The organism is Paenibacillus sp. PastF-3 (assembly GCF_029893135.1).
Classification (GTDB): domain Bacteria; phylum Bacillota; class Bacilli; order Paenibacillales; family Paenibacillaceae; genus Paenibacillus_AQ; species Paenibacillus_AQ nitricinens.
In genome coordinates this window covers 230,687-346,029 of sequence record NZ_JARXWM010000002.1, presented here as the reverse complement: position 1 = coordinate 346,029, position 115,343 = coordinate 230,687, and the positions used below count along the sequence as shown (strand labels likewise).

Sequence of the window (115,343 nt, the reverse complement as noted above, 5' to 3'; positions counted from 1 at the left end):
TAGCGATATAGAGTAATATCCACTTGTGATTTAATTACAGGGATCTGAGACAAGACTCTCTCTTTACCGGGAGAGTTTTTTTGTTTTTTTTGCTTGTTTGAATACTGGTTTATAGGGGTGAAGAGCATGAATACGGTAGAGCGAAATCAAGTTCTTATTGTGGAAGATGACGATAATATTAGACGGTTTATAGCTATAAATTTAACGAATAATGGGTTTATGGTTAGTGAAGCTGCTTGTGGAGAAGAAGCATTGCAGAGCTTTGAGGCGAACCGGTCAGACGTTATTGTTCTGGACATCATGCTGCCGGATTTGAATGGGTTTGAGATTTGCCGGAAGGTAAGAGAGCAGGACCCTGGGGTCATCATCATTTTTTTAACAGCACGAGGACAAGATCTGGATAAAATCAATGGCCTTGAAATGGGTGCCGACGATTACATTGTGAAACCTTTTAATCCATTAGAACTGGTGGCACGGATTAAAGCGATATTGCGCCGTACAGAAACAGCTCTAAAACCGCAAAGAACTATCCTTCAAGCCGGACCGATTCGCCTGGATATGAACTCGAACAAGATGTTTAAACACGATGACATTATTGAATTAACCCCGAAGGAATTCCAGTTGCTGAAGACCTTTCTAGAGCATCCGGATACAGCACTATCTAGGAATGAATTAATGAACCTGGTCTGGGGTGAGGATTATATTGGCGATCCAAAGACAGTAGATGTTCACGTGCGTAAGCTAAGAGAGAAGATTGAAGAGGACGCCTCTAACCCGCATTGGATTGAGACTGTATGGGGGCTCGGATACCGCTTTAGAAAGGATGGTTGAAGAATGGGTATTCAGAAAAGATTAGTAGGAAGCTATTTTGTAGTGATCTGTCTTACGGTGCTCATTCTTGAGATTATCCTTAATTTATCTGTACGTTATTATTATTTTCATAATATAGAGCAAACCCTGATGAATCAGGCGGAACTGTCGGCTTCTTTTTATCAGCAATATTTTAGCGACGAGGATTTAGAGGCACAATCGGATCGGTTGTTAAAGGGCTTTGCCAGTCATTCCGATGCACAGGTACAGATTATTAATGCTGAAGGTCGGCTTTTGCAGGATTCGAACGGAATCCAAGGCGATTTTGCGATGACAGATAACATGGATGTACAAGCAGCCATAAAAGGGCAGCCTAACAGTTGGAAGGGTGAGGACCCCGTAACCGAGGAAGCTATTTTTACGGTGTCTTATCCTTTACAAGCCAAAGATAACATCATTGGGGAAGTTAGGTTTATTACCTCTTTAACGGAAACGATACATACAGTTAATCAAATTGCGGTTTTGCTGATCGGGGTAGGTATGCTCGTGATTGGTATCGTCACCTTGCTTGGATTATTACTATCTTGGACCATAACCAGATCCATTAAAGATCTGAAACAGGCGGCAGACCAAATGTCCGAAGGAGATTTCAGCATAAGAGTACAAAAGCGCTATCAAGACGAGCTTGGATCCTTGGCGGATACATTAAATATGATGGCCAGTCGAATCTCGAACAGTGAACAGCTTAAGAATGATTTTATCGCATCCGTATCCCATGAACTGCGTACGCCATTGACCTCGATCAAAGGCTGGGTAATCACCTTGAAGGCGGGTGGGGAGAGTAATCAGGCTCTATTTCATGATGGGCTAGATATCATTGAATCTGAAAGTGACAGGTTAACTCATATGGTAGATGAACTGCTCGATTTCTCCAAATTGGATAACGGAAGAATCGCAATTCACCTTACAACTGTGGATCTAACAGGGCTGTTGCAGCATATTGGCAGACAACTCACCCCTAGAGCAACCCGACAAGGCATCTTGCTCGAAGTGAAAATAGAAGAGAATTTGCCTGTCATTCAAGCTGACGAGAATCGTGTGAAGCAAGTCATGATTAATCTCATTGATAATTCGCTCAAATTCACTAGTTCCTCAGGTCGAATTCTTATTACTGCCCATACGGTTTCAGGGAAAGTTGTAATTACAGTTGAGGATACTGGGTCAGGCATCGCAGAAGCGGATTTAGAGAATGTGCGGCGAAAATTCTACAAAGTGGACCAACAGGCGTCAGGCAGCGGTTTGGGTCTGTCTATCTCGGAACAGATCATTACATTGCATCATGGGGAACTGCGAATAAGCAGTACTTTAGGCAAGGGGACGATTGTCCAATTTGACTTGCCGATATAAATAGAGCTCAAATTTAACTATTTCATAACCACTTTCATCTCTTTCACAGATAAAATACTATATATGCGGACAAGCGAGGAGTCGATGATCCAAATGCCGAGCAAATTCATAAAAATAGGTGCTATGTTAACAACGTTAATTTTGCTCGGAGGATGCGGAGTGCCGGCAACACCAGGAGAGCTGATTAAGCCTCCATCATCAGAAGCAAGCCTGCAGCGAGACAAAACGAGTCAGGAATTTATCAAATGGCTTCCCGACAAAGCTCAATTGATAACTCCGTTGGAAGGACAAGAGGATCATGCTATCTCCTTTGGGGATATGGATGGAGACGGTATTGATGAAGCTGTAGTTGTATATGAGTACAGCAAAAACAAAGGTTCTTCTATAAAAGCGATGCTGCTTAGGCAGGAAAATGAAGCGTGGCAAAAGATTTCGGAGGTTGAGGGGTTTGGGTATGGCCTGGATTATGCCGGATTCTATGATGTCGATGATGATGGCCATAACGAACTCGCACTGGGCTGGTCATTGGGCGAGGCAGGGAACGGACTGGATATTTACACGCTGAGTGAAGATAAATTAAAGCTGTTATCGAAGAAGGCGTATCAGGACAAATTTGATCTGAGATAATCATTCCACTTTATAATCCGCTGCACTTCAGCTTCATCTTGAAGCAAGATGTATTTGTGCACAGGCGGATTATTTATGATGCTCATTTTACAACAAGAAAAATACAGAAATTAAATAGAGGTTGTTTCATGTTTATCTCCACCAAAATTGCAAAGCTGGACAGATCCGTACTTTTTCTCGTAACAGGCCTAGTTGGTATTGGTACTGTTGCTATTTATGGAGCGACTACGGATACACGGTTAGACGGACTTTACATCAGTTCATTGTTTTTATTTGCTTTATTTTGCATACCCATGTTATTCATCGCATTGGTAGATTATAAGATTCTATTAGGCTGGTTAGCGTATCTCTTTTATAGCGTGGGTATTGGTCTACTTGTGCTAGTTAAGCTGGTTGGGGAAAACCTCAATGGTGCCGTGCGTTGGTTAAGTATTGGGAGCTTTCAGCTCCAGCCCTCCGAGCTGGCTAAAATATGTACGGTATTGCTCATTGCTCATCTATTGGGTAAACGAGAAGGACAGCAGCTTCGATTTTTTCAAGATTTAGTGCCGGTTTGTTTCGTTTTTTTAATTCCTTTCATTTTGATCATGGATCAACCCGATTTGGGTACAGCGCTCGTTTTTGCTGGCATATTGCTTAGTATGCTTTGGATTGGTAACATCCGTGCTCTATATATGATTTTGATCCTCGGTGTGGTGATTATTTCGATCGGCACGATACTATGGCTCTACTATGCCAATTTCGACTTGTTATCCAAGATTGTCGAGCCCCATCAATTGTCACGAATTCAGGCTTTTTTAGACCCGCAGAGTGATCCGGATAAATCTTGGCATGTCAAAAACGCAATGATTGCCATTGGCTCCGGTGGATTATCGGGTAGTGAAGGTATTTTTTTGCGAAAAGGATATATTCCTTACGCGTATTCCGATTCGATCTATGTGGTCATCGGTGCAAAATACGGTTTTATAGGTTCATCTGTGTTGCTGATGCTTTATTTATTGCTCGTCTATCGAATGATCTTTATCGCACTAGAAAGCAGGGATCGTGGAGGAGCATATGTTGTCACCGGATTTATCGCCATGATTATCTTTCAAGTTTCTGTTAACCTTGGAATGCATCTTGGATTGCTGCCCCTAACGGGGATATCCTTGCCGTTTATTAGTTATGGAGGTAGCTCGTTACTTACTAATATGATTGCGATTGGCATAGTGCTAAGTGTGAAAGTCCATAAGGATGAAAGCACGGTTTGAAAAAGCTACTGGAACTGAGTGGAGGGAATTATGACTAACAAACGCAAATGGACAACAACTCGTAAAATTCTGACGAGCATTGGACTTGTCTTAGGCGCAACGATTATCGGAATTGGAGTATATGCAGGGTATTTATACAAAAAAACGGATAACGCGATAGAGCGCATGGCTGCTCCAATCAACGTCCAGCCAACCGCTGCCCTAGAGGAAAAAAAGGAGACGGTATCGGTTGAACCTATGATTTTTCTGCTTGCCGGGGTAGATAGTCGGGACGGTGGTGGTGGGGTAATGAATACCGATGTGTTAATGCTTGTCAGCTTCAATCCTGACACGAAGTCGACGAGTTTCTTATCTATACCGAGGGATTTGTTACTAAAACCTAAATCGTTGCCCTCTCGAAAAGCTAATTATTATTATGCATACCATTACATAAAAGATAAAACTGAAGCTATCCCTAATACAAAAGAGTTTTTCAGCAATTTACTAGGTCTGCCAATTGATCACATGGTCGTAGTGAATTTTGATGTGCTGAAGGAGACGGTGGACTTGCTTGGCGGGCTAACCATTGATGTCGATATGGATATGAAATATATCGATTCGGCAGATGGAACGAACATCGACTTAAAGAAGGGCTTGCAGAAGCTGGATGGCAAACATGTGCTTGATTTTGTGCGATACCGCAAATCGAATCAAGGAACGGCTGAATCCTCCGATTTTCAGCGCAATGATCGACAGCAGCAAGTAATTAAGCAGATTCTGGATAAGCTAGGGAATTTCCAAGGCGTGTCCCAATGGGGGAATGTATTGGACATCATCGGTGAAAATGTGAAGACAGATATTCCACAAGCAGATCTCCAGCAATGGTTGTTGAACTTCCCTAAACTCAAACCAGATCATATCAATTCCTTACATGTGGAATCTCTTTGGAAGAGTCCATACGTGTATGTGAATAAAGAGGATCTTAAACAAGCACTTACTACTCTGAGTACGGAAGCGGGCGTTAGCTCCGAAAGTTCATTGCACTTGGAGAATATTGGGACGGTAGATTGAAAGGTTATCACTTAAACTGCTCTTAGGAGCAGTTTTTTTGTGTTCTACTAATAATCCCGATAACCAGTAAAGTAATCCGCCATCGGGTAGAGGCCTGACTTCCAGGCATAGTACGATGAACACAGCGATTATGAATCGTATATTGTTTTGGTTTACTTGAGAGGAGAAGGGGATTTCATGAAATACAGACTGAGTATTATGTTTCTTATCGTACTTACAGGGATGATATCGATAGCCGCATTTAATCCGATTATTGGCCCGCTTGCCCGAAATTTGGGACTTAGTGATTTTCAATCAGGATGTTTGGTATCGGTAGCGGGACTTTGCTGGCTGATCGGAGGATATTTCTGGGAAAAACAAACATTCATGAGCCGAAAATGGCTGCTCGCTTCGATTATGTTCGTCTATATGGCAACACTAGTCATTTTTGCATTGCTGGCTGATTATGCAGTACATGCTGAGAGCAAAACCAGCCTATTTTGGAGTTTCTTTATCCTTCGTGCAATCGCCGGCTTTTTCTTTGGAGGTATTCCGGCATTAGCACAGGCTTATGTTATGGGCTGGAGTACAAAAGAGACCCGTACTCAGGGAATGGCATTATTCGGTGCAGCCAATGGACTTGGCTTCGTAGTAGGACCTGCAATGAGCGGAGGAATGGCTTCGCTGGGACTCACCTCGCCAATGTACGCCGCAGCGATATTATTATTCACCTTAGCTATTTTGTTTCTAGTGTTTATTCCTAAAGAAAAGAATATCGAGATTGAACGGCAGGCGATTTCACTTTCACCCAACGACAGACGGATACGCCTCTATTTATGGATTGGACTTTTGCTATCGTTTGCGCTGAATATCGTGCAGGTTACTATCGGATTTTTTGTGCAAGACAGCCTTGGATATAGCACCCAGCAAGCCACTCAGTTAATTGGAACGGGTCTGGCTATCTCTGGAGTAATGGTGGTGCTCTCGCAAATTGTGATCAGCAAATATCTCAAATGGCATCCTAAAAAGGTGCTGCTCGTAGGGCTATTATTTGTGGCTTTGGGTCTGCTAGGTTTGTTATTGTTTATCAGATTTGCTTATGTGGACTTTACATTCTTGGGAATCGGCATCGGCTTTACATTGCTTGGCTACAGTGCCGGTGCTTCAATGGCGGTTCAAGACCATGAGCAAAGAAGCGTTGCTTCCTTTATTGCGGCCCTACAAGGTGGCGGATCATTCATAGGTCCAGTTATAGGCACAGCTTTATACACCGCTAATATGGCACTTCCTTATTCTTTCTGCGTGCTGTTGATTGGCATTGTAGGTATCGCGAATTTGAAAAATAGATCAGCAGATCGTGTGGAGAGTTGTTAAATAGAATGGCTGCTCCTAGAGTAGATTCGAAGCTGTCGAGGGAGACTCGACAGCTTTTTATTCTGCAGCTTTCTGCTGGCAGCGGCTTATGTAGAAAATAAGGAGAAAGAGTTTTTTACCTCGTAACTGCCTTCCAATTAATAGTATAATAAGAACTCGTAGGAGTTATTTGAATAAAGTTGTAGAGATGTTATCTAGAATAACTTTATGCGAATACATACTCATATTTGAGGAATAAGGAGATGAGAGCATGACTGTAAAGACTACAGCGGAACAAATCCGCATTATCGAATATGATCCTTCTTACGCTAAGGCGGTCGCAGAAATGTGGAACCGTAGCAACGAAAGCTGGGGAGGAGGCACCAATCAGAGAACAGAGGATACCGTGCGCCGCGAGATGGAAATCTCGTCCAATCTGAATGTGTTTCTCGCCGTTGATGGTGAGGAAGTGGTCGGCTTCTGCAGTTTTGCTCATTACCGTCAAGACGAAGGAGCTTTGTATGTTCCGCTGTTGAATGTGCGACCTGATTATCACGGATACAAGGTAGGTCGTAACCTGATTTTGAACGCTGTTCGCCGAACAGTTGAAGCGGGCTGGCCGCGACTTGATCTGTTTACTTGGGCAGGTAATACGAAGGCCGTACCGATGTATAAGAAATGTGGATTCTTTTGGGAAAAAAATGAGGATTACGTCCATCTGATGAACTTCATTCCGACGGTTCTGCAAACGGAAGCACTCGCTCCTTATTTTGAGCAGCTGGATTGGTATGCAGATAGCACCCGTGAACTGCCCATTCAGCCGGATGGTCGCCGGGAGCGTGGTTTTGATTTCTTCGATTACACTTGGCAAAAGGGAGAACTTTCCTTACGTACAGAATTCGAGAAGACCGGTCGCGGCTTGACGGCTCTTGATACACCTGACTATGAAATCTCCACGGAGATTGACGATCACGATCTTGTATTCGGTTCCACCTACAAGATTCGCTATCACATCAAGAATCGTTCGGCGTCTGATCTGGCTATTGAGATCAAAGGCCAAAATGACAAAAATATTCGTTTTGCCTTGTCTGCTGCACCAACACTGGCGCCAGGAGAAACAGTTATTGTAGAAGGTGAGTTCGAGCTTGATCCGATTCGTGAAGAGCAAAACGACAAGAAGACTCACCCCGTGGTTATGAGCAAATGGATCATCGGTGGCAAGCGCGTTGAGTTCCGTATAGGTGTTACTCCTAAATTCCCGCTGAAAATGCTGATGGAGTTGCCAACACGTGAGCTGTATCCGGGTCTTCCCGCTGAGATATATTTGAATGTTGAGAATAATTTTGCAGCGGAAGCGGAATTTTCTTTTGATTTGCCAGAGGAAGAATTTTTGACGTGGGCGGATCGGGCAGTGAGCTTCTCGGTTCCAGCTAAAGGTAAGGCTTCCATCCGGGTGCCCTTTACCCTAAATTCATATGGCCTTTATTCACGGGATATTGAGGTAACGGCCGTTCCGGCTGGAGAGAAGGCAGTGTCCTTCATCAGCCAATTATCTGTGCTAATGAAAGGAACACATGGCCGCTTTGGTGGGGAAAACGGGGATCAGTGGGTGGCTGTAAACGGCGCCTACTCCGTACATCTTAATAATAACGATAATGGGATGTGGATTGAATATCCCGGCTCGAGCCATAATTTCTGGCTGACCCATCCGAAGTTAGGTAAACCATTCGCCGAAGAATTCTCGAAGAAACAGGCTAAAGAAGTGAAGATCTATTCCGAAGGAGAGGGCCAAGTTTTAGAGACCCTTTATGAATCGGATGAATTCCCGGGTCTGGAGATAAAAAGAGTGGCTAAGCTCTTTGCAAACGGAATCGCTGAGTTTTATAGCGAGGTATGCAATACTAGTAACCAAACGTTGGAAGAGGATATGTATCTGCTAACCAATTTCGGATTTTTTGGCAAACGGCTCATCCTGCCTTATCAGGGTCATTACGTAGACATGGGCGATTCTTATTCGGGTGATCCGGGTAATTGGGACAGCGCTCAAATTACGGAAAATTGGTTGTTTAGCAAGGAAGAAAATGTCACATGCGGCGTTTGCTGGGATCCTTCGCTGAAGCTGCTTCGTCCGGAGTATCCACTTGGTCTGGAGCATAAACTTGGTCAAATCTCTGCTGGAGATGTCGTACGAACAAAGACACTGGTGTTCGCTTTAAACACCTTCCTGAAGTGGTCGGATTTCCGCACCTTTGCACGGAAGCAGGTGGATCCGATCACACCAGTGTTGGATGATCATCTTGAACTAACACTCGGTGGTGGAAATCCGTTTGCGGCGGATGCGCTTCATGCGGAGTTAATCGAACGAAAGATGACTTCGCTTAATGGAAGCCTCGAACTGTATGTCCAAACGGATAGAGGAGAGGAGCAGAAAGTCGCTGAGATGGAGCTGCAAAGAGAGCAGAATCTGCACTCCGCGGGCTTTGAGATCTCACCTGAGGAAGTGGAATCTTCTTTAGAACACAGCCAATCAGGACAGAAGGTTCGAGTCGTCTATCGTGGAGAGGATCGTATTCAAGAGCGAGCAGGCCTCTGGTTCCCACAAACGGAAACAGCAGCCGTTATCTATGGCACAGAAGAGGGACCGGCGGGGCCTATTTACACTGTGAGCAACGGAGTTCTTTCTATTGCAGCTGCTCCTGATTTCGCCAGTGTTGTGCATTCCCTGAAGCACCATGGAGAAGAATGGCTGGATAGCTCCTATCCGGAAGCAGCACCACGTTCCTGGTGGAATCCTTGGCACGGTGGACTCGGTGTGGGGATTTCAGGTATAGGTGGATTTAGTCGGTTGGAGGAGCCAAGAAGCGCAGCTTGGACCGAGAAAATGGATATTCAGGGCAATGTATGGAAAGGATTACGTATCACTACTTCGATCGAGAAGCAGGAAAAGAACCGAGGAATTGTTGTTAATCAGCATTACCTTATGCTCCCAGGTGTCCCTGTGCTCTGTGTGTTGCATTCGGTGACCAATAACAGCGGAATGACCCTGCCGAATTATTCGTTGTCGGAGGAAAATTATATCAAACCTTCACCAGTTTATGCCGAAGGATGGATGGAATTCTCCAAGGAGGGCAAGTTCTTATTAGGCACGGTTGAAACCTATCTTGAGGCCAAGGGACTCTTGCGAATTGGTGCAACTTCGCGTAAGGATATGCTGCATATGGTGAGCAGTCATCCGAATCAGAGTGCCTCGGCGTATGTGAACAATAAAGTATTTAATCACGGGGTGCATCATCATCTTCTGCTTCTAAATGGAGAAACCGTTTGGACACAGCCGTCCTTCCTGATCATGGGAGAACTCGCTCTGAATTCAGAGGATGTCCGCAGTCTTTTGAAGCTGACCTTTGCTAGACCTATTGACGAAAAGGAGATCTTAAATGCCGATCATTGATATTCACATTCATCTGTCGGACATCGACAGCTTTCATCAAACAGCACAGGATCTCTCCAAAGTCGATTACACTGCTGCTGGTCTCAAAGCGGAGTTTGATAAGAACGACGTTGTTCTCGGTATTGGAATGGGGGTCACGGAGCAGACGAAGGGAGCTTTCCCTGACTCTACTTCCCCTAATCCGATGAGCCTTGACTTGGAGGATACTGTGCCGCCTTTCTTAATGGAATGCGTGGGGATCAATCCGAACATGCTCGGAGGAAAGGATGCACTAGAGGAGCTGGATCGAATTGAGGCACGGCTGCAAGCTCCCGAGGTAGCTGGTATTAAGCTCTACGCCGGGTACTATCATCATTACGTTTATGACAAAATCTATTCGCCGATCTATGAGCTGGCAGCAAAGTATGGTACGCCTGTGGTCATTCATACTGGTGATACGTACTCGATGAACGGATTGCTAAAGTATGCACATCCACTTACCGTGGACGAATTAGCGTTTCAACGACGTGATGTGAATTTTATGATCTGCCATCTTGGCGATCCGTGGGTGATGGATGCCGCCGAAGTGGTGGCCAAAAATCCAAACGTCTATGCCGATTTGTCCGGTCTTGTGGTCGGTGATCGGCCTCATTTTGAACGGTTCATGAATGAACCTCTGTTCATGGATCATTTTCGCCGGGCGCTGGTGTATTCCGACCACTATGAGAAAATGTTGTTCGGCACGGATTGGCCACTCGCTCCTATTGACCTGTATGCGGAATTTGTCCGCCGACTTGTCCCTGAGCAGCACCACGAAAAAGTATTTTACGAGAATGCCTTCGCCTTATTTCCACGCATCCAGCAGCGGATTGCGGCGCTCTAAGTATTACGAACAAGAGGCTGACCCAAAAGCCATGAAATGGCTGCTTGGGTCAGCCTTTTTTTACGTAGGATATACTTAGGCTTTTTGAGTGGAAGCTCCGCGAGCGGACCGTTGTTCCAATCGCTGTGCTCTCCAGATTTTTTCATTCCTCTTAGTGGCGAAAATCTGGAGACCAAGGGGACCGCTGTCGCTTTTCCACAATCAGTCCGTTCTCTCCGCTGTTTAAGCGGAAAATTTTTTACAATTTCAATTGAAATATAACCGGAACTTCCGGCGATTTCTGCTTCGCGACAAAGAAAAAGTGACGCTAGAGGTCGGTTGGCTTTCGCCTTGCCTACAATCAACTTAAGCAGGCCGCCATCGACCGGAAATATAACAGAGCACGTCTCCAATAACCCGGTGACGTGCTCTGTTGTTGTATTATTTTTTATAGCTTTGAAGTCAGGAAGGGCTGTCTTTTGAATAAAGAGACCTACTTATGGGACAGCCTTTTGTTTTTTTGTAAAAGGATATTAACTCATCTAGCAACTCTTTAGTACATATAAGCGTCTATGATGTATACATTAACGCTGAAACAATGGGCTTGCTTTTTTATTATACAATTGTATAATGGTTTTATTACACAATTGTATAACGAGGTGAAATAGTGATGAATAACAAAATCAAACGGCTCCCCGATGCTGAATTGGAAATTATGCTGGTGATTTGGAGGGCGGAAGATTGGGTTAACTCCTCCTACATTTTGAATCAGCTGGGGGATAAGCGTAAGTGGGCACTTGCAACTTTATTGACTGTGTTGTCACGTCTAGTTGAAAAGGGCTTTTTGTTTTGTGAAAAAGAGGGACGTAGCAATCGTTATCTTGCCGCAATTTCGGAAACGAAATATAAAGAGAGCGAAGGGAAGTCCACGCTTGAGAAGCTGTTCGGCAACTCTGTGCAAGATATGGTGATGTCTTTATACAACGGAAAGGCAATCGATAAAGGTGATCTTGCAGAGCTGAGGGAAATGCTGGATAGAGTAGAAAAGGAGGAAACCTGATGATAACAAGTCTTTTTTTAGATTTTCTGGTTATTTCATTAACTACAAGTCTAGTTATTATCGGTTTGATCTTGTTAAGGCCTATGTTAAGGAGACATTATTCAGCGAAATGGAGTTATTGGATATGGTTGATTTTAACCCTGCGATTATTGCTGCCGTTCAACTTTTCCTTTACTAATCCTCCTGTAGCCATTCAAATACCAGAAGGTAAGGGGATGGCCGCAGTCTTTCAGGGTACACCTTCTCAGAATTTACAGGCTGATCCATCTGTAATCACTCAAACAGCTCAGGCAGGGAATGTAAGCCATATCCCATCAATTCTGGACATTTTAGCATTCATCTGGCTTGCTGGAGCTGTGTTATTTTTAGCGTATCATTTGCTGAGCTATTTCTTTTTCAGAAAACAGGCACTGCGTTGGAGCAATCCTTTTCTTGGGGAGAATATAGTCACCAAGCTCAAACAAGTTTCTAAAGAAATGAACGTAACAGCCTCCATTCCAGTTTTGATAAGCAGTAAAGTTCCCAATCCGATGTTAATGGGCTTTTACAAGCCAGCTTTGTTTTTGCCTCATGAACAATATAGTGATGAAGAACTGGAGTTTATCTTAAAACATGAGTTGGTTCATTACAAAAGGCTTGACATCGTTTATAAGCTGTTGTTGCAGATAGTGCAGGCACTACATTGGTTTAACCCGTTTGTTTGGTTAATGACGCGCGAAGCTGCCCACGAGATTGAGATTTACTGTGATGATACGGTTGTACGTGAGCGAGGCGCGGCCTATCGGAAGAAATACTGTGAAGCGATTTTATCGGTCATGCAAAGCAGTGCCACTCGGCATGTAGCTTTGTCAACGAATTTTGCAGGAGGAAAACACTCGATGAAGCAGCGATTCGGTAGTGTTTTAAATATGAAAGAAAAACGAAATGGAGTAGGGGCTTTTTTTACAGTCATAATGTTGGTTGGAGTGACAGCAATATTAGCTGCATGTACGAATCTAAATGGTCAATCTACAGATAAGACGCTCAAACCAGGTACGATTTATTCCTATAGCTCCAGCGGTGAACAAGTTGTTGTGCATAATGCTGGAAATGAATATTCCGTTGACGAGAACGGTAATGTCTCTGTCTCCTATCGGGAGGGGGCGATCCAAGCGCCAACGCCTTTAAAACTTGATACAACTGGAACAGAAATGGGGATGGGGAGAGGAGAGACTGGCTTTTTTATTTCCGAGGATAAAACCGCTATTGTCTATGGATTTGCAGATGGAAAAGAATCTCCACTTCAGGTATTAATCAGTGATAACATGGGAGAAACGTGGAATACCTACAACATTGAAGGTGCAAAAGGTTATGACACGAAGTTCATCGGATTTACAGACAAACAAAACGGCTGGATTGTCTCCGGAGGTTCTGCGGGTGTGGGACGTTCGTTGAATTATGTATATCTGACCTCTGATGGTGGGAAGACATGGACGGAGATTGGTAATCCTAACGATTTGTACGCGGAAAGTTTAACAGGAGCTGGCTTCTCTAGCAAGGATATCGGCTTCTTGGGGTTCAGATACTATGAAGATAATGGGCCAGTTATTTATTGGACCAAGGATAAGGGGCAGTCATGGGAAAAGCTCGCGGTGACTCTTCCGGATGTCTTCAATGATTATCAAAAAACGCCGCTTTCACCTATTTTCAATGGAAAAGAAGGGTTGTTTCCTATTCTGCTTACTAAAGAGGGAAATACAATCGGTACCATCTACCTGTCGAGTAAGGGCTACGGCTTAGAGTGGACATATGATTCAGCATATGATCAGCTTGAGGATTCTAAATAGTAACAAAAGGCTTTTAATTGTATTGAATACAGTTAAAGTGAGAATTCAGCCCTTTGTAGACGAAATAAGTGTACAGAATGCAGTTATCTCGTTAAAAAATATACGGAGAGGGGATAGCGGAACGTCGATCGACTTCCACCTCTACGCATGCAACCAGCGGCATACCCAAAACACAAGGCAGCGATTCTCCAATAAGGAGAACCACTGCCTTGTTGGTTTTACAGGTACCCCTTGCTCTGGCGTGCAATGAATGAGCTTACTTTTTCCAGCCACCGCCGCCATTCGATGAGGATTCTACATAATCTACGTTGATTTTGCCAGTGCTAGATCCGAGCTCAGTGTTGAAATTATATTGTCTGAGATTCCAATCATCGAAGGTTCCCAACCAGCTATTATCTACGATGAAGGTGTAGCGTGTTGTAGCAGAATAAGTGCCACGGATATAAGAACAGACCGCTCTTGATCCATATACACCCATTTTATAGCCCTTGGGATTTTTGGTACTGCTGTCTAATACGGATTTTATGCCTTGAAAATAAGGCACAACATTGTTTGTGATTTCTGATGAGGTCATATCACGGTCTATGGCAAAATAAATAGGAGTGCTGCTGGTTTGTCCCATATCGCTTGCTAATCCTACAGCAGTTTCAGCATCTGCAACACCGTTGGCATTCGTAAAGTGATCGAGCGATTTACTGATTTGGTAAAGGGATACGATATATAATCCTCCGTCTGATATTCGTGTCACCTCGGCTGATGTGAGACCATCCTGATAACCTTCTACACGATTCAAATATCGGCCAACAAATGTGAAGCTATTGTTTTTAAGTGTAGTTAATCTTGCCGCTGTTACATTAGTAGCAGTATCACAACCTAGAGCCATTTTATCTGCCTTCTTTCTATTTGTTTGTTCAAGGTTTGGCGCCAACCTCTTCAACAATATATGAAAAAAATTTCACAGATTCTTGGGGGAACAAGCAAATGAGGGGAAAAAGGCAGAAGGAGAGGGTCGGTTCGTTGGGGGAAAACTGATATTAAATTTACTAATATTGAAAATTTATAGGAACGTTTGGAAAAAAACTGAATCAATACAATATGAAGAGTTTATAGTTCGCTAACATGGAGGCTGGTCAATGTATGGATAAAAGATGGTTGCTAGCTCCAATATTTGTTGTATCATTGCTTACTGCTCCAGTAGCGAATGCGGCATTGCCCGCTTATTTCACTTACATTATGGATGGAGGCGGGAAAGTAACGAGTTCAGCACTAGTAAAGGATGGAATGACTTATGTTTCAGCTAGTCACTGGGAAGCGGCAGGACTTAAGGTAGTATGGGATAAATCCCATCAAAGAGCAGAGTTTACTGGATGGGGGAAAAAGATAGCCGTTCGAATTGGAAGTAAACAGGGAGTCCTCGATGGTAAGCTTGTAAACGCGGAGGGTGTTCCATTTGAGCTTAATGGCCAGCTCTATGTACCTGCACGCTTTCTTGTAAATTCATTAGGAGGAACAACGGTTAGCTGGGATGCGACGAAGAGGATATATACAGCAACTGGACTATTGAGCTTTGCAAGTGCCAGTGCACAATTCGGTGGATCTACTTATACAGTAGATAAGAAAACTGGGAGTTTATATTTAACAGATTCCGCAGGACATACTCGCTTACTAGCGAACCTCGGATCGCAGCTGTTCGATGCTGTTCAGTTCAACTTTCAGAAGACGCCAAAAGGTCTACTCTATCTAACCTTAACAGATGTTTACGGAGAACCACATATCAATAATAAATGGTATACGATTAATTGAAGATGGAACGGGTAACGTAACGGAGAAGATTGATCTGACCACACTAGGGGATATTTCGGATAATTATTTAGTGGAGGGAATGGACGAGGATTATCTGATGATACGGTCCAATCAACAAGGTTTCCTCATGATGATAGATCGTAAAACAGGGACCAAGACATTGTTGTACAAGGAACTCCTTGACGTAGAACAGCAAAAATATGCTGAAACAAACGACCTCCCTTATTATGGGGACAACCTGAAGTTCCTGAAAAGAGAAGGTGATGCCCTACTTTTTAATAATGATTATGTACAGGACGGTAAGATTTACAAATTTATGTTGGGCGGCTCATAACTTGCAGGAGGATGTTATGAAAATTTTAAACAAAAGACTTAGCTTTTGCCAATTGATTCTCTATGGCATTCATTTTGGGACGGCCATCTTGGTTGGTTTGGTGGCAGATTTGCTATTATCCCGATATAGGAGGAAGATATAAGCAAACGGAACTTCAAATATCCGCAGGTTATCATTGAAAGACGGGATCCCAAGGCTCAAGTGCCTTGGTTTTTTTTTGCTAAGAGGGGTAGTATAAAATCATGCTTAAACGGGTTATTGTTGGTCCTGGATTATGATATACATGCGGCTTGTCTGCCTTGAAGGTGATAGAATCACCAGATTTTAAGAGGTATTCGTTGTTATTGACAAGTAAAGACAATTCACCGTCAAACACGGTGATTAATTCTTCGGTACCTTCCATATGAGAATTGGCATCAAGGTACCCACCCTTGTCTATCTCCACGGTATAACCTTCAAACCGTTTACTTTCTTCAAATGGAAAAGATAGATACACTCGATATTTTCCGTTATCTTCAAGCAGTGGCTGAATGTCACTTCTTAAGATTATTCTTGTGTCAGGTTTTGGATAATCTATCAGGGCAGAAAATGAAATTTTTAAGCCATTGGCGATTTTCCAAAGAGTTGTAATGGTTGGTGTCGATTCGCCTCTTTCGATTTGACCAATCATTGTTTTGCTGACTCCAGTTAATTCCGCAACCTTTTCCAGGCTTAAATCTTTATTTTTTCTTATCTTTTTTATATTTTCCGCAATAACCAAATTTATTTCTTCCACTGTAATTTTCCTCTCTCCATTTACTTTATAACGATCGTGATATACAATAAAACGCACGTATGTACGTTATAACGTCTTATAAATGCATTATAACATACAAGTTGGAAGGGAGATATAATTTAGTGTTTGTTTCTTTGTTTTTATATGCATTTGTTGCAAGTTTTACTCCGGGACCCAATAACATTATGGCAATGACTTTTGCAAACCAAGTTGGGCTGAAAAAAACAATGAAATTTTGTTTAGGAGTGGGCACAGGGTTTTTTATAATTATATTGTTATGTTCCTACTTTAATCTACTTTTGAATAATCTTCTTCCACAAATTAAATCTATTATGGCTCTATTAGGCGGAGTCTACATGCTGTATTTAGCAGTTAAAATGATTACAAGTAAACAACCAGAAAGTGATGAAGATGGAGATAAACACAATAGCTTTATTGCGGGAATGCTTTTACAATTTATTAATCCGAAAGGGATTTTATATGGGATCACAGTTACATCTACATTTATCCTTACCTATCATTCTTCCTCCTTTACATTATTGAGTTATTCTTTAATTCTTGCATTCATCGGTTATATGGGCACTTTTTGTTGGTGTTTGTGTGGTTCTCTTTTCAAAAAAATGATATCTAAATATAGAAGTCAATTTAATGTACTGATGGGACTGTTGTTAGTGTATTGTGCAGTTTCGATAGTGTTGGGTTGAAGGATTATTAAGGGGAAATCATCTAGTTATTTTTTCACTTCTAAAGCTTGTGATAATGAGGTATTGTGGATAGATACGGGGACAAAGGAGATGCAATATGCTACCATCGCTTACATTTCTTAAACTTCAATTGGAAGGAGTTCTGCGTAATAAATTCGAGCAGGGGCATCAAACCTCCGGTTATTTAGCCAAGTTGGAAAAGCTTCCTGCAAGCTATGATGCCTATCTAGAATTCGCCCATAGCTTGGCTGTCATTCCAATGAGGGACAACTGGCCTTACTATGAGCCGAACGCTTTAGATGAGATATGGCGGGAATGTGAACCGGCACGGCCACTAGGTCAGGTCGGGATTTTGAATCTGAAGGATAGCTCCAAGCGTGTAGAGGCAGGTTTCCTTGCTTCAGTCTGTGGCTCAATGCTGGGCAAACCGATAGAGGTTAACCCCAGCTTGTCAGAATTACGTCAAGCGTTAACTTCTGTAGGGGAATGGCCACTGAATGATTACATTTCTGAAGAAATTCTCCATGCGCTGGATCGTCGTCATTGGTCTTGGTTTGAGACAACACGGGGGCGAATTCGTTATGTGGCACCTGATGATGATATCAATTACACATTAATGGGAATGATGGTGCTAGAACAATTCGGTGATCGTTTTACGAAAAGAAACTTAAGAGATTTATGGTTAAATCATCTTCCGTTAAGTACAACTTGGGGTCCGGAAAGGGCAATTTTGATGCGATCAGGCATTAGTTATTTGGAACATGATAAGGAACTATTCAATCATTCTGAAATAGAGGCTTGGCCTGATTTTATGGTGCAGGGTACGGAACTGTGCGGTGCGGCGATTCGTGCAGATGCTTATGGATATGCCTGTCCTGGTCAACCTGCTCTGGCTGCTGAGCTAGCTTGGCGGGATGCGAGTTTTACTCATCGCCGGACCGGCATTTACGCCACGATGTTTATTGCTGCTGCGATTGCTGCTGCTCACGTGCTGCGCGATCCCATTGAAATAATCAATACGGCTCTGCAGTTCGTTCCTAAAAGAAGCCGATTTTACGAGATTACTAATGATTGCCTTGAGATGGTAGCGAATGCAGATGACTGGCTGGAAGCGTATCAGAGTATTAACCAGAAGTATGCAAATTATTGTCACTGTGAGGTTTATCAGGAAATAGGAACCTTAATTAATACCCTGCGCTTTGCAGATAATGTTGGCGATGGAATATGCAAGCAGGTGATGCAAGGCAACGATACGGATAGTTTCGGGGCAACGGCTGGCTCTCTGCTTGGGGTTTATTTCGGTCCTGATCATTTAGAATCAAGATGGCTTAAGCCTTTTCAAGATCGGATTCATACGGGGCTTTCTAATTTTCATGAGCAAAGTCTTTCTTGTTTGGCGGAGCGCATGGGGCGTTTACCAGAGCTGCTGCATTCCGGTCGATATCAAGTTCAACCTAGTGAGCTCTATGTGAACAAGAATACGGATCTCGATACATAATAAGCTTACAAAAAAATCCACAGCAATGTATGTTGCTGTGGATTTTTTTGCTTTTTATTTTTTGAATTAGAGATGAATAATTCAATCGTGCTTTACAAAAACTTTATTCGATTAAGTCACAACTTTGCCAAATCAGGAGGGGTCGTTATCAAACCATTTATCGTAATAGTAGCGCTATTACTTGTTACAGCTTGTTCGGGTAATCAATCAGCCAACAACCAAATGACTACTCAACAAACGAAGGTTGGACATCATGCTGGCAAAACAGCTACAACGTCAAACTTGACTCAAGCGTCTTCTATTTCCACAGAGAATGCAGGCAATTCAACGATTAAGACTAAACAAGTACCCGGTGATGTATCGAAATGGCTGGATGGATTTATCCGTACTACTCCACCTACAGGTGGTACAACAGCGGATCAAACTACTTATCCGCAAACTTCCGCTAAGCCACAATATTCTGCTAATCCGCAACAATCGGCCAATCCACAATATTCTGCTAATCCGCAAACCTCCACCAGTTCATCGGCATCTGTGCAGAAGGTGTTGGAATTGGTGAACAAAGAAAGAACAAACGCAGGCTTGAAACCCCTTAGTTTGAATAGTGAGCTGTCGAAAATGGCTTTGGCCAAAGCGCAGGATATGTCCGACAACAATTATTTTGACCATCAGTCACCAACTTATGGATCTCCGTTCGATATGATGAAGGCATTTGGGATCTCCTATAATACAGCAGGGGAAAATATCGCCAAAGGCCAGTCGAGCCCGGAAGAAGTAATGAATCAGTGGATGAACAGCCCTGGTCACCGTGCCAACATCCTGAATAGCTCCTTTACTGAAATTGGAATAGGATACTACAACAGCGAGTGGGTTCAAGAATTTATTGGTTAGTATGATCAGCAATATAAACAACATATGTTGTACAGTTAATTTTAAAAGCCCATGTCCAAAGACATGGGCTTTATTTATGATTCACTATTTCGTCTGGTTTCTGCCGACATGCTCGGATGGTTGACCTTGCGATGATGGAGGTTGCTGTGGCAACCATCTTTGAATCACTGGCCATATTAAATAAGTTATTGTGCCTACAATCAAGAAATTAAAGATGAGGCGTTCGGAAGGGCTCATTACACGAAACGAGGCCGTTATATTACGATAAGATTCTTGTAAGCTAAAGATTGAAATGATGTCAAGCAGAAAGATAAGTCCTAATCCTAAGAAAAGTAACAGTACAGTTATGAAGAATATTTTCATACCACTTCCCCCTGCCTTCATTGTTATCTTCCAATAATATTTGCTGCTAATGGGCAGAATAATCACGCAAAGCGCAGCAAATAATGGAGAGAAAGGTGAAGGGGCATGGCAATGGATGGAAATGCAAGTAGTAAAAGTACTGGAAGCAATCCGCAATGGACTGTCCCTTCAATACCGATTGATTCAACAGAATTAAGAGTCAATGTAGAGCAGATTCGCCAAAAGACAGGGAATAGTGGAGATATAATTATTCGTGAATTTACGATAGGGGGCTCGGAGGAGGAGCTTCAAGCTGCAATTATTTATGTGGATGGCATTGTTAACAATACAACCATAAATCAATTTGTAATGGAAGTCTTGCTAAACGTCATGCTGAGTAGTGAACAAAGGTCATTAAATGATCTGGTCCAAGTCATCACAGATAAAATTGTTCCTATCGGTGGTCTGAAGACGCTTGTTCAATGGGATGAACTTTATGATGCTCTGCTGTGGGGGCAGACCATTTTATTAATTGATGGATCGAATGAAGCCCTAGCAATTGCTACATCGGGCGGTGAATTTCGCGCCATCGATGAGCCTGGTACGGATACCTCAATTCGAGGATCTCGTGAAGGGTTTGTTGAAAGCTTAACAACCAATATTTCGATGGTTCGGCGGCGCATAAGAAATCCTAATTTATGGCTGGAATCGATGACGTTAGGACAAGTTACACATACCAGGATAGCAATCATGTACATAAATGGGATCGCGGATGATGCCATTGTTGAAGAGGCGAAGCGACGTCTACGCAAGATCAAATTGGATAGCATTCTGGAATCGGGATATATTGAGAAAATGATAGAAGATCAGAGGTTCACTCCGTTTCCGACGATCCTACCTACTGAACGCCCAGATACCGTTGCTGCTAATCTTTTAGAAGGTAAAATTGCAATTTTGGTGGATGGAACCCCCTTTATGCTAATCATCCCAGCCGTTTTTAATCAATTCTTTCAAATTACAGAGGATTCTTATCATCGGTATGACATTAGTGCGGCGTTGCGGCTGTTACGAATCGTTATGTATATCATTTCGTTGATTGGACCTTCTTTCTATATCGCAGCAACAACCTTTCATCAAGAAATGATACCGACACAGTTAGTGATATCGCTTGTTTCACAGCTAGAAGCAACGCCATTTACTGCTTTTGTAGAAGCGCTATTAATGGAAATTATTTTTGAGATTCTACGTGAAGCAGGTGTTCGCATGCCAAAAGCGATTGGATCAGCAGTATCCATCGTTGGAGCACTTGTCATTGGGCAGGCAGCTGTACAAGCAGGTTTAGTGTCAACGGCAATGGTTATTGTTGTTTCACTTACAGCTATCTCAAGTTTAGCGACACCTGTTTTCTCCATTGCTGTATCCGCGAGATTGTTACGTTTTCTCCTCATGATCAGCGCAGCAACGTTCGGTTTCTTTGGAATGATTCTTACCTTGATTATGATCATTGCACATATGTGTAGTTTACGTTCATTTGGTGTTCCTTATATGGCTCCTTATAGTCCGTCGATGCATGCAAAGAATGATCAGGTTCATGCGGCTTTACCGATTTGGATGAGACATTTGGTTCCTAAATTAATGAAGAGGCCTACAACAGAGCAAGTGGGTGATCCAGATGAAGCGTAAATTAGCAGGATTTTGGTTGTCGATGGTTATGATTGTTCTGCTTACGGGATGTTGGGATAGTCGAGAGCTAACGGATATTGGTTTTGTGGTTGCGATGGCGATTGATAAAGGTGAGAAGAAAAACATTCGGGTTACGGTTCAAATTGTTAATCCCACAAATGCTTCAAGTACACAAGGTGGGAGCAGTCCAGTACCCTTACCTCCAACCACATATTCAGCAGAAGGAAATAATGTATTTGATGCCACTCGTGTTCTTTCGAAAAACCTTTCTAGGCAATTACATTATGGTCATTCGTTAGTTCTCTTGGTAGGTGAAGAATTGGCTGAAACACAGGGGATTAAGAAACTTTTTGACGGTATTGAGCGGGATAGTGAGTTTCGTCCTTCCGCTACAATGGTTATCGCGAGGGGAACGACGGGAGAAGAGATCATTAAACAACCAACAAGTCTCGATAATTCACCTGCTATTAAGATTAAGAAAATGGTAGCTGATACCGAGAAAGCATTTGGCGAAACTATTGATGAAAAAATATACCAAGTCATTCAAGCCATCGTTTCATCGGGTAAAGAACCGACCATTACTGGCGTTCAACTCGATCTTACAAATAAAGAAGATAAGATTATGACTAATGGGATTGCTACTTTTAAAGACGGGAAATTAATGAGGTGGCTAGACGGGAGTGAAAGTCGTGGATTCTTATGGGTGTTAGGCAGAGTTCGTTCGACATTGTTAACCATGGCTTGGAATGGGCAGCCACATACAATCGGGATCGAGAATATACGGTCCAAATCATCATTTCATTCAAGCTTTGATAAATTCGGTAAACCAATAATTGAGGTGAAGATTGGCGCGGATGCAAATATTGGTGAGGTTGATGTCCCCATTGATATCACTAACCCTAAATTGTTCTTGCAAATTGAGCGTCTGTACACACAAGCCGTTCATGATGAGGCGCTAGCCACGATTAAATTAATGCAACAGCAAAAGTCGGACATTTTTGGATTCGGTGAAGTGCTGCATCGTGATTATCCTAAGCAATGGAGAACGTTGAAGCGGGATTGGAATGATGTGACCTTCCCAACAATTGAAGTACAAGTGAAAGTGGAGGCTTATTTGCGTAATACTGGATTACGGAATAGAACCATATTGGAAAGTATCGATATTAGTAGTTGAATCCATTTTTTATAGAGAGGAGGGAGGATATTGGAAAAAGCAAAGATCAGTCCCCGTCAACTGCTTATCCTTGTATTAATTTTTGAAATCGTGAGTGCGATTATCTCCGGATTTGGTGTGGAAGCCAAACAAGATGCATGGATTACCGCAATCCTAGGGATGCTCGGGGGCATTTGTTTATTTCTGATCTATCATCGATTGTCACTATTTTATCCGGATCTTCCGCTCACGGAGTATGCAAAAAAGATATTAGGACCTGTAGTGGGACGTCTCGTCGCCTTGTTATATGTCGTTTATTTTTTGTTTAATGGGAGCTTTGTAGTCCGTGATTTTGCTTCAATGGCTGTATCCTTTGTGTTTATGCAGACACCCTTTCTCGTAATTATTGCTTTGATGCTGTTCACGGTTATGTATGTCGTTGGAAAAGGGATAGAGGTATTGTCGAGGACTGCGGAGCTTTTTTTTGCGGTGTTATTTCTCGTTTCTATTACCGTTTTAACTTTGATTCTTACGTCAGGGAATGTAAATCTTCAAAATGTAAGACCTGTGCTTGAAGAGGGGTGGTTAACCGTGCTGAAGCAATCGATTCCCGGCACCGTTGCATTTCCTTTTGGTGAGATTATTGTGTTCTTGATGTTGTTTCCCTATGTAAATAAGCCACGCAAAATAAAGAAAACAGTGATCACAGGCTTATTGATCAGCGGATGTTTTATTGCGTTTGTTACCCTTTTAAATGTGTCTGTCCTCGGGGCAGATCTATTTACAAGAACACAATATCCATTGCTGACTACCTCGCAGTTAATTGAAGGTCGTGCTTTTCTGGAACGCCTTGATGCATTGTTTCTCGTCACGGCCATTGTGGGAGGTTTTTTTCGGCTCGGCATTTTCTTATATGTGACGCTATTAGGTACGGCAACCTTGTTCGGAATTCCATCCTATCGTAAATTAATTATCCCTGTAAGTATGGTGATGTTCATTTGCTCCCTTGCGATAGCTGGCAATAATGTAGAATTTATCTATATAGATATGCGTATCACTCAGTACTATCTCCAGATTCCGATGTTGTTTATCATTCCACTCATACTTCTAGTGATGGGCTGGTTTCAAGAGAAGAGGAACCTAAAATCTGCGAAATAAAGAGCTATATTATGCTGAAAGATTCTATAAAGATCAAACGAATATTGCGCGTATGCTCTTCAAGCTTGAAAAGAAAGGCTCCAAGTTCAATTTCAGTGTAATCGATGACCTTGATTAAAAATTGGATCAAAACTGTTGATTTTTATGCTTCTTCATGTGGAATCGAATAAATGTGACCAACAGAATCAGAAGGAACGGCAGGATGTAAGCCAAATTAGTGATCAAGGGCCAAGTAGTGTTCACGATTTCTGTAAGCTCAGATTCTTGTGTGTAAGTTGTCACAGACAGCAGAAGGCAAATAAAAGCAAGCGGGAAGACAATCAGTTTTTCATTTTCTAATCTCAGAAGCTCCTTCATGACTTTAATTAGAATAAGCAGCAGGATTGAAGCCTTGAAATAGAAGCCAATAATCAAGGAAAAACCGATCACGGACTCGACCCGCTCTATCGTTTCCTGAAAATAAATTAACCTCGCCAACTGGTACAATGAATATTTTAAGCTGCCGGACAGGGGTCCCAGTACCATAATACTGCTAATGACAGAAGTAATTAACGTCAGGGCATTTATGATGAGTGCCAGATACATTTGTTTTCCTAGCTTTGATTTATCTTCTTTATGCACAAAAGGTAAAATTATGGAAAAAACGATTAGCTCGGAATAGGGAAAGCCATAGACTACATATGCAGCACTTAGGATAGGTCTAACTCCATCAGGCATGATGGGCAGCAGGTATTCGGGATGATACAAACCTGCTACGAGAATCCAGACCAAGATAATAAATCCGAACATTAGAGACATTAAGACCGCGGCCATACGGGCAATTACTTCGATGCCAGCGAGTGCCGTCATGGCAATCGTTATAAAAAACATCGTATTTACCGCATAAGTAGGCGTTTCTTTTAACATCGTACTTTTGAAAAAGGTACCAATCTCAATGACAATTCCTGCGACATTCCAAAACAAAACACATGTGAAAGGAAGTAATAGAACGAGAGTCAGTCCGTTTCCAAGCACAGCGCGGCTTTGTTCCACAAGTGATAGCTCCGGCGCTCGTCTATTTAAATAGAGAATACCGGTTAGCAGAAGCATTCCTATGGCCGAGGCAATGATGAGAGAAATCCAGGCTCCATTGCCAGCAAAATTAGTTAGTGAAGCAGGGACGATGACGATTGAAGAACCTGTCATAAAGAAGAGAAACAGCATGGACATTTGGATAGAGCTAACACGTTCTTGCTTATTCATACGTTCCTCCTCTTTCTATACGCTTATGAAATAGCCGGATTGATCCAATGGACGATGTGTTCAGCTGGACCCGTAAGTAGATTGAAGAGCGAGTCCAAATTAGGCCACGGTTTTGCTGCTATGAAGATAAACCCGAGATAAAGAACCGGCAGCAGAAGGACTCCATAGACCACTCGATCACGAACGGAGGCCTGTCTAAACTTTGGGATGTCATGGGCTAGCATAGCGGAAGCTAATATCAGTACACAGATAATTTGTCCCAGCATAGCCACTACTCCTTTGTCCCGAATATTGTACCTGAATTCATACCAGTGCTTAGCACTTTGACTTCAACATTGATATCGAATTCAGTCTGAGCAAGCTTTTCCTTCCATACAGGCCCCAATTGTTTCCATTGCTGCGGATTTCTTCGATAGATCTGATTACCAATTCCAAGTGCATCTACTTTTTTTGTTTTAAAAAAATCAGTAGTATGTTTTACCTGCTGTTCAACCTGAGCTACAATTCGCTGTTCAAATTGCTTCATGTCTTTAACAGTTTTTAAGTGTGAACAGCGTAACTCTCCGATTGTACCTTCAATAGCAATTTTTACACCGACGGAAACAGAACCATTGCTTACGGTTGGAGTAAGCTTACTGTTGAAGGTGAGCACTTCAAGAGATTCCTTTTTTCGTAGCGCATTTTCGGTCTCATTCGTGCAAGGAAATTCTAAGACTCCATAAATATATCTGTCCATTAGCATCATGAACGCCTCAGTATCTTTCTCCTTCAGAAGTTCTACCATTTTCCCGTCTTGTATTAACGCTAGTCCTGATATTATTGCTTTATTATCTACACGGGTCTTATGCAGGTATGGTAGAACAGAAGTGTTGGAGGGACTGCACATTTGAATAGCCAGCTCATAAAGAGGGATTTTGGAAGTTTTTGCGGCATATAGGGCACCACTTGTTTCCATTCTCTTATACTGTTGACCAATGGTTTGTTCAATAAACGGACTTACATCTAAAAAAGGCGCCGCGGCTTGTTCAGCAATGAGGGGAAGAACGGTACCACGTGGCTCTTGATCCCTAGAGAAAAAATCAAGCACTTCCCTTATGTTCAGGTTTCTAGCTAATTGTTCACCGATTAAAATGACACGCATATGATCCCATTTGGCTTTTCGGCCGAATTTTGCAGGGATCTCTCGTATGGCTTCAAAAAAGGTTTCTCCACTCGTTGAAATATTAATCCCCTTGGACGCTGGATTCCCTGACTGCCCCATTTCAATTTTGGTGGAAGGATTATAGAAATGAGTCGTTATCACAAAGCGATCATCTTCCCCTTGGTCAATGGCTACTGCTTGTACATACCCATACTCGTCAAGTTCTTTATTATCCCAGCATCCGCTAGTTAGGCTGAGAACAAGAAGGCAGATTAGCAAGGTAGTAAGTCGTTTCACTATATCTACTTCCTTCCTGAAGTCTTTTTATATAAATGACGACTACGAGGTGAATGAAGCAGTAGCTTTCTCGGAAGTACGAAAATTGAAAAACGTACTTTTTTAAGGTCAAGTGGCGCCAACGAGTCTAAATACGGCTCACCTAAAGAGCGTAAGGTAGTCAGATGGAGATAAATCAGTATAAAACCAACCATGATCCCAAGCCCTCCGAACGTTGCCGCAAGAATCATTAATGGAAACCGCAAGATCCGCAGTGCAATGGCCATATTGTATTGAGGGAGCGCAAAAGAGGCAATACCTGTTAAGGCGACCACAATGACCATAACCGGAGAGGCAATTTGCGATTGTATAGCTGCTTGTCCTATGACCAATGCACCAACGATGCTGACGGCTGACCCGATCGGCCTAGGTAAGCGTATGCCCGCTTCTCTTAATAGCTCAAAGAAAAATTCCATGATTAATGCCTCAATCAAGGCAGGAAAGGGGATGCCTTCGCGCGTGTTAAGAATGGCAAGTAGCAAAACAGTGGGAATTAGTTCGGAATGGAAGTTAGATAACGCGATATAGGTGCTAGGCAACAACAGCGCGATGATGAAGGCAGCCACTCTAATCAACCGTATTAAAGATGAAAAAATGGTTCGGTAGTAATAATCCTCGCTATTCGTAAAAAATTCCATGAAATTTCCAGGACAGATCAATATGGAAGGACTTCCGTTTACCATAGCAATAATTTTCCCGTCGAGTAGAGCGGTTATAGCTGTATCTGGTCGTTCTGTGTAGCGGACTTGTGGGAAGGGAGAGTAGAGAGAATCCCCGATCCACTCTTCGAGATAGGATACGTCAATAATCTCTTCCTTTTCGATATCAGCTATACGTTGCTTGAATTGTTGTAACGTTTCTGGTTTCACTACTCCATCCAGGTAACCAAAGGACAACGTTCTTTGAACCTGCTTACCGGAAGTGAAGAACTCAAACTTAAGATTAGTAGTCTTTAGTAAGCTACGAATAACACCGATATTACGCTCCAAGCTTTCTATAAAGCTGATGTGTGGACCCTGTACGGTTGGCTCAGTAATAGGCTCCGAGGTTTGACGCTGCTCAACATCAAGGGCATAATATGCGACTGCTTTCTGCCAGCCATCAAAGAGAATGACAACCTTTCCGTCAAGAATTCCCTTAACGACCTGATTGATATTGTCCATCAATTCAAGGAGTGGGGAGGTAACCCCATTTTGTTCAAAGAAAGAGATGACATCGTGAACATTTACATCTGAGGCGGGACCTAGCTCATGCGGAACTAGATTTTGCAAAGTATCTTTAAAATGATTTGTAGGGTCAGACTTGGTAAGTGTATTAAAGTAGATTGCCAAGGCTTGATACCTAAGATCAGGGCCATAATTCCAAGGGATAATCTTTAGATCTGAACAATTGGCAAAACAATTGCTAATAATCTGCAAATTGTCCTCGAGATATTCAGATATGGCAGGGGATATAGGATCCTTGTTTGAACACTCATTTTTGGTTTCTGTTTGTGGATGCAGCTTTGGATTTGCCGGAGGAATCTTGGGGCTGAAAAATTTCCGCATGCAGTTCTCCTTAATAAATTAGATGTTAAGTGATTTTTATTTTCTCCCTGATTTAGGAATTTATTCAGTGGGGATTCAGTGACTGAATCTATGAAATTTGAAGCAGAGGATAAATATAGAAGCGGACTGTAAATATATGATAAGATAGGGATATCTTATGAATGAGGTGGATAATATGATACACGAAATCAGCGGCGGTACATCATCTCTTGAACTATACGAGGATTACCTAGTAATTAAGCCTAGTAATGTTCAGAAATTGGGAGGACAAACTCAAACGATTCCCTTGGATTCCGTTATTACGATCAGTATAGTTAAGCCCTTTTTAAAAGTCCCTTATTTACAAGTAATTACATCCAGCCTTCAAACATCCAAAAAGGATAATTTGAAAGGAGCGAGTGCTAACGTTGTTCTTATTCAACCGGGAAAAATGAAAATCGCCGAAAAAATCCGTGATTACATAGCAGTATATAAATCAGAAAAACACAATCGCCCTAATCCTCCAGCTCCTGTTGGGTCGATCGATGATTTGAGACAGTTAGCAGAACTTAAGGATTCCGGTATCATAACTCCAGAAGAATTTGAAGCCAAGAAAAAGCAAATCCTTGGATTATAAAATAGACTTTTTTCGTCCACAGACTACGTTTGATTAAATAACTTCCATAGATGATGTAGCCTTCACGACACAAAATACGAAGCAGCTTGTTCTCCAATTACGGAGAATAAGCTGCTTCGCTGTCTTTTTAGGACTTAAAAGACAGCCCTCTCTTTATCCCATCTTTATGGGATTGGTCCTGGCAATGGATCTACTTATAATTGTTAGTATTCTTAGACAAATATGAGTGGGGACGGGATCAGCATGAATGTTGCAAAAAATAAAGAGCTAACGGACACCCGCAGGCGGCGATTGGGTATGATGGCGGCTATTTGTATGGGAGCTTTTATTTCCCATTTTACAGCCGGAATTATGAATGTATCGCTTCCTTTTTTTATTAATCATTTTCAGACAGAGCTTGCGAAGGGGTTGTGGATCACAACAGGGTACCTACTAGTGATTACTGTGCTTCTCCCTGTGATGGGGAAATTGGGTGATCGTTATGGGTTTCGCCGCATTCATAATCTCGGATTTGTGATTTTTACAGTTGGTTCGATCTTGGTCGCTTTTTCACCTAATCTGCCAATATTACTTACGCTTAGAGTTGTGCAGGGCATAGGTGCTGCGATGTTCCAAGCAACGAATATTGCGCTCATCAGCATCCATATGCCGAAAGAGAAGAGAGGACATGCACTCGGAATTCTGAGTACGGCTGTCGCACTGGGCGGGATGACTGGCCCTATTGCGGGAGGGTTGATTGCGGAGTGGCTCAGCTGGCAGTGGCTATTTTTGATCCATGTTCCTGTGGCGATTGTGGCTACAATTATGGCTTACCGGTACATTCCGGGCCGCGTGCAAGATCGTAAGTCGGGAACTGTCAGCATCGTGGGGGCGGGCTTGTTCATGGCATGGATCACCTTGCTTATTCTCGTAATTACAAATGGGAGCAAGTGGGGATGGGTGTCTGCGCAGACGATGGCGAGTTTGATGGGGTTTATCCTGCTGTTGGTCACGTTTCTATTATGGGAACGGAGGCAAAAGACACCTTTTCTACCTCTTCGGGCGCTAAGAATTCCTGCTGTATCGGTTGGGTTGATCGTGAGCAATGCCTCTTTTATTCTTTCTAATACGTTACTTGTCCTTATTCCATTCTTTTTGATGGGAGCAACGGTTCAGTTTTCGTCCTCTACTACCGGTTACATGATGGCTGCTTATCCCATTGCATTAGCCTTTGCAGGTCCTCTTGCTGGTTACTGGTCCGATCGTTATGGCTCTCATCGATTGATGCTAATGGGGCTAAGCTGCATGGGAAGCGGGTTCGTACTGTTGCTATTATTTTTAGAGAATATCCCGGTCTATGGAATCGCTGCAATTCTATGTCTTATTGGACTTGGGATGGGACTTATTGCTTCTCCGAATAATAGCTATATTATGCAGCAGACGCCTAAGGAACATGTAGGTTCCATTGGAGGAATCATTGCCTTAACACGAAATGCGGGTATGGTGTTTGGCTCTGCGCTTGGACTTGGGATGGTGAGTGGACAGATCGGGCAAGAGAGTCAACTTCAGGCGATCAAAATGGTCTTTAGCATTAATATTTTCATTTGTATAAGCGTTATTATAATGATGGTTGTGATCCATAGACGGACAATTCAATCTTCTTGATGTGAAAAATGTGTGTGTAATCACAACTCAAGGTAGGGTGTTCTGTTACGTTGAGAGTATCGAAAGACTATCTGAAATATGGAGGATAACGATATGTTTTGTTACCAATGTGAACAGACACCGACTGGCGGCTGCACCGTTGTTGGAGTATGCGGCAAAAATGAAACCATTGCTAGTTTGCAGGATACGATGATTTTTGCCTTAAAAGGAATTGCAGCCTATGCGACTCATGCTCGGCAGCTAGGATATAGTGACCCCGAGGTCGATCGTATTACCCACGAAGCGTTGTATATGACCTTGACCAATTCCAATTTTAATACGCAGGAGCATTTGGAGATGGCAATGAAGGTCGGTGATGCGGCGGTTCGGATCATGGATGTACTGGATCGCGCACATACGGATCGCTTTGGCATTCCGCAGCCAATTACAGTCAGTCAGAACAAAATAGAAGGTCAATGTATTGTAGTGACAGGGCATAATTTGTATGCGCTGGAGGAATTATTGCGGCAGACGGAAGGAAAGGGCATCAACATCTATACTCACTCGGAAATGCTACCTGCTCATGGCTATCCTGCGCTAAAGAAGTATAAACATCTGAGAGGAAACATCGGCAAAGCTTGGTACGATCAACGCAGACTTTTCGAACAGTTTCCAGGTGCGATTCTTGCAACTACAAACTGTGTGATGCCGATTAAGGGTACGTATGCAGACCGCTTTTTCTCCTATGAAGTCGCAGGGCTGGAAGGGGTAGCGAAAATTACAAATGACGACTTCTCCCCATTAATTAACCGGGCGTTGTCATTACCTGCGGCAGATGTAGATTCAGATCTTGTACTCACGACAGGATACCATCATGAAACGGTAATCGGGCTGGCACCTGAGATTATTCAAGCTGTCAAAGACGGGCATATCCGCCGGTTCTTCGTTATTGCAGGCTGTGATGCACCAGGTAAAGATGGGAATTACTATCGCGAGTTGGCAACTTCCTTACCGAACGATACTGTTATTTTAACCACTTCATGCGGGAAGTTCCGTTTTAATGATGTCGATTATGGCACTGTTGGAGACACTGGCATTCCGCGGTATATAGATCTTGGGCAATGTAATAATTCCGGCTCTACGGTGAAAATTGCGTTGGCTTTGGCTGAAGCATTTGACTGCTCGGTGAATGAGCTACCTGTGAGTATTGTACTGTCTTGGTTTGAGCAAAAAGCAGTAGCTATTCTGTTGGGCTTGTTCAGCCTTGGCATTCAGGACATTCGTATTGGGCCGAAGCCGCCGGAGTTTATCTCGCCTGGTGTGCTGGATGTGTTGGTAGAGCTTTTCGGATTAAAGCTGATTACTACCGCTGAGGAAGATATGAACGCGATGTTGGCGTTGTCGTAGGTTAATCATGTTAGAGACATTGGCCGCAGGCGCTTGTAATCAAGATAAGTGATACAACACTAACGCAAATAAAACTATATTTTTGATAACTTGCCGTTTCAGATAACGCAGTGAATCGTACCCTATGTGACGGCGTGAAATAATTCAACAGAGGGTGTCCCAAAAGCCATAAAATGATGGAGGGACACCCTCTTTTTTTAAAATGAGGGAGTGAAGATCATCTGATTGGCGAGCCTATAACAGAGGAGATGGCTCAACGCTGGTTCGATGCATCGCGTGATTACTGAATGAATTGAAAGAGTGCACTTCATTATACTGGCAGGGTTTTATTATATGATCATCCCCATTTCACGGAGTCTATCTTTAATTTTCTTTAAACGAGCTTCTTTTTCGGTAGCTTCACTTAATACCTCCACAGATGATTCGTTATACTTCTTTATAATCCTCTTTAAAGTTAATTCTTTTATTTCCTTTTTACTCTGCATTGTAACACGAGGGACAAAGGTATGGTTTTCTATGGTCTTGGGATCTGCAGAAATTCGTTCTAGTAAACGAAGCAGAAGCATCAGTCTTTTGTGTCCCAACCTCGGAACTTGGTATAGTTTATTCCATGTGGAATTTAGTAGATGATCAAGGTTTGTATATCCCTTGGAGTATAGAGCATTTATAAGGCCCGTTAAATTTGGTCCCTGCTCTTCTGCATAAGCAACAGTTACAATACAAGCAATATCCTTACCATAAAGATGCGCTGGAAGTGGAAAAAATTGTATTAATTCCTCATTTGCATCGATGATGTCATACATGATGATTTACCTCCATTTAAATATTTGGTCATTATTATTCACGTATAGAATTCTGTTTAAGGCTGTGCAAAATTTTATTACACTCTGCATTATTAAAACCCAAGGTACTGATCATTTTCTGAACATCAGTAAAAACCATTGTATGAGCTTGTAGAATATTCAGAAGATTTTACTATTTAATAAGTAACAATCGACTCCAATATTCGCAGCTGCGTTTCATAATCAACGCTAAGTAATGGTATGATGTAGGCATCAATTTTATGGGGTGCACTATGATGGATATTCGAATCAAAGAACTGCTTGATGCCACACAGCAAAAATATGGATTGGACAACTACTACTTACACTCTCATGAAATTTATCGCGACGTTATGATGCTGGGAGAAACCAACTATTTTCTTAGTATGGAATGGTTTCCTGCTCATATTAAGGAATGGAAGGGCGATTACAATCCGGAAGGAACTGCCGTCATCACGATTGACCTACAATCCCGCAACTATAAAAGTGTGATTTTTGTTGGCGGGAAATCTTATGCTAAGGGGACACCATTCCAAAATATAGACTTTAACGGAGTCATCCGGTGGATTGAAGCTGAGGCAAGGGTGGTATACGGTAAACACTTCCACTTAGAGAAGAAGCAGATTGGAGAATATCATTTTATTGAAAAAATAGGTAGCATACCAGTCACTCCTGGTGGACGGATCGAGCTTCGCTTCGATGCGGAAGGCAGGCTTGTTTTTTACAGTGTATATGGCCAGTTTCCTTCCAGTTCCTTTGTGCACAAAGAGAATTATATTCTCACACTTCAAACGATAGAGCCCCGGGCGAGGAAACAACTACAACTTATAGAATATCCGGTGTACGAGACGAAGCAACTCCTGCTGATCTATGGGATAGAAGAGATCTACATTACAAATGACGGAACAACCACCATCCCATTTGAGTTTATATCAGGTACGAGAGCACGATTCAATATAGATCAGGTAATGCATTGGGAGCAACAGAATACGGAGCTGGAGCCTTTCGAAAGGGCGGAGAAACGTCTACCTGAGGTAGTTACCATTGAGCAGGCAATAGCTCGCGAACCGCATCCGGACTCACTTCCTATCACAGACGCAGAACAAGCCGTATGTATAGCCGCAGTCGAAGCTGGTTTAAGCCAGCTCTATCCGGATGAATCCGGAGAATGGATATTGAAGACTTTACAACGGGAAAGAGGACATATTCAGGCAACACTGAGGATGAAGGCGCCAAGTAATCGTATATTCCAGCGTAAGATCCTCCTGTTCATCAATGTGCAGAATTATAAGGTTATAAATTATATGGATAACAAACCAATGCTCGATATGTTTGATGAGTTCAAGAGCGAAGAGGAAATTGCTGTAAGTCATGACGAAGCTTATGACAAGCTCAAGGGATGGCTCGAATTAACGCCAGTCTATGTGTATGATCCTGGGCAGAAGAAGTATGTGCTGTGCGGGAAGTTAGATTGTAATTATGCTGTGAAGGCCACTAGTGGAGATGTGGTGGAGATGAGTAGTTTGGAATGATAGTGCCAGCTTCCTTATACTGAGTAGGACGAATAAAGGTAATGAAGTATAGTAAGGTGATGCAAACTAATAAAATGATTACAACTTACTAATTTTGTGAGTTACTTTGGGAGTTGAAAATATGTCGACAACTACAGGAACCAAGGAAAATCCTTGGAAATTAAAGACACCACCGCAAACATCCGAGTATGAAATGTACAAGGTCGAAAAAGACGGTAAAGAAATTATAGTTTGCATTGTAGGGAAAACGGTTTTGCATTATGACTACCGCTGTATTGAAGATCTGCACGCCATGCTTATACAAAATGGTGATTGGATGGAGTTAGGAAGTGCTGATGAGCAAAAACCAGCAAAAGAAGGTACCGTTGAAGCATGGGGGCGTTCACCTGAAAACCCTGTTGGCGGTTGGTATGGATTAAAGAAGGGACTTCGGGGGCGATTTGGAATGTATATCCCACCATTGCTCGAAGAATTGGGTCTTGCGGAAGTAGAACATAATCCAAGAAACAATCGGATGAAAGCGATCTTGTAAACGAAGGAGAGCCTAAAGGCTCTTCTTTTTTTGAGCCATGCCCTAACCGGTGGTCTTTCATACACATTGCAGTGATTACTTTAGTTACAAAACGTTTTTTTTAGTTACATAAACTTTCAAGGGCAGGGTCTTTGCCGTTAAGCTGATTGTAAAAATTATTCACAAGGTGGCAAAGCTATAACATGAATAAAAAAGTAACCACTGCTCTTATTCTCGTTCTCTCAGTTATGCTTGTTATCACAGGATGTGGCAACAGCAACAGCAACAGCAACAGCAGCAACGGAAACGGGAACAAGAACACCAGCAAGAACACCAGCAAGATCAACGAGACAAAGGAAACTGAAGCCGTTTCGGGAGCATCCAAAGCTAGCTATACACCGTACGATCAACTAAAAGATAAATATGACATCATCATTATCGGTGCAGGCGGTGCCGGAATGTCTGCTGCACTTGAGGCGAGAGCAAAAGGGATGAACCCGGTTATTTTTGAAAAAATGCCGGTTGCCGGCGGGAATACAACAAAATCATCTTCGGGAATGAACGCTTCTGAAACGAAATTCCAAAAAGAGCAAGGCATTGAAGACAGCAATGATCTGTTTTATGAAGAGTCCTTAAAAGGTGGCCACGATACGAACGATAAAGAGATGCTTCATTTCTTCGTAGACCATTCCGCAAGTGCGATTAATTGGCTGGATTCTAAAAAGAATGGCTGCTGATCCGATTGTATTTGCCATGGCCAATCCTACTCCGGAGATTGATCCTGAAATTGCGGGGCCTTACGTCAAGGTTATGGCGACAGGGCGCTCCGATTTTCCTAACCAGATCAATAATGTTCTCTGTTTTCCCGGTATTTTTCGTGGAGCCCTTGACTGTGGCGCCACTGAAATCAATGAAGATATGAAACTGGCTGCTGCTGAGGCGATTTCTTCGGTGATTGACGTCAGCGATCTTCATGAAACTTATATTATGCCGAATGCGTTTGATCCACGAGTAGTGGAGCGTATCCGGGAAGCGGTTATTCGTGCGGTGCTCAAGAGTGGTGTGGCAAGAATAGGCGCGTTAATGGAAAACAATTAAAGCTGGACATCCATTCAAATAGAGACAATACGTCCGGTTCGGACTGATGTCTGCGATGGATTAGTGGTTATGGATATTGATCGTTTAGGCCGGGGAGAAAGAATAGCCATAAGCGCTCTGAGTTAATGCCTCTTATTATTAAACTAAGTGAAGAAGTGATTCAAACCCTTAGCTGTCATATAAGGGTTTTTTCTTTTTTTTGAAGGGAATGAAAAACTCGATACACAACAAAAAGTTCTAAAAGACAAGAAGGTGATGCCCCATGACAATAAACAACATACCCAATAGATTAGCCAAGTCATTCCATAGTATAATAGAAAATCAATCAAAAAATCAGTGGTGAGTTTACAACAGCAAGCTATACTGTAGATATTCAAAAAAAAGCACATCAAGTGTGATTTTTATAGCAGGATTAGGTGATTGCAGTGAGACACGGAACAAAGTCCAAGAACGCATAATGCAGGAAACGTCAACATTTTCTTACGATAGAACAAATATCGGTAAAAGCCAAGCAACGTCTGTCCACCGAACATGACTTGACTGGGTAGAGGAGTTGTCTGATTGGTAGCAAGATTATTCGCAAGTCTTTATCCACAGCTTGTTTCTTGTATGATCCTCGTTGACGCCTTATAAGGAATTGGCATACGCAGAAGTTTTGCTTGAAAAGCTTGCTGCGAAGAATCAGGAATATTTTGAAAATCCGATGTTGAACAGAGGAGAATAGGGGGAGAGAATTTGAAAGCACAACCAAATGATCTTGGATGGATCGCTCAATGGGAGTCCACTCAACCGATACCAGCTAAATGGATCACTGTGGAAGCCATTCATTATTTTACTTCAAATACATTAATCATTATTACGGATGGTCAAGCGATTTGGAATATGAATGGGCATCGTGTTCAAGTCTCTTTCGGCAATTTAATTGCTATTGAACCAAACTCATTTATTGAAGTTTTAGAAGGAGGAAATCTGGATTTAGCAGGTTGGCAAATTCAATTTGATACCTATTCCCCGTTCATTGCAGAAGGTAAGGTGTCTAAATTCAATTGGCATGTCCCCGTTGGAAATACCTATCAAATTATACAGTTGACGGGCGGTTTTTTGACGAGTATTAGTGATAGTTTGAATGAGAATTTGGCTAGTAGTGTCAGCGAATCGATGGTCAGAAACCAGCATCTATTATATGGATTGTTGAAACACTTATATCAAAAACAATCGGGTGATGAAGAGACGACAGAAAAAGGAATTCTTCGTTCTATTGACTATATCCAGGAACATTATAGTGAGATGATAACACGCGAGCAATTAGCGCAAATTGCAGGAATAAGTCAGTGGCATTATTCTCGGAAATTCAGCGAACGATGTGGCAAACCTCCGTTAGACTATCTAGCTAATTATAGGATCTATCGTGCAAAAGAAGAAATAATATTAACTTTAGCGAAATCACAAGAGATAGCTAAAAAGGTAGGTTTTGAAGATGTCCATTATTTTAGTCGTCGCTTCAAACACTTTGCGGGTGTGTCACCCAGAAATTATGCTCAACAATTGCATCAACGATATATTTTATCGATTTCACCACTCTGTGCTGAAGTTCTAATCGAATTAGGGATAATACCGCATGCTGTAATGGTAACACCGTTATTATTACCTCAACATCAACGAGATCTATTTAAAAAGCATCAAATTAAACTGTTGGAAGTGTCGCAATATGTTACGAATACAGAGTTAATTCAACAAGAGCAGCCTGAATTAATTATTGGACATTTTTTAACGGAAGAAGTTAAGAAAAAAATGCGCACAATCGCTCCAATAATAACGGGTCTTACCATGGATATAGACATCCTCCTTAGTCAATTGGCCGCTTTATTTCATAAGAACGAAGAAGCAAAAAAACTTCAAATTCAAATGGGAAATGAAATAAATGCTGCAAGGCAACAATTACAACCCATTATCCAATCCGGTGCTACAGTAATGGTGTTGCGAGTAGAAGCTTTCGGATATCGATATTTAGGAGGGAACTCAAGCGGAGTCTCTCAATTACTCTATAGTAAGTTGCAACTATCACTTCCAGAGCCTTTAAAGTCAGGTGAGGCATGGTTTAATCCTTGTTCAATGGAGCAATTGTATATGGCTAATCCTGAGTATCTTTTCGTGGAGAAACGTGTGATGGAGAATTTTAGTGCTGAAGAAAATATGGATAAACTTATGGAAAGCGAACCGTGGAAAAATTTAAAAGCGGTCAAAAATAATCACGTTTCCTATATTGATACAAGTCTTTGGGTAGATGGTTGTGGAGTCAATGGGCAGAAAATTATAATTGATCAAATTGTTAGTAACTTAATAAGCCGTTAATAGAGTAGAGCACAAAAATCCAACTAAATCCGCACCATTTCCTATGGAATGATATCTTCTTATTTGATAATCTTTGATAATGATAATTATTATCAATACAAGGGGAGAGAATAGATGATGTCAAAACGTATATTTACGTTGATAGGAATAACGCTATTAGTGTTTGTCTTAGCGGCATGTTCCAAATCAGCAAATAAGCCAGAAGAAGCTTCCACGGATCAAAAAGTAAGTAATAATCAAACAAACGTAAGTGATGATAAAGAAACAAGAGTGGTAAGTGATATATTTGGAGATGTTACTATTCCGGCTAATCCTAAAAACATTCTTGTCACGAGTTCGAGTTATGCAGAGGATTTAATCGAGATGGGCATTATCCCTCAGGCGAGTGTGGTCGTTCCTGAGATTGAACCTGATTATCGAACACCCTATTTGGAACAACACGGAGTTGAACTGATCTCACAAACACAATATGAATATAATCTGGAGCAACTACTCAGCTTATCACCGGATATGATTATTACGCCAGGTGAAGGCTTGGATACCAAGGTGTATGATGAGTTGTCAAAAATTGCGCCGACAGTCGCTCTAAAGGCAGGTGTGGGGGTACATGATGCGGTGAAAGAGCTGGCAGTACTTTTTAATAAAGAAACCGAAGCGGACAAGCTGTTAACTGCTCTTGATCAGAAGGCGAGTGAGGCCAAAGATAAAATTCATCAGGCAATTGGCGATAAAACCGTACTCGTGCTTCGAGTAGAACCTAGCCGGTACCGCTATTTAGGACCAAAAGCAGATGACGATGTTAGTGAATTCTTTTATAAAACGCTCGGGCTGAATAGTCCTGAAGTTACTAAAGATTCCGATGTGTGGTTCACACAGTTTTCATTAGAGATTTTACCGGACATCAAACCGGATTATATTTTCCTGGAAACAAGAAGTATGGTGGATCTTGATAGCTCAGAATCATTAGCAGAATTAGAAAAAAATCCGCTGTGGAAAAGCCTGAAAGCCGTCAAAAATAATGATGTCTTCCCAATACGTACCAATGATTATATTCAAGCCAAAGGTCCAATTGGAACAAGTAAGCTTATTGACTATATCGTAGAAAAGTTGGTGCCTTAAGTGAACGCAAAACAACTCGATATCTATGATATTACGATCATTGGTGGTGGCCCCGCAGGCATGTATGCAGCTTTTTATAGTGGTATGAGAGCCATGCGTACAAAACTAATTGATGCCAAAGAGGAATTAGGTGGATTCATGCGCACCTATCCTGAAAAGTTAGTGTGGGATGTTGGCGGCGTTGATCCAATACGCTGTGAACGCTTAATAGATTCTTTAGAGAAGCAGGCTAGAACTTTTGATCCAACCCTTGTACTAGGACAGGAAATTGCTCATATGGAGCGGCAGGATGATATATTTATTCTGACATCCAAAACAGGCGGACTTCATTATACACGTACTATATTACTATGTGCTGGTCGCGGAATGACGCAAGTTCAAAAGCTGGATATTGAAGGTGCAAACCGTTATGAATTGAATAATCTCCACTACACCGTTACAGATTTATCGAGATTTAAAGATCAACGTGTTCTTATTTCTGGCGGAGGAGATTCCGCAGTGGATTGGGCAAATGAAATTGTGAGTTTGGCGAAGCAAGTCATTGTGGTACATAGACGAAATGAGTTTACTGCACATGAGCTGCCTGTAGCCCAAATGAAAACATCCGCTACGGTCATGACACCGTATAGTATCTCTCGCTTATATGGCGTAGGTGAACGCATTGGAACTGTAGCTCTAGAACACGCTGAGACTGGTGAAATAGAACAAATTGAAGTCGATGAAGTGATCGTGAGTCATGGATTTGATCGTGATTTTGGGGATTTACTGAACTGGGGCTTAGACAAAGAAGATTATGGTGTGTCTGTTGATCAGCGGATGCGAACCAGTATCCCCGGGATTTTCGGAGCAGGTGATTTTATTACTTATGGCAGTAAGGTTCGTTTAATTGCTGGTGCCTTTAATGATGCTGTGTTAGCAGTTAATAGTGCCAAACTTTATCTAGATCCGTCAGCTTCAGATATGGCTGGTGTTTCTTCTCATAACGCTCGTTTTTTTGAGAAAAACAAAGCCATTGGAAACGAGGCTTGTGGAAACCTCAATGTCATACAGTCCTAATAGGAGTTGAAAATGAATACATCCCAAAAGACGACGTTCGAGTCGTCTTTTTTTACGTCTATCCTGCAGGAGTTGGTCATGAGGGTTTTGGAAGCCGAAAGCCAGTTTACGAATGGATAGCTGATTTTTGTGTGGTGTTACTTCTTTTAACTTTCCATAAGCAGCTCTGAATTCGCCTCAAAAGTCGCCAACTTATTTCTGCCTCTCGATATTCTCTCAGTTTCTCAATCAGATATGGATGTTCCAACATATGTTCTCCCCCGCTTCCTTATTTCTGTAAGACTTATTATGCGCTGTTCAAAAGGGGATAAAAAGCGTATACTTTCCACACATGATTTCCTCTTTTGAGGAATATAACCGACAGGAGGCAGAAAAAGGTGATCATGACTGAACGGTATTTTACGCTTTACGACCGCTTCGGTGGGGGGATTAGTGAGGGAATGCCCGTAGAAGCAACCTTGGAGGAGCTGGCGGAAGCGTTGTTCTGCACCACTCGGAACGCGAAGCTTATCCTGCGCAGGCTGGAGGAAGAAGGTCTGATTGATTGGATTCCGGGGCGCGGACGTGGGAATCGCTCGCGGATCGCTTTCAAGACGGACAAGGAAATTTTCCTGCTAAGCTTGATCCAGAGCTGGGCAGAAAAAGGGGATTATAAGCAAGCTTTTGAATGGCTACAATTGTTCGGTGAGGGAACGCTTGCCAAGCCCAAATTCCTTGAATGGCTAAACGGTCAATTTGGCTACCGAAAAGAGGAAGCACGTGATGGTATCTCTACGAGTGACATACTGCGCTTCCCGATTTACAGTCCCATCACGACCTTTGACCCTGCTCAAGTAAGATTTTGCGCTGACGCACATCTGTTGCGGCAAATTTACGACCGCCTCCTCCGGTTTGATGAAGCTGCGGGCAAAATTGTTCCGAGTATCGCTCATCATTGGACGTCCAATGCAGAAGCGAGTGAGTGGACCTTCTATCTACGCAAGGGGGTGCACTTCCATAATGGGCACGAACTGACCGCAAGAGATGTAGCCTTTACGCTGGAGCGTTTGCGCGGAGACACCAATAACCGCTGGCTGCTGCGGGGAGTAGAACGGATCGAAGCGCTAGGCCCGCGTGTAATACAATTGCATTTGAAGCAGCCAAACCGAATCTTCGACAGGTACATGTGCTCCAGCGCAGCATCCATCCTGCCTGCCAACTTGGGTGGTATGGAAGAGACGGACTTCTGGCGGCTGCCGATCGGCACCGGCCCTTTTCGGATCGTCTCGCAGTCATCGCACTGCATCGAGTTGGCTGCCCACACTGCCTATCATGAAGGAAGGCCCTATTTGGATGGTGTGGATATGATTACCATGCCGGAGGAATGTCTTCAGTCAGCAATTAATATTCCCGAGGTGCTGCATCACGAGTTCGTCGAGAATCATCCGCTGGGAAACCATAACGGAGACTGGCAGACGCTAAAGCAATTATCCAATGGCTGTACGATGCTAACCTGGAATCTTCGACGGCCGGGTGCACAGCAGTCGGAGGCGTTCCGCCGGGCGGTACGCATGATTCTGAATACTGGCGACCTGGTCTCGGAACTGGGGGGTGATCGCGTGCTATCTGCCTTCGGTTTCCACCCGGAAGCGAGCCAATCCCGCTCTGTTGAACCGTTCCGTCTAGATCGTGTAAAAACTGTTCTGCGTGAATCGAATTATGACGGTTCAGTCATCCGCTTCACTGCCCATGAGAAGTTTGAGGAAGATGCTCGATGGATTGTGGAAAGACTTGAGCAGTGGAGTATTAAGGTAGATCTAAAGATCATTTCATGGGAAGATAAACCTGGTTGTGGCAGTCCACATCGCGACGAAGATTTGATGATCGTAGGATTCGTCTTGGCTGAAGACGAGGTATGTGAGATTGAAGTTTATGAGCATGGGGACAGTCCTTTCCGGGCGTATTTGGACGATGAGCTTCTGAACTGGATTAACGGAAGAATTGACGATGCCTTAAGCGCCGATACGGAAACTGGCAGACGCCAGCATTTGAAGGGGATTGAGGAACATTTAAGCGACGAAGCTTCGGTCATTTTTCTCCATCATAAAGAGTTTCGAACATACTTACATCCTTCAATCCGTGGCGTCCATTTGAATACACTTGGGTGGGTCGATTTTAAAGATATCTGGCTGGAAAAGCTGAGCTAAGCAAGTATCCTTGAACACGTTAGACAAAATTCAGAGAATTGACAACATGAAGAAGCGGCTTTCCTTGAACAGAGATTTCTGCAAAGGGGAAAGCCGCCTTTTTAGTATTTTACCAGTTAGGTCAGGTGAAGAGGAGGCATTATGTTGCGAAAATTACTCATTATTTTGATATTAAATGTGATTAGTATTTTTGCTGTAGAAGGGATGACTTTTAAATATAGTCCTGGTGGAAGTATTTCAGGGAATGGTAACCCAGGTATCATAGCTTTGGTTGTAGGATTATTGTTGTTCACCATTTTATTATTTAATGTAGGTGCTTTAATTAGGGGGTTCAAAAGTAAGAATAAAAGTAAACTTGTCCATGTTACACTCCCTTTAACCTCCATACTTATTATAGGAATAATGATTTGGGGAGAAACATCTAAAATTCGTTCATTATCTAACAATCTCAATGGATTTACTAACCATAAAGACTCCGTGGTGTATCGTTTCGGTTGGATTAACCAATACACAAATAACCTGTTTTTTAATGGGTACATTTTTTTCGGTGGTGTGGCACTAACGGCTTTCATCGTTTGGGTAGTGACTTCCCCACGACAACTCAAAAAATACTAGAAAGAGTAGCTAATGAAAAAAGTTATACGAAAATTTAATATAATCGCAGAGAAATTCCACTGTATGGCGTCCAATAGATGTAGACGTTAAGAAAGTTTTAATGAGGTTCATTATGTTCCTTTGTTGCAGCCGATCCGTTATGCACAATGTATGAAATGAGAGACTATAACCGTTTTAAGGAGGGTGGATGAGTTGGGTTTCAAAATACGTAAAACCACGGTGCAGTCCGTCTGGATGATGTGGGAAAAAGCTTTTGCGTTGCTTTCACATTTTCGTGGAGCGCATAAGTCGCACTTTGGTATATGTACCGTGATGTTAAAAAAGCACCGGGGACAGCCTATTATATGCCAAGACGCCACGGTCATCAACCAAGGCGAGTGGGTGGGAGAGCTCCACCTCGATAATGGAAGTATCCTGAAGTTGATCCAGTCCGAAGGATCGGATCGTGCTGCACTCCAAACGGCTCGCATGCTGCGTAAATCAATGCAGCAAATCAATGAAGCCTTCGAATCGCAGTCCGAGTTCAGGCAGGTCAAGGCTTTATTAGGTATTACACTGCTCCATCGGGGATTAACACATGGTCTTGGTTTTGAACAACAAAATATAAAGTCCGGTTTTTTTGAACGCATCACCACCATTTATCTTCGATTGCTGCTGTCTGCCATGCATCCGGAAGGCAGACAAAGAATCAGTCGGCGAACCGAACAACTGGTCCCGATGTTACTGATTCATTCACGGGCCTCACTGAAGAATCGGTTCTCACCCGGACAGAACTATTCTGGATAAGTCTTAAGCTTGTTATATGGAGGTGTAATTATTCTTACATATCTTATAGGAGGAATACTATGTACTGCCACCCTTTACATGTTTATTCCGAGTTTGATTACGCGAGTGAGCGGCTTTGGTGTCTTTCGCAAAGGAACGGTAAAGAAACAGGTGGCATTCACTTTTGACGATGGACCACATCCGGAATATACGCCGGAATTACTGGATTTATTGAAGTTACATCAAGTGAAAGCCACTTTTTTCGTGCTTGGATCGCGAGCGGAGCAGTATCCAGACCTGATCAGAAGAATGGATCGGGAAGGCCATCAGATTGGCATCCATAATTATTGTCATACCTCTAACTGGCTGATGCTGCCCCGTACGATTAGGCGAGAACATCTGGACCGCTCCGCTGATATTATAGAGTCTATTGTCGGAACCAGGCCCACTCATTACCGTCCACCTTGGGGATTAATCAATCTATTTGATTTCTTTCGATACAAGCAGTATCGAATTGTTCTATGGTCGCTGAAGGCAGGCGACTGGAACACCCGGGTCTGTCAAACCCGGATGCAGGCTATTCTGTTAAGTGGAATCACTGATGGCTCTGTTGTCTTACTTCACGACAGCGGTGAGACTGTGGGCGCGGACCGGCATGCTCCTTATTTTATGCTGCAAGCTTTAGAGGAAGTGCTAAATCAACTGCAGGCAACAAGAAACCTGCAATTTGTTCGTCTTGACGAAATGTCTTGACGCATTCCAGTATTTTTACTGTTATGACTTAAATTGTTTGCGGAAGCAGAGCGGCGAGATACCCATCATTAATTTGAAGGTCCGTCCAAAATGGGAGATGTTATCAAACCCAACCATACCTGCAATTTCAGTAACATTAAAAGAAGAACCAACGAGCAAATCACGCGCTTCTTTAATGCGGATGTTATTGATATATTCAATAAAACTGAAGCCGGTGGCCTCTTTAAAAGTTCGGCATAGGTAGGAAGAGCTTATGTCGAACTGCCGTGAAATCTCACAGAGCTTAAGCGGTTCCATATAATGTTGATTTACATAATTAACGATGTCCAGGACTTTCTTGTGTGTGCGATTGGATTCCAACATTGGAGCTACACGGCTGTCAAATAGTTTACGATTAAGATAGAGAAGCAACTCCACCAATATTATTTGTTGGTACTGTTCATATCCACGATCTTGCTTCTTTCCCTCCTGGATCATCTTCTGAAAAAGCTGTTCGATGAAATACTGATCCTTCCCGGTCATCTTCAAAGCGCGGTAATCACTTTTGAACAATTCGAGCAGTTCCTCACATTGACCGCCAGTGCAGAAATGCTGCAGGAATTCTTTTTTAAACAGCAGTGTAACCCGTTCATACATATTGCATCCAGAATTGACCAGTTTGTGCATTTCATGAATATCCATAAATAGCAACGTACCGCCCGCAACCTGGTAGGTTCTGTCCCCTATAAAATAATAAAAATCCCCGGATATTAAATACAGAATCTCATAGGCATCATGATAGTGTCTTGAAGGCATGCTGGTGTATACCTGTTTCTTGCGGCTGATCTCAAAAAGAGTAGACTCATAAAATACCGGCTTCATTCAGCACCTCCTAAGAGGATTGTAGACTTAATCTAGGGTTTGTAGCAACATATGTATAAAATTTAATAATTACAAGAAAATACGTGCTGTTTAGTCAAACTTTATGAGATAAGCTTGAATTGAATTACCAAGTGTTGGAAAAAGGAGGGCTGTCATGCTCAGATAGGTTGGGGATAAGGTTCGCTGCCACTCAAAGTTAAAGCGCTTAAACTATTTAATTAAAGGAGAGATTGCGGTGCTTAATTCAACGAATAGTAAGGTTTCCAAGAAGATGAAATTTTCATTGTTGATTCTGCTCAGTTTTTCAATGATTTTTTCTTATGGCTATCTGTCCAATGCATCTCAACAGAAAAGTTATGCGGCAGGGAACCCGGATTCTAATTTCTCACCGGCAACACTTCAATTCTTGCGCGACAACACAGGTCTGGATGGTGAGCAGTGGAACAATATTATGATGCTTGTCAATAAACCGGAGCAGGACGATCTGAACTGGATCAATTTTTACGGATATTGTGAAGATATTGATGATGACCGCGGATATACGATTGGAATATTCGGTGCGACTACAGGCGGCTCAAATGATACCGGTCCCGACGGCCCGGATCTGTTCAAGGCATATGATGCTGCCAAAGGCGCGAGTAATCCTTCGGTTAAAGGCGCATTGGCCCGGATCGGTGTTAAGGGTTCGATGAAAGGGAAAATCCTCGAAATTAACGAAAGCGAAGAGAGCTTCTGCAGAAAAATCGGTAATTTGCAAAATGATCCCGAGTGGAGAGAGGCTATGTGGAAAACATTCTACAATATCTACATTAAATACAGTGTGGAGCAGGCCCGCAATCGCGGCTTTAACTCGGCATTAACGATTGGTTCCTTCGTGGATGCTGCGCTGAACCATGGAGCTACCGGTGGCTCCGAGACTCTTCAAGGGCTTTTGAGTAAATCAGGAAGCAGCACAGATGAGAAGACTTTCATGATCAAATTCTATAAAGAACGGACCAAGATTGTGGATACTAATGAGTACAACACTCCGCCTAACGGCAAGAACCGTGTGAAGCAGTGGAGCAATTTGCTCAACATGGGAGAGACAGACCTGAAGGGTGCAGATTCGGCAGTCCTTCAAGTCACCGATTGGGAACTTCAATAACAGGAATGCAAGAGTAGACAGAACCGCCGTTCTTCTTGGTGACGGCGGTTCGATGATAAGTAAGATTAATTTAGAGGGAGATGGGCTGAATGGATAACAACCAATCTTATCTCAAAAATAGATTTTACAAGGTAATCAGTCTAATGGTTATAGGTTTGCTGCTTGCCATGGAGTTGACCGGTATTGTCTCAGCAGGAAGGGAGGAAATTGAGGAAGACCTTACAAGTGAAGCAGCGGCAGTTCAGGAAACGATTGCCCAGTGGATTTTTAAAGACAAAGGCGAAAATGGTGTATTTCCGGCTACAGACGGGGTATATCAATCGTCTTCATCCATTCGTGATGTAGGAACTAATACGGATGCATACACCTATGATTCAGGTGAGAACAGCGTACGCAACCAGGGCTGGCATGAAGGAACGGGTCTAAAATACTGGCTTGCCACGCTTTCTACCCAAGGCTTCGAAGGTATCTTCCTCTCATCACAGCAAACCTCTTCAAGTACAGGACCCAGGGATTTTAAGGTGCAATACAGTATAGATCAACAGGAATGGACAGATGTTACGGGCGGCAACCTTGTTCTAGCCCAGAACAATTTTAATTGTTCCAATAATTCCTGCAAATTAACGAACCTCGCTTTGCCTGCCGGAACAAACAATCAAGATATACTCTATATCCGCTGGGTGGTAAACTCTGCGAAAAGCGTAAGCGGGGGAACGGTGTCCAGCTCAGGCTCAAGCAGAATTAAAGATGTGGTAATTAAAGGAACACGCAGCAGCAGCGAACCTGGGGACACTCCCACACTTGAGGTAAGCAAAACTCCCGCTTCAGGGGCTGCAGATGTTCCCCTTAACGCAGAGATCACAGTGAAGTTTAACAAAGCCATCAGCCTCGACAGTAGTTATCAGGTTGTAATCACAGAAAACAATGTTCCTCTTAACAACATCTCTGCTTTGCTCCTCGGTCAAGATACAGTCAAAGTCAGCCACCCTAATTTCACTGCCGGCAAAACTTACAACGTGACCATCCCAAAAGAGCTTGTTAAGGGGACTACGGATGGCCGGACACCGGAGAACGATATTACCTGGAGCTTTAAGACGAAGTCTCCGGATACCGGCATCAAAACACCAACACTGCTGAACATGACTTTTAATGGGGACCCAAAGACAAGTATTGCCTTTGACTGGTATACAGCCGAAACCGTCAGAGGTACAGTAGTGCAAGTAGTGGAAGCTTCCAATGCGGGAGGAAGCGAGTTCCCGGAACAACTGGCAGCTTCTTATGAGGGCAGCGCAACAGTTATTGAAACCTTAATGACATCAGGAGACAGAAGCTCCAAGAAGTATAAAAAGTTCGCTAGCCACAAGGTTATTGCAAGCGGTCTTAAGCCTGGAACCAAGTATATCTACCGGGCCGGTAACGGTGATGCGGACGGCTGGAGCGAGGTGGGTTCTTTTACCACGGACAAGGCGGATAATCAGGACTTCCATTTCCTCTATGTAACCGACACCCAAGGCTCAAGTAAATCGAATTTCGATCTGTGGCAGGATACTTTTAAGCGAGCTATTGAGAAAACGGTAGATCCCAAGTTTGTTCTTCTTACAGGGGATCTAACGGATGATGGTGATCTGGAGCAGCTGTGGCAGTGGTTCTTGGGTGTGCCGAAAAAAGAATTTGCCAATGTGCCATTTGCACCGATTATCGGCAACCATGAGATAGAGGATTATCCGAATAATAACTTTTATAACCATTTTAATCTTCCAAAAGATGTCGGGACGGGTGCTCATGACGGTTCTGTATATGCTTTCGAATACGGCGATGCCCTGTTTATGCAGATCAATTCCCAGTACGAAGGAGAGGTCAAGCCGTACAAAGCAGATATTCAGTTCACGAAGCAATTGGAATGGATGCGGAATCAGGTGGCAAAGACCGATAAGAAGTGGAAATTCGTCTCTATGCATAAAGGAGCTTATTCCTCAGGGGATAATGCTTCGGCAGAAAGCGACCGGGTAGAATTTTACCGGAAATATCTGATTCCTGTATTTGATGAGTTGGGTGTGGATATGGTGTTTGAGGGACATGACCATATGTATATGAGGTCTTTTCAAATGCTGAACAACGTTCCGATTAAGAATGTCATTACCGATGAGCAAGGAAATGTGCTGAATCCCAAAGGGACCGTGTATCTAATGGGCAACTCAGCCGCTTCGAAATTCTATGCTATTAATCCAGATGCAGACAGTTTTTTTGCAGCAAAAAACGATCAGCCCAACAAGAAAATGTTCGTGGATGTATCCATTACAAGCGACGTGCTGAAATTCACATCCTACACAGCAGTTAAAGATAAACCCATTGCCGTCTATGACGCTTACAGTATTAAAAGGACTGACGTTAAACCCGGCATAGTCCAAAATCCAAGTGCAGTAAGACAGTCCGGGAACCGTGCAGTTCTTTCGTGGAAAGCGCCAGTAAATAGCTCTGAGCCAGTGCGAGGTTACCGGATTTACGAGAAAAATGATAAAGTCAGCACGAACTGGAGCGTGTATGTGCCGGCGGTAAACAGTCAGACAAGTTACAGCTATACATTAAACGGCATAGATTCTGCTAAATCCTACAATTTCGTTATTAAAGCAGTGGGGACAAGAAGTAATTCGCTTCCAGCAGAAGCAGGAATGCAATGAATCCTCAATTGTATTAAAAAGCAAAAAACCACGAAGTACAGTTTCACTGTATCTCGTGGTTTTACCCAATTTAGGGATTTGATTTTTTCACATCATTATTTCAATAACCATAGCGCCGGGGAATTGGCAGGCTCCCAACTGGTTATCGATGTATGGGCTTGACGACATTCATACACAGAACCATTATAGGTTACCAACGCACCGACTGTGTAAGAGGTATTAGGTGCCCAAGCTGGGGTTGTAGACGCTGTCGCGGTTGTTCCATTGATGGTGCTGGCCGCTGATTGATTGTCTGCGGCGTCGAAGGCATATACACTGAACGTATATGTTGTTCCTGCACTAAGACCTGTTACTGTATAATCCGTTGTGGCTCCAGGTACAGTGGTGATTAATGTCGTTCCTCTATAAATACGGTAGCCTGTAACACCAACATTATCCGTTGACGGATTCCACATTAACTGAATGCTGGAGGATGTTGGGGTCCCCATAACATGTAAGCCGCCGGGGGCTGTTGGTGCTTCCGTATCATTACCGACGGGTGCATTGGTAGTAACACTGACGGAATTGCTTCCATTTGAGACATTGCCAGCAGCGTCTCTTGCCTTGACACTAAAGGTATAGGCAGTATTCGCGGTTAATCCAGATACGGTGTAATTTAATGTTGTGCCGGATACGGTAGCAACCAAAGAAGATCCGTTAAATACTTGGTACCCTGTTACACCGGTATTATCCGTGGATGCGTTCCAGGCCAAGGAAACGCTGGTGGATGTTTTTGCAGTTGCCGTCAAAGCTGTTGGCGCGGAAGGCGCTTGGGTATCGACAGGGTTGCTTCCGCTAAAGTTGACATCAATGACATTATAGAAGGCGTTCGGAGTATCTGCGACTTCCCACACAGCCAAGATGACGTGGTATCCACTACGTTCCGGAACGTTAAACGTGTCTGAGTAAGAGAAGGGTGGCTGTACACCTCCATAGTTCACCGAATAGAAAGGAGTCAGGTCGAATGAGTCTCGAGTAAGAGCGGCATTAGGATTCCAGTTAGGCTTTGTAATATAGTATTTCCAGCTTGCTGTCGAATGAGCGGCAGTCAGTTTCCAAGTGAAAGTATTTTGTCCAGCAGATATGTTGACTTTAGACCAGCGTGTAGCCGATTGTTCATCAAGCTTGGGAAAAGCTCCGTTAGCGCTTGCAATCTTCCCGTCTGCTGGCCCTGCAGCAGGGAACCCCTTAGGTGCCTCTAGACTTTGGGGCTCATAAACAATCGGGCCACAATCTGTATTTTGTCCGGATTTACAGAGTGCTGCCCTACTAGCAGGTCCTTCAACATAGCCGTGAGAAAAGGACCTTTCCGGAAATAGCATTACAACCAATGAAATAATCAACATGATACTCCCATAAGCTAGCAGCTTTACCCAAGGTGAATGAGAAATGCGAAAAGATGACATTTTATTCCTCCTCTTTTAATGAAATATGCACTGCGAATGAATGATGCATTCATACCCGAACGTCTTATCTCAATTACAACTCCTTTCTTTGTTGAACGTATTTATATAAACTCATAAGAGCTCATATATCGACATGAAAGGTAGAGAAAAAGGTGTGTAGGGCTAAATTCATTGAATGATAACAATTGCTGTAACTTCATAGTGATTATATGAAAATAAATGGAATTTGTCTACCATAAATAGAAGAAATATGCTATTTTCTAGTATGAAACGACTTCCTCAGAACCCGATTTACATTTCTCCTATCTTCCTCTTTAATACTTGGAATTTGAAAGTTTCTTCTTTCTTCTTTTTTTGTGAAATGAAAATTAATGTATGTAAAATAAAGAGGAAAACTATATATTATTCAGAAAATTACAATAACAACGCTTTCAAAGGTTGCTATTTTTGGTTTTATTTACTATTATTAGTTGGAATTACTAACAAAGGATGTAAGTGATTGAAATTAGTGTGGGATTAACTGTCTGGAGAACAGTTCAATTCATAGAATTATAAGCTTTAGATAGATAAAAAGGAGTGAGGAGATGCAATACTTTTTTTATTTGTTAACCTTCATTTTTATTGGGTTTCAAACTCTTTACACAGTCATCCCTTTATTTTTCAGTAAAGTTAAGAAATTGAATAACGAATGTGATGAAAAATCGATTTCCGTTTTAGTTCCTGCTTATAACGAGGAGCTCACCATTAAGAACTGCATAGATGCAATGGAGGGCCTAAATTACTGTAATTATGAAGTCATCATTATTAATGATGGTTCAAAGGATCAGACGTTTCAAAAATTACATGAGCTTTTGGACTTATCGATAAGTGATAGAGAAGCAGAGGGGAAGCTTTCATACGCTGCTATTAAAGGGATTTATTTTTCGGAGAAATATGAAAAAATATTTGTAATTGATAAAGTCAATGGCGGAAAGGCAGATTCACTTAACGCCGGTATCGATTGTGCGAATACTGATATTGTGATCACGTTGGATGCAGATAGCATGCTGGAAATTAACTCGCTTAAATATGTAAATCAATATTTTCAAGATGATAAGATCATCGCCTTAGGGGGTACGGTAAAGATCGTACAGGGCGCTGAGAAAAGGAACGGCGTTATCCAAGATAAATTTACTGGTAAAGGTATTATAAAAAGCCAAGTTATCAGTTACATCCATGGATTTTATGTTAGAAAACTAACACAATCCGTTTTTAATTCAATTGTCGTTATTTCAGGCGCATTTGGTGCTTTTTATAAGAGTATATTGGTGGACGTTAACGGGTTTAGAAGTACTGTAGGCGAAGATATTGATATTACTTTAAAAATTCACGAGTTCATTAAAGCGAATAACTTGAATAAGAAGCTCGTCTACGCGCCAGAAGCCGTATGCTACACGGAATGCCCAGAAAACTTAAGTAACTTTTATAAACAAAGAATACGCTGGCAAAAAGCCTTTGTAGATTGCATTTTAATCTATTGGTCCAAATTATCACGAAAGTTTAGCATTGGTGTCAGTCTCTTTTTTGCTATCGATGGTTTTGTTCTAGGTACATTAACAGCATTTACAAGCATTTTTTATCTTATACAATCACTCTTTTTAGGTACCAATTTATTTAAGGCTTTTATTCTCATGTTGTCTGTAATTGTCATTAATGCGCTGCAAATCGGAATTTCTCTCTATTTATGCAAAAAATATGGCAGCAATTATTCAGTTAAAGATTATTTAAGAATGTTTTTATTTAGCCAAGTTGAATTACTAACCTATCGAAATCTGCTGCTTTATATGAATATCGTAGGCACGTTTAAATACTTTGATAATGACGAGGGCTGGGGATTCGTTGAGAGAAAAGGTGTTTCAAGTATCAGCTAGTCTGCTACTGTAACTATCAGCAAACTACTCATTAGGAGGTACTTATGAATCATATATTGAAAGATAAACGAATTATATTTATAGATGTGTTAAGAATAATATCCATCATAGCTGTTATCATTTTGCACTACACTGCAGACTTGCTTACAAGGACAAATGATTTCAATACAACCTCTTGGTGGATTAGCAACATTTTTAATTCGATATCTAGATTTGCTGTGCCAATATTTTTTATGATAAGTGGTGCGATGATCCTTCGAGTGGAAGTGAAATCATATCGGAAATTTTATATTAAAAAAGTACTTCCTTTAATCATTTCCTTAGTTAGCTGGTCACTTATTTATGCCGTTTACACCCAATATATCATTCAAAAAAGCAGCATGGGCGTTTATGATTTTTTCATTCATTTTTCGTACGGTTTAATTTTTGATAAGAATTATATACATTTATGGTTTCTGTATGCGATTATTGCGATCTATATAACAGTTCCATTAATTAGTAAGCTGGTAAAAGTGTGCAGTGAAAAGGATTTAAAATATTATCTGTTGATATGGTTTTTGGTTAGTGTGGTTTATAAATTCATCTCCGACCTCGTATACAGATTGACCTCTGAATATATTAATATTCCCATAACTAACATCCCCTTGTTCATGGGTTATCTAGGATATTTTATCCTGGGATATTATCTCTTCAACTATACGATATCCATCAAAGCTAAAAATATTTTCTTTAACTTAGGCATTATATCCTTTTTTGTAACGCCATTAGCGACCTATTTTTCTTCCTTATCTAGTGGTGTGTTAGATGAAATGTTCTATGGCAACTATTCACTCTCAACATTTTTTATGGCTATTGGAACGTTTATCTATTTTAAAGAAAAAGAAACCGTGATTAGCGAGAAGTTGAATTACAAAGTCAAAAAAATAATCAGCTCCATTTCCAAGGCTAGCTTTAGTATCTACTTAATTCATTTGTTAGTTGAAATATTGGTATCCAGAAGAGCAGAAATACAAGCTACTCTACTCCAATCCATAGTTAACCTTACTTTTAATGTCATTATTGTATTCTTATTTAGCTATATCACGGTTAAAGTCTTAAATCTAAATAAATATATTACACATGTATTATTTGGGGGAAGAAGTTAACATGATGAAAATAAGTATATATACAAAAATCTTCATCGCTATATTAGCTATAGGCATGGGAATTTACTATTACAATCTCAATGATTCAGACAAAAAAATAACCTCCGTGTACATACCGTTATGGAAAGACTTTAAAGATCTTAATCTAAAAGACAAAAACATTGATATTGCTATTCTCGCCTTTGCTAAAATTGATAAAACCAATGTATATTTTGATCTGGACCCTGCTAAAAATGAGATCATTAAAGAAAATATAAAAAAGCTGCAATCAAATAATAAAAAAACGAGTTTCATCCTTGGTGTTGGCGGATATAAAGCGGACGGATTCTCCGATGCTTCTATGGATGGAAACCGGTACTCTTTTACTGAGAGTATGATCGCAATGGTTAAGGAGTTAGATTTAGATGGGATCGATATAGACTGGGAATATCCAGCCTTTGATTCTTGGAACACAACTAAAGCCAGACCAGAAGATACCAAGAACTTTACTAGTCTTATGAAGGAACTTAATGAAAAACTGGATAGACTGCCGCGTAAAAATAAAAATTACTATTTAACCTTTGCTGCTGGAAATGAAGATTGGTTCTTCAAAAACGTTGAGGTTAAAAAAGTAGAAAAGTACGTGGATTTCATTAATGTGATGAGCTATGACTTGACTGGAGCTTGGTCAGAAACAACAGGGTATAATTCAAATTTATTTATAGATAAGAATAGTAAGAGCAAAACCAGCGTGGATCGTATTATTCGTTTATATTTAGATCGTGATGTTGATCCGAGTAAGCTTCTACTAGGTGTTCCAGCTTATTCCTATGGATGGGAGAATGTTAAAAGTGATGAGAATAAGGACGCCTCATTTTTACTGGGTAAACCCATCAATATCGACAAAGTAGATTTAAGCTACAAGACAATAAAAGAAAAATATATGAGTCAAGATCGATTTAAACGATACTTTGACGATACAGCTAAGACGGCCTATTTGTATGATGGTGATACTTTTATTACGTATGAAGATAAAGAAGCCTTGCAGGCAAAAGTTAAATATATCAAAGATAAAAAATTGGCTGGTGTCATGGTGTGGGAGTATTCTCAAGACTCCGAAGAAGGCATAGTAAAGTATTTATCTGATAATCTGAACAAGTAGTTATTGCTAAATGGTCAAGTCAAAATATGCATAGAATTTAATATATAAAAAGAGAATAGGTGCTGCTCCCGCAAACAATCCTCCTTTAAACTAGAAACGTACTTAATAAAATCTGCTAGAGGAGGATTCAAATGCGCAAAAAAGTTATCGGAAGAATTTGCAGTACAATTATGGTTTGCAGTCTGCTTGCAGCAGGGAACGGAACGGCCTATGCCAGTGGCGCCAATAACTCTGATGCGCCTACAAACAAAACGGTCAAGAACGTGATCCTGTTTATTACGGATGGGATGAGCTTGTCTCATGTGAACTTGGCCAGATGGTATCAGGGAGGGCAGGCGCTTACGATGGACAAGTATTTCAGCGGGCTGGTGAGAACCTACTCTACGGATTCACTTACCACAGATTCCGCTGCGGGAGCTACGGCTTATGCCACAGGCCATAAGGTCAAGAGTGAGACGGTATCCATACTGCCCGACCGAATCACGATGCCGTTCGTGGATGCAGTTAAGCCAGAGGACGTGAACAAACCTCTGCTTACAATTATGGATGCAGCGAGAATGGCAGGGAAAAGTACAGGAACGGTATTTACTTGTGAATTAACGGATGCGACACCGGCTACATTTTTAAGTCATGCATATACGCGTGACAATGCACAGTCAATTGCAGAACAGATGGTCTACAGTGGTGTAGATGTTCTTCTTGGGGGTGGGTCCGGGTATTTGGTACCCGGCAAAGAAGATATTAACCGCAAGGATGGAGAAGATTTAACCAAAGTCTTGAAATCAAATGGGTATGAATACGTAACGGATAAAGCAGGTTTAATGAATTCTAAAACGAATAAAATCTGGGGTCTGTTCAACCCCGAAGCACTGGATGCTGATTTTGACCTGAACCCGCAAAAGCAACCGAGCCTTGCTGAAATGACTAAAGTTGCTGTAGAGAAGTTGTCACAGAACGAGAAAGGTTTCATTCTGATGGTCGAAGCAAGTCAGATTGACTGGTATGGTCATGATAACGATCCGGTGGGGATTATGAGTGAGACATTAGCGTTTGATAAAGCCTTCAAAGCCGCTGTTGACTTTGCAGAAAAAGACGGAAATACAGCAGTCTTGTCCGTTTCAGATCATGCTACTGGCGGGCTCAATATGACGAACTATGATTCTACTAAAGACCTAGTCTCCGTGATGAAGAAAGCAAAGCATACCAGTTATTACATTGAAGACAGTATTAATGAGAACAATTTCAAAAAGGTCCTTGCGGATAATTATGGACTTAGTGATTTAACCAAAGAAGAAGCGGATCAAGTCAGATTAGGTATGAAGGATAACCTTTCGCCGGTCCTCGGTAAAATCTTGGGAAATAAGATAGGCGTAACCTTCTCTACGGATGATCACACATCGGAAGAAGTGGGTTTGTTCGCCTACCATCCGGCTAATTATAAACCGACCGATTTCGTGAACAGCGGTGTAATCCAGAATACGGATGTGAATAAGTATATTCAAGAAGTAACCGGACTAAATCTGGCTGAGCTTCAGGATACGCTGTACGTATCCAGTGATAAATTCATGTCCAAAGGAGCTACGATCACCCTAGACAAGACCGATAAGACGAATCCGGTGGTTGTAGTGAAAAAAGCAGGTCAGGTTCTCAAGCTGCCTATTGATAAAAACATCGCCATTCTGGATGGCAAAACAACGAAACTCAATGTGCTGACGGTAATGATTAAGGATAAAGTGTGGGTTTCGCAGGATGCCGTAGACTTGATTCTCTGATTATTAAAGTTTAGGGTATGATTCTTCGCCGAAAAGTTAAAGCGCTTAAACCCAAAAACCCCTTATAAAAAAGGGGTTTTTGGGTTGGGAAAAGAAATTTCGACTTGAATTGGAATCAGGAAAGTGAGTGATCGTGAAAATCTCCCCGCGGGAGGCTTTTGAATACATACCAAGGAAGTACATCTGAAGGTTTTTAGATTGAGCCCAACAATAGGAAGTTAATTTTTTCGTTAATAAGAATTGACTTTCACACTACCTGTAACTACAATAGTTACAGGTAGTAGTAACAGTCCCTGTTACAGATAAAAAAGCACTTCATACTCAAGCACCTGGTGCTTTCTACTCTGAAGGTCCAGCTGAAGAACTAGAGAGGGGGAATCTCCATTTTTAGGTAATAATGAATTTTTTTGGCGTCCCTTCTTTTGAAGCAATAGATGTTGAAGGGCATAATAAGGCGCTGAAAAAGCACAATAGATTAAAGAAGATGCAATTCTACGCGCTAAAAAGTTAGCAGAGAATTTCTAAGTAACAGCGAGACTGCTTAATAATAAAAAATAAAGGTAGGCGTTTTTAATGGAGATAAAACAAGACACCCTTATATATATATGGGATGCATATTGTGGATGGTGCTATGGATTTTCAGAAAGTATTAAAGGTTTTCACAAAAATCACCCTGAAATTCCGTTAACTGTTTTATCCGGAGGATTATTTTTAGATAATCTGCCAATAAAAAAATTCTCATATATATCAGAAGGTAATAAAAGAATTAATGAACTTACTGGTGCGGAATTTGGTCCTTCATATCAGGCGTTGTTGTCAGAAGGTACTTTTACAATGAATTCAAAGGATGCTGCAATTGGCTTTTCAGCTTTACGTTCATTAGCACCGAACCGTTTATTAGAATTTACTTCTGCCATGCAAAAAGCGTTTTATTATAATGGAAAAAGTCTGAGTGACCCTGAAACATATCGTAAGATAGCTATTGATCATCATTTGGATCCTGAACAAGTACTAGAGCGACTAAAATCTCAAGAAACTATAATAGATGTTCAAAATGATTTCAACACGGTTCAACAACTTGGTATAAATAGCTACCCCTCTTTACTTCTACACAAGGATAACCAATTAATTACTATTGGTGGCGGAGTAATGACGTCGGATAAAATTGAAGCACGTTTTAAAGATTGTTATTAAGGATTTTAATTTAAGGTATAAAACATTTATCATTCCACAGAATATATCGGCTGAGAGGAAGAATAAAGCTCCTGAAAAAGCGTTAGAAATTAAAGATGGTTCAATAAAAAGGAGATAAAATTCTATGTTTAAAACAATCGAAATAAATCAAAATGATGTGAAATTGACGATATTTAGTTCTGAAGAAAAAAGTTTTATGGTGACTGCAACCTTAGTTGAAAAAGCAGGACATGCATTCTTAATAAATGCGAAATTTACTCAATCCGATTCGAAAGAAATTGTTGATTTCCTAAATGAAAATAACTTGTCTTTAGATAAAATTTTTATTATTCATGGAGATCCGGACTACTATTTTGGGTTAGAAAGTATTAAAGCAGCGTATCCAGAAGCCATTGCGTATGCCACAGAATCTACTGTTGAACATATTGTTCATTCTGTTTTAGGTAAATTAAAAGTTTGGAAAGATGCACTTGGAGAAAACGCGCCAAGTAATGTTGTATTGCCTCAAGTATTTGCAGAAAAAACTATTGACTTTCAAGGTTTAACATTTGAACTTGTAGGTTTAGATAATTACAGAACTAGCTTATTTAACAGAGAATTGAAATTATTGATTGGTGGCATTGAAATATTCAACGAAATACATGTTTTCTTAGCAGATACTAGCTCAAAAGAAGCAATGGAAGCTTGGATTGAGAACTTGAAAGTGTTGCAAGGATTAAATGCTAATATAATCGTACCAAGCCATGGTTCAATAGAAAAATCCTTAGATAATCAAGCCCTTATTGCAACTAGCAATTATCTGAAAACTGCAATTAAAGCTTCTGAAGAAAGTAAAACTTCTACGGATTTTGTTGCAAAACTTGAAGCAGCATATCCAGGCTATGCAAATAAAGGCGTATTAGAATTAAGTGCAAAAGTTGTAACGAAAGAAATTCCTTGGGGGTAATGTTATGAATATTTATCAAAAATTATTACATGAAACGTATGTATTAACCGGTGAAGGAAAATTGGATGCCTTCAAAATGTATTTAAGTGATAATGTATCTTGGACAGAAGCTGCTGGATTTCCTTATGCGGGTACTTATGTAGGTCCAGATGAAGTAGTGAAAAACGTACATGAACGCCTTGGAACCGAATGGGATGGCTATTCTGCAAAAGATGAAATCTATGCGTTTAATAATAACACTGTTATCGTCTACGGAAAATATAGTGGGACGTATAAAGCAACAGGAAAATCATTTATAGCAGACTTTTGCCATCTATATGAATTTGATGAGAATGATAAGGTTAATAAATTTATTCAAATCGTGGACAGCGCAACTGTCAATAATGCATTAAGTTCAAATTAGTTGTTTGTAACTTAATTTGTATACGGGGTAGCGGCAGGATAACTGCATTTTCCTGACGCTACCCCATCGCTATCAAGCTAAGGTTTTACACTACCTATAAAGCAAAAAGACGTTATCCTCTCTATAGAATTTTTGGAAAGGATGGCGTTTCTTTATGAATTTTTCGATTCTTGACGAACTTCCGGTAAAGATGCACGCTGCAACTGAGGATAAAGATATCACGATGAGACAAATTCATCGAACATGCGGTTCAACCGTTGGTGTGAACAGAGCGATAAGATTGACCACTAAGCTGTTAAAAGTGGATGAAAACGATGCTTAATTGGAAAAATGAGAACATCAACTACCACCGCTGCCCAAGTTAGCGAGAGTTTTTATCGTTTTGTAGTTTGTTTTGTTCCATAGGTCATCAAGCGCCAACCCTTTTCTAAGGGTCCCATAGAAAAGAACTTGAACCAGATGGTACTAAAAATGATTTGAATCAAATAAATCAGAACAGCGATGTAGAGAATATCTTTTGGTGAGACGACTTCGAGACCTATAATTGAAATGATTGCTGTCCCTATAATGCTTTGAGCTACATAATTTGTAAATGCCATTTGACCAACTCGTGCTATGGGCCTCAAAATTTTCACGATATGTTTATTCTCTAATAGTAGAAATAATGTGGTTAAGTAAAACAAAGTGGTTGGAAGTGACCCTATGGCTGTAACTGAATCTACATAGCTGTTCCCGCTTTGAGAAGCGTTCCAAATCCATAATGAGAAACCAACGAACAAAAGAAAAGATACAATCTGAATCCATCTAATCGGTTTGTACAATTGTTGTATGCGTGTCAGCCAACCTGATTTTGCGGTTAAAAAGCCAGTTAAAAACATGATGAAGATTTGTATAGCGTCATTAGAAAACAGATCTAACACAGTTGATAACACCCCAAGCGAGGGTGAAAATATTTTTGACATCAGGCAAAGGATATAAATTAATGTCATGCCAACAAGCCATTTTTTAAGGGTAGGAATCTTCGCGTAATAAAAAGGGATCAACAACAATCCGATAATGGCGTAAGCGGGGAGAATCGATCCCCAAAAGATAAATATATGAATGATTCCCATCAGCAAGAGGATTAGTAAACGTCTAGCCATACGCTTTCTTGGTTGATCTCCCCGGCTTTCAGCTCTTGAGGCGAAAATGTACAGGCCTACTCCAAAAAGGAATGAAAAAATAGAAAAGAATTTTTTTTGTACGAAGATGGTGATTAAAGTACTGATGATTCCATTAATGCCACTATAGTCTGGCAAGGGATCTCCTTCCATAATAAGTTTAAAGCCCCCAACATTTATAAGCAGTATGCCAAAAAGAGCAAGTCCGCGTATGATGTCGAGTGAAATAATTCTTTCTTTTTGTGAGATGGAGGGGTTCATTATAGTTCTCCTTTGAAAATAATTTTATTTGCCTAGAAGTCACTATAAGTTGCGAACCTTACATTAAATGAATGTCAACATTACAGAATCCTTAAATCTGATAAAATGTTCCAACTCCAGTTGAATTAGAATCCGTTTTATGGTTAATATGAATACTAAATAATTATGGGGTGTGAACTAGAAATGTCAGCATATACGCAACCAATCTTTGTGGCAGCGATCTTTTTTGTTGTTTTAGCATTCGCCTTATTTATCCCATGGCTCGTGTATACCTATAGAAAGTTTAATTATCTGCCTTTTTCAACTACATTAATTTCGTTTTCATTTATCTTTTACTTTCTAGCAGCGTTATTTTTAGTTTTGTTGCCGTTGCCAGAAACACGCAATACTTGTTCGCTACAAAAACCGGGTACACAACACTATTCCCTTATACCTTTTCAATTTATTGTGAGTACCTTTGATAATAGTGGTGTAGTTCTGTCACAGCCTGCAACGTATAGACTGTTATTTAGCCAACCATCGTTCTATCAAGCCTTTTTTAATTTTTTGCTGTTATTACCTTTTGGTGTTTATTTGCGATACTTTTTTCAAGACAAGAAACACTGGAAGAAAGCGCTAGGGATCACCTTCTCACTAACATTATTTTATGAGGTCACACAGGTAACCGGCATTTACGGAATTTATAATTGCCCTTATCGTATTTTTGATGTGGATGATTTATTGTTGAATACTACTGGCGGGGTACTGGGATTCTTTATTGCTCCAGCCGTGTTGGCGTTATTCCCCTCCAAAAAGAAAATTAATGAGAAATCAGAAACATTATTGGCTCTTGATGAAGTGAAAGGGATGTCTGTGTTGCTGGCAGTTATGATTGATATATTTATCAGCAACATAGTGGTTAAAGTGGTGTTGAGTATGACCAACGTGAATATCGTTAGTGAATTTATTGCGACGACAGTGACGCTTTTTGTAACACTTTTTATAATTCCGTGGATTTGGAACGGAGCGACCATCGGTACGAAAATTATGCGCTATCGCTATGACAGTAAAGTAAGCCAAAAGGAAACAAACAAGCGATTATTTAAACGCTTTGGTGCGATTTACGCGATATACTTCATAACAGTCATTGCGAATACGTTAAATAACGTGGAGCTATCAATGGATTCTCCATTTTATAAGGCATCCATATTCTTAACGCTGGGTGCTGGATTGACCTTGTTCATATTATCGATCGTGTTGTTCATCCATGCGATATTAGTCGTGTTTGGCAAACAGAAACGCCGCTTCTATTTTGATGATGCATCTGATTTATATACAACCAGGAAAAAATAAAGCTGAGGCGCTTACTCAAATCCTATTCAATAGCAAAGGGGTACTCCGTAGTCTTAAATGGCTACTGGGTATCCCTTTTTTTGGATTTAAGCTTATTGTAAGGTTGGCATGAATTTGCTGTAAGGTTCAGAGCCTATAGTATAAGTATCAGCAAATTATGAGGTGAAATGAATGGAACCATTATTAAAAGTTGAAAAAATAAAAAAAGTATACGGGAAGTTAAACGCTGCTTATACAGCGTTAGAAGATGTGTCTTTTGACATTCATGCAGGTGAGTTTGTAGGGATTATGGGCCCTTCCGGAGCGGGGAAATCAACCTTGTTAAATTTGTTAGCTACTATAGATTCTCCAACTGAAGGCAAGATTTATATGAAGAACAAGAGTATTCATGATATGAAGGAAGCCGCTTTAGCAGACTTCCGACGTGATCATCTCGGCTTCATCTTCCAAGACTACAATTTACTCGATTCCTTGACTGTAAAGGAAAATATATTGCTTCCCTTGGCGATTGCTAAAGTTCCAGCAAAGGAAATTAATCATCTCGTGACTCAGATCTCCAAAGTATTTGGGATTGAAGATTTACTGGCAAAATATCCTTATCAAATTTCTGGGGGGCAAAAACAAAGAACCGCTGCGGCTAGAGCGCTTGTGACAGAACCTGAGCTAATTTTGGCTGATGAGCCAACAGGTGCGCTTGACTCCAAATCAGCAACCGGTTTATTGGAAAGCTTAAGTACGCTAAATGAAAATAACCATTCGACCATTATGATGGTGACCCATGATGCATTTGCCGCAAGCTTCTGCCGCCGGATTATTTTCATCAAGGATGGTTCCTTTTCAACAGAAATATATCGTCAGGATCAAACACGCAAAGCCTTCTTCCAACAGATTTTAGATGTTCATGCAGCCATTGGGGGTGAGGTAGATGACGTTATTTAGTCTAGCCAGAAGAAATATAGCACGAAACTTATCTCAATATTTTTTATACATTGCTTCGATGGTGTTTAGTATCATCATTTACTTTACATTTGTGACCTTGAAATATAGTGACACGATAGCAGAACAGACGGCTTCATCCCAAAAACTAGGTTCACTAATGAGTGGAGCCGCAGTCATTCTCTTCTTTTTCGTGGTCATATTTATAGTGTATTCCAATTCATTTTTTATGAAAAAACGTAAAAAAGAAGTGGCATTGTATGCGCTGCTTGGTGTTCGTAATCGTCAGATAGGCTTTATGCTCTTTTTTGAAAATCTATTATTAGGATTATTCTCTTTAGTAGTAGGGATTGTACTGGGGTTCCTTTGTTCAAAAGGGTTTATGACGATTTTGATTCATTTAATGGGATATAACGTTATAGCACCCTTTACATTTTCAGCGGCGGCAGCAATGAACACTGCTATCGTATTTCTGATTATTTTCTTAGTCACATCCTTTCAAGGCTATCGCTTGATTTATCAATTTAAACTGATTGATTTATTTCATGCTTCAAAAAAGGGAGAAGTGGCGCCCAAATCATCGATGATCGTTGCTGTACTTGGAATATTGCTAATTGTCTTAGGGTATTGGCTCGCGATGCAGGATTTATTCACTTCTAACGTATGGGCTCAAATTGGTTTTCTTATGACGGTATTCATTATTTTAACAACGGTTATTATGGGTACTTTTTTATTGTTCCACAGTGTGACTGGATTTGTGTTAGCGATGATTAAGAAAAATGAAAAGTGGCTGTGGAAAGGCCTTCATGTAATGACTATTTCACAGCTGCTCTACCGTATCCGTGGGAATGCCCGAACATTAACTGTGATTGCGGTGTTAAGTGCTACGACAGTAACTGCCGGTGGAGCGGTATATAGTCTTTATTACAATACGAATGACTCGGCGAAAACGATTAATCCGAATACCTTTATGTATCAATCAACAGATTCAGAATTGGATAGGCAAGTGAGTGCTGTGCTATCAGATACAAAATACGATAAAAAGTTTGAAGCACTATCCATTACGTTTCATACGAAAGAGTTAAACTCACCATCCACATTCGATAGCTCTGATAAAAGAGAATATACAGTTATCGATGAAAAAACCTACAACCAATTAGCGAGTGTACAACATAAAGAAAAATTAAATGTAAATGATGGCTACGCGGTTATTTTAGATATCGGATATGACAAAAGGTTCTCACCTATATATACAGGAAAAACTATAACAACAGGCAGCGGCCATCCACTCACATTCCAAAGCTTTAACACGCAAACCGTATTGAATGTAGGTACAGCAGGTATAACCGTAGTAGTCTCAGATGATCAGTATGAAATATTGCAAAATGATGGGAAAGTGCAGCACTATCGTGTCCTCGGGGTAGATCATGCCTCAGTAGATTTATCTCAAAAAATTGCAAATCAATTACCAGAAGAAGCGCTATTTTCAAGTGGTCCGCAAGATTACCAAACAAGCTTGGAAGGTGTCGGCTCTCTACTGTTTATCGGAAGTTTTCTGGGTCTCGTATTTCTGGCTGCAACAGGCAGTATCATTTACTTTAAGGTATTAACTGAGGCAGAAGAAGATAAATCTCAGTACAATATGCTGCATAAAATGGGTGTCAATGCAAAAGAAATGCGAAAATCTATTGCGTCACAGGTATTCATTATCTTTGTAGTACCGCTCACAGTTGGGTTATTGCACAGTGTAGTAGCTTTAAAAGCCTTCTCTAGTCTAATGATGATGGACTTAGCAAAACCTGTGTTGCTCTGGATGATTGCTTATACCGTAATTTACGGATTGTATTATTTGTTAACCGTAGCTTCTTACAATCGTATTATCACACTAAATAATAGAACAGAAGGATGATTGAGATGAAAAAATTTCTAATTACTATTGGTATTTTGTTTGTTATAGGAGCTGCAGGTGTCTTTGCTCTAGCTAAATTTGACTTCAATCGCTTTAATGCGGATAATTACTATTTACAAATAACAAAGGATGGGGAAGCCCATGAATATAAACTGAACGATGGTACAGTGATGACTTCCTATTCGTATACACTGGAAGCTACAAATGCCAAAGGTGAAACCATTCCACTCCAATTTAATGCACAAAAAAATCTTCGCAAAGGAGCGTACTTGAAAATGTATGTAAAAAAAGGTGATCAAGTATCCTCATTCGATGAAGTGAAATTAGAGGATATTCCGCTAAAGGCACTAAAAAACTAATAGATTGAAGAAGGGCTGTCTCCAATAAAGTAAGTGGAGTACAGCCCTTTTTTCTGCCTAATGAGTAAATAAGGCAATTGTATTATAAAAGTATAGTAATGGTGGTTCCGGTATTTTCAACGCTCGTCAAATCGAGTTTCCCCTCATGAGCCCAAATAATGTCTCTTGCGATGGCCATTCCGAGTCCAGTTCCATGTGTGCTTGTAGTATTTGTACCCCGATAGTAGCGCTCAAATACCTGTTCCAGATCTTTAGCCGGAATACCCTGGCCATTATCAGAAATTGTAATTTGGGTATGCGGATGAATGGTTTCCACTCGAATCTTCACCACGACATTTTCATCGTTATGCACCAGCGCGTTGTAGATAAAGTTAAGGATCGCTCGTTTTAGTAACTTTTTATCTACATTATATACGGCTGTAACCTCATTTGCCTCAAACTCTATTTGCCGTTCACCAAAGGTCGGGTCATTTAAAAGTTCAATCGTCATTTCTCGTAGAAACTGAACGAGATTTACTTCTTCAAATTGCAGGGATAGCTGGTGATTACGCAAATGCGTCGTTAAATTGAGGTCATCTAACAAATCTTTCATATACATCGATTTACTCTTGATAATTGCTGTGTAGTCCTGTAATTCTTGTGCTGTTAAATCTGTGGCACTGTCGTTTATAAATTCTGCATACCCTTGAATAGAAGCGAGTGGTGTTTTCATGTCATGTGAAACATTACTAATCCATTCCTCACGCATTTGGTCGAGATGCTTACGTTCCTCTTCATGTCGATCGAGCTTTTCAGATAGCTCATTCATATTACGAAACACATCTTCATACACACCTTTGGGAGTAGGCATTTTCTTAAAACGTCGTTCCCTGAGCTGTTGAATACCTTCTATCAATGTATGAAGTGGTGCAGTTAACTTTTTCCCAAATAAAAATCCAATGATAATTACAATAAGAACATCAACGATAAGAAAAATGGAGAGAAAAATATTAACATCTTTGAAAATTTTAGCGTAGTCATAGGTCATTACATAGCGGCCTATTTTCGGATTTTGAATCCCTAAAAAGTAGCTGAAATTTTGGGCTGTGCTGACAAAAACAGTCGTGCTTGCATCTAATTCTTTATACTTATACATTTGTACGATTTCAATAGGAGAATACGCTGTTTGCAATTCTTCAGGGGCATAAAAGGCTGCTACTTGCTCACCTTGGTCATTCAAAAATTGTACCCAGGCGCTCATTTCCTGTAGTTTTTTGAGGCCATCTTCGTTGACAACGGGTCTGCCGGATTGTAGTTCTACATATTGTGAAAAGGTCCGGCTAAAGGTTTCTGCAGATGCTTCTTCAGTGCCGAAATTATTGTTTTTTAGCTGTAAAAAGAATATAAAAAGGAATAAAATCGCATTTACTATACCAACGATCACAACAATAGTCATGACCGATCTTAAAAAACGGAGTGTCAATTTCCATTTCAACTTATCTCACCCCTTGGTATGTAATTTATAACCTAACCCTTTAACCGTTAATATAAAGGCGGGCTTTGAAGGGTCTGCCTCAATTTTTTCGCGTAAGCGGCGAATATGTACCATCACTGTATTATCGGAACCAAAAAAATCTTCACCCCATACCTGTTCAAACAAGGTTTCTTTGCTTATGATCTGATTCGGATGATGCATGAAACAGCTCATTAAACCGACTTCTTTGGCGGTAAGCACAAGGGGTTCGCCATTCTTTTTTAATTCTGTCTCATTGGCACTAAGCTCAAAGGGGCCTACTTGCAAACTTTTCGGAGCCTTTTTTTCCTCTGTAAAGCCAGCTCTTCTCAGCTGTGCTTTTACCCGATAAGCGACTTCTTTTGGACTAAACGGTTTAGTGATATAATCATCGCCACCTATTGCCAGTCCTAACAGCTTATTAATTTCCTCATCCTTTGCAGACATAAATAAGATCGGTACATTTGATGTTTCCCGAATTTTTCTGCATAAGTCATATCCTTCTCCATCTGGCAGCATAATATCAAGCAAGATAAGTTCAGGATTATACTCCTGAAACTTGTCCCATCCCTCTGCAACTGTCCCGGCCGTTACAACGTCTGCAATACCTTCTTTATGTAAAACTGCCTTCATCAGACGAGCTAAATCATCTTCATCGTCTATGATTAATACCCATTTATGACTTGCCATTTGTTTCCCTCCAAATCCGTCTTTATGTACATTATTACATTATAAAGGACTCTTTATTTCTTGCGCAAAAAAATCGCAAAAGAAAGGCTTGCATGAAGATGGATATTACTTAGACGAACATAGCAAAGCAATAATCGGTGATTTATTAAAATTCATTCTAGATATACCCAAATCAGGTAAGGAGGAGAAATTGTTTCGCCCCCTGCCTTCCATGGCATTGATCTGCACTGTATATGGCCCTTTGAAGATGTTCGCTAAAATGATGCAAGAAAGTGAGTTACTGTATTGGCTTGAGCTCGAAGAAGAACTTACAGATAGCTTTTGGAATGCCATTAGATTGCAGGGAGTCTGCTGATTTTCAGACTAAGGAGCATTAGGTTCCTTTGTCACTACTTGATAACGATGCCGAATATGGAAAAGCTGGTGCAGGAGAAAGGGCAAATAAAGATACCTGATACTGCACAAAGCGCTCTGGCAAATATGATGTTAAAAACCATGAATGAGAGTAACAAAGAAACATTTGATATCATTGCGGTATTTAACAGCGGCAGCAATGAGGCCCTAACCGATACAAAAAAGTATTCTATTGCCTCAGTCATCAAGGCATTGCAGGATAAGAAATCCTAGCTTGGAATCACCGAAATGACTACACACCTAGATGGCAAGGAGTTGGAGAAGCAGTTAGTGAATAATTTGGTACAAAGCAAACCAGAGCTGGCAAACGACCCTAATGTTCAGCAAACTTTGGCAATAGCGGAAAAAACCGCTGTGCTGCAATCAGGCGTGACTCAAATTAATGATGGACAAAAGCAATTGCTGGGTGTTCTGAATGACCTGCAAAACCAGATGGGGAAGCTGGAATCTAGTCTATCTACTAGTAGTGAAGGTCTTGATAAAGTAAGCGGTGGTTTGAAAGATGCGCAAAAATTCTTAAGCGATTTTAGCAAATCCAAGACAACGGAAAGATTCTACATTCCGCAAAAAATTCCTGATGATGCGGTATAACGAGCTTGAAGGGGATGTTGGATCAAGAATTGAGTGGCATCACGTTATATGGTTGGTGTAGTATTGTCTGCTGCCTTTATTCTAGGAGGCACCTGCGCCGCGTTGATTCCTTCGGGCGTAATGACACTTATACAGGTAGCATTCGTATTAATCATTGCACTATTATTACTAAGTGTAGCGGCCATGCCGGTGTTCTTGACTGCATTAAAGCAGCTTGCTAGCAAATTAAATGGTTCAAGCAACGGTGCTACACCAAAGAATGCAGTTGACAAATCGAGTCATATTTAGACGGCAGTAAAATTTAAAAATACATGCGTTATACGTATGCTGAGAACAATAGAAAGAATCTTCGGGGACCTTTGTGGTCCCTTGTTTCACCATATCAGAAAGTATATAATTATCGACTATACCTTACAACTTTATTACGCTATAATCAACGTAAAGTCACCAGATGACCTAAGAGTAGGATAATTTTAATAGATTAATTAATATTTAGCTTTTGATATGCCAAAGCGTATTTTGTTATTGAAATAGGTTGTTTATATTGTTTATGATATTATTTAAGGTGTTAATTAAATCTAGAGTAGGTAGATTATGAGTCTAAATGACAACGTATTAATTAAAATTCGTGAGATGCGAGAGAGTTTTACACCAGTTGAACGATTGGTCGGAGATTACATTTTAGAAAATACGGAAGAGATCCCTCATTTGTCGATTAAGGAATTGGCTCAATCGAGTAAGACAAGCGATGCATCTGTCCTTCGTTTCTGTAAGACGATGGGTTACAGCGGATACCGCAATTTTATTGTGAGTATATCGGCATCTTTGGGTTCTCGTGATGAGGATTCAAAGGCTCAATATACAGATATTCAGCCAGGTGATGATCTCTCGACAATTATATCAAATATTTCATTGAATAATTGCAAGTCCATTGAGGATACACTTAGTGTTATTGATCGAAAAGAAATTACAAGAGCTGTAGAATTACTATGTCATAGTAAGCGAATTGTTTTCTTTGGAATAGGTGCTTCGGGACTCGTTTGTATGGACGGGGAACAGAAGTTCTCGCGAATTAATAAGATGTGTCATGCCTATACAGATGGTCATAGTCAGCTCACGGCAGCAACTTTACTTGAGAAAGAGGATGTTGCCATTTTTATTTCTAACTCTGGAGCAACTAGTGATATTATTGATGCACTGGAAATTGCCCAAAAGAATAGAGCGAAATGTATTGCGATTACGAAGTACAATAAAAGTGAGCTTGCGGAGCGGGCGGATATTGTACTGAGCATATCCACACCTGAAATAACAATCCGCAGTGGGGCTATGGGCTCGCGTATTGCGATGCTTACGATCATCGACATATTATTTGCTGGTGTCGCAAGTGCAGAATATGAAGAAGTAAAAACCTACTTAACAAAAACGCATAATATATTAAAGAAAAAACTTAGAAATTAGGTTCTGATAGAATGAATGTGGAGGAAAGCATTGATCATGGATCAATGCTTTCTTTTTTTTGTATTTCATTCACTTATTCGTGTACTAAAATGTACTACTTATCAATCCATGTCAGATTATCTACATGATGAATACGTTGATCTAATGAATATAATAATTAGTTTAATTCAATAATTAATAGCTTGGCACACAATTATGAGGAAGAAAATGAATGGAATCGAAGACGAAACATCATCCGGTTGAACACGGATGATGTAACTTTATGTTTCGTTTGGAACGATAATCAGCAAATAATACATTTTTTAAATCGCTTTAACCTTAGAGCCATAGCGATCAAAGCCATTGGTAAGAATTTAAATTGCATCTTGTAAGCGCTTTATAAATGTGGTATAACATAGTATGTAAGGAATGAAATAAAACATCAGAATTTAATTTCTTTATGAAATTATATTTCAAAATCTATTGACGAAGCGATGGTGTTGTATTAGTATAAGAGCATAATAATTGTAAGTTAATCTAACGCGTTTTGTTAATTCAATGACAGATTAAGGCTGGGAAGAAGGAGGATGGCTATGAATGACTACCTTGCGGGATTGACAACAGAGGCTGTGAATCCAGACACATTAATGATTGATGAATGTACTACGGAAGAAATGATCCAGTTAATGAATCAACAAGATGCACTGGTCCCCAGAGCTATAGCTGAGGAGATTCCGCAGATTGCAAAGGCGGTAGATATTCTACATCATAGGTTGTCTAATGGTGGAAGAATGTTTTACATAGGAGCTGGCTCATCAGGAAGATTAGGTGTTCTGGATGCTTCCGAATGTCCTCCTACCTTTGGTACAGATCCTTCCTTGGTGCAGGGCTATATTGCTGGTGGTGATATTGCTTTGCGTACTGCGGTTGAAGGCTGTGAAGACGATATGGATGAAGGGATCGCATTAATCGAAAGCATTGGTGTAACAAACAAAGATGTACTTATTGGGATTTCGGCAAGCGGTAGTGCAAACTACGTTATTGCAGCTTTAGCGAAAGCAAAGGAACTTGGAGCAGCCACTATCGGTGTTTGTAACAACAGAGGCTCAAAGTTCGAACCCATTGTAGATGTTTGTATAACACCTGTTGTAGGACCGGAGGTCATTAGCGGTTCGACTCGATTAAAGGCAGGAACTGCTCAGAAGTTGGTGCTTAATATGCTGACAACATGCACAATGGTCAAGTTAGGAAAAACGTACAACAACTTGATGGTTGATCTGAAGGCTAGTAATTTTAAGCTCGTAGATCGCTCGATTCGTATCATCATGAACACGACAGGTGTAGATACATCAACCGCCGCAGAAACACTTGAAAAAGCATCTATGAACTGTAAGTTGGCAATTATGATGATTAAATCGGGGTTAGATGCAAAAGAAGCAGAACAAGTACTTAATGCAAACGGAGGACGCTTGAAACAGGCAATCTCATCATTGGCTTAGGTGTGAAAAGTGGAATAACAGGATGGATGCTATTAATAATTGAGGAGGCTGTTTTCGATGAAAAAAAGATCACGTGGATTAACTCTGTTTTTGTCAGGAATCATGATGGTATCACTATTATCGGCTTGCGGAGGAAACGGAAATAACGCTCCAGCTTCTACAGATTCCGGTAACACAGGAACTAGTAACGGTGGTTCTGAGCCTAAAAAGGATACGATTACAGCACTTTTACCTCCGATATCAGCGAACTATCAAACACGTTTTGCTGATATGGAAAAAGAATTTAATACACTACATCCTAACTTGACTTTGAAAATCGAGCCAGCGAGCTGGGAAGATATGACGCAAAAACTTGATACTCAAGTAAATGCAGGTTCTCCTCCAGATATTGCTTTTATCGGTGCTTCAGGAATTTCGAAATATGCAGCACTTAATGTACTAATCGACCTTAACGGTGCCCTTTCTGATGAAGCCAAGGCAGATTATGACGAAGTTCCATTGAAATATTTCCAACTAGGTGACGCTCAATACGGCCTACCAGCGTATATGGAAATCCACACTATCGGTGGTAACAAACAATTCCTTGAAGAAGCCGGAATTGATTGGAAAAGCATTCAACAAAACGGTTGGACTTATGAAGAGTTCCGTAATGCAATTTCTAAAGGCGTAGTGAAAAATGATAAAGGTGAAACTACTCGTTATGGTTTCGTGTTCGCAACATCTGGTGTAGCATCTAAAGACTATCTGGCTATTCTTGCTAAAACTGCAGGTCTACCAGATTACTTCGATAAGGACCTTAAATACACGTATACAAGCAAAAACTTCTTGGGGCTACTTACATCTATTCGCGAAATGATCAACGATGGTTCTATGCCTAAAGAGCTAAGCTCTATCGATGCTGGTAAACGGTGGAACATGTTCCTAACGGGTCAAACGATGATCACAGGTAAGGGTTTATCTGCATTTGAAAACTCTGCTCGTCTAAACAATGAGAAGATTAAAGCGAACGATGGTTCAGCTGTTGCAGATTCTATTGAAGTTGATTATATTTCACTGCCAGTCCCAACATTCAACGGTGCCGATTATGTCCCTACTTCAATCGTTGATGGTTATATCGCACTTCGTGGTAAAAAAGCTCCATCTGAAGAGCACATCAAAAATATTGCCCTAGCAACGAATTTCTTGTCTTCTGGTTCAATTGCTGCTAACTACAGTAATGAGCTGTTCTTATCACCAATTACTGAATCTGCACGTAATGCAGAAGTACTTGAAAAATTCCCCCGTAACGAAGATAACGTTGCTGCAGGTAAAGCTATGATGGCAAAAGCGCTTCCGGCTCGTACAGATATTCCTACTGATCTGGCTGCTGAAGCATTAAAAATTGAAACAGAAGTTATTATTCCTAAACTACAAGGCTTACTTGCAAATGAGATTACTCCACAAGAAATGTATGATGCAGTTAAAGCAGCTGCAATTAAATCTTTCGGTAAAGATGGTATTGTAGTTGACTAGTCTGTCGTAGGCTGACATGTGAAAGCTGTGCGTAGCTAGAACGTACAGCTTTCCTTCTAAATTAGCTAGAGCTTGTACTGTTTTTAGAAGAGAGGTGCGACCCAATGAATCAAACGTTGACTAAAAGAAAAAAATTGAAACTCGAAAGTGACTCAGGTTGGGGATACGCGTTTATCGCAGTAGCACTTATTGCGTTTTCTTTATTTACCGCATATCCAGTCATCAATGCTTTTATTATCAGCTTACAAAAATATGGTCCATTAGGATCCACTTTTGTCGGCATGGATAACTTCGTTAACTCGTTTTCAGATGAACTTTTCTGGAAAGCGCTGAAAAACACGTTAGTATATACGTTATTAACTGTTCCGTTTAATATTCTTCTATCATTTTTAATTTCAATTTTGATTATTCCTTTCAAGAAAAAAACACAAACGATCTTTAAAGCACTATATTACTTGCCAGCCGTAGCATCTGGTGTAGCGCTTTCTGTTGTGTGGCTGTGGATCTTCGATCCGTTAAAATCAGGTATTGCCAATAAGCTCGTGAGTTTTTTAGGTATTGAAAATCAAAACTGGCTTGGTTCCAGTGCAACTGCAATGTTCTCACTTGTGTTAATGTCATGGTTATCAAGTCATGGTACGGCAATTATTATTTATATAGCCGCATTACTCGCTATTGATAACAGCTATTATGAAGCAGCTGAAATTGATGGCGCGTCTTTCCTGCAAAAGCTTTGGTTTATCGTTGTCCCTTTCCTTAAGCCAACAACGCTATTCCTACTTGTTACTGGTGTTATCGGTTCCTTCCAAGTATTCCAAAACGCTTATCTTATGACAGGCGGTGGACCAGACCATGCAACAACAATGGTAGGTTTGTTAATCTTTAACAATGCGTTCACATATTTTGAGTTTGGTGAGGCAGCGGCACAATCATTAGTTCTAGCAGCGATTATCGGATTTATATCATTCCTTCAATTCAAGTTTATAGGTAAAGATGTAGAATACTAGGAAAAGGAGCAGAATACTATGGGTTTGTACAACAACAGCTTAAGAAGCAAAGGGTATCTGTTTATACGTAATGGTGCAAACATTACGTTCCTTATCCTATTTGCCGCAGCTACCATATTCCCGATATACTTTATGGTCATCTCCTCGTTCGGTGATCCGGTAGAAGCTGGTGCAATGAGCTATTCTATCCTACCATCGAAGATTTCATTTGAATCTTATAAATTCTTCTTTAACTTCAGCCCACATACATGGGACTGGTTATTGAACTCCTTTATAGTGGCAGCGTGTATCACGGTATCTAACGTATTTTTTGCTACACTTGCTGGATATGCTTTTGCAAAAATGAAATTTAAAGGGAAAAACATTTTGTTCGCTATTTTGCTGGGATCTATGATGATTCCTGTTCAAGTCACTCAGGTTCCACTATATATTTTGATCGTAAATATTTTTGAATTACAAAATACGTACACGGCGTTGATTATGCCGAGCATAGTAACGGTATACAACATCTTCTTGGTTAAGCAGTTCATGTCCTCCATTCCAGTTGAAATTATTGAATCTGCTAAAATCGAAGGTTGTTCCCAGCCTAAAATCTTCTGGTATATCATTATGCCTCTATCTAAAACAATTATGGCAGTACTAGCAATCCTAACGTTCATGGCGGCATGGAATGACTTTTTCTGGCCGTTCCTAGTAACGAATACGATGGATATGCAAACCATTCAGGTCGGCTTGAAAAACTTTCGCTTTGCGAATACAACTTACTTTGCACCGATGATGGCAGGGGCAACCATTTCAGCAGTTCCAATGTTTATTTTGTTCTTCAGTTTACAAAAATACTTCCTTGAAGGGGTAACAGTTGGAGCGGTGAAAGGTTAATGGACAAACAATCAAAAGTTGATGCAACATACTTAGTTGGCTTGATGTCCGGTACATCAGTAGATGGTATTGATGCAGCAGTAGTTAAGCTTTTCCCATCAGCCGAAAAAGAGCATGGAGTAGAGATTGAATTACTGGCTTTTGAAAACACACCTTTTGAGGTGCAAGTTAGAAACTCCATATTTGAGCTTTTTGATCCCGCTAGCGCTACGATTGATAAGGTTGGCGCAATGAATATGTGGCTTGGCGAATTATACGCCCAAGCCACATTATCCGTTATAGGGAAATGCGGCCTTTCGCCTTCGCAAATATTCGCAGTAGGATCGCATGGTCAAACAATCTATCATGCTCCGGATGAGAATGTTATGGGCGGCTATAATCTGCATTGTACCGTTCAGATTGGGGATGGTGCGGTTATTGCCAATCGCACAGGAATTCCTTGCGTATCAGACTTTCGAGTTGCTGACATGGCAATGGGTGGACAAGGAGCTCCGTTAGTACCATTTACCGAATACTTATTGTTTAACAATCCAAAGAAAACACTTCTGATGCAAAATATTGGCGGAATAGGCAATGTGACTGTTTTGCCTGTAAATGCCTCACCAGATGAGGTATTTGCTTTTGATACGGGTCCTGGAAATATGATTATCGATGGCCTTGTATCGCAATTATTTGCACCAATGACAATGGATGTTAATGGCGAAATTGGTGAGGGCGGTCAAGTGATTGATGAGCTATTGAAATGGATGCAGCAGGATAAATATTATAGGATGCCGTTACCAAAATCGACAGGCAGAGAACGGTTTGGCCAACAATACGTGGCACAAATTATTGAAATGATGAAGGTTAATCACTGGAAAGCAGAAGATGTTGTTGCAACAGCTACGTACTTAACTGCCTGGAGCATCGTCGATAGCTATGAACGGTATATTGCACCGCAGCACCAGGCTGAGCAATTGTTAATTGGCGGCGGTGGAAGCTATAACAAGACGCTTTTGCGTAATTTACAGCACTTATTTGCACCGCATAACGTGCAGGTGCTGACGCAGGAGGATATCGGTGGTAATAGTGATGCTAAGGAAGCAATTGCTTTTGCACTGCTTGCGTATTACACGATGGAGCGCTTACCAAACAATATCCCGCTAGTAACTGGAGCTTCACAGCCAGTAGTAATGGGCAAAATTTCCTGGCCCTATATTGGACGTTCGCAGGAGGCTTAAATGATGCAAATCAGACCCTTTTCAATTGAAGATCACTCTGCAGTTGTAGAGCTTTGGAATCGTGAGGCTACAAAATATGATTATAAGCCATTTACAGAGCGAGAGTTTCAAGATACATTCATCGACCATCCTTATTTTGACGCTGACTGTATATGGGTAGGTTGTGACGAAAAAGAGATTGTTGGTTTTGCAGCTGGCTGCTGCGGTGACGATCTCCCTCTTGGAGATGTGGCCGGTTATATTACGAGTGTTATTATAGATACCCATGTGGCTTCTCTGGAGCTTTACGATGCTTTTCTATTGCGTTTAGAAAAAAGATTCCAAGAACTTGGGAAAAGGCAAGCGGATGTATTGTTTTTCAACCCTGTTAAGCTGAAGTGGAGTATACCAAGTGCACCTCAGCATGAGCATAATAATGCCCCGGGCATCAGTAAGGACCAGCCATTATATGAAGCTTTAATGGCTAGAGGCTACGAAGATCGAGCGACGCAATGCGGCATGTATTTAAAACTCGGAAGCTTTATAGTTCCCGAAGATATTTTAGATAAGGAAACCCATGCAAATAGCAAGGACTATTACATTACGTCCTATGTCCCTGATTTACATACAGGGCTTGAAGCAACGCTTGCTGCCCTGCAAAATCCGCAGTGGAAGAAGGATGTTGTTACTTATGTGAAGGTTGGCGCACCACTTGTAATAGCTGTGTACGGCAACGAGGTTGTGGGCTTTGCAGGTCCAATTATTTCGCAGCCTGATGGAAGAGCATTTTTTTGCGGTATCGGAGTGCACCCAGAGCATGAGGGTCATGGCCTTGGCAGTGTATTATTTTTCAGAATGGTTGAAGCTTTTCAAAATGTGGGCTGTCAGTATATCTCTCTATTCACTGGAAATAATAATCCGGCTCTTCGAATCTATCAAAAAGCGGGCTTTACTATTGAAAAACAATTTTCTATATTGCGGAGGGAACTTTAAAGATGAGCGAAAAATTCACAGTATTAGCAATTGGAGCGCATGTTGGTGATGTGGAGCTAGCTTCTGGTGGTGTGCTCGCTAGTCATAGTTTAAAGGGAGATCGCATTGTGACATTAGCGTTAACTGCGGGTGAACGAGGGGTCCCGGCAGGACAGGATATGAAGGAATATCGTCAGCAAAAAGTGAAAGAGGCACAGGTTTTTGCGGATATGCTAGGCGGTGAAGCCATTGTATTCGATGATTATTGTGACGGAGAGTTGCCTGACAATCAAGAAATTCGTATGGAGGTTTGTGATGTAATTCGTCGCGTGAAGCCTAACATTATTATTACACACTGGAAAAACAGTATGCATAAGGACCATGCGCTAACGCATCATATCGTAAATGATGCCCGTTTCTTCGCAAGTCTATCATCCTTTGAACGAGCGCTCCCCGCGCACTTTGCAGCAAGATTATATTACTCCGAAAACTGGGAGGATGCGGTTGATTATGTCCCTTACGTATATGTGGATTTCGATCAAGCGGCATTTGATCTATGGATAGATGCTTTAAGCAAGCATTGGTTTGTGACGAATAGCAAATCTTTCAAATACATGGATTACTACAAAGCACTAGCAGTTGTTCGCGGCTGTGAAGCAAGAAAGACATATGCAGAAGCATTTATGGTGCCTGCTGAAACGGTGAAGGTTAGGCAGTCTAGTCTTTGGTAACTATTCAACTAGCTAAGAGGGAGTGTTTCTATGTATAGCAGGAAACATTCCCTTGTTCTATTCATTTATGCTAAAAAGCAGCTAGGAGGCAGCTTCATATGGTGTTAAATGGGATTGATTCTATAACGAATTATCGTTATTTGTTCGAAGGTAAGCGCGTAGGATTGATTACAGCGCCGACAGGTCTTACGAAGGATTTTGCATCAACGATTACTATATTACATGAAAATTTTAATCTTGCTGCGATGTTTTCACCTGAGCATGGCGTTCGCGGAGATTTGGATGCAGGGGCAGTAGTAGACACTTACATGGATCCTTTTACGAATGTTCCAGTCTATAGCTTGTACCGTAAAGACTCCAAGCGTTTAACAAAAGAAATGCTGAATGAAGTAGACATCATTGTATACGATATTCAAGATGTTGGTGTACGCTATTACACATTTATTTATACGATGCTGTATGCACTTGAAGATTGTGCAAATGCAGGTGTAGAATTTGTTGTTCTTGATCGTGTTAATCCGCTTAACGGGGTAACGGTAGAAGGGAATGTCTTGAAGCCCGGCTTCAAATCATTTGTTGGAAATTACGAGCTAGCCGTGCGATACGGCTTAACAGCAGGTGAGGTAGCAACGATGGCAAATGATCAAATGAATTGGAATGCATCGCTGCATGTCGTTCGTTTGGAAGGCTGGGAACGGAACATGTCCTTTCCGGATACAGGATTAACCTGGGTTCATCCTTCACTTGGAATACCACGATATGAAACGGCGTTATTATATACAGGAACATGTTTATTTGAAGGCACAAACTGCTCCGAAGGACGTGGAACAACGTTCCCGTTTGAAATGATTGGTGCTCCGTTCATTCAAGCGCAGCAATTGGCAGATGAGATGAATGCAAAAGGTATCCCGGGTGTGCTTTTTCGTCCAGTTCATTTCAAGCCAACGTCATCTAAACATTGTGGCGAGCTATGCGGCGGGGTACAAATTTACATTACAGATCTCCAAGTGCTGAGGCCTTTAGAAGTTGGGGTAACCTTATTATTTACGATAAGAGATTTGTATGAGCAATTTTCATTCCTGCCTCCTGTGAAGGAGGGTTCTCGTCCATTTATCGATTTGCTGGGGGGAGACAACATGTATCGTAAGGAAAATATGCAAGCCAAGCAGCTGCTTGAACAGTTTGCAGCGGAAAGCAAGCAATTTGCAGAAATAACACAGCAGTATCATTTATATCGCTAGAGGAAGGTGAGTAATTGATGAGAACAATAGAACATATGAGCTTGCGCGAAAAGATCGGACAAATGTTCGTAACAGGCTTCCCCTCAACCGAGATCACTCCTGAGCTGAAGGAAGTTATTGAGCATTATAAAGTCGGCAATATTATTTTATTCTCACATAATATCGACAATAAATATCAATTAGGCGAGCTTGTTACTGAACTGCAGCAATGGTACACGACACATACTGGTATCCCGGGTTTTATTACGATCGACCAAGAAGGCGGTCGAGTCACTCGTATGCCTAAAGACGCGACCAATGTTGCTGGAGCCATGGCAATTGCTTCTTCAGGACGACCTGAAAATGCGTATGCAGCAGGCAGAATGACTGCCAGAGAATTGAAAGCATTAGGTATTAATTTTAATCTAGCTCCAGTTATGGACGTTAACAATAATGCATTGAATCCAGTCATAAATGTTCGTTCATATGGTGATTCTGTTGCAACAGTATCCCAGTATGGAATTCAAATGATGAAGGGATTGCTAGATGGAGGCGTCATGTCCTCACTTAAGCATTTTCCAGGTCATGGTGATACAAATGTCGATTCACATATTGGCTTGCCTACCATTGAAAAAACACTTGAGGAATTAGAACAGCTTGAGCTGCTGCCGTTTAAGGCCGCAATTGAGCAAGGCGCTCAAGCGATTATGAGTGCACATATTTTATTTCCGAAAATTGAAAAATCCGGTGTGCCCGGAACTATGTCTCATACCATTATTACAGAGATATTAAAAGGAAAATTAGGATATAAAGGGTTAGTTGTATCGGATTGTTTAGAAATGGACGCGATCAAACGATACTATGGTACGGCAAAAGGAGCGTTAGGAGCTGTTAAAGCAGGTATTGATTTGGTATTCATTAGTCATACTCCTGAGACAGTGAAGGAAGCGATTCATTTGATCGAAGAAGCTGTAGCCACCGGTGATTTGGATGAAGCGCTAATTGATGCAGCTGTTACAAAAATTTTAGCTTATAAAGCAAAATATGCGACGATTGAGGAGCTAGATTATGAACTAGTTGGCTGCGATGTACATCGCCGAGCAAATGAGCTAATGCGTACGGAAACGATCTGCCTCATTAAAGGTGAGCTCCAGCCCATTCATACCGGTGATGAGCAAGTGTTATTTATGGGTTCCTATTCCTACCGCACCGATCTTGCGTCCAGCAGCTTGAATCAAGCTCTTAGCTTTCCGCAATATATGGGGGAGCATTTTAATACAGCTTATGAGATTATCGACATTGACCCGAGCGAGGAGCAAATCAACGCTGCGCTGCCAAAGGTACAAGGCTACAAGCATATTGTTATCGGCTTGTTCAATGCGCGTGAAAACAAAGGTCAGCTTGCGCTTGTGCAGAAGCTGCTGGCTGCAGGCTGCAAAGTAACGGCCATTACATTAGGTCGCCCGTATGATTTACCGTTAATCGAAGGCGAGTTCTGCGGAATTGCGGCATTTGAGTATACACTTGATGCATTCAAATCACTCCTTCCAATCCTAAATGGTGAGGTTGTACCCACCGCCAAGATTACGATACAGATGTAGACAAGCATAAAAGCCTTCGGCGTCCTTTAAAGGAAGGCAAGCGTTTCTGCGAGAAAAATAAGGATAATATATCGCGTGAAACATATAAATTCTTATCTTTGAAAAAAGTACAACAAGGGGACATAGGTATGGCATTTATCGTTGGAGTTGATGGGGGTGGCACGAAAACAGCTGTCACCATTACGCATGACCAGGATGACTCTTTATTCACCTTTACTGTAGGGCCTATTAATTATAACGGTGGTGATGCTGATGCGATTGCCGCCTCCTTTGAAGAAATTTTTAGTCAAACGAAGCTCTACTGCGGTAATTTACAAGAAGTTGCTCATATATGTATAGGTGCGGCAGGAATAAGTAATCCGCTGGTCATCCATTTGTTGAAGCAGCATGTGAGAAATAACGGTTATATCGGGCCATTAACGATTACAGGCGATCAAGAAACCGCATTATACGGGGCACAAAATGCGATGCAAGGCATCATTCTCATTGCCGGTACAGGATCGATTTGCTTTGGGGTCAATGAAAAAGGAGAGCAGCATCGCACAGGAGGCTTTGGTCATCTGATTGATGACGAAGGAAGCGGTTATAGCATTGGACGCGATCTATTATCCGTATTAGTTCAAGTGGAGGACGGAAGAATAACCGATACGATCATCCCAGTGATGGTATATGAGCAGCTTGGATTAAGCACTGTGAAAGAGATTATTGGCTTTGTTTATGATAAAAATACGACGAAAAAAGATATTGCGCAGCTCGCACCGATTATGACGACCGCATGCAAGAAGGGCGATGCACATGCAATAGCGTTAGCGGAGAAATGTGCAGCCAATTTATATGAGCTTGTTGTGCCTGTTATTGAACGGCTTAAGCTATATGAAAGTCCGATTGCGATTGCAGGAAGTGTGCTGCAAAAGTCTCGCTTTGTGAAAGAAGCCTTGGAGCGAAAGCTCGCACAGAGCTACCCGCAAACAAAGCTGATTTTGCCGATTAAGGATGCAGCCTATGGTGCTGTCCTGTTAGGAAGATCAAAAATGAACAACAACTAGTTTTTGTTGCTATGGAAAAATAAGGGTGTGTCATAAGTCCGAGCAGTTGGACTTGCGACACACCCTTATTTTAAAATGGTAGGAATCAAAAATGGCTTAAAATTTATCGGTCAAATAAAACACGGCTTGTTGTTTCGGAAATAGAGCTTGAAGGATGTTAGCGTGCTCAGTACTGTCCTTTGCTGCGCCTGCTTCATTATAGCCGAACATGATATAAGTCATTAGCTCGCGTTCATCTACTTCTATTGAAGTATAGGGATTGGTATGATTACTAGCATCGGAAACAGAAAGCTGCTTTTGCTTATAATCCAAGTAGATACAGTCCTCATTGCTGCGAAGTGCAATATGCAGCTCCTGGTCTGCAATTATGTTGCTACGGTTTAGGCGATCTTCTAATTCAGGCTGAAGCTTATGGAAAGTTGAACTGAGATTGATCATTTTCCACATCGCCATATTGATTTGAATTGAATTTGCTTGATGCTGTTGGTAATAGGAATATAGCTTATGGTCCTCTGGGAGCATCGCTAATATTTGCTTTGCATTTTGGCGCAGCTGACATAAGGCATGAAACAAAGCTTCAACGCCGTTTTCGGCTTCGTTCAAATACAATAATTCATTAATAAATACTTGTTCAGTATCTTTCTTTTCAATGATGCCATAAGCGACGATTTTTCCATTTCTGCGAAGGAGCAAGCAGTCAACGTTCTTCCATTCCGGCCAGGTCAATAAATCATTCCAATACGTTCTACTTCGGATCACGGTATAGGTACGATTCTTATTGAATTGTTCATAGATGAAACGGATATCATCGAGATAACAGGCTTCAAAAGGAATGATTTCATCACTGCTTTGCTGCTGCTCCAAGCTTGCTGGTTTTTCAATTGCGAAAGCAGTCTCGGGAATAAGTCTCCAGCCAGCCTTTTCATAAAACGCATGCTTGCTAGCCAAAAGCAAGCTTATATCATAATCGGTTTCTTTCATATAATTGGTCTGCGCATGAAGAATTTTGTGTGCAAGCCCCAGCCCGCGGTAATTCAGATCTGTACCGACACTCCCCATTGCACCTGTTTTCAAGATCGCTTGACCGACTCTAATATAAAACGGAAAAATTTGTACATTAGATGCAATCTTATCGTCAACCATCGCAAACCATGTTGTATCTGGATCATATGTGGTGTCTAGGTCTAATCTTTCTTGGAAAAAAGCTCGGCCTACAGAAAAGCATTCATCTAAAATATCGTAAATCTTTTCAAGCTGCTCTCTAGTTGGATGGTTCATTACGATGATGTTTGGTGTCGTCGTCATCTTTCATTTCCTCCTGCGCCGTAATGTTGGGATAAATTTAATAAATGAAAAAAAAGGTTTTTTGGAATTTAATTTCTTATTTATAGTTTAATGTTGAAAGAAAAATTCGTCAATAAATGGAACGTGTGGAATCATAGAAGTGATACAATATTTAGATTGCTCAATATAGTCTAAATGAGTATTAGGAAAATAGCGACTTCGGCTGAGCAATTACAAGCACAAAGCGCACAAATGAAGGCGCAGCTTAAAAAGAAGAATGATAAACCGTTCAAGAACTTTTTGCCGGCCTTGAAGTAACATGCTGTCTCAGCTCGCTGATGTATCTTTATTCACATCCCGTGAGCCGGAAGCTAAGCTTCGTAGTTCGGCAACAAGCTCCAGATTTGCTCAATTGTTTGTGCTCGATATTGTTTTTAACGCTTATGCTTCTGCTCAGCATGATTTTACTGTGGAGCAGCTAGGAAAGACAAGAAAAATGATTGAAGTCTTGTATGATTAATGTTGTGATAAGCCTACTCATTGAATGGAGGAGATTTTCTGGAAGCTAAAGTAATAACATTACCTCCTTTTCATGTTGTAGGCTACAAAATTGAAGCAGATATTAAAGAATTTGAGTCTGGTCTTGGTAAGAGTATTTATCATTCGTTATTTGAAAGAAAAGACGAAATTCAATGCAAGAAAAATGAGAATGTGATTTTAATGCAGATTTATCCTATGAATCCCGATTTTAATCCTCAGCTGGATAGGTTTACACATATTCTTTGTTATGAAGTAAGTAAACAAGGTGATGTTCCGTTAGATATTTTAGGTCATGCTGTCGGTGAGAGTAAGTATGTTACTTACACACACCAGGGACTTGAATCGGAACTTAGTCGTTCATATGACTATGTATATGGACAATGGATTAGAGAAACTGGAAATGAACCAAAGGATTATGATTTTGAAATTTGGGATGAAAGATATAAACCAGAAAGTCTAGAGAATGAGATTGATTTGTTTGTTGCATTGAAGTAATTATTTATGCTTTAGCCTAGACGTGAACAAGCTCCTGTGAATATCACAGAAGCTTGTTTGTGCTGCGGATTATTAATTTTTGCTGGGATAGCGCTTAGGGTTATCTGTCTGACCCAAAATATAGTCGATGCTTACTTTATGGAAATTAGCTAGCGTAATTAAAACGGCGCTCGGAACATCCAAATTTCCATTCTCGTAACGGGAGTAGGTAGCTTGTGTAATATGTAAAAGCTCAGCCATTTGTTGCTGTGTAAGATCTTTATCTTCGCGTAAGTCGCGGATTCTTGTGTACAATGCTCATCACCCAAGCCAAGTTTACTTTATGCGAAAATTGCATATTGTTATTTATGCGATTTTCGCATAAAATTTATACGTGTTAGGAGTATTAGTTGCGAAAGGAGGCATGATGGTGATCATTTTGGAGGATTTTTATTATGGAAGATTGAGTCCGAATGAGTTAATTAAGCCAAGTGATCCTGAACTGCAGAAGATTAATCAGAAAATCACTGATTTTTTACAATTGCTCAAAGAGAGGTTATCCGAGGAAGATTTTGACCAAGTCGAAATGCTATTCGATTTACAGAGTGACTCAAGCTCTTTGCACTCTGCATTATCTTTTATCCAAGGCTATAAAATAGGGGCATTAATGATGATTGATGTATTTAGATAGGGCAAGAATTAACTCAATGTATCCTTTGACTTCATGTCCATTTTTGCCAGAATAGAATACAAACGACTAAGCGAAGAATGAAGCAGGACAAAGAGGCTGGAGCGAAAAAAGGCATTTGGACAAACGGAAAGCAACTGTTTCTATACTATTATGATAAGAACAAAAGGTCGGTACTGGAATGAGCTAGGTGATGCTGCTCTGACAAAACGGCAACAAGTGATTCATTGACTAGGGGACGATGATCGATATGTTTGCCGGGCTCTGTATAACGTACAAATCCAATGTGAATCGTTCCTTCATGTAAAGCCTGCCACTGCTGAGCAGACGTTATTTCATGTAATGTGAGTTGTGCTTGTGGATAACGATCCCGAAACATTTTTAACATATTAACCAATACTCCACCAGCTGCTTTGCTGGCTTAAGGGAGGCTGTATCATAATTAGCTTCTCTGCTGCACGGTTAAAATGCAGTTCTTCTGCTACTGCAATAAAGTATTGTAGTTTTTTTATGTCCATACTTTTCATTCTCCCTTGAAATGTTTCTCCAAGCAAGTATAAGGATCTTTGAACGAAAATGAAAGGAATGGCATGTCGTTCCCCCATAAGCATCCCACCACATCTTAATTTTTGACAAAAAAAGATTTATTGCAATTGGATCGTAGAATGTGTTAAAGGTGACTAGAGATGGTTTTATTCGAGTGCATGATGCGCTAGACTAGAAATGACGAACTATTAGATTGGTCATGAAGGAGGATAATGACGATGATAAGAGGATTAACAACAGCAGGCTTGGGTGAACTCAGTTCTATAGAAGAATATATCAGACTTGCGAGCCAATTCGGCTTCCAGTCGATAGACGCAAATCCATTGGAGTTCGTACAGCAGTATGGCAAGGATGGGGCTGTTCAATTGCTGGAAAGTCATGGCATCGTGTTAGGATCATTTGGTTTAGTGGTAGATTGGCGCACGACAGAGGAAAGCTTTAGGGAAGGGTTGAAATCGCTTACCGAAATGGCTGAGGCCGCTGCTGCATTAAATTGTACGACATGTTGTACATATATTTTACCTTCGACAGATCTACCGGCCGCACCGTTTATGATTGCAGCCACAAGACGTTTAAGACTATGCGCTGAAATATTAGGCGCTTATGGAATTACATTAGCTTTAGAGTTCGTAGGCCCTCATCACTTACGTACACAATGGGCAAATCCAACGATCTGGACGATGGAAGATACGTTGAGTTGGATGGAGACGATTCAAGTAAAAAATATCGGAATGTTACTGGATTCCTACCATTGGCATACGAATGGCTTAACAAGCGAGGATCTATTGAAATTACAACCGCATCAAATCGCGTATGTCCATATCAATGATGCTAAATCTCTTCCGAGAGTGGAATTGCTAGATTTCGATCGATTGTATCCAGGGGAAGGATCTATTGATCTTACAGGATTCATGGGAAGCCTGAAAAAGATCGGATATACCGGCGTGATCGCCCAAGAAGTTCTGGCGCCAGCTTCCGGGCAAAGTACATCTGAATTATTTTCTCGTTCCAAAGCAGGTTTCGATAAAGTATTCGCATCACTGGAAAACGCATCTATCATAAATGATCTCGCGTAAATTAAGTTCTATAAAAACTTCTGCCGAAGTGTTGGTAGAAGTTTTTTTCTGTTAGCAAACGCTCTCCCCATGTGATAGTATTTCACTAAAATACGGAGATGATTATTTAGCGGCTCCATTGTTAGTGAGAGGGGAGAAGTCGTGTCAATTCGGATAAAATTACTGTTATCTTATACGGGAATGCTAGTCGTTAGTTTACTTATAATCGTAATGACGGCAGCTTTATTTACAATTGCTTCTACAGGAGATGTTCACAGTCTTCGGGATTTTTATAAAGTGCACTATCAATTAAATCCGTTGTCAGAGCAAGAAGAATCGATTTTTTTAGAATTAAAGTATTTAGCCAAGCATGACCCCGATGAATTGCAGAACAAGGATTTGTTACTGGAGTATGATTTTAAGCTAAAGACAGAGAAAGCAGGACTATTTGTAAGGCGAGTGAATGACCCCGTTTTTGAATCATACACCTTTAATCAACCTGAGTTAAAGGATGCTTTACCTCCTTACGATCTGAATAACTATCAGATTCGTAACACATTTAATATTAAAGAAAGATTTTATGGTTATGCCAAATTTGACTTTAAATATTCGGATGGGGCAAAAGGCAGTGTTTTCGTCATCAAAGAGCATAGTCCATTTGCGGAACTCACACGGAGGCTGCTACCAATCTTTTCATTGATATTAATTGGCGTTCTTGTAGTTGCGAATCTGCTTTTATATCGCTGGATTACACGAAGTGTTATTAAGCCACTGAACAAGTTAAGGGATTCCGCAGAACGAATTCAAGAGGGTGACCTTCAATTTGAGCTTAACCTGCAATCCAAAGATGAGATAGGGGAGTTAAATAAAGCATTCGAAATGATGAGACAGAGGTTACAAGAGTCAGTGAACCTTCGTCTGCAATATGAGGAGAATCGAAAAGAGTTAATCTCAAATATTTCACATGATTTGCGGACTCCGATTACAAATATTAAAGGCTTTATTGAGGGTATAAGAGATGGCGTCGCCAATACACCTGAGAAGATGGACATGTACGTCGACATTATTTATAACAAAACTATTGGAATGGATAAATTGGTCGATGAATTGTTCTTATATTCCAAACTGGATTTGAATCAGGTTCCATTTTCGTTCGAAGCTGTTGATATTATTGCATTCCTTGAGGACTGTATCGAAGAGATGCGCTACAATAACGAAAATAAAGGAGTTTCATTTCAGCTAGATAACCACACCTCCGAACGTATTGAGGTTCTTGCAGATTTGGATAAATTAAAACGGGTATTACTGAACGTAATAGGAAATGCGCTAAAGTATATGGACAAACCTCAGCCTTTAATCCGTTTTTCTCTGCAAGTTGATAGTGAATGGGTGACGGTTGAAGTGAAGGATAATGGAATGGGCATTGATGCTGAAGCTCTTCCACATATCTTTGAACGGTTTTATCGTGCGGAGCCTTCTCGAAGCTTATCGACAGGCGGGAGTGGACTTGGTCTTGCGATCGCTCGTCAGATTATTGAAGGACATGGTGGAGCGATATGGATGGAAAGTGAACCAGGTGTGGGATCAAGCCTGTTCTTTACTTTAAAGCGAACGACCGACGAAGGAGGATTTCAGTCGCATGACACGGATTCTGATTATTGAAGATGAGGCAACGATAGCGCAATTAGAAAAAGATTATTTTGAGCTGAACGGTTTTGCCGTTGATATATGTCATACAGGTTCTGAAGGGCTTGGGCAGGCTCTGGAAGGGGATTACAATCTTATTATCGTAGATTTGCAGTTACCTGGCATCGATGGTTTTGAATTATGCCGCCGTATCAGGGAGGCGAAGGAAGTACCGATATTTATCGTATCTGCGAAAAAAGAAGAAATCGATAAGCTTCGAGCGTTTAATCTCGGAGCGGATGATTATATAACGAAGCCCTTTAGTCCAAGTGAATTAGTAGCAAGAGCGAAGGCGCACTTAACAAGATATGAACGCATGCTTAGTAAGCTGGAACCTATGGAGAAGCATGAGATTCAAATTCGCGGAGTCCATATCGATAAAAATTCCCGCAGGGTGTTTGTGCGTAATCAAGAGGTTTTGTTTACAGTGCGGGAGTTCGATGTACTGGTCTTTTTAGCGAGTCATCCGAATCGGGTGTTTAGCAAAGATGATCTATTCGAACGGATTTGGGGGATGGATTCCAGCGGGGATATCGCAACTGTTACGGTTCATATTCGCAAAATACGGGAGAAACTGGAACCGGACCCCTCGAATCCACAATATATTGAAACGGTATGGGGTGCGGGATACCGGTTTACGGTGTAATAGTTTTTTGAAGATTTTCGATAATTTTAAGCTCTTGTTAATACTTTATTAATAAATCGTTTCTGGGGAGTTTATTTCTTTCCATTATCATTTAGTTATAGACATGAACAACAAATAACTTAATGATCTTAGGGGGAAATATAGTGAAAATCGTAGCTAAAAAAGCAGCAGCATTAATGGTCGCAGCAACTCTAGGTGCAACCTCTTTACCCTTTGCCGTGTTAAATGTACAAGCAGCACCTGCATCAAGCAATACCGGGATATCCGCAGTAGCATCGAAGGTATCAGACAAAGAAATTCAAGAAGCCGTTGAAGCACTTGTAGGACTGGGTGTGTTGCAGGGGTATGCAGATCAATCGATGGGTGTACACAATCCAATCACTCGTGCAGAATTAGCGAAAATGGTAGTATTAACCTTTAACTTACAAGGTGCTGCTGAGAACATTGCTCCATTCACTGATGTGAATTCGAACGTATGGTATTACAAATATGCGTCACTACTTGTTGGTTTAGGGATCATGGAAACGGTAGATGGTAAATTTAACCCTAACGAAAAGGTAATGGATGAAGAGCTTGTGCAAGTAGTATCGAAGGCGCTAAAGCGTGATGTCTTATCGGTTAACTACTGGGTTAATCAATTGAATTCTACAACTGAACCCGCAACACGTGGAGCAGTAGCGGCCTTACTGAATATAGCACGTAAAGCAGTGCCTTCTGATAAAGCTCAAATTACAAGTGTGAAATCGATCAATGAAATTACTTTAATCGTGACATTGGATGCGCCTTTGACAGCTGAGAATGAAGTGTTTGCTAAAGCGAAAGAAGATTTTGTATTCAATGATGGTCTAACCTTGACGAATATGCCTCGTCTGAAAACGGGCTCCATTGCGACGTACATCGTTCCTACATCGGTACAAAGAGCTGGAACAAACTATAATTTAACGTACAAAGGTATGAATGCAGGATCATTTGTAGGAAATTCAGCGAAGGTGGGTATGACAACAACCACTCAGGTAACCAACGATACCTTCGAGATTGAAGCACTGAAAACAAATGGCGTTATTGATTATGGATATGTCATCTCTGCATACAGTGGTGGTCGTGGTGCTAACGCGTTTGTTTTGGATGAGAATAATAAAGCAAATGACATCACGTATCAAATCATTTCTTCCATGCAAGGCAGACAAGTAACGATAACTCCGGAAGGTGGGGAATCTATCGTTGCCAAGTATGTCCCATTCACACAATCAACAGATGGTAAGATTGAGCCGAAATTCCGGCTTCCTGAAGGACAAGTCTTGAAACCAGGTGTGAAATATACCGTAACATCCGACTGGGCTAGTATAGCAGATCCTTCATTCGAAGCAAAAGTAATAACTCCTCTGCAAATCTCTGGTGCGGAAGCTGTCAGCGAAACATCCATTAATGTAACTTTGGCTCAAGATCCTGGGGATGAATTGTTTTCGGGTCGTAGTGTACAACTAACCGCTCCAAACGGAGAGAAATTGGTTGCAACCTATAAATTCTCCAGTCGTAAAGGTGCCGTAGGTGTATTCGATATTACGAATAGCGGTAAATTGGCTGCAGGGACAGCGTATACTTTAACACCAGTGGGCACATGGGCAACTGCTCAAGCTACATTAACAACGAAATAAAACGACTCTACATGGAAGGTGTTGAATGTCATGCGCGCTCTCGTGTTAACATTCTTCCTCTTTATATCAGGATGTCAGACAGATGATTTCAAAGTGTTAAACAAACAAGGGCAGCAATCAACTCAGGAGGTGAATACTGAAATGGATAAGATGAACCAAACACTGTTAGCTGCGGTTAAGCAAGGCGACAAGGATCTTATTTCTAAGCTATTAGCTGATGGTGCAGATATTGATACTACAGACATTGATGGTAGAACCTCCGCATTAATCGCTGTACACACGAATCAACTGGATATTTTCAAATTATTGCTTGAACAAGGTGCCAACATCAATATCCGCGACAATCGCTCGGATAATCCACTTCTCTATGCAGGGGCTGAAGGGATGCTTGATTTTGTGAAGGTGTCTATTGCTGCAGGTGCTGATACATCCATTCTGAACAGGTTTGGGGGAACTGCCCTCATTCCTGCTGCTGACCGCGGTCATGTGGACATTGTGGAAGAGCTTCTTACAAGTTCTGATGTCAATATTGATCATGTCAATAATCTGGGTTGGACGGCATTACTTGAAGCTATCATACTGGGCGATGGCGGGAAGGCACATCAGATAATACTTGAATTGTTAATTCAGCATGGTGCTGACATTCAACTTGCGGATTCTAATGGAATTAGCCCCTTACAGCATGCACAAAATAGGGGTTACCAAGAAATGGTTGATCTGCTGATGAATAAACGTAGTGAGTCGTTATAATTTTAAAAAAAGGAAACTCCGACTATTTGGAGTTTCCTTTTTTTGTCCTTTAAATACAAGATTACTTACGTCCACTGATCTCGTAATATAGTATAATCAGACTATAATGTTCAATAGTGGAAGATGGGAATATAGCACTATTAAATTTATCGAAGAATGAGGCGTGCATGAGAACTTCGGAGAATAAGATTAAGTTAAGTCATTTATTATACATAGTAGTGTTTATCGGTCTGTTGATTGTGGTGCGCTGGGGCTGGCATAATCATTTTTCGTTGTCCAATCCACCTGCTGTGAAGCAAGGTGTGTTAGATTTACGTGGGGTGGATATTGAATCACTAAGCTCCTTTCCGCTGGATGGTAAATGGGAATTCTATCCTGAACAATGGGTGAATACTAGCAATATTGACAATGCGACGAAGGGGCAGATGCTTCAGGTGCCGGGGAACTGGACTTCTAAATTCAATCCAGCAGATCAAGAGAAAGCATATGGATACGGAACTTATCATTTGCGTATTCTACTGGATCAACCCTTGTCTGAGCCACTTAGCTTTTGGTTTCAATCGGTCTATACGGCTTCTGAAGTGGAGATTAATGGAACAATTCTCTCGCGATTCGGTAAGTTATCTGAAGAGAAAGAAGGCCATGTTTCTGTCACAAAGTCATTCTTGATCAGTTATGTACCGACAGATCAGAACCAAATGGATCTATTTGTTCGAGCGTCAAATTATGGGTCTCCGTTAAAAGGAGGCATTGTTAGGTCTGTAGAGTTTGGCATTCAACATGAGATAGATACAGTCTACTGGAATTCAATTGGCTTGCAGCTAGTTGTAGGGGTATTGCTCTTGATCCACGGGCTCTATTTACTGATTATTTATTTGATGGATGTGCGAAAAACAGAGTTGATTATTTTCTTTTCGATGATGGTCGCAGCAGCTGTATCTATTGGGGTTGAACATAATGGACTATTGTTCCGGTTTCTACAAGTTGATTTTGCCTGGACATTGAAGCTAAAGGTTCTTTCTTACACAGGCTTTTGCTTGTTTCTGTTCCTGATGGGAAGAGAGCTCTTTGGGAACCTGCGGAAAGGTAAGGCTTTTTATAGTTATATCCTCTCACTCCTCGGTTTTACTCTATTTATAATCTTTGGTCCAGAAGAGACCGTGCTGTTTTCGATCGAAAAAGGGGTCTATATGATCCTGTATTACATTCCAGTATTTTGGACGGCTTATTATTTTATGAAAATGGTATTTATTCAAGCTGAGGGAGCTCTATTTTTATTATGTTCAGTACTAGCTGTGATTAATAATATAATGTGGGCATCTGTCTATTACGCAGGAACCTCACAATTTATGTTTTATCCAGTAGATTTAATTGCTGCACTTGCTGCCTTTTCTACCTATTGGTTTAGGAGATATTTTCATCAATCCCATCAAAATGTGCTACTGAATGCTCAATTGGCTGAATCCAACAAATTAAAGGATCGTTTTCTGGCCAATACATCTCATGAACTACGGACTCCTTTGCATGGGATTATGAATATTGCTCAGAGTGTGCTTATAAGAAAGAAACATGAACTGGATGAAGAGAGTCAACGCGACATGGAACTGCTAATAATGGTCAGTCGGCGGATGTCGCTCATGCTGAACGATTTGCTAGATGTAGTGAGATTGCAGGATAAACGGATTGTGATGAACATCAAGGTGGTGCAAGTAAGGTCCTTGGCTGAGGGTGTACTGGATATGTTACGCTTCCTGACCGGTGGGACTAAGGTGGAGCTTCGCATGGACATTAATGAGAATTTGCCGTGTGTATATGCTGATGAGGAGCGATTGGTACAGATTCTGATTAATCTAGTTCATAATGCGCTTAAGTTCACCGAACAGGGAAGTGTTGTACTGTCAGCAGAACTAGTGGATGGGCAGGTATGGATCCATGTCACGGATACAGGAATTGGTATGGATGAGGCATTGAGAAAGCGTGTATTTATGCGTTATGAACAAGGAGCTTACGGTGAAGGTGGTATCGGTCTGGGTCTTAGTATTTGTAAAGAGTTGGTTGAGCTGCACGGTAGTGAATTATTATTGCAATCGCAGCCGGGCAAGGGAAGTAAGTTCAGCTTCAAATTACCTGTAGTTAATGAGAGTGTACAGTCTTCCATTTCTGATGTCCATATAGAAAAAGATGCGGACTCACTGTCACCTTTCAGTGAATGGATCACTGCTGAAGCTTCTACTATGGTGGCCGCCACCTATTCCACGAAGGAAGTAGAGCCACTCTCGAAGCTTGATACAGACGCTGATATTATTCGTGTTCTGGCGGTTGACGATGATTCGGTCAATTTAAAAGTTTTGCAAAATATTTTGTCAGATGGAACCTATCAGATAGTTACTACGACTTCTGCACGTGAAGCGCTGGATAAGTTAAACAATGAACGATTCGATCTGATCATCGCTGATGTGATGATGCCGGGTATGTCTGGTTATGAAATGACAAGATTAGTCCGCGAGCGGTTTACAATGTATGAATTGCCAATTATTCTACTGACTGCACGCAGTGAACGGGAAGATGTCTATGCAGGCTTCTTGGCTGGAGCAAACGACTATGTTACCAAGCCGGTAGATGCAATGGAGTTGAAGTATCGTGCCTTATCTCTTTCATCTATGAAGCGGGCGGTCAATGACCGGTTGAGGATGGAGGGTGCTTATTTACAAGCGCAGATCCATCCACACTTTCTCTTCAATACACTGAATTCGATCATGTCCTTAAGTGACTTTGATACTGCCAAAATGAGAGAGCTATCAGATGCGTTCACAACTTATCTGCGCATAAGTTTTGACTTCTTAAATGCAGGGAAGCTCGTTACGCTGTCACAGGAGCTTGAACTGGTGGAGAATTATATATATATCCAGCAGCAGCGTTTTGAGGAGAGACTCCATGTGAAATGGGAAGTAGATGCGAATCTTGAAATGTTGATGCCTCCGCTTACGATTCAACCTCTGGTTGAGAATGCTGTTCGACATGGCGTTTTAAGTCGGGCTAAAGGTGGAACACTGCGTATTCACATTGAGACACGTGCGGATGCTGTCCATTTTAACATTGTAGACACAGGGTTGGGAATGGACGAAGCTCAAGTCAGCAGGCTGTTAGATCCAAAAGGCTATAAGAATCAAGGTATTGGACTCCTTAATACGGATAGAAGATTGACACAACTATATGGACGTGGCTTGCAAATTCAAAGTGTCCCTGGTTTGGGAACGACGGTGTCATTTATCATTCCTGATAAAGATTGATTGTGATCAAGGGGTAACTCCTTGGAGTTATCCCTTTTTGGTGGTTTGTTTAGGAAATTATGTGATTATTTCAATATTGTTGCATCATTGATTGTAAAAATAAAAGCTACCTGCCATTATTACAGAGAAAGGAAAATTTGTAATCGAAAATCATTCATGATAGGAGAATTAGAATGACTAATAACTTATTTGTAAACGAAACAAGAGAACAACTGATCTGGATGAATCGTCCCGAAACCTGGAAATTTACAGATTTAGATGAACTGACATTAATAGCACCTCCCAAATCAGACTTTTTCCAAGACCCGGCAGGTAAACATTTCGCAAGCTCAGCGCCATTTTTATCTACCCCTGTGGGTACTTCCTTTGAAATGACGACCAGAATTAGTGTCAATATGCGGCATAAATATGATTCAGGATGCCTCATGTTTATGATGGACCATTATAACTGGGCCAAGATTTGCTTTGAGTTTGACGGACAGTATCCCATAATCGTGTCTGTGGTAACCAGAGAAGGAATGTCAGATGATTGTAACTCCGTACAAGTTGGTGTAGATAATCCATATTTGCGTATCACCAAGCAAAATCATTGTGTTACTTTCTCCTATTCAGAGGACGGAGCGAACTGGTCACTGATCCGATATTTTGGAATGAATGAAGGTGCTGAATGCGTAGCTGGTGTTGTCGCACAATCTCCCCAAGGTGAAGGCTGTTCAGTGAAATTCGACTATTTGAGTTTGTCGGAATCGAAGGCTGAAAGCCGCTTCTAAATGATTTTGGTAATTTTCGTCGAAGGATGAGTTGCTAGATTTGCAATAGTACAGTGAACATATTTGTATGTGGCCGCGTAATCGCGGCTTTTTGCATGATAAAAACCATGATTGAATAAATAAGGAGACAGCTATCCGTATTTAATTAAAGTACAGAGTCAATTTAATAAAACAAATCGAGAAGCCGATAAATAATAGGATGCTTTCAATAAATAACAGGGAGAATTATTATAAGATGTTAAAAGAGAGAAAAAAAGGTTATTTCGTATTTGGTCTTCTGATTACGGCATTTATTATGGCTTATGGAAGCTTAGCTCCACAAGTAGCGGCAGCTCAGACAAGCATTCCAACTACAGCAGCAGGTTATGATGTTGTTGTCATTGGCAGTGAGATTCAAGGTGTTTTACTGGCCAGAGAGGCCAAGAACTTGGGCTTAAAAGTGATGATCTTAGATCCTCGAAGTAAGCCAGGCGGTGAATTGATTCAAGGGCAGATGTTTTTCCTGGATGATGTGAACGACAATAAGAAGCGGAGTCTCGTGCAAGGGGAAATGAAAGATCTGTTCACAGCTTATAAGGCTGGATCTATACGTAAAAAGGAAGATTTCGAGAAATATTTCAACAAAGTAATTAAAGGGATTCCTTTAAAAAGTGGAATTGTCATTGATGCCGTTGCTACTGTTCCATCAAGTAAAGATAAGGCACTAAAGACTCTTACATATCATTCTAAGGATGGCACTCAAACTACTATACAGTCTAAATACTGGGTTGAAAATACAGATTTTAATGCGCTAAGCAGTCACTTGCAGGTTAAACGAATTCCAGGTATGGAAAGTATTTATAAGGGGAAACAAGCGGATTATATGGCGGCCACTTATATGTTGAATTTCAAAAATGTAGACTGGAACCGACTGCATCAAGCCATTCTGGAAGATTATCCATTAACGAATGTTCGTAACAAATATGGCCCTAACACCTACGTCGATTGGAATTTCGCCACAGGGTTCAGCAATATTACCAATAAGTTCAAAGCGGATAACAGTGATCTTAAGCTTCGTGGACTGAATGCAACGAACCAGAAGAATGGACAGGTTATTATAAACGGCCTTCTTATTTATAACGTGAATCCTGCTGATCCGAAGTCTGTTCAATCTGCGATTACAAAGGCTAGAGCCGCAGCCCCTAGTATATTAGCTTTTTTACGCAGTAATATACCTGGATTCTCCAAAGCAGAGCTTAATGGATTTCCTGAGTATCTTTATATTCGCGATTACAACCGTCATGAGACTAATTATGTGCTTGAGTATTCTGATCTAATGAATGGGACGATGTTCTGGGATAATGTCAGCATTGGCGGTTATTCCATCGATCTTCAAGGAACTAAAACGATTCCTACCGGAATTGGCTTTGGTAAACCGGACCGTTATGGTTTACCTTTACGCTCTTTTGAATTGAAATCTTATGACAATGTGCTAGTAGTGGGGAAAAATGTAGGAGCTAATATTAAGGCTTACGGCAGCGCCCGCATCATGCCAACGACCGCTCTGGCGGCACAGACCATCGGGATTATCCTTGGCAAGGAGAGTAAGCGTTTAGCGGATCTAACGCCTGCTGATTTTGAGCGAATTCATAAATATTTGGAAAAGGATTATAAGATTACACTGAAGAAATAGAACTGTAGATTAGAGATTGAAAGTTAATACGGTTTATACAAAAACAAGCCGGAGCGAATGCACGCTCCGGCTTGTTCCTATGGTTGTTAAAGTTTATTTTGTGGTTACTGGCGCGGATACAGACTTGAACCATTCGTTAACTTCTTTGGTGATTTGGTCACCGCCATTGGATTTCCAATTGGCAACGAATTGGTCAAAGGAGTCTACTGGCAGTTTGCCATAAATAATTTTGTTGAAAGTTTCCATTTCAGACTGACGAAGCAGGTTCCATTTGGAAACCATCGTTGGTGTAGCAGCACCAGTAAAGTAGTTTTGTTTACGAACGTCTAGTTGTGACATAACCACTTTTCCTGCCGCCCAGTTTTCTGGTTTACGGAACTCTGCCATTTGTTTCTCATAAGGTGTTACAGGTGTCTCGCCGTCAGCAAGTTTAACCAAAGTCTTCATAAACAGATCAGGAATACGGGCCGGACCTGTTAAGAATGGGAACTCATTGGAGAAGTCTTTAATCTTGTCTTTATCACTTGTTGGTTGTCCATCAATCATATCCCAGTCATAACCTTTAGCAAAGCCATATTCATATTGACTGCCTGCAGCAGGGTTAGCTAAATTATCAAGCAAGTAGTTATAGTACAAGAAAATTGCTTCTGGATGCTTAGCATCTTTGTTAATCATGATACTAGCATTTACACCGGAATTCTGCCATTTGGTTCCAATCAAACCATCGGGTCCTGCTGGAACCGGATAACCTTTAATCTTCGCTCCAGGTACATTCTTCATAAGATCGGGAGCAGGCCAGTCTGGAACCCAGTTGGCGCCTGGCAGAATACCAGCTGCACCTTTCGTGAAGCTCTCAGCGGATTTACCTTCATCCCAAAGGGCGGAGTCCGTGTGAATATATCCTTTATCCATCCATTCGCTAAGCTTTGCGAGTGCTTGCTTAGCACCTGGGTTAATGGAACCATATTCAAGATTGCCATCTTTATCTTTGTTCCATTGTTCCTCAATTGTACCGTATGCCCCGAATAACCAGTCTAGTTGGCCCATCCAGGTATTTGTGTTGTTTTTCAAAGAAATTGCAAGCGGGTACACATCTTTAGGCGCTAAGCCATCAGGGTTTTCGTTCTTAAATTTGTCCATGATGTTCTCAAGATCGGCGATGGTCTTAGGCGCTTCCAGCTTCAGCTTTTCCATCCAATCTTCACGTAACCACAAGAGCGTATCATCATTGTCGGTATATTCAAGGATCGGCAGATTATATTTCTTACCGTCTTTAGTGAATGGGTACCAAAGTTCTGGATGTGCTGCAACGTGATCTTTCAGAATTTTGTTTGCATACTTATCAAACAACTCATCGATAGCGATGAACTGACCGGAATCAATAAGCTGATTGGTCAATACTGCGTTAGTTGGTGCAAAAACGAAATCAGGAAGCTTTTCGCCGGAAGCAATGGCAAGTTGAAGCTTTTGTCTGTATTGATCGTCATTTGCAGGATACCAAGTATCTTTATGCTTCATACCCAATGTTTCAAGCATCCAGCGATCGTGAACGTTGTTTTCTTTGGTATCACCTTGAACATACTTCTTAGGCATCAATACGGCACTGAACTCGATCGGTGGATCGTATTTGCCTTTTGCGAAAGCAGCATCTGCTTCGGATTGGGTATTATTGGTAGCGTTACCATTTTTGGCGTTCTCATTAGATGTGCCGCTACTGCCACATGCTGTGAGAGTGATAAGTGCTGTGACCGTGAGAAGCGACCACATTTTCTTGAACTTGATCATTCTTCAATTCCCCCTACTGTGTATGATCTTTACAAGTGTAACTTTAACAACTTGTCGGGGATGTCATCTATATGAGATTTTTAGTTTCGATAGGACTCTATCATGTTATTTGTTAGTATCTCTATATTCCTGCGGCGTTACCCCAAACTGCCGTTTGAATACTTTGATAAAATAAGCAGGGTCCATATATCCAATCTCCATGCTGATTTCATAGACTTTTTTATTGGTGGTCTTCAGTTTATGACAGGCACGATCCATCCGCAAGCGCGAGATATAATCGCTAATGCCTTCACCTGTTTCTATCTTATAAATTTTTGATAAATGGGTCGGATGGAGATTTACATGGTCAGCCAGAACACGTAATGATACATCATCATGCAAGTTCTTATCCGTATAATCTTGAATTTTCTTCACATACTCGGAACGGATATCTTTGATTTCGTTGGATGTGCCTTCTTTTAGATTAGCTAGAATACTTAGCGACCATTTTCTCAGTTTACTAATACTGGTAAAAGCATCCCCGCTCTGCAACGCTTCTATGTCGGTCCCCATTAAGTTTGCCAGTGTATGACCATTGCGATGTGCAAGATTCGTGAAAGAAGCTGTAATTAAAAAACCAGCCTCCATGCAATGCTCCCAGGATTCAGACCATTTCTCATCCAGCTCGGCACAGACGGCAAGTAATTTCTCTTCGGCCGCATCCCAATGTCCACTCTCCAATAGATGAATCAAAGAGGGAGGGGTATAAAGAGCGTCTAAAGGCCCGTGTGCTGAGGGAAGCTCTAAGTCACTAACCCGCATAATGAATTCTCGCTCATCTCCGACAATTTGGCGGAAAGAAGAGGAGGCCTGATGGAAACGATTCGATAGCTGCTCAGGAAACTTGAACCACTCCGTGATTACAATGGATAGTGAGCCTTTCAGAAATTGCTTAACCTTATATTGAAGTTGTAGAGAAAGCTTCTCTAATATGGATTCTTTTCCAAGGTCAGTTCCTTGTTCTTTAAGCTGGAGCAGAAACACGAGATATCCATGTTCCTCTTTAACGCCCCAGACTTCCATAAATTCTCCCATAATCTCTTCAGCCATATTAATAATCGCATATTCAATTAAGGTTTGATCGGTATTATCAAATTCTCTGAATTCTTCTTCCATTCGTACCAGCATCAATGCGGATTCTCCGGATTGGAAGGGCAGATCGTAACTCACGAGCTTCCGTTCCCATTCACCGGCTTGAAAACGATGACCTTGTAAGGCATCCAGTAGCAATCGCCCCCGTAAAACAGGAAGGTTCTCCCGGAGGGTAAACTGGGTTCGTTTAAGAGAACTTATAAGCTCCCATTCAGCATTCAATTGATTGATCGCATTTTTGACGGCTCCGAGCAATTCATCATCAGTGGGCGGTTTAAGCAAGTAATCCACGGTCTTGTTCTGAAGTGCTTTTTTGGCATAATCGAATTCTGAATGGCCGGATAATATAATACATTTAATTTTTTTGTTATGTTTTCTTATCCGCTCTATCAATTCAATTCCCGTCATTTCTGGCATTTGAATATCTGAGATTACTATATCAATGGGATGCGTATCGATAATTTGTAGCGCCTCACGTGCGGAATAAGCTTTATGCACATGTTCAATTCCCAGCGTATGCCAGGGTTTAGTCATGGAAAGATTATCTACCCAGTGTGCTTCGTCGTCTACTATGATCATCTGCATGTTGTTAGTCTCCTTGATGTTCCTTTAATTTATAACTATCATCCTCAGTTGGGATTTCCCAGATAATTTCTGTTCGGAATCCACCGAGAGGGGATGGCTTGAAGGTAAGACTTGAATGATTGCCGAACAGGTGAATGATCCGCTGATTTGTATTCCAAAGACCACAACCCATTTCCTCCTGCAAAGGCTCCTGCATTTTACGGTTTAATGCTTCTAGCTGATCCGGATTCAAGCCGGGACCATCGTCATCGATATAAATTCTACAGAAGCCGTTGGACTTCTCACCACTAATCTTAATTTCGCCTGAGGAATAGGACTTCGCTACGCCATGAATCACAGAATTCTCCACCATAGGTTGAAGCATTAGGCGAGGTACAGATTGGCTAAGCATATCCTCAGGAATATCAATATGATAATCAATTCTGCCATTACGCAGTTTCTGTATATCTAAATAGTTGACTAAGAGCTTGATTTCTTCCTCCAAAGAAGCTGTCTCCCGTTCCATCCGGGTGGTATAACGATAGTAAGCACTTAGATTATAAGCCATGGAGACGACAGCGTCCTCATCTTTCATCTGGGCCATATTGATAATATAACCAAGACAGTTATAGAGAAAATGTGGATTAATTTGCGCTTGAAGCTGCTTCAGGGTAGCTTCTCGAGCACGGATCTTTTCATTAAATACATTTTCTATCAGGTCTTGAATTTGATGGGACATATCGTTAAAACGACGGAACAGAAACGAAAACTCATTTTGCTCATTGCTATGAAGCCGTACGGAGTAATCTCCTTGTTGTACGCGTTGTAAACCACTGACTAGTTTTTTAATCGGATATTGAACGTTTCTATATAGCAGAATGGAGGAGGATACTCCCACAACAAACAGCAGGATCATTGTGATATAGAATAAATCCCGACTAAGAGAAATTGGTTTGAGAATTTGATAAAGGGGGACAACATCTACTAAATGCCAATCCAAAGAGGCTGATTTCACAGAACTGACCAAATAGTTCTTCCCATTTAGCTTCACTACATCCTGAGTTGTATTCTCCGGAGAGTGATTATCCAGGTAATTAACTAGTTCGTCGGATAGCTGCTTGTCCGCGCTGCGGTTGAGGATCGGTTTTTCCCCTTTGTGATAAAAGAACGGATCGCCCTGCCCACCTGCTTTGTACGAATCAAGCATGTTCTGAATGTTCGTATAACTGAAGCTGGCTTCAATCACTAGGCTACTTCCTGTTAACGTCCCCGGTTGTGCTAAAGAATCCGTTAAGAACCAGTAAAAGGATTTTAGATCGCCTTGAGATTCCACACCATGATCACCATACGTCCATCTTCCGCTCATATTTGCTTTTAAATAATCCTCATCATACCCGATGGTTCTGTCGTAATTGGCGATGACATCTTTATTCTGCTGTGAATGAACGGCGTATCTGGTCGGCCAAATATCTGTAACCCCAGCTTGAAGCACCATCTTTTCCTGAAGAATATATCTGGTCTGCATCTGATCATATCGATCTTCCCATACATTTAGTCCATTGAATGCCCTGACGTTGGGATCTCTTGAAAGAATAAGGGTGAAGTCCATCATCTGATTAATTCGCGAATCGATCTGATTGGATAAAAAAGTGAGTTGTTTCGTATTGGACGTCTGCAATTCTTTGCCTACTACCTCGAAGGTGACATTATTTGAAAAGGTATACATGATAATGATGGGAATGAAAAGAAGTATGATCAAGCTGTTTATTTTGGCAAACAGACTAAATCGAGATTGTAAGTTTCCTCTAAGTATTGTAAAGCGCTTCCATAAATTCATAAATGCCCCTCCAGATGTTGTCCTAATAAAACCCTATCAAGCCTAACAATGTTATATAGTCAAACCTGAGAAACGCCTGATACTATTTATAGCAGAGATCCCCATCACACACAAAATATTTTTTTTGGGAACAGGAGAGAGCTATGGAGGCTAATATGGAGGTTAACTCGATACCACAGGCGAGCCTAGAAAGTCAGCCGAGTAAAAAAAGAAAAAAACGCTTTAATCAACCATGGATTCTCCATTTTATGGTGTTGCCAGCGGCAATCATGGTTTTTATTTTTTCTTATATTCCGATGTCCGGAATTCTTATGGCATTTCAAGACTATAAACCTGCACTAGGTTTTTTTGATTCCGAGTGGGTCGGACTTAAGCATTTCAGGTACATGTGGGAGAATGATTATTTCCTGTCCATTACGTGGAATACGTTATTTTTTGCTTGCTCCAAAATTGTTTTGAACTTGATTATTCCGTTTATCTTCGCCTTATTGCTTAATGAGGTAAGAAGAATGGGCCTTAAAAGAACGATTCAAACACTCGTTTATCTTCCGCACTTTCTGTCTTGGGTTACACTTTCAGGGATTCTTATTGATATCCTTGCTCAGACAGGTATTGTCAATCAATTCCTCACATCTGTATTCGGCATCAAGCCGATTTTCTTCCTAGGAGACGGCAACTGGTTCAGGTTCACTATCATTGCTAGTGATGTTTGGAAAGAGTTTGGTTTCAATACGATTATCTTTTTAGCGGCACTTTCAGGTATCAATCCATCACTTTATGAAGCTGCTGAAGTGGATGGGGCGGGGCGTTGGAAACAAACGATGTATATCACAATTCCTGCGTTAATCCCAATCGCTATCGTAATCGCCACCTTGGCACTGGGTAATGTGCTCAACGCAAACTTTGACCAGATCTTTAACTTGTACAGTCCATTGATCTATCAGCAGGGAGATATCATTGATACTTTCGTGTATAGAGAAGGTCTACTAAGCGGACAGTTCAGTTTCGCAACCGCAGTTAATCTATTCAAATCGTTAATTAGCTTAGTCTTAATCGTAGTCTCTTACCGACTTGCTTATAGATTTGCAGGGTACAGAATTTTCTAGAAAGGATGACAACTGATGTACCATAAAACAATTCCATATCGAATATTCAGTATTATCAATAATGTATGCTTGACTATCCTTTCCGTGCTCTGCCTGCTACCTTTGTACCACTTACTCATGGTATCTCTTAGTGCATCCGCACCTGCTAATGCTGGATTAGTCACATTCTGGCCGATTGGCTTTACCTTTGAAGCCTATGCAAAGACGTTTAATAATGTCAATTTCCTTAACTCCTTGTGGGTGTCTGTGGAACGGACAGTACTCGGAACAGGACTTGCGCTGGTGGTAAATACGGTTGCAGCTTATGCGCTGTCTAAGGAAACAAGAGTCTTTCGGGCAAGAAACGTTTATCTTTGGTATTTTGTTGTCACCATGCTGTTCAGCGGTGGTCTGATACCGGGTTACATTCTAATTCTGAAGCTTGGTCTTATGAATTCATTGATGGCACTTATTCTTCCTGGATTAGTTGCTGTATTTAACATCATTTTGCTTCTGAATTTCTTCCGTACCGTACCTAAAGATCTTGAGGAAGCAGCTTTTATTGATGGGGCAGGACACTTTCAGACCTTTGTGAAAATATATTTACCGGTCTCCTTACCTGTTATTGCAACCGTCTCTCTATTCCTTATGGTAGGACACTGGAACGCATACTTTGACGGTATTATTTATATCAGAGATGCAGACAAGCTTCCGTTAGCAACGTTTATGCAGACGATTATCGTTCAGGCAGATATGTCTAAGCTTGATCCGGCAGCCGTTGCTAATTTATCACAACGAACCATCCGGGCCTCGCAGATTTTCATAAGTGCTTTGCCAATTCTATTGGTTTATCCTTTCCTGCAACGTTTCTTTGTAACTGGGATTGTGGTTGGTGCTGTAAAAGAATAATCGCTTTGTAGAAAAAGAATTTGAAGAAGGAGCTACATGTTCTAGTCCATGACTAGAACATGTAGCTCTTTTTTTATTGCGATGAATTTCATGACTGAATTGGATAATTATTGAAAATACTAAAAACATTCAGAAAATTTTCATATGACGATCATGCTAACATAGGCTATAATGAGGTCTAAAAAAGAAAAAAAAGAAAACGGGGCATAAGAATGAATCAATTTAAAGGTGAAAAAAATCTTCTCTCAGAGAAGAAGGAGCGTTTCTCTTCCGCCGGCTTTATTTTCGCAGCCATCGGGAGCTCAGTAGGACTGGGGAACATGTGGAAATTTCCGTATATTACTGGTGAAAATGGGGGAGCGGCTTTCTTCCTACTCTTCATTGTATGTTTGGTGTTGATCGGTTTACCTGTATTGTTGGCAGAGTTGGCGATCGGTCGTAGCGGACGTGGAAGCGCGGCTACTGCATTTGTACGAGCCGGAGGCGGGAAGAACTGGATGGCAGTCGGCTTTCTGCAAGTCCTTGCACCATTTTTAATTCTTTCCTTTTATATCATTGTTGCAGGATGGACGTTGAACTACGCAATGATTGCCTTCAATGGACAATTGTTCAGTTCCAGTAATTATGCAGGTGAATTCAACTCCTTTATATCTGGACCTATGCCAATGGTTTGGCAGGGGATAGCAATCCTTATAACGGCGGGTGTTGTTATTCTTGGAGTATCAGGCGGGATTGAGAAATTTAATAAGGTATTGATTCCTGGTCTGGTCGTTCTCCTAATTGTATTAATGATTCGCGCAGTAACCTTACCAGGTGCAAATGAAGGAGTAGCCTTTTTCCTAAAACCAGACTTTTCGGTACTGAATGCAGAATCTGCGCTAGTCGCATTGGGACATGCCTTCTTTTCACTTTCGCTTGGGATGGGGATTCTCTTGACTTACGGCTCTTATGTGGATAAAAAACAGTCGCTAGGAACTGCTGCACTCGCAGTCGGAGCGGGAGATTTGTTATATGCGTTTATCGCAGGGTTAATTATTTTTCCGACGACATTCTCATTCGGCATTGCTCCTGATCAAGGTCCTTCGCTAATTTTCATTGCTTTGCCAGCAGCTTTCTCAGCAATGCCTTTTGGTGCATTCTTTGGTGGTTTGTTCTTTATCTTGCTGGCGATTGCCGCTTTAACATCTGCCGTATCTCTGCTTGAGGTGCCTGTATCTTTCGCGATGGAGCGCTGGAATTGGAGCCGAAAACGTTCAGTTTGGATTTTGTCATTAGTATGTTTCCTCCTCAGTATTCCTTCGGCGATGTCACTGGGAATGGTTCCTGAGTTATCGTTTGGCGGCAAAGCTTTGTTTGATTGGGTGGATTTTGTCACTTCTAACATTATGTTGCCACTAGGCGGTCTGCTTGTTACCATCTTTGCCGGTTATTTCTGGAAAGGGGCAGCAGAAGCGGCTGGACTTAAAGCAGGTTGGTTCCGCGTTTGGTTGTTTATGCTCCGGTATGTTGCGCCGATTCTGGTGTTCTTGGTGTTGCTTCATACTTCGGGGATTCTTTCTTTCTAAATTAACACTGTCAGTCTAGCTAGTGAACGGTAAAAAAGCTCTACGGTCCTTTCGGTCGCAGGGCTTTTTTTGATTCCCGGTAATGATCGTAATAAGTCTTGGCATTTGAAAAATGCAATGATTGCGATAGAGGTAAATAAGGTATCGGTAGAGCCTATGATGTTACTTGCGGGTTTAGATCGTCGGGAGGGTAGCGACGGGGTGATAAATACCGATGCGCTTAAGCTTGCCAGCTTCAAATCTGCTAACCTGTTCAACCAGTCTTTTATCTCTGCCCCGGGATTTTTGGTTAAAGCTAAATCATTGCTTTCCCGCAAAGCCAATTATTATTATGTTTATCACTACATAAAGAACAAGTCAGAGGTGCTTTCCAAGGCGCTTCTCAATGGGGAACTGCCAGCAGTTTTTTTGAATTGACAATTCCTAAATGTCGTAATAACTATCCGCTATGCTTACTTTGATAACTCTACAAAACCTTCTCCAAACACATCTCTAACATCATGAATGGTGAGGAAGGCGTCCTTATCCGCATTTTCAACGATTTTCTTAAGGGTGGACACTTCCTGTTTGCTAATGACAATGTAGAGCACTTCTTTGGGCTTTTGGCTGTAGTAACCTTTTCCTTGCAGAACGGTCACACCTCTGTCCATGATCAAGTTGACCTGTTCGGCGATTTTGTCCTGCTGCATGGAAATAATAGTGACTGCTTTTTTAGGGTTCAGTCCTTCAATAATAAAGTCCATCACTTTAGTACCGACATAGAGCATAATGATGGTTAACATAAGCTTCTCAGTCCCGATAATGAAGAACGAAGAGAATACAACAATCAAATCAAAAAATAGGAGCGCGTAGCTGATATTCCAATGGAGATATTTATTGGCTATCTTGGCGAGAATGGTTGTACCTGCGGTACTGCCGCCAACCCGGATGATCAGCCCAATGCCTGTTCCGACAAGTATGCCTCCGAATATGGCATTTACAATCATTTCATCAGATTGAATATTCCAATTGTGGGTAAGGTGTAAAAATACGGAATTAAGCAATACGGCAATAATTGTATAAATAATCATCTTCTTATCCAGGAATCGATATCCAAAAATCAGCAATAAAGCATTCACTATTAAGTTGACTAGACTGGGAGACCATTGAAATAAATAATAAAAAATAATGGAAACCCCTGTAACTCCACCCTCACCAAGTTCATTAGGAATTACAAATACGTTGACTGCTAAGGCAAACAGGAATGCTCCAAGCACTAAGTAAAATAAATCATGAGTTAGTTTCTTTACCATCGTTACCATCCTTACATTATGCAATAATCAAAACACTATATCTCATATGGGTGAGCTTAGGCAATCTCTTTTTTTCGAAGACTATGAACGCATAGAAGTTTAAAGAACTCTGGTAGATTATGAATATGCAAGGTTTTGTATAATGGATAAGCCGCTTATGTTTGACAATGATAATCATTATCTATTAAAATTTTCACTATACTATAATGCTTTTTCATATAGAAGCCAAAAGCCAGGGAGATGCAAAATGGACCAATTTTCAGACAACATTGGCAGGCTGGAAGAAGATAATCCGCTAGGACGTGTATGGTTCCGTATCCGGGACTGCTTCCGGGATACAGAAGGCAGCAGCTACAATCGTCTGTTGTATACGACGGCTCCTGCCCATGCGCTCATTGCCACTGCCGGTCCGTCAGGTCATATTGTCATTGACGGCCATCTGTATCCATTTGATTTTCAGACGGTCTATTTCATTCTTCCCGGTCAGCGTGTTGAGGTGTCGTTCGATTCGTTTGGCGACCGGCTGTTATACAATATTCAATTTGACCTCTTCGGCACTGATGCAGATTGTACGCTGACCGAGCGATGGATAGCCAATCGAAGAAGCTTGAAAGCTGTGGCTGACACTGTTGTGGAGACGCTGTGTGAGAAGATTGTTATTCACTGGAATACAGGTGATCCAGCAGATCGGTTAGCCAGCCAGTCTGGTTTCCAAGAGCTTTTGCACCTACTGCTTAAAAGGCGCAGTTCTAATGAAGGCGCACTAGAGAGAACAAGATTACATATGGATCAACATTACCGCGATACAGTTACTATCGAAAGCTTGGCCGAGATGGTCGGGATGAGCCGATATTATTTTATGAGGATGTTTAAGGAAAGGTTTGGTCAAAGCGCGATAGACTACTTGACAGAGCTTCGTACAAACGAGGCTAAAAGATTGCTGGAAGCGGGTTGCCCGTTAGCCACTGTGGCTGAGGCGGTCGGCTATAAGGACCCGATGTATTTCAGCAGCCAGTTCAAGAAACAGGTCGGCATTCCTCCGCGAATCTATATTAAGAACCGCAAAACTAAGATCGCTGCTTACAGTTGGCCCAATATTGGGCATTTACTAACGCTGCGGATGATACCATACGCCGCTCCAATAGATCAGAATTGGACAGATGATTACAGGCGGAAATACCGCTACGATATAAAAGTACCACTGAGCCACGACTACGACTTCAATCGGCTGGCGCTTCAGCAGGCTCGCCCGGATAAGATTATCGCGTTGGATGAAATGATTCCGGAAGAAGAGAAGGAGAGGTTGCGGAAGATTGCCCCTTCGTTGTTCTTAGGGTGGCACCGAGAAGATTGGCGAAGTCATTTGCAAAGCGTTGCTGGTTTCCTTGACCGGGAGAAGGAGGGGGAAAGCTGGCTTTCCCGTTATGATGAGCAGGTGGAAGCCGTTCGCAGAAATGTCTCCGGCTGTTTCCGGAAAGGCAAGATGTTAATCTTCAATATTTCGCACCGCGGAATTCAGCTCTGGGGGAGACGAGCCGGTACGGTGCTGTATGATGATCTGCAATTTCAATACGCGCAAGGCGTTGAGCATATTGAATTCACAGAATATGTGGAGGCTGAGCGTCTGATGACATTTGATGCAGATATCATCTTGATTAGCGTTACGAAAGACCACCAGTCCCAAACAGAATGGGAGCGGCTGCAACGAACGGAGCCATGGATTAAACTGAAGGCTGTTCAGAACGGTAATGTGTATCTTACCTCTGGGCACAAATGGCTTCAAGAGCCGATTTTGGAATACACAGCCAATCGACATGAACAATTACTTCAGGAATTAAATTTGTTATTTCGTGTCCTCTAAGACACAAAAGATGGCATCATCTCCTATTCTCTAATTGAGGGATTATTATTATAATAATCTATGATAATGATTCTCAATATCGGTAACTCAAGGAGGAAGTCATGTTTCAACTACAAAAAGCCGAATTTATTGGCTGGAATTTAAAAAGGGGTTCAAGAAGCTTTAAAAAAATTACAGGGGGAATGGCCCTGCTGCTGCTTTTGCTGATCGTTAGTGCTTGTGGAAATAGCAACGGTTCAAATGGAGGGGCGAATGCAGCACCAACTGCTGCGCCTTCGACTAGTCCAGGATCTGCAGTTAATTCGTCGGCGGCTGTGCCAGCAGAAGAAAACGAGACGCAAACGGTCATAGATGCCTATGGGGAGACAAAGGTACCCTTGCATCCGAAGCGCATTGTTGTAATCGGGCTGGAAGATGTTCTGCTGTCGCTTGAAGCACCACTTGTTTACGCTTATGGATTCGATGGATATTACCTCGAAGACCAATTGAAAAAGAAGAACATTATGTTATCCGGCAGTGCGGATACCAATCCAAATCTGGAAGCAATTCTAGCAGCTCAGCCGGATTTGATTATACTCCAAAAATACTTCACGGATGAGAACGGATATGCGGAGTTGAATAAAATCGCTCCGACGATTGCTTATACCCCAGATAATTGGGTCTCGACGATCACCGAGCTGGGTAAAGTATTGGGCCTACAGGATAAAGCGCAAAAGGTTGTTGATGATTACAACGGCAAACTGAATACAACCAAGGAAGCGATTGTCTCAGCGGTAGGTCCCGATAAAACGGTTGTATTTACGCGTCCGTCTGAAAAGGATTTACAGGTGTTTTTCCCAAGCTTTGCACCTTTGATTTACGATAAGCTGGGCTTGAAACCGGATGACAGCATTGCTGAATTCCAGAAGGAATCGCCGGACGATTGGGGCATAAATACCTCACTGGAGAAATTACCATCGATCAAAGCGGATTACGTCTTTGCCATCTATGGAGGGTCAATCGATACGGAGAAAGCTTTATCCAAAGAAAAAGAAGCATCCACAGGTCTGGAGAACCTTCAGGTATGGCAATCGATGCCGGCGGCTAAGAACAATCAGGTGTTTAATGTATCGGCCAGAACGTGGATGTCTTCTGGACCGATTGCTGAGGGAGAAGTCATGGACGAAGTGTTAGCTTCAATTACTGGGAAGCGGTAAGATTGAAAAAGGCGTTTTGTTAGATCAGGGCGCTTGTCATGCGGCCTGATTTTTTTGAGCTTGTAGTGTTAATTTAATAGTATAATAAAGCGACAATAGCTAGGAACAGATTAGACTAAGGAGCAGAAACATGAAATGTCCTCACTGCAACAACGAATTGAATGAACTCCCACTATGTTATGGAATTGAAGCACCACAATATTTTTACACGGTGCCAGAAGAGAAAAGAACAGAACTAACAGATGATTTTTGTGTCATTGATGAACAACATTTCTTTATTAGAGGACATATCGAAATACCGATCATTGATAGTCATGAGAAGTTTATTTGGAGTGTTTGGGCATCCCTGAGCGCAGAGAACTTCTTGAAATCTAATGAATTATTACTTGTTGAAGGAAGAGAAGAGGAAGAGCCTTATTTTGGTTGGTTATCGACCGAGCTTTCAATATATCCATTAACAACATTGTCTTTAAAGACAAGGGTACATACACAGGAAGTTGGTGCTGTTCCATTAATCGAATTAGAACAAACGGATCATCCACTTGCAGTTGAACAACGAGAAGGAATTTCTATTGAGAGAGTGAAGGAAATTGCCCATCTAATCAATCATGGTTAATTTTAGTGGGAAATGGCATTGGGAAAAGTAAAATTGAAGCAAAGAAGGCGAATTCTCATTCATTGTTGAATGGAAATTCGCCTTTTCCTCAGCAGCCTCCCCACAGTAATTGTGGGATTTTTTGTGTTGGAAAAAAGAAGTAATGCTGATTTTAATTCCTACTTGACTAGGTGGAATAATTGGAATATAGTATAAAAAAGCTTGAATCTTATGGAAGAGATTGTATTTATGAACTAGGTCAAAACTAATAATTGTATACAATTATACAAATATATTGTTGAGGTTTTTGCCCGACAGATTATCGATGAGGAGTTACATAGATATGGCGATACGATCACGGAGGTTGTCAAAGGATAATACCTATGATGCATTAAAGCAAAAAATTATTGATAGTGAATTAGAGCCGAATCAACCTGTGAATGAAGAAAATTTGGCGGCGTTACTAGGCGTTAGTCGTACTCCACTAAGAGAGGCCATACAGAGATTGGAGAACGAGGATTTTCTCATTCGACAGCCAAATGGAAGACTGCGGGTAGCTTCTGTAACACTCAAAGAGGTTGAAGAAATATTCCAAATTCGCAGCATGCTTGAAGGCTATATCGCAAGAAATGCAGCTAAGCATGCAACAGAGAAGGATATTGTTAATTTAACGACGATGATTACAAAAATGAAGCACTCCTTCCAACTTGGCGACAATCAGAATTTTGTAACCTATGGATTTGAGTTCCATGATTATTTATCAGAAATCAGTGAACTAAAAACATTCGAGAAAGTTCTGAATCAATTAAGAGATCATTCCCTTCGCTATTGTCGATTCGTCTCCATGCATGGAGATTGGAATACACAGGCGGATGAAGAACATGATCTTATCTTGCAAATGATCGCTGACCACAATGAAGAAGGCGCTGAAAAAGCAATGCGAGATCATATTTTAAGCAGTCTAGCTACTGCACTTGACCGGATTAAAGGCATTGAAGACAAGCTGGAAGCGTAAAGAAAGGGGAGCACTTTACTGATGAATATACTGAATGAGGTTGACCAAGCCTTAGAGAATCAATTAATTGATGTTCGAAGAAACCTGCATAGAGAGCCTGAATTAGCTTATGAAGAGTTTAAGACCACAGAGAAATTACGAGAATGGCTGACACATGCCAATATTCATATTCTAGACCTCCCTTTACAAACGGGACTTATTGCGGAGATCGGGCAAGGTAACGGACCTGTTGTAGCCATTCGCTGTGATATTGATGCACTTCCGATAGAGGAACAGACTGGATTACCTTTTGCTTCTGAGATTTCTGGAAAAATGCACGCTTGTGGGCACGATTTTCACACGGCTACGATTCTAGGAGCTGCCCTATTGTTAAAGGCACGTGAAAGTGAATTGCCTGGCAAGGTTAGAGTATTGTTCCAACCAGCAGAAGAAACAGGGCATGGGGCAGAGAGCGTCTTAGCATCAGGCGGACTCAAGGGTGTAGACGCTATATTTGGTCTACATAATTCACCAGACCTGCCTACAGGAGCTTTTGGAACAAGAACAGGAGCTTTAACAGCAGGTGTTGATCGGTTTGAAATTACGATAAAAGGTGTCGGTGCTCATGCGGCTACTCCGGAAAAAGGTGTGGATAGCATTGTAACTGCGGCTCAAATCATTACTTCGCTGCAAACTATCGTAAGCCGCCAAAACAGTACCACAGAACCGGTGGTGTTAAGTGTCACCAGAATTAATGGGGGCTTTACATGGAATGTTTTACCAGAAAAAGTGGAATTAGAAGGTACTGTGCGAACTTACAATGAAGAGATTCGTCACCAGATTCCAATCCAAATGAACCGCATCATCGAAGGAATTGCTGCAGCTGCTGGGGCAGAGGCTAAGCTGCATTGGTATCCAGGACCACCAGCAACGATAAATCATGGCGAATGGGCTGACTTTACCAAAGAGGTCGCTTCAGATGCCGGATATATAGTACATGATATCCCTCCGCAAATGGGCGGAGAAGATTTCTCTTTTTATTTACAACAGATCCCGGGTGCTTTTGTAAATATAGGGTCAGGCCCAGCCTATGCTTTGCATCACCCTCGGTTCGATGTGGATGAGGCTGCGATGTTACCCGCTGCGAAGTACTTCGCTTTATTGGCAGAACAAGCGCTGGTGAAGCTACAAGTCAAAGCTTAATTAATCTCCTAGACCTAAATCCTAAAGATGATTGAGAGGAATATATATGATTGAACTAAAGCAGGTTTCCAAAACGTTCACTCGGAAAGGGATCACGATTGATGCTCTTAAAGGGATCGATTTAAAGGTCGATAAAGGCGATATCTTTGGAGTTATCGGCTATAGTGGTGCGGGGAAAAGTACATTAATTCGTTTAGTCAATTATTTGGAAAGACCTACAGAAGGTCAGGTTTTCGTTGCTGGGCGTGATTTAGGAATCTATAACGATAAAGAGTTAAGAGCGGCTAAGAAGAATATCGGCATGATTTTTCAACATTTTAATTTATTAGAATCTAAAAAAGTATTTGATAATGTAGCAATTCCTCTAGTTCTCTTAAAAAAGAATAAGAATGAAATCCGCCAGCGTGTACAAGAGTTGCTAGAGTTTGTTGGATTAAGTGACAAAGCGGGGAGCTATCCTAGTGAATTGTCAGGTGGACAGAAGCAGCGTGTCGGAATTGCCAGAGCGCTTGCCTCGAATCCCTCCATCCTATTATGTGATGAAGCGACTTCTGCCTTAGATCCACAGACAACACATTCTATCTTACAGCTATTAAAAAAAATCAATGCGGAGTACAACATTACAGTGATGATCATTACACATGAAATGTCTGTCATTCAAGAGGTTTGCAACAAAGTGGCGGTTATGGAAGAAGGACGGATTATTGAGCAAGGAAGCGTCCTAGATGTATTCGGTAGTCCCAAGCATAAGACGACACAAAATTTTGTGAAGACGGTTATTCAAAATAGCATTACACCAAGCGTGCAAAAATCCATCAAAACAGAGCCTGGAAGTGTAATCTATAAACTGAATTTTGTTGGAGAAAGCGCCTCTGAGCCAATCCTGTTCGAGATGATTCGCTCCTTCGATATGAGGGTCAATATTTTATTTGCGAATACGACGGAGATTCAGGAAACGACATTGGGAACAGTGATTATTCAATGTAATGGAGATCCAGCGGAAATTCACAATGCGTTATCTTTCTTAAAACGTCATGGAGTCGGTGTAGAGGAGGTAGAATCAAATGTTTTCGACCACATTAACAAGTGATCAATTTCTGCAGGCGATTATGGAAACCATTCAGATGGTTGGCGTCTCCTTGTTTGTGGGTTCTTTGATAGGGATACCCTTTGGGATATTGCTTGTAATCACTCGTCCAGGCGGGGTTTTGGAGAACAAAGCGCTGTACGCCATACTGAATCCGATCATCAACATTATACGCTCTCTGCCTTTTATTATTTTACTTGTGGCAATTGTACCCTTCACTCGTTTGATTGTTCATACTTCGATTGGGACAAGCGCAGCGATCGTACCCTTAATTATCTACATCGCACCTTATATCGGACGTTTAGTAGAGAACTCCTTGCTTGAAGTAAACCCGGGAATACTTGAAGCCGCTGAGGCAATGGGAGCTACACCGTTTCAAGTGATATGGTACTTTTTGTTGCCAGAAGCGGTTGGATCATTAATTTTGTCTTTGACCACAGCGACGATCGGGTTGATCGGTGCAACTGCAATGGCTGGAACGGTAGGGGGCGGCGGGGTCGGAGACTTGGCGATTGTATATGGATACCAACGTTTTGATACGGTTGTCGTCGTAGCCACAGTGGTTATTCTCATTATTTTAGTACAAGGCATTCAATCTTTAGGCAACACCCTAGCAAGAAAAATTCGCCGTTATTAGTCATTACATATTCCAGGAGGGAGTTTGGCAGATGAGTGAATGGAGCAAGCAAGAACGATTTAAAGCGATATTATCTGGAGAAAAGGCAGATCGCCCAATTGTAAGTGGTTGGCGGCATTTTATCGACAAAGAACAAATGGCAGATGATTTAGCGCAAACTACGATTTCTTTTACAAAACAATATGATTGGGACTGGGTCAAGATCAATCCTAGAGCAACTTATTTGGCGGAAGCTTGGGGGAATCAATATGATTTCTCGGACTATCAGACTGTATTTCCAAGGCAGCAAACAACAGCAATTCCAACAGCGGCTAATCTATGGGACTTCGAAGTCAAAAAGGCAATTCACACAGCTTCCTTGGTAGAACATTTAGATGCGGTTAGAAAAATACGTTTAGGTTTGCCTGATACCCCACTAATCCAAACGGTATTCTCTCCATTGACAGTATTGCTATTTATTGTTGGCCGTTCTGCTTATGTTACAAAAACAGTGTTTGGCATTGAGCACCCGGTAACTTTGGAATCCTTATTTAAGGAACACCGAGCGGCAGCGCACCATGCATTACATACGATTTCATTAACCTTAGCCGATTATGTACAAGAGCTGCAGCAAGCAGGTTCTGACGGTTTGTTCTACGCTGTGACGGGCACCGCTCACCCAGGATTATTTGATGAAGCCATGTTTGACGAGTTCTCCAGACCTTATGACTCTATTGTCTTAGAAGCTGCAAGCTACGGCAAAAACATTCTTCATACTTGTGGGGCCTATGCCCAGCCAGAGAAATTCAATGATTATCGAATTGATGGGATCAGCTGGGATACTGTAGCCGAGGGGAACCCTGGTTTAGAGGCGAATCTCAAAGCTACTAAAGTAGGTGGCGTCGATCATGGGTTGTTCGCTGTAAACGACATTGCACAAATCAAGCAGCAGGCTAAAGAAGCACTGAC

Annotated in this window: 102 protein-coding genes and 4 pseudogenes (1 of these 106 cut by a window edge); 84 read left to right on the top strand and 22 right to left on the bottom strand. The window is 41.2% G+C overall.

The window, feature by feature from the left end; translation table 11 throughout:
* The first annotated feature begins 126 nt into the window (after window positions 1–126).
* The 8 genes from M2444_RS05575 to M2444_RS05540 all read left to right on the top strand — a co-directional run bounded on the left by M2444_RS05575 (window position 127) and on the right by M2444_RS05540 (window position 10,786).
* The gene (locus tag M2444_RS05575) at window positions 127–831 is read left to right on the top strand and encodes a response regulator transcription factor (protein ID WP_094878212.1); all 705 of its coding nucleotides are present in this window, start codon (window positions 127–129) and stop codon (window positions 829–831) included.
* Window positions 832–834: 3 nt separating this feature from the next.
* Window positions 835–2,217 carry a sensor histidine kinase gene (locus M2444_RS05570; RefSeq protein ID WP_280786477.1) on the top strand — a complete coding sequence of 461 codons (1,383 nt, stop codon included), beginning with the start codon at window positions 835–837 and terminating at the stop codon, window positions 2,215–2,217.
* A 93-nt stretch (window positions 2,218–2,310) separates the two neighbouring features.
* Entirely contained in the window at window positions 2,311–2,844 is a 534-nt protein-coding gene (locus M2444_RS05565; protein WP_094869284.1) for a hypothetical protein, read from the top strand.
* A 128-nt stretch (window positions 2,845–2,972) separates the two neighbouring features.
* The gene (locus M2444_RS05560; protein ID WP_280786476.1) at window positions 2,973–4,094 is read left to right on the top strand and encodes an FtsW/RodA/SpoVE family cell cycle protein; all 1,122 of its coding nucleotides are present in this window, start codon (window positions 2,973–2,975) and stop codon (window positions 4,092–4,094) included.
* A gap of 30 nt (window positions 4,095–4,124) precedes the next feature.
* Window positions 4,125–5,144, top strand: coding sequence for an LCP family protein (locus M2444_RS05555; RefSeq protein ID WP_094869286.1), 1,020 nt, complete (start codon window positions 4,125–4,127; stop codon window positions 5,142–5,144).
* Window positions 5,145–5,321: 177 nt separating this feature from the next.
* Window positions 5,322–6,497 (top strand): MFS transporter, encoded by a 1,176-nt coding sequence (locus M2444_RS05550; RefSeq protein WP_280786475.1) that lies wholly within the window; start codon window positions 5,322–5,324, stop codon window positions 6,495–6,497.
* A gap of 250 nt (window positions 6,498–6,747) precedes the next feature.
* Window positions 6,748–9,924: a GNAT family N-acetyltransferase gene (locus M2444_RS05545; protein WP_280786474.1), complete on the top strand. Its 3,177-nt coding sequence runs from the start codon at window positions 6,748–6,750 to the stop codon at window positions 9,922–9,924.
* A complete protein-coding gene (locus M2444_RS05540; protein WP_280786473.1) occupies window positions 9,911–10,786 on the top strand; it encodes an amidohydrolase family protein in 876 nt (291 codons plus the stop codon). Before M2444_RS05545 ends, M2444_RS05540 begins: the two co-directional genes overlap by 14 nt.
* Here the strand turns inward: M2444_RS05540 and M2444_RS05535 are convergent.
* The gene (locus tag M2444_RS05535) at window positions 10,783–11,130 is read right to left on the bottom strand and encodes a hypothetical protein (RefSeq protein WP_094869291.1); all 348 of its coding nucleotides are present in this window, start codon (window positions 11,128–11,130) and stop codon (window positions 10,783–10,785) included. The genes M2444_RS05540 and M2444_RS05535 overlap by 4 nt on opposite strands.
* A 305-nt stretch (window positions 11,131–11,435) precedes the next feature.
* Here M2444_RS05535 and M2444_RS05530 point away from each other — a divergent pair, with 305 nt between their 5' ends.
* Together M2444_RS05530 and M2444_RS05525 are read left to right on the top strand one after the other, a co-directional pair.
* Complete coding sequence (locus tag M2444_RS05530) at window positions 11,436–11,825, top strand: BlaI/MecI/CopY family transcriptional regulator (RefSeq protein WP_094869292.1); 390 nt, start codon at window positions 11,436–11,438, stop codon at window positions 11,823–11,825.
* The gene (locus M2444_RS05525; protein WP_280786472.1) at window positions 11,825–13,651 is read left to right on the top strand and encodes a M56 family metallopeptidase; all 1,827 of its coding nucleotides are present in this window, start codon (window positions 11,825–11,827) and stop codon (window positions 13,649–13,651) included. Before M2444_RS05530 ends, M2444_RS05525 begins: the two co-directional genes overlap by 1 nt.
* 256 nt (window positions 13,652–13,907) lie before the next feature.
* Here M2444_RS05525 and M2444_RS05520 read toward each other — a convergent pair whose 3' ends face one another.
* On the bottom strand, window positions 13,908–14,534 hold the full coding sequence (locus M2444_RS05520) for a glycoside hydrolase domain-containing protein (protein ID WP_280786471.1): 627 nt from the start codon (window positions 14,532–14,534) through the stop codon (window positions 13,908–13,910).
* Between the two features lie 254 nt (window positions 14,535–14,788).
* Between M2444_RS05520 and M2444_RS05515 the strand changes: the two genes are divergently transcribed.
* Both M2444_RS05515 and M2444_RS05510 read left to right on the top strand, forming a co-directional pair.
* Window positions 14,789–15,454: a copper amine oxidase N-terminal domain-containing protein gene (locus M2444_RS05515; protein WP_280786470.1), complete on the top strand. Its 666-nt coding sequence runs from the start codon at window positions 14,789–14,791 to the stop codon at window positions 15,452–15,454.
* Between the two features lie 97 nt (window positions 15,455–15,551).
* Window positions 15,552–15,788, top strand: a complete 237-nt coding sequence (locus tag M2444_RS05510) for a hypothetical protein (protein ID WP_280786469.1) — start codon at window positions 15,552–15,554, stop codon at window positions 15,786–15,788.
* Window positions 15,789–16,008: 220 nt separating this feature from the next.
* On the opposite strand, the gene M2444_RS05505 is transcribed toward M2444_RS05510, so the two are convergent.
* Complete coding sequence (locus tag M2444_RS05505; RefSeq protein WP_280786468.1) at window positions 16,009–16,563, bottom strand: helix-turn-helix domain-containing protein; 555 nt, start codon at window positions 16,561–16,563, stop codon at window positions 16,009–16,011.
* A 122-nt stretch (window positions 16,564–16,685) separates the two neighbouring features.
* Here M2444_RS05505 and M2444_RS05500 point away from each other — a divergent pair, with 122 nt between their 5' ends.
* The 3 genes from M2444_RS05500 to M2444_RS05490 all read left to right on the top strand — a co-directional run bounded on the left by M2444_RS05500 (window position 16,686) and on the right by M2444_RS05490 (window position 19,656).
* The gene (locus M2444_RS05500; protein ID WP_481857460.1) at window positions 16,686–17,267 is read left to right on the top strand and encodes a LysE family transporter; all 582 of its coding nucleotides are present in this window, start codon (window positions 16,686–16,688) and stop codon (window positions 17,265–17,267) included.
* Between the two features lie 97 nt (window positions 17,268–17,364).
* The gene (locus M2444_RS05495; RefSeq protein WP_280786466.1) at window positions 17,365–18,765 is read left to right on the top strand and encodes an ADP-ribosylglycohydrolase family protein; all 1,401 of its coding nucleotides are present in this window, start codon (window positions 17,365–17,367) and stop codon (window positions 18,763–18,765) included.
* An 87-nt stretch (window positions 18,766–18,852) separates the two neighbouring features.
* On the top strand, window positions 18,853–19,656 hold the full coding sequence (locus M2444_RS05490) for a CAP domain-containing protein (RefSeq protein WP_256989746.1): 804 nt from the start codon (window positions 18,853–18,855) through the stop codon (window positions 19,654–19,656).
* 84 nt (window positions 19,657–19,740) lie between these two features.
* Here M2444_RS05490 and M2444_RS05485 read toward each other — a convergent pair whose 3' ends face one another.
* On the bottom strand, window positions 19,741–20,019 hold the full coding sequence (locus M2444_RS05485; protein ID WP_280786465.1) for a YczF family membrane protein: 279 nt from the start codon (window positions 20,017–20,019) through the stop codon (window positions 19,741–19,743).
* 105 nt (window positions 20,020–20,124) lie between these two features.
* Between M2444_RS05485 and M2444_RS05480 the strand changes: the two genes are divergently transcribed.
* The 3 genes from M2444_RS05480 to M2444_RS05470 are packed head-to-tail and all read left to right on the top strand — an operon-like array spanning window position 20,125 to window position 23,992.
* Entirely contained in the window at window positions 20,125–21,681 is a 1,557-nt protein-coding gene (locus M2444_RS05480) for a spore germination protein (protein ID WP_280786464.1), read from the top strand.
* Window positions 21,671–22,855: a Ger(x)C family spore germination protein gene (locus M2444_RS05475; protein ID WP_280786463.1), complete on the top strand. Its 1,185-nt coding sequence runs from the start codon at window positions 21,671–21,673 to the stop codon at window positions 22,853–22,855. Before M2444_RS05480 ends, M2444_RS05475 begins: the two co-directional genes overlap by 11 nt.
* Window positions 22,856–22,885: 30 nt before the next feature.
* Window positions 22,886–23,992, top strand: a complete 1,107-nt coding sequence (locus M2444_RS05470) for a GerAB/ArcD/ProY family transporter (RefSeq protein WP_179281545.1) — start codon at window positions 22,886–22,888, stop codon at window positions 23,990–23,992.
* Between the two features lie 126 nt (window positions 23,993–24,118).
* Here the strand turns inward: M2444_RS05470 and M2444_RS05465 are convergent, their stop codons facing one another.
* From M2444_RS05465 to M2444_RS05450, 4 genes are read right to left on the bottom strand one after another with little or no spacing between them, the layout of a single operon-like run.
* Window positions 24,119–25,234: a GerAB/ArcD/ProY family transporter gene (locus M2444_RS05465; protein WP_094869303.1), complete on the bottom strand. Its 1,116-nt coding sequence runs from the start codon at window positions 25,232–25,234 to the stop codon at window positions 24,119–24,121.
* Between the two features lie 23 nt (window positions 25,235–25,257).
* On the bottom strand, window positions 25,258–25,500 hold the full coding sequence (locus M2444_RS05460; protein ID WP_094869304.1) for a hypothetical protein: 243 nt from the start codon (window positions 25,498–25,500) through the stop codon (window positions 25,258–25,260).
* A 5-nt stretch (window positions 25,501–25,505) separates the two neighbouring features.
* Window positions 25,506–26,672, bottom strand: coding sequence for a Ger(x)C family spore germination protein (locus M2444_RS05455; protein ID WP_280786462.1), 1,167 nt, complete (start codon window positions 26,670–26,672; stop codon window positions 25,506–25,508).
* Window positions 26,673–26,677: 5 nt separating this feature from the next.
* Window positions 26,678–28,258 carry a spore germination protein gene (locus M2444_RS05450; RefSeq protein WP_280786461.1) on the bottom strand — a complete coding sequence of 527 codons (1,581 nt, stop codon included), beginning with the start codon at window positions 28,256–28,258 and terminating at the stop codon, window positions 26,678–26,680.
* Between the two features lie 175 nt (window positions 28,259–28,433).
* On the opposite strand from M2444_RS05450, the gene M2444_RS05445 reads away from it, so the two are divergent.
* From M2444_RS05445 to hcp, 3 genes are all read left to right on the top strand, one after another.
* A complete protein-coding gene (locus M2444_RS05445) occupies window positions 28,434–28,874 on the top strand; it encodes an SHOCT domain-containing protein (protein WP_256990408.1) in 441 nt (146 codons plus the stop codon).
* Window positions 28,875–29,117: 243 nt separating this feature from the next.
* The gene (locus tag M2444_RS05440; RefSeq protein WP_280786460.1) at window positions 29,118–30,518 is read left to right on the top strand and encodes an MFS transporter; all 1,401 of its coding nucleotides are present in this window, start codon (window positions 29,118–29,120) and stop codon (window positions 30,516–30,518) included.
* A 93-nt stretch (window positions 30,519–30,611) separates the two neighbouring features.
* Entirely contained in the window at window positions 30,612–31,904 is a 1,293-nt protein-coding gene (hcp, locus tag M2444_RS05435; RefSeq protein ID WP_280786459.1) for a hydroxylamine reductase, read from the top strand.
* Between the two features lie 329 nt (window positions 31,905–32,233).
* Here hcp and M2444_RS05430 read toward each other — a convergent pair whose 3' ends face one another.
* Window positions 32,234–32,707: a hypothetical protein gene (locus M2444_RS05430; RefSeq protein ID WP_280786458.1), complete on the bottom strand. Its 474-nt coding sequence runs from the start codon at window positions 32,705–32,707 to the stop codon at window positions 32,234–32,236.
* Between the two features lie 272 nt (window positions 32,708–32,979).
* Between M2444_RS05430 and M2444_RS05425 the strand changes: the two genes are divergently transcribed.
* The 12 genes and pseudogenes from M2444_RS05425 (at window position 32,980) to M2444_RS05375 (ending at window position 44,712) form a co-directional block, all read left to right on the top strand.
* Window positions 32,980–34,257, top strand: a complete 1,278-nt coding sequence (locus tag M2444_RS05425) for a hypothetical protein (RefSeq protein ID WP_280786457.1) — start codon at window positions 32,980–32,982, stop codon at window positions 34,255–34,257.
* Window positions 34,258–34,378: 121 nt separating this feature from the next.
* On the top strand, window positions 34,379–34,789 hold the full coding sequence (locus M2444_RS05420) for a DUF6855 family protein (RefSeq protein WP_094869311.1): 411 nt from the start codon (window positions 34,379–34,381) through the stop codon (window positions 34,787–34,789).
* A gap of 182 nt (window positions 34,790–34,971) precedes the next feature.
* A pseudogene (locus M2444_RS05415) lies at window positions 34,972–35,487 on the top strand (FAD-dependent oxidoreductase); the annotation flags it as partial.
* Window positions 35,486–35,866 (top strand): annotated as a pseudogene (locus M2444_RS05410) (malic enzyme-like NAD(P)-binding protein); the annotation flags it as partial. The pseudogenes M2444_RS05415 and M2444_RS05410, both read left to right, overlap by 2 nt.
* A 457-nt stretch (window positions 35,867–36,323) precedes the next feature.
* A pseudogene (locus M2444_RS33540) lies at window positions 36,324–36,578 on the top strand (alpha/beta fold hydrolase); the annotation flags it as partial.
* A gap of 23 nt (window positions 36,579–36,601) precedes the next feature.
* Entirely contained in the window at window positions 36,602–38,218 is a 1,617-nt protein-coding gene (locus M2444_RS05405) for an AraC family transcriptional regulator (protein WP_280786456.1), read from the top strand.
* 114 nt (window positions 38,219–38,332) lie between these two features.
* On the top strand, window positions 38,333–39,337 hold the full coding sequence (locus M2444_RS05400; RefSeq protein WP_280786455.1) for an ABC transporter substrate-binding protein: 1,005 nt from the start codon (window positions 38,333–38,335) through the stop codon (window positions 39,335–39,337).
* The gene (locus M2444_RS05395) at window positions 39,338–40,393 is read left to right on the top strand and encodes an NAD(P)/FAD-dependent oxidoreductase (RefSeq protein ID WP_094869312.1); all 1,056 of its coding nucleotides are present in this window, start codon (window positions 39,338–39,340) and stop codon (window positions 40,391–40,393) included. It abuts the gene before it with no gap.
* Between the two features lie 383 nt (window positions 40,394–40,776).
* Window positions 40,777–42,579: an SgrR family transcriptional regulator gene (locus M2444_RS05390; RefSeq protein WP_280786620.1), complete on the top strand. Its 1,803-nt coding sequence runs from the start codon at window positions 40,777–40,779 to the stop codon at window positions 42,577–42,579.
* A 141-nt stretch (window positions 42,580–42,720) separates the two neighbouring features.
* Window positions 42,721–43,194, top strand: a complete 474-nt coding sequence (locus M2444_RS05385; protein WP_143812103.1) for a hypothetical protein — start codon at window positions 42,721–42,723, stop codon at window positions 43,192–43,194.
* A 183-nt stretch (window positions 43,195–43,377) separates the two neighbouring features.
* A complete protein-coding gene (locus tag M2444_RS05380) occupies window positions 43,378–43,980 on the top strand; it encodes a YkoP family protein (protein WP_445671617.1) in 603 nt (200 codons plus the stop codon).
* Between the two features lie 78 nt (window positions 43,981–44,058).
* Complete coding sequence (locus M2444_RS05375) at window positions 44,059–44,712, top strand: polysaccharide deacetylase family protein (RefSeq protein ID WP_481857459.1); 654 nt, start codon at window positions 44,059–44,061, stop codon at window positions 44,710–44,712.
* Window positions 44,713–44,733: 21 nt separating this feature from the next.
* Here the strand turns inward: M2444_RS05375 and M2444_RS05370 are convergent, their stop codons facing one another.
* On the bottom strand, window positions 44,734–45,573 hold the full coding sequence (locus M2444_RS05370) for an AraC family transcriptional regulator (protein ID WP_094876268.1): 840 nt from the start codon (window positions 45,571–45,573) through the stop codon (window positions 44,734–44,736).
* 235 nt (window positions 45,574–45,808) lie between these two features.
* Between M2444_RS05370 and M2444_RS05365 the strand changes: the two genes are divergently transcribed.
* Window positions 45,809–46,717: a chitosanase gene (locus M2444_RS05365; RefSeq protein WP_280786454.1), complete on the top strand. Its 909-nt coding sequence runs from the start codon at window positions 45,809–45,811 to the stop codon at window positions 46,715–46,717.
* 89 nt (window positions 46,718–46,806) lie between these two features.
* On the top strand, window positions 46,807–49,395 hold the full coding sequence (locus M2444_RS05360; RefSeq protein WP_280786453.1) for a metallophosphoesterase: 2,589 nt from the start codon (window positions 46,807–46,809) through the stop codon (window positions 49,393–49,395).
* A 95-nt stretch (window positions 49,396–49,490) separates the two neighbouring features.
* On the opposite strand, the gene M2444_RS05355 is transcribed toward M2444_RS05360, so the two are convergent.
* The gene (locus tag M2444_RS05355; RefSeq protein WP_280786452.1) at window positions 49,491–50,840 is read right to left on the bottom strand and encodes a lytic polysaccharide monooxygenase; all 1,350 of its coding nucleotides are present in this window, start codon (window positions 50,838–50,840) and stop codon (window positions 49,491–49,493) included.
* 584 nt (window positions 50,841–51,424) lie between these two features.
* Here M2444_RS05355 and M2444_RS05350 point away from each other — a divergent pair.
* The 8 genes from M2444_RS05350 to M2444_RS05310 all read left to right on the top strand — a co-directional run bounded on the left by M2444_RS05350 (window position 51,425) and on the right by M2444_RS05310 (window position 59,673).
* Window positions 51,425–52,750, top strand: a complete 1,326-nt coding sequence (locus M2444_RS05350; RefSeq protein ID WP_094869318.1) for a glycosyltransferase family 2 protein — start codon at window positions 51,425–51,427, stop codon at window positions 52,748–52,750.
* A 44-nt stretch (window positions 52,751–52,794) separates the two neighbouring features.
* Window positions 52,795–53,895 carry an acyltransferase gene (locus tag M2444_RS05345; protein WP_280786451.1) on the top strand — a complete coding sequence of 367 codons (1,101 nt, stop codon included), beginning with the start codon at window positions 52,795–52,797 and terminating at the stop codon, window positions 53,893–53,895.
* Window positions 53,896–53,899: 4 nt separating this feature from the next.
* Window positions 53,900–55,036 (top strand): glycoside hydrolase family 18 protein, encoded by a 1,137-nt coding sequence (locus tag M2444_RS05340; protein ID WP_280786618.1) that lies wholly within the window; start codon window positions 53,900–53,902, stop codon window positions 55,034–55,036.
* A gap of 131 nt (window positions 55,037–55,167) precedes the next feature.
* The gene (locus M2444_RS05335; protein WP_280786450.1) at window positions 55,168–56,808 is read left to right on the top strand and encodes an alkaline phosphatase; all 1,641 of its coding nucleotides are present in this window, start codon (window positions 55,168–55,170) and stop codon (window positions 56,806–56,808) included.
* 573 nt (window positions 56,809–57,381) lie between these two features.
* Window positions 57,382–58,002 (top strand): DsbA family protein, encoded by a 621-nt coding sequence (locus tag M2444_RS05325; protein WP_094869321.1) that lies wholly within the window; start codon window positions 57,382–57,384, stop codon window positions 58,000–58,002.
* A 124-nt stretch (window positions 58,003–58,126) separates the two neighbouring features.
* Window positions 58,127–58,948: an MBL fold metallo-hydrolase gene (locus M2444_RS05320; protein WP_094876273.1), complete on the top strand. Its 822-nt coding sequence runs from the start codon at window positions 58,127–58,129 to the stop codon at window positions 58,946–58,948.
* 4 nt (window positions 58,949–58,952) lie between these two features.
* Window positions 58,953–59,351, top strand: coding sequence for a nuclear transport factor 2 family protein (locus tag M2444_RS05315; protein ID WP_094876274.1), 399 nt, complete (start codon window positions 58,953–58,955; stop codon window positions 59,349–59,351).
* A 154-nt stretch (window positions 59,352–59,505) separates the two neighbouring features.
* Entirely contained in the window at window positions 59,506–59,673 is a 168-nt protein-coding gene (locus M2444_RS05310; RefSeq protein ID WP_179283624.1) for a hypothetical protein, read from the top strand.
* A 52-nt stretch (window positions 59,674–59,725) separates the two neighbouring features.
* Here M2444_RS05310 and M2444_RS05305 read toward each other — a convergent pair whose 3' ends face one another.
* Window positions 59,726–60,772 (bottom strand): DUF418 domain-containing protein, encoded by a 1,047-nt coding sequence (locus M2444_RS05305; RefSeq protein ID WP_280786449.1) that lies wholly within the window; start codon window positions 60,770–60,772, stop codon window positions 59,726–59,728.
* A gap of 183 nt (window positions 60,773–60,955) precedes the next feature.
* On the opposite strand from M2444_RS05305, the gene M2444_RS05300 reads away from it, so the two are divergent.
* The 4 genes from M2444_RS05300 (at window position 60,956) to M2444_RS05285 (ending at window position 65,308) form a co-directional block, all read left to right on the top strand.
* Window positions 60,956–62,104 (top strand): VanZ family protein, encoded by a 1,149-nt coding sequence (locus M2444_RS05300; RefSeq protein ID WP_280786448.1) that lies wholly within the window; start codon window positions 60,956–60,958, stop codon window positions 62,102–62,104.
* A gap of 171 nt (window positions 62,105–62,275) precedes the next feature.
* Window positions 62,276–63,043 carry an ABC transporter ATP-binding protein gene (locus M2444_RS05295; protein WP_280786447.1) on the top strand — a complete coding sequence of 256 codons (768 nt, stop codon included), beginning with the start codon at window positions 62,276–62,278 and terminating at the stop codon, window positions 63,041–63,043.
* Window positions 63,030–64,949, top strand: coding sequence for an FtsX-like permease family protein (locus tag M2444_RS05290; protein ID WP_280786446.1), 1,920 nt, complete (start codon window positions 63,030–63,032; stop codon window positions 64,947–64,949). The genes M2444_RS05295 and M2444_RS05290 overlap by 14 nt, the downstream gene beginning before the upstream one ends.
* 5 nt (window positions 64,950–64,954) lie before the next feature.
* Complete coding sequence (locus M2444_RS05285; protein ID WP_094869328.1) at window positions 64,955–65,308, top strand: YxeA family protein; 354 nt, start codon at window positions 64,955–64,957, stop codon at window positions 65,306–65,308.
* Window positions 65,309–65,390: 82 nt separating this feature from the next.
* Here M2444_RS05285 and M2444_RS05280 read toward each other — a convergent pair whose 3' ends face one another.
* Both M2444_RS05280 and M2444_RS05275 read right to left on the bottom strand, forming a co-directional pair.
* Entirely contained in the window at window positions 65,391–66,782 is a 1,392-nt protein-coding gene (locus tag M2444_RS05280; RefSeq protein WP_280786445.1) for a sensor histidine kinase, read from the bottom strand.
* Between the two features lie 6 nt (window positions 66,783–66,788).
* Window positions 66,789–67,490 (bottom strand): response regulator transcription factor, encoded by a 702-nt coding sequence (locus M2444_RS05275; RefSeq protein ID WP_094869330.1) that lies wholly within the window; start codon window positions 67,488–67,490, stop codon window positions 66,789–66,791.
* 88 nt (window positions 67,491–67,578) lie between these two features.
* Between M2444_RS05275 and M2444_RS05270 the strand changes: the two genes are divergently transcribed.
* The 14 genes and pseudogenes from M2444_RS05270 to M2444_RS05205 all read left to right on the top strand — a co-directional run bounded on the left by M2444_RS05270 (window position 67,579) and on the right by M2444_RS05205 (window position 81,598).
* The gene (locus tag M2444_RS05270) at window positions 67,579–67,845 is read left to right on the top strand and encodes a TetR family transcriptional regulator C-terminal domain-containing protein (protein WP_280786444.1); all 267 of its coding nucleotides are present in this window, start codon (window positions 67,579–67,581) and stop codon (window positions 67,843–67,845) included.
* A 56-nt stretch (window positions 67,846–67,901) separates the two neighbouring features.
* The gene (locus tag M2444_RS05265; RefSeq protein WP_094869332.1) at window positions 67,902–68,117 is read left to right on the top strand and encodes a hypothetical protein; all 216 of its coding nucleotides are present in this window, start codon (window positions 67,902–67,904) and stop codon (window positions 68,115–68,117) included.
* Window positions 68,118–68,240: 123 nt separating this feature from the next.
* Window positions 68,241–68,783, top strand: a pseudogene (locus M2444_RS05260) (hypothetical protein); the annotation flags it as partial.
* Window positions 68,784–69,089: 306 nt separating this feature from the next.
* Entirely contained in the window at window positions 69,090–69,953 is an 864-nt protein-coding gene (locus M2444_RS05255; protein ID WP_094869335.1) for a MurR/RpiR family transcriptional regulator, read from the top strand.
* A gap of 572 nt (window positions 69,954–70,525) precedes the next feature.
* Window positions 70,526–71,431, top strand: coding sequence for an N-acetylmuramic acid 6-phosphate etherase (murQ, locus tag M2444_RS05250; protein WP_094869336.1), 906 nt, complete (start codon window positions 70,526–70,528; stop codon window positions 71,429–71,431).
* Between the two features lie 57 nt (window positions 71,432–71,488).
* A complete protein-coding gene (locus tag M2444_RS05245; RefSeq protein WP_094876284.1) occupies window positions 71,489–72,943 on the top strand; it encodes an ABC transporter substrate-binding protein in 1,455 nt (484 codons plus the stop codon).
* Between the two features lie 104 nt (window positions 72,944–73,047).
* Entirely contained in the window at window positions 73,048–73,950 is a 903-nt protein-coding gene (locus tag M2444_RS05240; protein WP_060622964.1) for a carbohydrate ABC transporter permease, read from the top strand.
* Between the two features lie 18 nt (window positions 73,951–73,968).
* On the top strand, window positions 73,969–74,829 hold the full coding sequence (locus M2444_RS05235; protein WP_042189606.1) for a carbohydrate ABC transporter permease: 861 nt from the start codon (window positions 73,969–73,971) through the stop codon (window positions 74,827–74,829).
* On the top strand, window positions 74,829–76,049 hold the full coding sequence (locus M2444_RS05230; RefSeq protein ID WP_280786443.1) for an anhydro-N-acetylmuramic acid kinase: 1,221 nt from the start codon (window positions 74,829–74,831) through the stop codon (window positions 76,047–76,049). The genes M2444_RS05235 and M2444_RS05230 overlap by 1 nt, the downstream gene beginning before the upstream one ends.
* Entirely contained in the window at window positions 76,050–77,021 is a 972-nt protein-coding gene (locus tag M2444_RS05225) for a GNAT family N-acetyltransferase (RefSeq protein ID WP_256990412.1), read from the top strand.
* Window positions 77,022–77,023: 2 nt separating this feature from the next.
* The gene (locus M2444_RS05220) at window positions 77,024–77,731 is read left to right on the top strand and encodes a PIG-L deacetylase family protein (protein ID WP_076106428.1); all 708 of its coding nucleotides are present in this window, start codon (window positions 77,024–77,026) and stop codon (window positions 77,729–77,731) included.
* A 98-nt stretch (window positions 77,732–77,829) separates the two neighbouring features.
* Entirely contained in the window at window positions 77,830–78,972 is a 1,143-nt protein-coding gene (locus M2444_RS05215; protein WP_094876287.1) for an exo-beta-N-acetylmuramidase NamZ family protein, read from the top strand.
* Window positions 78,973–78,989: 17 nt separating this feature from the next.
* Window positions 78,990–80,552 carry a glycoside hydrolase family 3 protein gene (locus tag M2444_RS05210; RefSeq protein ID WP_280786442.1) on the top strand — a complete coding sequence of 521 codons (1,563 nt, stop codon included), beginning with the start codon at window positions 78,990–78,992 and terminating at the stop codon, window positions 80,550–80,552.
* Window positions 80,553–80,680: 128 nt separating this feature from the next.
* A complete protein-coding gene (locus M2444_RS05205) occupies window positions 80,681–81,598 on the top strand; it encodes an N-acetylglucosamine kinase (RefSeq protein ID WP_094876289.1) in 918 nt (305 codons plus the stop codon).
* Between the two features lie 96 nt (window positions 81,599–81,694).
* Here M2444_RS05205 and M2444_RS05200 read toward each other — a convergent pair whose 3' ends face one another.
* Window positions 81,695–82,903, bottom strand: coding sequence for a GNAT family N-acetyltransferase (locus tag M2444_RS05200; protein ID WP_094876290.1), 1,209 nt, complete (start codon window positions 82,901–82,903; stop codon window positions 81,695–81,697).
* Between the two features lie 298 nt (window positions 82,904–83,201).
* On the opposite strand from M2444_RS05200, the gene M2444_RS05195 reads away from it, so the two are divergent.
* Both M2444_RS05195 and M2444_RS05190 read left to right on the top strand, forming a co-directional pair.
* Entirely contained in the window at window positions 83,202–83,402 is a 201-nt protein-coding gene (locus tag M2444_RS05195; protein WP_094876291.1) for a MurR/RpiR family transcriptional regulator, read from the top strand.
* 20 nt (window positions 83,403–83,422) lie between these two features.
* Window positions 83,423–83,917, top strand: a complete 495-nt coding sequence (locus tag M2444_RS05190; protein WP_256990420.1) for a GyrI-like domain-containing protein — start codon at window positions 83,423–83,425, stop codon at window positions 83,915–83,917.
* Between the two features lie 72 nt (window positions 83,918–83,989).
* Here the strand turns inward: M2444_RS05190 and M2444_RS05185 are convergent, their stop codons facing one another.
* Window positions 83,990–84,211, bottom strand: coding sequence for a helix-turn-helix domain-containing protein (locus M2444_RS05185; RefSeq protein WP_060622973.1), 222 nt, complete (start codon window positions 84,209–84,211; stop codon window positions 83,990–83,992).
* A gap of 109 nt (window positions 84,212–84,320) precedes the next feature.
* On the opposite strand from M2444_RS05185, the gene M2444_RS05180 reads away from it, so the two are divergent.
* A complete protein-coding gene (locus tag M2444_RS05180) occupies window positions 84,321–84,587 on the top strand; it encodes a DUF6809 family protein (protein ID WP_256990422.1) in 267 nt (88 codons plus the stop codon).
* 148 nt (window positions 84,588–84,735) lie between these two features.
* Here M2444_RS05180 and M2444_RS33535 read toward each other — a convergent pair whose 3' ends face one another.
* Both M2444_RS33535 and M2444_RS33530 read right to left on the bottom strand, forming a co-directional pair.
* Complete coding sequence (locus M2444_RS33535; protein ID WP_094876292.1) at window positions 84,736–84,972, bottom strand: LysR substrate-binding domain-containing protein; 237 nt, start codon at window positions 84,970–84,972, stop codon at window positions 84,736–84,738.
* 1 nt (window position 84,973) lies between these two features.
* A complete protein-coding gene (locus tag M2444_RS33530) occupies window positions 84,974–85,102 on the bottom strand; it encodes a LysR family transcriptional regulator (protein ID WP_094876308.1) in 129 nt (42 codons plus the stop codon).
* A gap of 246 nt (window positions 85,103–85,348) precedes the next feature.
* On the opposite strand from M2444_RS33530, the gene M2444_RS05170 reads away from it, so the two are divergent.
* The 8 genes from M2444_RS05170 (at window position 85,349) to M2444_RS05135 (ending at window position 96,654) form a co-directional block, all read left to right on the top strand.
* Window positions 85,349–86,206, top strand: coding sequence for a sugar phosphate isomerase/epimerase family protein (locus M2444_RS05170; RefSeq protein WP_280786441.1), 858 nt, complete (start codon window positions 85,349–85,351; stop codon window positions 86,204–86,206).
* A gap of 141 nt (window positions 86,207–86,347) precedes the next feature.
* Window positions 86,348–87,847 (top strand): sensor histidine kinase, encoded by a 1,500-nt coding sequence (locus M2444_RS05165; RefSeq protein WP_280786440.1) that lies wholly within the window; start codon window positions 86,348–86,350, stop codon window positions 87,845–87,847.
* Window positions 87,825–88,517, top strand: a complete 693-nt coding sequence (locus tag M2444_RS05160) for a response regulator transcription factor (protein ID WP_280786439.1) — start codon at window positions 87,825–87,827, stop codon at window positions 88,515–88,517. Before M2444_RS05165 ends, M2444_RS05160 begins: the two co-directional genes overlap by 23 nt.
* 143 nt (window positions 88,518–88,660) lie before the next feature.
* Window positions 88,661–90,172 carry an S-layer homology domain-containing protein gene (locus M2444_RS05155; protein ID WP_280786438.1) on the top strand — a complete coding sequence of 504 codons (1,512 nt, stop codon included), beginning with the start codon at window positions 88,661–88,663 and terminating at the stop codon, window positions 90,170–90,172.
* A gap of 150 nt (window positions 90,173–90,322) precedes the next feature.
* Window positions 90,323–90,922 (top strand): ankyrin repeat domain-containing protein, encoded by a 600-nt coding sequence (locus tag M2444_RS05150; protein ID WP_481857472.1) that lies wholly within the window; start codon window positions 90,323–90,325, stop codon window positions 90,920–90,922.
* 167 nt (window positions 90,923–91,089) lie between these two features.
* Window positions 91,090–94,212: an ATP-binding protein gene (locus M2444_RS05145; protein WP_280786437.1), complete on the top strand. Its 3,123-nt coding sequence runs from the start codon at window positions 91,090–91,092 to the stop codon at window positions 94,210–94,212.
* Window positions 94,213–94,385: 173 nt separating this feature from the next.
* Window positions 94,386–94,982 carry a DUF1349 domain-containing protein gene (locus tag M2444_RS05140; RefSeq protein ID WP_094876296.1) on the top strand — a complete coding sequence of 199 codons (597 nt, stop codon included), beginning with the start codon at window positions 94,386–94,388 and terminating at the stop codon, window positions 94,980–94,982.
* A gap of 235 nt (window positions 94,983–95,217) precedes the next feature.
* Window positions 95,218–96,654 (top strand): FAD-dependent oxidoreductase, encoded by a 1,437-nt coding sequence (locus M2444_RS05135; RefSeq protein ID WP_280786436.1) that lies wholly within the window; start codon window positions 95,218–95,220, stop codon window positions 96,652–96,654.
* Window positions 96,655–96,747: 93 nt separating this feature from the next.
* Here M2444_RS05135 and M2444_RS05130 read toward each other — a convergent pair whose 3' ends face one another.
* The 3 genes from M2444_RS05130 to M2444_RS05120 form a co-directional block, all read right to left on the bottom strand.
* Window positions 96,748–98,439, bottom strand: a complete 1,692-nt coding sequence (locus M2444_RS05130; protein WP_094869541.1) for a type 2 periplasmic-binding domain-containing protein — start codon at window positions 98,437–98,439, stop codon at window positions 96,748–96,750.
* Window positions 98,440–98,544: 105 nt separating this feature from the next.
* On the bottom strand, window positions 98,545–100,155 hold the full coding sequence (locus M2444_RS05125; protein ID WP_094869542.1) for a response regulator transcription factor: 1,611 nt from the start codon (window positions 100,153–100,155) through the stop codon (window positions 98,545–98,547).
* A 4-nt stretch (window positions 100,156–100,159) separates the two neighbouring features.
* Window positions 100,160–101,971 (bottom strand): sensor histidine kinase, encoded by a 1,812-nt coding sequence (locus M2444_RS05120; protein ID WP_094869543.1) that lies wholly within the window; start codon window positions 101,969–101,971, stop codon window positions 100,160–100,162.
* Window positions 101,972–102,126: 155 nt separating this feature from the next.
* Between M2444_RS05120 and M2444_RS05115 the strand changes: the two genes are divergently transcribed.
* The 4 genes from M2444_RS05115 to M2444_RS05100 all read left to right on the top strand — a co-directional run bounded on the left by M2444_RS05115 (window position 102,127) and on the right by M2444_RS05100 (window position 105,947).
* On the top strand, window positions 102,127–103,077 hold the full coding sequence (locus M2444_RS05115; RefSeq protein ID WP_094869622.1) for an ABC transporter permease: 951 nt from the start codon (window positions 102,127–102,129) through the stop codon (window positions 103,075–103,077).
* 15 nt (window positions 103,078–103,092) lie between these two features.
* The gene (locus tag M2444_RS05110) at window positions 103,093–103,965 is read left to right on the top strand and encodes a carbohydrate ABC transporter permease (RefSeq protein WP_042129067.1); all 873 of its coding nucleotides are present in this window, start codon (window positions 103,093–103,095) and stop codon (window positions 103,963–103,965) included.
* A 212-nt stretch (window positions 103,966–104,177) separates the two neighbouring features.
* Complete coding sequence (locus M2444_RS05105) at window positions 104,178–105,530, top strand: sodium-dependent transporter (RefSeq protein WP_280786435.1); 1,353 nt, start codon at window positions 104,178–104,180, stop codon at window positions 105,528–105,530.
* Window positions 105,531–105,599: 69 nt separating this feature from the next.
* Window positions 105,600–105,947, top strand: a complete 348-nt coding sequence (locus M2444_RS05100; protein WP_094869545.1) for a hypothetical protein — start codon at window positions 105,600–105,602, stop codon at window positions 105,945–105,947.
* Between the two features lie 35 nt (window positions 105,948–105,982).
* On the opposite strand, the gene M2444_RS05095 is transcribed toward M2444_RS05100, so the two are convergent.
* Window positions 105,983–106,822, bottom strand: coding sequence for a YitT family protein (locus M2444_RS05095; RefSeq protein WP_094869546.1), 840 nt, complete (start codon window positions 106,820–106,822; stop codon window positions 105,983–105,985).
* A 247-nt stretch (window positions 106,823–107,069) separates the two neighbouring features.
* Between M2444_RS05095 and M2444_RS05090 the strand changes: the two genes are divergently transcribed.
* From M2444_RS05090 to M2444_RS05055, 8 genes are all read left to right on the top strand, one after another.
* Entirely contained in the window at window positions 107,070–108,683 is a 1,614-nt protein-coding gene (locus tag M2444_RS05090) for a helix-turn-helix domain-containing protein (RefSeq protein ID WP_280786434.1), read from the top strand.
* A gap of 101 nt (window positions 108,684–108,784) precedes the next feature.
* The gene (locus M2444_RS05085) at window positions 108,785–109,879 is read left to right on the top strand and encodes an ABC transporter substrate-binding protein (RefSeq protein WP_280786433.1); all 1,095 of its coding nucleotides are present in this window, start codon (window positions 108,785–108,787) and stop codon (window positions 109,877–109,879) included.
* Between the two features lie 130 nt (window positions 109,880–110,009).
* Window positions 110,010–110,495 (top strand): DUF2199 domain-containing protein, encoded by a 486-nt coding sequence (locus tag M2444_RS05080; protein ID WP_094869549.1) that lies wholly within the window; start codon window positions 110,010–110,012, stop codon window positions 110,493–110,495.
* A 322-nt stretch (window positions 110,496–110,817) separates the two neighbouring features.
* Complete coding sequence (locus M2444_RS05075; RefSeq protein WP_280786432.1) at window positions 110,818–111,489, top strand: GntR family transcriptional regulator; 672 nt, start codon at window positions 110,818–110,820, stop codon at window positions 111,487–111,489.
* 30 nt (window positions 111,490–111,519) lie between these two features.
* On the top strand, window positions 111,520–112,671 hold the full coding sequence (locus tag M2444_RS05070) for an amidohydrolase (RefSeq protein WP_373455876.1): 1,152 nt from the start codon (window positions 111,520–111,522) through the stop codon (window positions 112,669–112,671).
* 46 nt (window positions 112,672–112,717) lie between these two features.
* The gene (locus M2444_RS05065; protein WP_280786431.1) at window positions 112,718–113,761 is read left to right on the top strand and encodes a methionine ABC transporter ATP-binding protein; all 1,044 of its coding nucleotides are present in this window, start codon (window positions 112,718–112,720) and stop codon (window positions 113,759–113,761) included.
* Entirely contained in the window at window positions 113,736–114,395 is a 660-nt protein-coding gene (locus M2444_RS05060) for a methionine ABC transporter permease (RefSeq protein ID WP_280786430.1), read from the top strand. Before M2444_RS05065 ends, M2444_RS05060 begins: the two co-directional genes overlap by 26 nt.
* Window positions 114,396–114,426: 31 nt before the next feature.
* Window positions 114,427–115,343, top strand: the 5' portion of a protein-coding gene (locus M2444_RS05055) for a uroporphyrinogen decarboxylase family protein (protein ID WP_280786429.1). It continues 103 nt past the right edge of the window; 917 of the gene's 1,020 nt are visible here — the first part of the coding sequence; it begins with the start codon at window positions 114,427–114,429; its stop codon lies off the right edge, out of view.

What these genes read in the sequence shown, in the direction of transcription:
- M2444_RS05575 (WP_094878212.1), top strand. Translation starts at nt 127, where the DNA reads ATGAATACGGTAGAGCGAAATCAAGTTCTTATTGTGGAAGATGACGAT.
- M2444_RS05570 (WP_280786477.1), top strand. Translation starts at nt 835, where the DNA reads ATGGGTATTCAGAAAAGATTAGTAGGAAGCTATTTTGTAGTGATCTGT.
- M2444_RS05565 (WP_094869284.1), top strand. Translation starts at nt 2,311, where the DNA reads ATGCCGAGCAAATTCATAAAAATAGGTGCTATGTTAACAACGTTAATT.
- M2444_RS05560 (WP_280786476.1), top strand. Translation starts at nt 2,973, where the DNA reads ATGTTTATCTCCACCAAAATTGCAAAGCTGGACAGATCCGTACTTTTT.
- M2444_RS05555 (WP_094869286.1), top strand. Translation starts at nt 4,125, where the DNA reads ATGACTAACAAACGCAAATGGACAACAACTCGTAAAATTCTGACGAGC.
- M2444_RS05550 (WP_280786475.1), top strand. Translation starts at nt 5,322, where the DNA reads ATGAAATACAGACTGAGTATTATGTTTCTTATCGTACTTACAGGGATG.
- M2444_RS05545 (WP_280786474.1), top strand. Translation starts at nt 6,748, where the DNA reads ATGACTGTAAAGACTACAGCGGAACAAATCCGCATTATCGAATATGAT.
- M2444_RS05540 (WP_280786473.1), top strand. Translation starts at nt 9,911, where the DNA reads ATGCCGATCATTGATATTCACATTCATCTGTCGGACATCGACAGCTTT.
- M2444_RS05530 (WP_094869292.1), top strand. Translation starts at nt 11,436, where the DNA reads ATGAATAACAAAATCAAACGGCTCCCCGATGCTGAATTGGAAATTATG.
- M2444_RS05525 (WP_280786472.1), top strand. Translation starts at nt 11,825, where the DNA reads ATGATAACAAGTCTTTTTTTAGATTTTCTGGTTATTTCATTAACTACA.
- M2444_RS05520 (WP_280786471.1), bottom strand. Translation starts at nt 14,534, where the DNA reads ATGGCTCTAGGTTGTGATACTGCTACTAATGTAACAGCGGCAAGATTA.
- M2444_RS05515 (WP_280786470.1), top strand. Translation starts at nt 14,789, where the DNA reads ATGGATAAAAGATGGTTGCTAGCTCCAATATTTGTTGTATCATTGCTT.
- M2444_RS05510 (WP_280786469.1), top strand. Translation starts at nt 15,552, where the DNA reads ATGATACGGTCCAATCAACAAGGTTTCCTCATGATGATAGATCGTAAA.
- M2444_RS05495 (WP_280786466.1), top strand. Translation starts at nt 17,365, where the DNA reads ATGCTACCATCGCTTACATTTCTTAAACTTCAATTGGAAGGAGTTCTG.
- M2444_RS05485 (WP_280786465.1), bottom strand. Translation starts at nt 20,019, where the DNA reads ATGAAAATATTCTTCATAACTGTACTGTTACTTTTCTTAGGATTAGGA.
- M2444_RS05480 (WP_280786464.1), top strand. Translation starts at nt 20,125, where the DNA reads ATGGCAATGGATGGAAATGCAAGTAGTAAAAGTACTGGAAGCAATCCG.
- M2444_RS05475 (WP_280786463.1), top strand. Translation starts at nt 21,671, where the DNA reads ATGAAGCGTAAATTAGCAGGATTTTGGTTGTCGATGGTTATGATTGTT.
- M2444_RS05465 (WP_094869303.1), bottom strand. Translation starts at nt 25,234, where the DNA reads ATGAATAAGCAAGAACGTGTTAGCTCTATCCAAATGTCCATGCTGTTT.
- M2444_RS05460 (WP_094869304.1), bottom strand. Translation starts at nt 25,500, where the DNA reads ATGCTGGGACAAATTATCTGTGTACTGATATTAGCTTCCGCTATGCTA.
- M2444_RS05450 (WP_280786461.1), bottom strand. Translation starts at nt 28,258, where the DNA reads ATGCGGAAATTTTTCAGCCCCAAGATTCCTCCGGCAAATCCAAAGCTG.
- M2444_RS05445 (WP_256990408.1), top strand. Translation starts at nt 28,434, where the DNA reads ATGATACACGAAATCAGCGGCGGTACATCATCTCTTGAACTATACGAG.
- M2444_RS05440 (WP_280786460.1), top strand. Translation starts at nt 29,118, where the DNA reads ATGAATGTTGCAAAAAATAAAGAGCTAACGGACACCCGCAGGCGGCGA.
- hcp (WP_280786459.1), top strand. Translation starts at nt 30,612, where the DNA reads ATGTTTTGTTACCAATGTGAACAGACACCGACTGGCGGCTGCACCGTT.
- M2444_RS05430 (WP_280786458.1), bottom strand. Translation starts at nt 32,707, where the DNA reads ATGTATGACATCATCGATGCAAATGAGGAATTAATACAATTTTTTCCA.
- M2444_RS05425 (WP_280786457.1), top strand. Translation starts at nt 32,980, where the DNA reads ATGATGGATATTCGAATCAAAGAACTGCTTGATGCCACACAGCAAAAA.
- M2444_RS05420 (WP_094869311.1), top strand. Translation starts at nt 34,379, where the DNA reads ATGTCGACAACTACAGGAACCAAGGAAAATCCTTGGAAATTAAAGACA.
- M2444_RS05400 (WP_280786455.1), top strand. Translation starts at nt 38,333, where the DNA reads ATGATGTCAAAACGTATATTTACGTTGATAGGAATAACGCTATTAGTG.
- M2444_RS05390 (WP_280786620.1), top strand. Translation starts at nt 40,777, where the DNA reads ATGACTGAACGGTATTTTACGCTTTACGACCGCTTCGGTGGGGGGATT.
- M2444_RS05385 (WP_143812103.1), top strand. Translation starts at nt 42,721, where the DNA reads ATGTTGCGAAAATTACTCATTATTTTGATATTAAATGTGATTAGTATT.
- M2444_RS05375 (WP_481857459.1), top strand. Translation starts at nt 44,059, where the DNA reads ATGTTTATTCCGAGTTTGATTACGCGAGTGAGCGGCTTTGGTGTCTTT.
- M2444_RS05370 (WP_094876268.1), bottom strand. Translation starts at nt 45,573, where the DNA reads ATGAAGCCGGTATTTTATGAGTCTACTCTTTTTGAGATCAGCCGCAAG.
- M2444_RS05360 (WP_280786453.1), top strand. Translation starts at nt 46,807, where the DNA reads ATGGATAACAACCAATCTTATCTCAAAAATAGATTTTACAAGGTAATC.
- M2444_RS05355 (WP_280786452.1), bottom strand. Translation starts at nt 50,840, where the DNA reads ATGTCATCTTTTCGCATTTCTCATTCACCTTGGGTAAAGCTGCTAGCT.
- M2444_RS05350 (WP_094869318.1), top strand. Translation starts at nt 51,425, where the DNA reads ATGCAATACTTTTTTTATTTGTTAACCTTCATTTTTATTGGGTTTCAA.
- M2444_RS05345 (WP_280786451.1), top strand. Translation starts at nt 52,795, where the DNA reads ATGAATCATATATTGAAAGATAAACGAATTATATTTATAGATGTGTTA.
- M2444_RS05340 (WP_280786618.1), top strand. Translation starts at nt 53,900, where the DNA reads ATGAAAATAAGTATATATACAAAAATCTTCATCGCTATATTAGCTATA.
- M2444_RS05335 (WP_280786450.1), top strand. Translation starts at nt 55,168, where the DNA reads ATGCGCAAAAAAGTTATCGGAAGAATTTGCAGTACAATTATGGTTTGC.
- M2444_RS05325 (WP_094869321.1), top strand. Translation starts at nt 57,382, where the DNA reads ATGGAGATAAAACAAGACACCCTTATATATATATGGGATGCATATTGT.
- M2444_RS05320 (WP_094876273.1), top strand. Translation starts at nt 58,127, where the DNA reads ATGTTTAAAACAATCGAAATAAATCAAAATGATGTGAAATTGACGATA.
- M2444_RS05315 (WP_094876274.1), top strand. Translation starts at nt 58,953, where the DNA reads ATGAATATTTATCAAAAATTATTACATGAAACGTATGTATTAACCGGT.
- M2444_RS05310 (WP_179283624.1), top strand. Translation starts at nt 59,506, where the DNA reads ATGAATTTTTCGATTCTTGACGAACTTCCGGTAAAGATGCACGCTGCA.
- M2444_RS05305 (WP_280786449.1), bottom strand. Translation starts at nt 60,772, where the DNA reads ATGAACCCCTCCATCTCACAAAAAGAAAGAATTATTTCACTCGACATC.
- M2444_RS05300 (WP_280786448.1), top strand. Translation starts at nt 60,956, where the DNA reads ATGTCAGCATATACGCAACCAATCTTTGTGGCAGCGATCTTTTTTGTT.
- M2444_RS05295 (WP_280786447.1), top strand. Translation starts at nt 62,276, where the DNA reads ATGGAACCATTATTAAAAGTTGAAAAAATAAAAAAAGTATACGGGAAG.
- M2444_RS05290 (WP_280786446.1), top strand. Translation starts at nt 63,030, where the DNA reads ATGACGTTATTTAGTCTAGCCAGAAGAAATATAGCACGAAACTTATCT.
- M2444_RS05285 (WP_094869328.1), top strand. Translation starts at nt 64,955, where the DNA reads ATGAAAAAATTTCTAATTACTATTGGTATTTTGTTTGTTATAGGAGCT.
- M2444_RS05275 (WP_094869330.1), bottom strand. Translation starts at nt 67,490, where the DNA reads ATGGCAAGTCATAAATGGGTATTAATCATAGACGATGAAGATGATTTA.
- M2444_RS05265 (WP_094869332.1), top strand. Translation starts at nt 67,902, where the DNA reads ATGGAAAAGCTGGTGCAGGAGAAAGGGCAAATAAAGATACCTGATACT.
- M2444_RS05255 (WP_094869335.1), top strand. Translation starts at nt 69,090, where the DNA reads ATGAGTCTAAATGACAACGTATTAATTAAAATTCGTGAGATGCGAGAG.
- murQ (WP_094869336.1), top strand. Translation starts at nt 70,526, where the DNA reads ATGAATGACTACCTTGCGGGATTGACAACAGAGGCTGTGAATCCAGAC.
- M2444_RS05245 (WP_094876284.1), top strand. Translation starts at nt 71,489, where the DNA reads ATGAAAAAAAGATCACGTGGATTAACTCTGTTTTTGTCAGGAATCATG.
- M2444_RS05240 (WP_060622964.1), top strand. Translation starts at nt 73,048, where the DNA reads ATGAATCAAACGTTGACTAAAAGAAAAAAATTGAAACTCGAAAGTGAC.
- M2444_RS05235 (WP_042189606.1), top strand. Translation starts at nt 73,969, where the DNA reads ATGGGTTTGTACAACAACAGCTTAAGAAGCAAAGGGTATCTGTTTATA.
- M2444_RS05230 (WP_280786443.1), top strand. Translation starts at nt 74,829, where the DNA reads ATGGACAAACAATCAAAAGTTGATGCAACATACTTAGTTGGCTTGATG.
- M2444_RS05225 (WP_256990412.1), top strand. Translation starts at nt 76,050, where the DNA reads ATGATGCAAATCAGACCCTTTTCAATTGAAGATCACTCTGCAGTTGTA.
- M2444_RS05220 (WP_076106428.1), top strand. Translation starts at nt 77,024, where the DNA reads ATGAGCGAAAAATTCACAGTATTAGCAATTGGAGCGCATGTTGGTGAT.
- M2444_RS05215 (WP_094876287.1), top strand. Translation starts at nt 77,830, where the DNA reads ATGGTGTTAAATGGGATTGATTCTATAACGAATTATCGTTATTTGTTC.
- M2444_RS05210 (WP_280786442.1), top strand. Translation starts at nt 78,990, where the DNA reads ATGAGAACAATAGAACATATGAGCTTGCGCGAAAAGATCGGACAAATG.
- M2444_RS05205 (WP_094876289.1), top strand. Translation starts at nt 80,681, where the DNA reads ATGGCATTTATCGTTGGAGTTGATGGGGGTGGCACGAAAACAGCTGTC.
- M2444_RS05200 (WP_094876290.1), bottom strand. Translation starts at nt 82,903, where the DNA reads ATGACGACGACACCAAACATCATCGTAATGAACCATCCAACTAGAGAG.
- M2444_RS05195 (WP_094876291.1), top strand. Translation starts at nt 83,202, where the DNA reads ATGCTGTCTCAGCTCGCTGATGTATCTTTATTCACATCCCGTGAGCCG.
- M2444_RS05180 (WP_256990422.1), top strand. Translation starts at nt 84,321, where the DNA reads ATGATGGTGATCATTTTGGAGGATTTTTATTATGGAAGATTGAGTCCG.
- M2444_RS33535 (WP_094876292.1), bottom strand. Translation starts at nt 84,972, where the DNA reads ATGTTAAAAATGTTTCGGGATCGTTATCCACAAGCACAACTCACATTA.
- M2444_RS33530 (WP_094876308.1), bottom strand. Translation starts at nt 85,102, where the DNA reads ATGGACATAAAAAAACTACAATACTTTATTGCAGTAGCAGAAGAACTG.
- M2444_RS05170 (WP_280786441.1), top strand. Translation starts at nt 85,349, where the DNA reads ATGATAAGAGGATTAACAACAGCAGGCTTGGGTGAACTCAGTTCTATA.
- M2444_RS05160 (WP_280786439.1), top strand. Translation starts at nt 87,825, where the DNA reads ATGACACGGATTCTGATTATTGAAGATGAGGCAACGATAGCGCAATTA.
- M2444_RS05150 (WP_481857472.1), top strand. Translation starts at nt 90,323, where the DNA reads ATGAACCAAACACTGTTAGCTGCGGTTAAGCAAGGCGACAAGGATCTT.
- M2444_RS05145 (WP_280786437.1), top strand. Translation starts at nt 91,090, where the DNA reads ATGAGAACTTCGGAGAATAAGATTAAGTTAAGTCATTTATTATACATA.
- M2444_RS05140 (WP_094876296.1), top strand. Translation starts at nt 94,386, where the DNA reads ATGACTAATAACTTATTTGTAAACGAAACAAGAGAACAACTGATCTGG.
- M2444_RS05135 (WP_280786436.1), top strand. Translation starts at nt 95,218, where the DNA reads ATGTTAAAAGAGAGAAAAAAAGGTTATTTCGTATTTGGTCTTCTGATT.
- M2444_RS05130 (WP_094869541.1), bottom strand. Translation starts at nt 98,439, where the DNA reads ATGATCAAGTTCAAGAAAATGTGGTCGCTTCTCACGGTCACAGCACTT.
- M2444_RS05125 (WP_094869542.1), bottom strand. Translation starts at nt 100,155, where the DNA reads ATGCAGATGATCATAGTAGACGACGAAGCACACTGGGTAGATAATCTT.
- M2444_RS05120 (WP_094869543.1), bottom strand. Translation starts at nt 101,971, where the DNA reads ATGAATTTATGGAAGCGCTTTACAATACTTAGAGGAAACTTACAATCT.
- M2444_RS05115 (WP_094869622.1), top strand. Translation starts at nt 102,127, where the DNA reads ATGGAGGTTAACTCGATACCACAGGCGAGCCTAGAAAGTCAGCCGAGT.
- M2444_RS05110 (WP_042129067.1), top strand. Translation starts at nt 103,093, where the DNA reads ATGTACCATAAAACAATTCCATATCGAATATTCAGTATTATCAATAAT.
- M2444_RS05105 (WP_280786435.1), top strand. Translation starts at nt 104,178, where the DNA reads ATGAATCAATTTAAAGGTGAAAAAAATCTTCTCTCAGAGAAGAAGGAG.
- M2444_RS05095 (WP_094869546.1), bottom strand. Translation starts at nt 106,822, where the DNA reads ATGGTAAAGAAACTAACTCATGATTTATTTTACTTAGTGCTTGGAGCA.
- M2444_RS05090 (WP_280786434.1), top strand. Translation starts at nt 107,070, where the DNA reads ATGGACCAATTTTCAGACAACATTGGCAGGCTGGAAGAAGATAATCCG.
- M2444_RS05085 (WP_280786433.1), top strand. Translation starts at nt 108,785, where the DNA reads ATGTTTCAACTACAAAAAGCCGAATTTATTGGCTGGAATTTAAAAAGG.
- M2444_RS05080 (WP_094869549.1), top strand. Translation starts at nt 110,010, where the DNA reads ATGAAATGTCCTCACTGCAACAACGAATTGAATGAACTCCCACTATGT.
- M2444_RS05075 (WP_280786432.1), top strand. Translation starts at nt 110,818, where the DNA reads ATGGCGATACGATCACGGAGGTTGTCAAAGGATAATACCTATGATGCA.
- M2444_RS05065 (WP_280786431.1), top strand. Translation starts at nt 112,718, where the DNA reads ATGATTGAACTAAAGCAGGTTTCCAAAACGTTCACTCGGAAAGGGATC.
- M2444_RS05060 (WP_280786430.1), top strand. Translation starts at nt 113,736, where the DNA reads ATGTTTTCGACCACATTAACAAGTGATCAATTTCTGCAGGCGATTATG.